The sequence below is a fragment of the Nocardia thraciensis genome, assembly GCF_054782435.1.
Genome location: NZ_BAAGSM010000039.1, coordinates 1 through 115,343, shown reverse-complemented (window position 1 = coordinate 115,343; position 115,343 = coordinate 1). Strand labels below are relative to the sequence as shown.

At 68.7% G+C, this 115,343-nt stretch carries 78 protein-coding genes and 1 pseudogene (1 of these 79 running past the window's edge); 32 read left to right on the top strand and 47 right to left on the bottom strand.

Going from position 1 to position 115,343, the window contains the following annotated elements:
* The 3 genes from ACYVLQ_RS25385 to ACYVLQ_RS25375 all read right to left on the bottom strand — a co-directional run.
* Positions 1-39,026, bottom strand: partial view of a non-ribosomal peptide synthase/polyketide synthase gene (locus tag ACYVLQ_RS25385; protein WP_460700030.1) — the 5' portion only. 13,276 nt of this gene lie to the left of the window's left edge; only the first 39,026 of its 52,302 coding nucleotides appear in the window; its start codon is at positions 39,024-39,026; the stop codon falls past the left edge of the window.
* A gap of 482 nt (positions 39,027-39,508) precedes the next feature.
* Positions 39,509-40,297, bottom strand: coding sequence for a precorrin-4 C(11)-methyltransferase (gene cobM / locus ACYVLQ_RS25380; RefSeq protein ID WP_460700029.1), 789 nt, complete (start codon positions 40,295-40,297; stop codon positions 39,509-39,511).
* Between the two features lie 37 nt (positions 40,298-40,334).
* Positions 40,335-40,793: a hypothetical protein gene (locus tag ACYVLQ_RS25375; RefSeq protein ID WP_460700028.1), complete on the bottom strand. Its 459-nt coding sequence runs from the start codon at positions 40,791-40,793 to the stop codon at positions 40,335-40,337.
* An 89-nt stretch (positions 40,794-40,882) separates the two neighbouring features.
* Between ACYVLQ_RS25375 and ACYVLQ_RS25370 the strand changes: the two genes are divergently transcribed.
* From ACYVLQ_RS25370 to ACYVLQ_RS25360, 3 genes are all read left to right on the top strand, one after another.
* Positions 40,883-41,278, top strand: a complete 396-nt coding sequence (locus tag ACYVLQ_RS25370) for a hypothetical protein (RefSeq protein WP_460700027.1) — start codon at positions 40,883-40,885, stop codon at positions 41,276-41,278.
* Positions 41,241-43,859 carry a TPR repeat region-containing protein gene (locus ACYVLQ_RS25365; protein WP_460700026.1) on the top strand — a complete coding sequence of 873 codons (2,619 nt, stop codon included), beginning with the start codon at positions 41,241-41,243 and terminating at the stop codon, positions 43,857-43,859. The genes ACYVLQ_RS25370 and ACYVLQ_RS25365 overlap by 38 nt, the downstream gene beginning before the upstream one ends.
* A gap of 89 nt (positions 43,860-43,948) precedes the next feature.
* Positions 43,949-44,755, top strand: a complete 807-nt coding sequence (locus tag ACYVLQ_RS25360) for a hypothetical protein (protein WP_460700025.1) — start codon at positions 43,949-43,951, stop codon at positions 44,753-44,755.
* A 459-nt stretch (positions 44,756-45,214) separates the two neighbouring features.
* On the opposite strand, the gene ACYVLQ_RS25355 is transcribed toward ACYVLQ_RS25360, so the two are convergent.
* The 4 genes from ACYVLQ_RS25355 to ACYVLQ_RS25340 all read right to left on the bottom strand — a co-directional run bounded on the left by ACYVLQ_RS25355 (position 45,215) and on the right by ACYVLQ_RS25340 (position 48,557).
* On the bottom strand, positions 45,215-46,000 hold the full coding sequence (locus tag ACYVLQ_RS25355) for an ESX secretion-associated protein EspG (RefSeq protein WP_460700024.1): 786 nt from the start codon (positions 45,998-46,000) through the stop codon (positions 45,215-45,217).
* A complete protein-coding gene (locus ACYVLQ_RS25350; protein ID WP_460700023.1) occupies positions 45,981-47,663 on the bottom strand; it encodes a hypothetical protein in 1,683 nt (560 codons plus the stop codon). Before ACYVLQ_RS25350 ends, ACYVLQ_RS25355 begins: the two co-directional genes overlap by 20 nt.
* A complete protein-coding gene (locus ACYVLQ_RS25345) occupies positions 47,660-48,040 on the bottom strand; it encodes a hypothetical protein (protein ID WP_460700022.1) in 381 nt (126 codons plus the stop codon). Before ACYVLQ_RS25345 ends, ACYVLQ_RS25350 begins: the two co-directional genes overlap by 4 nt.
* A 145-nt stretch (positions 48,041-48,185) precedes the next feature.
* Entirely contained in the window at positions 48,186-48,557 is a 372-nt protein-coding gene (locus ACYVLQ_RS25340; protein ID WP_460700021.1) for a VOC family protein, read from the bottom strand.
* 141 nt (positions 48,558-48,698) lie between these two features.
* On the opposite strand from ACYVLQ_RS25340, the gene ACYVLQ_RS25335 reads away from it, so the two are divergent.
* Positions 48,699-49,154, top strand: coding sequence for a MarR family winged helix-turn-helix transcriptional regulator (locus tag ACYVLQ_RS25335; protein WP_460700020.1), 456 nt, complete (start codon positions 48,699-48,701; stop codon positions 49,152-49,154).
* A 1-nt stretch (position 49,155) separates the two neighbouring features.
* On the opposite strand, the gene ACYVLQ_RS25330 is transcribed toward ACYVLQ_RS25335, so the two are convergent.
* From ACYVLQ_RS25330 to ACYVLQ_RS25290, 9 genes are all read right to left on the bottom strand, one after another.
* Entirely contained in the window at positions 49,156-49,581 is a 426-nt protein-coding gene (locus ACYVLQ_RS25330; protein WP_460700019.1) for a PPOX class F420-dependent oxidoreductase, read from the bottom strand.
* Between the two features lie 178 nt (positions 49,582-49,759).
* Positions 49,760-50,377: a LuxR C-terminal-related transcriptional regulator gene (locus ACYVLQ_RS25325; RefSeq protein ID WP_460700018.1), complete on the bottom strand. Its 618-nt coding sequence runs from the start codon at positions 50,375-50,377 to the stop codon at positions 49,760-49,762.
* A complete protein-coding gene (locus tag ACYVLQ_RS25320) occupies positions 50,374-51,525 on the bottom strand; it encodes a sensor histidine kinase (protein WP_460700017.1) in 1,152 nt (383 codons plus the stop codon). Before ACYVLQ_RS25320 ends, ACYVLQ_RS25325 begins: the two co-directional genes overlap by 4 nt.
* 238 nt (positions 51,526-51,763) lie before the next feature.
* The gene (locus tag ACYVLQ_RS25315) at positions 51,764-53,713 is read right to left on the bottom strand and encodes an acetoacetate--CoA ligase (protein ID WP_460700016.1); all 1,950 of its coding nucleotides are present in this window, start codon (positions 53,711-53,713) and stop codon (positions 51,764-51,766) included.
* A 98-nt stretch (positions 53,714-53,811) separates the two neighbouring features.
* Entirely contained in the window at positions 53,812-54,636 is an 825-nt protein-coding gene (locus tag ACYVLQ_RS25310) for an HpcH/HpaI aldolase/citrate lyase family protein (protein ID WP_460700015.1), read from the bottom strand.
* Entirely contained in the window at positions 54,633-55,103 is a 471-nt protein-coding gene (locus tag ACYVLQ_RS25305; protein WP_460700185.1) for a MaoC family dehydratase, read from the bottom strand. Before ACYVLQ_RS25305 ends, ACYVLQ_RS25310 begins: the two co-directional genes overlap by 4 nt.
* 8 nt (positions 55,104-55,111) lie before the next feature.
* On the bottom strand, positions 55,112-56,272 hold the full coding sequence (locus ACYVLQ_RS25300) for an acyl-CoA dehydrogenase family protein (protein WP_460700014.1): 1,161 nt from the start codon (positions 56,270-56,272) through the stop codon (positions 55,112-55,114).
* Positions 56,269-58,287 (bottom strand): acetyl/propionyl/methylcrotonyl-CoA carboxylase subunit alpha, encoded by a 2,019-nt coding sequence (locus ACYVLQ_RS25295; RefSeq protein ID WP_460700184.1) that lies wholly within the window; start codon positions 58,285-58,287, stop codon positions 56,269-56,271. The genes ACYVLQ_RS25300 and ACYVLQ_RS25295 overlap by 4 nt, the downstream gene beginning before the upstream one ends.
* A 5-nt stretch (positions 58,288-58,292) precedes the next feature.
* Entirely contained in the window at positions 58,293-59,876 is a 1,584-nt protein-coding gene (locus tag ACYVLQ_RS25290) for a carboxyl transferase domain-containing protein (protein WP_460700013.1), read from the bottom strand.
* A gap of 93 nt (positions 59,877-59,969) precedes the next feature.
* Here ACYVLQ_RS25290 and ACYVLQ_RS25285 point away from each other — a divergent pair, with 93 nt between their 5' ends.
* The 6 genes from ACYVLQ_RS25285 (at position 59,970) to ACYVLQ_RS25260 (ending at position 65,287) form a co-directional block, all read left to right on the top strand.
* Positions 59,970-60,563, top strand: a complete 594-nt coding sequence (locus tag ACYVLQ_RS25285; protein WP_460700012.1) for an SACE_7040 family transcriptional regulator — start codon at positions 59,970-59,972, stop codon at positions 60,561-60,563.
* Between the two features lie 173 nt (positions 60,564-60,736).
* Complete coding sequence (locus ACYVLQ_RS25280; RefSeq protein ID WP_460700011.1) at positions 60,737-61,066, top strand: hypothetical protein; 330 nt, start codon at positions 60,737-60,739, stop codon at positions 61,064-61,066.
* A 211-nt stretch (positions 61,067-61,277) separates the two neighbouring features.
* The gene (locus ACYVLQ_RS25275; RefSeq protein WP_460700010.1) at positions 61,278-62,024 is read left to right on the top strand and encodes a hypothetical protein; all 747 of its coding nucleotides are present in this window, start codon (positions 61,278-61,280) and stop codon (positions 62,022-62,024) included.
* Complete coding sequence (locus ACYVLQ_RS25270; RefSeq protein WP_460700009.1) at positions 62,021-62,686, top strand: hypothetical protein; 666 nt, start codon at positions 62,021-62,023, stop codon at positions 62,684-62,686. Before ACYVLQ_RS25275 ends, ACYVLQ_RS25270 begins: the two co-directional genes overlap by 4 nt.
* An 86-nt stretch (positions 62,687-62,772) precedes the next feature.
* On the top strand, positions 62,773-63,087 hold the full coding sequence (locus tag ACYVLQ_RS25265) for a glycine zipper domain-containing protein (protein ID WP_068015131.1): 315 nt from the start codon (positions 62,773-62,775) through the stop codon (positions 63,085-63,087).
* A 91-nt stretch (positions 63,088-63,178) separates the two neighbouring features.
* Positions 63,179-65,287, top strand: a complete 2,109-nt coding sequence (locus ACYVLQ_RS25260; RefSeq protein WP_460700008.1) for a prolyl oligopeptidase family serine peptidase — start codon at positions 63,179-63,181, stop codon at positions 65,285-65,287.
* A gap of 15 nt (positions 65,288-65,302) precedes the next feature.
* Here the strand turns inward: ACYVLQ_RS25260 and ACYVLQ_RS25255 are convergent, their stop codons facing one another.
* A complete protein-coding gene (locus tag ACYVLQ_RS25255) occupies positions 65,303-65,743 on the bottom strand; it encodes an SRPBCC family protein (protein WP_460700007.1) in 441 nt (146 codons plus the stop codon).
* A 434-nt stretch (positions 65,744-66,177) separates the two neighbouring features.
* Between ACYVLQ_RS25255 and ACYVLQ_RS25250 the strand changes: the two genes are divergently transcribed.
* Complete coding sequence (locus ACYVLQ_RS25250) at positions 66,178-67,434, top strand: TetR/AcrR family transcriptional regulator (RefSeq protein ID WP_460700183.1); 1,257 nt, start codon at positions 66,178-66,180, stop codon at positions 67,432-67,434.
* 14 nt (positions 67,435-67,448) lie between these two features.
* Here the strand turns inward: ACYVLQ_RS25250 and ACYVLQ_RS25245 are convergent, their stop codons facing one another.
* On the bottom strand, positions 67,449-68,156 hold the full coding sequence (locus ACYVLQ_RS25245) for an NUDIX hydrolase (protein ID WP_460700006.1): 708 nt from the start codon (positions 68,154-68,156) through the stop codon (positions 67,449-67,451).
* Between the two features lie 161 nt (positions 68,157-68,317).
* Here ACYVLQ_RS25245 and ACYVLQ_RS25240 point away from each other — a divergent pair, with 161 nt between their 5' ends.
* Complete coding sequence (locus ACYVLQ_RS25240; RefSeq protein WP_460700005.1) at positions 68,318-68,731, top strand: WhiB family transcriptional regulator; 414 nt, start codon at positions 68,318-68,320, stop codon at positions 68,729-68,731.
* Between the two features lie 541 nt (positions 68,732-69,272).
* Here the strand turns inward: ACYVLQ_RS25240 and ACYVLQ_RS25235 are convergent.
* A complete protein-coding gene (locus ACYVLQ_RS25235) occupies positions 69,273-70,643 on the bottom strand; it encodes a GAF domain-containing protein (RefSeq protein WP_460700004.1) in 1,371 nt (456 codons plus the stop codon).
* 40 nt (positions 70,644-70,683) lie between these two features.
* A complete protein-coding gene (mftF, locus tag ACYVLQ_RS25230) occupies positions 70,684-72,081 on the bottom strand; it encodes a mycofactocin biosynthesis glycosyltransferase MftF (protein ID WP_460700003.1) in 1,398 nt (465 codons plus the stop codon).
* A 360-nt stretch (positions 72,082-72,441) separates the two neighbouring features.
* Here mftF and mftR2 point away from each other — a divergent pair, with 360 nt between their 5' ends.
* Both mftR2 and ACYVLQ_RS25220 read left to right on the top strand, forming a co-directional pair.
* Complete coding sequence (gene mftR2, locus ACYVLQ_RS25225) at positions 72,442-73,080, top strand: mycofactocin system transcriptional regulator MftR2 (RefSeq protein WP_460700002.1); 639 nt, start codon at positions 72,442-72,444, stop codon at positions 73,078-73,080.
* 55 nt (positions 73,081-73,135) lie between these two features.
* Positions 73,136-74,191 (top strand): 2Fe-2S iron-sulfur cluster-binding protein, encoded by a 1,056-nt coding sequence (locus tag ACYVLQ_RS25220; protein WP_460700001.1) that lies wholly within the window; start codon positions 73,136-73,138, stop codon positions 74,189-74,191.
* A 4-nt stretch (positions 74,192-74,195) separates the two neighbouring features.
* On the opposite strand, the gene ACYVLQ_RS25215 is transcribed toward ACYVLQ_RS25220, so the two are convergent.
* The 3 genes from ACYVLQ_RS25215 to ACYVLQ_RS25205 all read right to left on the bottom strand — a co-directional run bounded on the left by ACYVLQ_RS25215 (position 74,196) and on the right by ACYVLQ_RS25205 (position 77,279).
* Positions 74,196-74,924 carry a DNA alkylation repair protein gene (locus ACYVLQ_RS25215; protein ID WP_460700182.1) on the bottom strand — a complete coding sequence of 243 codons (729 nt, stop codon included), beginning with the start codon at positions 74,922-74,924 and terminating at the stop codon, positions 74,196-74,198.
* Positions 74,925-75,167: 243 nt separating this feature from the next.
* Positions 75,168-75,950: a glutamate racemase gene (locus ACYVLQ_RS25210; RefSeq protein ID WP_460700000.1), complete on the bottom strand. Its 783-nt coding sequence runs from the start codon at positions 75,948-75,950 to the stop codon at positions 75,168-75,170.
* A 153-nt stretch (positions 75,951-76,103) separates the two neighbouring features.
* Entirely contained in the window at positions 76,104-77,279 is a 1,176-nt protein-coding gene (locus ACYVLQ_RS25205) for an NAD(P)/FAD-dependent oxidoreductase (RefSeq protein WP_460699999.1), read from the bottom strand.
* A 220-nt stretch (positions 77,280-77,499) separates the two neighbouring features.
* Here ACYVLQ_RS25205 and ACYVLQ_RS25200 point away from each other — a divergent pair, with 220 nt between their 5' ends.
* The 3 genes from ACYVLQ_RS25200 (at position 77,500) to ACYVLQ_RS25190 (ending at position 79,871) form a co-directional block, all read left to right on the top strand.
* Positions 77,500-77,847 carry an SPW repeat domain-containing protein gene (locus ACYVLQ_RS25200; protein WP_460699998.1) on the top strand — a complete coding sequence of 116 codons (348 nt, stop codon included), beginning with the start codon at positions 77,500-77,502 and terminating at the stop codon, positions 77,845-77,847.
* Complete coding sequence (locus tag ACYVLQ_RS25195; RefSeq protein ID WP_460699997.1) at positions 77,847-78,476, top strand: TetR/AcrR family transcriptional regulator; 630 nt, start codon at positions 77,847-77,849, stop codon at positions 78,474-78,476. Before ACYVLQ_RS25200 ends, ACYVLQ_RS25195 begins: the two co-directional genes overlap by 1 nt.
* Positions 78,477-78,629: 153 nt before the next feature.
* Positions 78,630-79,871, top strand: a complete 1,242-nt coding sequence (locus ACYVLQ_RS25190; protein WP_460699996.1) for a lipase family protein — start codon at positions 78,630-78,632, stop codon at positions 79,869-79,871.
* 217 nt (positions 79,872-80,088) lie between these two features.
* Here ACYVLQ_RS25190 and ACYVLQ_RS25185 read toward each other — a convergent pair whose 3' ends face one another.
* On the bottom strand, positions 80,089-80,661 hold the full coding sequence (locus ACYVLQ_RS25185; RefSeq protein ID WP_460699995.1) for a hypothetical protein: 573 nt from the start codon (positions 80,659-80,661) through the stop codon (positions 80,089-80,091).
* Here ACYVLQ_RS25185 and ACYVLQ_RS25180 point away from each other — a divergent pair.
* Positions 80,639-81,343: a hypothetical protein gene (locus tag ACYVLQ_RS25180; RefSeq protein WP_460699994.1), complete on the top strand. Its 705-nt coding sequence runs from the start codon at positions 80,639-80,641 to the stop codon at positions 81,341-81,343. The two genes, ACYVLQ_RS25185 and ACYVLQ_RS25180, sit on opposite strands and share 23 nt — an antisense overlap.
* A gap of 174 nt (positions 81,344-81,517) precedes the next feature.
* Here the strand turns inward: ACYVLQ_RS25180 and tuf are convergent, their stop codons facing one another.
* The 7 genes from tuf to hppD form a co-directional block, all read right to left on the bottom strand.
* Entirely contained in the window at positions 81,518-82,708 is a 1,191-nt protein-coding gene (gene tuf / locus ACYVLQ_RS25175) for an elongation factor Tu (RefSeq protein ID WP_068015202.1), read from the bottom strand.
* Between the two features lie 94 nt (positions 82,709-82,802).
* Entirely contained in the window at positions 82,803-84,905 is a 2,103-nt protein-coding gene (gene fusA, locus ACYVLQ_RS25170; protein ID WP_460699993.1) for an elongation factor G, read from the bottom strand.
* A gap of 158 nt (positions 84,906-85,063) precedes the next feature.
* Complete coding sequence (gene rpsG, locus ACYVLQ_RS25165; protein ID WP_062978101.1) at positions 85,064-85,534, bottom strand: 30S ribosomal protein S7; 471 nt, start codon at positions 85,532-85,534, stop codon at positions 85,064-85,066.
* A gap of 1 nt (position 85,535) precedes the next feature.
* Positions 85,536-85,910 (bottom strand): 30S ribosomal protein S12, encoded by a 375-nt coding sequence (gene rpsL / locus ACYVLQ_RS25160; protein WP_024802068.1) that lies wholly within the window; start codon positions 85,908-85,910, stop codon positions 85,536-85,538.
* Positions 85,911-86,213: 303 nt separating this feature from the next.
* Positions 86,214-86,771, bottom strand: coding sequence for a DUF3558 domain-containing protein (locus ACYVLQ_RS25155; RefSeq protein WP_460699992.1), 558 nt, complete (start codon positions 86,769-86,771; stop codon positions 86,214-86,216).
* Positions 86,772-86,778: 7 nt separating this feature from the next.
* Entirely contained in the window at positions 86,779-87,309 is a 531-nt protein-coding gene (locus ACYVLQ_RS25150) for a DUF3558 domain-containing protein (protein ID WP_460699991.1), read from the bottom strand.
* Positions 87,310-87,360: 51 nt separating this feature from the next.
* Positions 87,361-88,593, bottom strand: coding sequence for a 4-hydroxyphenylpyruvate dioxygenase (gene hppD / locus ACYVLQ_RS25145; RefSeq protein ID WP_460699990.1), 1,233 nt, complete (start codon positions 88,591-88,593; stop codon positions 87,361-87,363).
* Positions 88,594-88,729: 136 nt separating this feature from the next.
* Here hppD and ACYVLQ_RS25140 point away from each other — a divergent pair, with 136 nt between their 5' ends.
* Positions 88,730-89,248 carry an Lrp/AsnC family transcriptional regulator gene (locus tag ACYVLQ_RS25140; RefSeq protein WP_460700181.1) on the top strand — a complete coding sequence of 173 codons (519 nt, stop codon included), beginning with the start codon at positions 88,730-88,732 and terminating at the stop codon, positions 89,246-89,248.
* Between the two features lie 143 nt (positions 89,249-89,391).
* Here the strand turns inward: ACYVLQ_RS25140 and ACYVLQ_RS25135 are convergent, their stop codons facing one another.
* The 4 genes and pseudogenes from ACYVLQ_RS25135 to ACYVLQ_RS25120 all read right to left on the bottom strand — a co-directional run bounded on the left by ACYVLQ_RS25135 (position 89,392) and on the right by ACYVLQ_RS25120 (position 92,731).
* Entirely contained in the window at positions 89,392-90,261 is an 870-nt protein-coding gene (locus tag ACYVLQ_RS25135) for a winged helix DNA-binding domain-containing protein (RefSeq protein ID WP_460699989.1), read from the bottom strand.
* A 76-nt stretch (positions 90,262-90,337) separates the two neighbouring features.
* Positions 90,338-90,421: pseudogene (locus ACYVLQ_RS25130) on the bottom strand (hypothetical protein); the annotation flags it as partial.
* A gap of 102 nt (positions 90,422-90,523) precedes the next feature.
* Complete coding sequence (locus tag ACYVLQ_RS25125; RefSeq protein ID WP_460699988.1) at positions 90,524-91,516, bottom strand: phosphotransferase; 993 nt, start codon at positions 91,514-91,516, stop codon at positions 90,524-90,526.
* Between the two features lie 240 nt (positions 91,517-91,756).
* Entirely contained in the window at positions 91,757-92,731 is a 975-nt protein-coding gene (locus tag ACYVLQ_RS25120; RefSeq protein ID WP_460699987.1) for an NADPH:quinone oxidoreductase family protein, read from the bottom strand.
* Between the two features lie 120 nt (positions 92,732-92,851).
* On the opposite strand from ACYVLQ_RS25120, the gene ACYVLQ_RS25115 reads away from it, so the two are divergent.
* From ACYVLQ_RS25115 to ACYVLQ_RS25105, 3 genes are all read left to right on the top strand, one after another.
* The gene (locus tag ACYVLQ_RS25115; protein WP_460699986.1) at positions 92,852-93,163 is read left to right on the top strand and encodes a WXG100 family type VII secretion target; all 312 of its coding nucleotides are present in this window, start codon (positions 92,852-92,854) and stop codon (positions 93,161-93,163) included.
* Positions 93,160-94,341, top strand: coding sequence for a transglycosylase SLT domain-containing protein (locus ACYVLQ_RS25110; RefSeq protein ID WP_460699985.1), 1,182 nt, complete (start codon positions 93,160-93,162; stop codon positions 94,339-94,341). Before ACYVLQ_RS25115 ends, ACYVLQ_RS25110 begins: the two co-directional genes overlap by 4 nt.
* Positions 94,342-94,458: 117 nt before the next feature.
* Positions 94,459-95,232: an acyl-[acyl-carrier-protein] thioesterase gene (locus ACYVLQ_RS25105; RefSeq protein ID WP_460699984.1), complete on the top strand. Its 774-nt coding sequence runs from the start codon at positions 94,459-94,461 to the stop codon at positions 95,230-95,232.
* 82 nt (positions 95,233-95,314) lie between these two features.
* Here ACYVLQ_RS25105 and ACYVLQ_RS25100 read toward each other — a convergent pair whose 3' ends face one another.
* Positions 95,315-96,982: an FAD-dependent oxidoreductase gene (locus ACYVLQ_RS25100; protein WP_460699983.1), complete on the bottom strand. Its 1,668-nt coding sequence runs from the start codon at positions 96,980-96,982 to the stop codon at positions 95,315-95,317.
* Positions 96,983-97,156: 174 nt separating this feature from the next.
* On the opposite strand from ACYVLQ_RS25100, the gene ACYVLQ_RS25095 reads away from it, so the two are divergent.
* Positions 97,157-97,648 carry a SixA phosphatase family protein gene (locus tag ACYVLQ_RS25095; RefSeq protein WP_460699982.1) on the top strand — a complete coding sequence of 164 codons (492 nt, stop codon included), beginning with the start codon at positions 97,157-97,159 and terminating at the stop codon, positions 97,646-97,648.
* Between the two features lie 51 nt (positions 97,649-97,699).
* On the opposite strand, the gene ACYVLQ_RS25090 is transcribed toward ACYVLQ_RS25095, so the two are convergent.
* Positions 97,700-97,900, bottom strand: coding sequence for a hypothetical protein (locus tag ACYVLQ_RS25090; protein ID WP_068015244.1), 201 nt, complete (start codon positions 97,898-97,900; stop codon positions 97,700-97,702).
* A 140-nt stretch (positions 97,901-98,040) separates the two neighbouring features.
* On the opposite strand from ACYVLQ_RS25090, the gene ACYVLQ_RS25085 reads away from it, so the two are divergent.
* From ACYVLQ_RS25085 to ACYVLQ_RS25070, 4 genes are all read left to right on the top strand, one after another.
* Entirely contained in the window at positions 98,041-98,409 is a 369-nt protein-coding gene (locus ACYVLQ_RS25085) for a VOC family protein (protein ID WP_460699981.1), read from the top strand.
* 74 nt (positions 98,410-98,483) lie between these two features.
* On the top strand, positions 98,484-98,930 hold the full coding sequence (locus ACYVLQ_RS25080) for a MerR family transcriptional regulator (protein ID WP_460699980.1): 447 nt from the start codon (positions 98,484-98,486) through the stop codon (positions 98,928-98,930).
* Between the two features lie 170 nt (positions 98,931-99,100).
* On the top strand, positions 99,101-99,412 hold the full coding sequence (locus ACYVLQ_RS25075; protein WP_460699979.1) for a GNAT family N-acetyltransferase: 312 nt from the start codon (positions 99,101-99,103) through the stop codon (positions 99,410-99,412).
* Positions 99,413-99,430: 18 nt separating this feature from the next.
* Positions 99,431-100,420, top strand: a complete 990-nt coding sequence (locus ACYVLQ_RS25070) for a pirin family protein (RefSeq protein WP_460699978.1) — start codon at positions 99,431-99,433, stop codon at positions 100,418-100,420.
* A gap of 10 nt (positions 100,421-100,430) precedes the next feature.
* Here ACYVLQ_RS25070 and ACYVLQ_RS25065 read toward each other — a convergent pair whose 3' ends face one another.
* Positions 100,431-101,306, bottom strand: coding sequence for a helix-turn-helix transcriptional regulator (locus ACYVLQ_RS25065; protein ID WP_460699977.1), 876 nt, complete (start codon positions 101,304-101,306; stop codon positions 100,431-100,433).
* 101 nt (positions 101,307-101,407) lie between these two features.
* On the opposite strand from ACYVLQ_RS25065, the gene ACYVLQ_RS25060 reads away from it, so the two are divergent.
* Both ACYVLQ_RS25060 and ACYVLQ_RS25055 read left to right on the top strand, forming a co-directional pair.
* Complete coding sequence (locus ACYVLQ_RS25060; protein ID WP_460699976.1) at positions 101,408-102,412, top strand: aldo/keto reductase; 1,005 nt, start codon at positions 101,408-101,410, stop codon at positions 102,410-102,412.
* A gap of 112 nt (positions 102,413-102,524) precedes the next feature.
* Entirely contained in the window at positions 102,525-103,181 is a 657-nt protein-coding gene (locus ACYVLQ_RS25055) for a hypothetical protein (RefSeq protein WP_460699975.1), read from the top strand.
* On the opposite strand, the gene ACYVLQ_RS25050 is transcribed toward ACYVLQ_RS25055, so the two are convergent.
* A complete protein-coding gene (locus tag ACYVLQ_RS25050; protein ID WP_460699974.1) occupies positions 103,153-103,620 on the bottom strand; it encodes a PaaI family thioesterase in 468 nt (155 codons plus the stop codon). The two genes, ACYVLQ_RS25055 and ACYVLQ_RS25050, sit on opposite strands and share 29 nt — an antisense overlap.
* Positions 103,621-103,692: 72 nt before the next feature.
* Positions 103,693-104,409: a TetR/AcrR family transcriptional regulator gene (locus tag ACYVLQ_RS25045; protein WP_460699973.1), complete on the bottom strand. Its 717-nt coding sequence runs from the start codon at positions 104,407-104,409 to the stop codon at positions 103,693-103,695.
* 66 nt (positions 104,410-104,475) lie between these two features.
* Between ACYVLQ_RS25045 and ACYVLQ_RS25040 the strand changes: the two genes are divergently transcribed.
* Positions 104,476-106,008 carry an FAD-dependent monooxygenase gene (locus ACYVLQ_RS25040; RefSeq protein WP_460699972.1) on the top strand — a complete coding sequence of 511 codons (1,533 nt, stop codon included), beginning with the start codon at positions 104,476-104,478 and terminating at the stop codon, positions 106,006-106,008.
* Between the two features lie 60 nt (positions 106,009-106,068).
* Here the strand turns inward: ACYVLQ_RS25040 and ACYVLQ_RS25035 are convergent, their stop codons facing one another.
* The 4 genes from ACYVLQ_RS25035 to ACYVLQ_RS25020 form a co-directional block, all read right to left on the bottom strand.
* On the bottom strand, positions 106,069-107,130 hold the full coding sequence (locus ACYVLQ_RS25035) for a glycerophosphodiester phosphodiesterase family protein (protein WP_460699971.1): 1,062 nt from the start codon (positions 107,128-107,130) through the stop codon (positions 106,069-106,071).
* Positions 107,131-107,214: 84 nt separating this feature from the next.
* Positions 107,215-107,757 (bottom strand): hypothetical protein, encoded by a 543-nt coding sequence (locus ACYVLQ_RS25030; RefSeq protein WP_460699970.1) that lies wholly within the window; start codon positions 107,755-107,757, stop codon positions 107,215-107,217.
* 58 nt (positions 107,758-107,815) lie between these two features.
* A complete protein-coding gene (locus ACYVLQ_RS25025; RefSeq protein ID WP_460699969.1) occupies positions 107,816-108,244 on the bottom strand; it encodes a hypothetical protein in 429 nt (142 codons plus the stop codon).
* A gap of 384 nt (positions 108,245-108,628) precedes the next feature.
* A complete protein-coding gene (locus tag ACYVLQ_RS25020; RefSeq protein WP_460699968.1) occupies positions 108,629-109,159 on the bottom strand; it encodes a CGNR zinc finger domain-containing protein in 531 nt (176 codons plus the stop codon).
* Between the two features lie 38 nt (positions 109,160-109,197).
* On the opposite strand from ACYVLQ_RS25020, the gene ACYVLQ_RS25015 reads away from it, so the two are divergent.
* The gene (locus ACYVLQ_RS25015) at positions 109,198-110,130 is read left to right on the top strand and encodes an EamA family transporter (protein WP_460699967.1); all 933 of its coding nucleotides are present in this window, start codon (positions 109,198-109,200) and stop codon (positions 110,128-110,130) included.
* Positions 110,131-110,206: 76 nt separating this feature from the next.
* Positions 110,207-110,416, top strand: a complete 210-nt coding sequence (locus ACYVLQ_RS25010; RefSeq protein WP_460699966.1) for a hypothetical protein — start codon at positions 110,207-110,209, stop codon at positions 110,414-110,416.
* 5 nt (positions 110,417-110,421) lie between these two features.
* Here ACYVLQ_RS25010 and ACYVLQ_RS25005 read toward each other — a convergent pair whose 3' ends face one another.
* The 3 genes from ACYVLQ_RS25005 to ACYVLQ_RS24995 form a co-directional block, all read right to left on the bottom strand.
* Complete coding sequence (locus ACYVLQ_RS25005; RefSeq protein ID WP_460699965.1) at positions 110,422-110,877, bottom strand: hypothetical protein; 456 nt, start codon at positions 110,875-110,877, stop codon at positions 110,422-110,424.
* Between the two features lie 197 nt (positions 110,878-111,074).
* Complete coding sequence (locus tag ACYVLQ_RS25000; RefSeq protein ID WP_460699964.1) at positions 111,075-115,028, bottom strand: DNA-directed RNA polymerase subunit beta'; 3,954 nt, start codon at positions 115,026-115,028, stop codon at positions 111,075-111,077.
* A gap of 124 nt (positions 115,029-115,152) precedes the next feature.
* Positions 115,153-115,343: hypothetical protein (locus ACYVLQ_RS24995; protein ID WP_460699963.1), on the bottom strand; the 191-nt coding region annotated here is incomplete at its 5' end.

Sequence of the window (115,343 nt, the reverse complement as noted above, 5' to 3'; positions counted from 1 at the left end):
CGCAGGACGGCCTGTGCCGCCACCCGCAGCCGCGCGGTGTCGAGCGCGCCGCCCAGGTTCACCACCGCCTGGATGGTGTAGACGTCGAAGGTCGACTGGGTCAGCAGGGCGTGGAACAGCAGGCCCGACTGCAGCGTGGACAGCGGCCACACGTCGACCAGGCCGGGGAACTGCCGCTCCCAGCCCTCGACATCGGACTGCGTGGCCCGGACCAGCGCCAGGTCGGACGGGGTGAAGCCGCCGGAACCGGGACGCCGCGCGTGCGCCGCGAGCGCGGTCAGCGCGTCGATCCACAGGTCGGCGAACTCCTGCACCCGGTCGGCGGTCAGCAGTCCGGCTGGGTAGGCGAAGGTGGCGCTCAGCTGCGGGCCCTCGTCGCCGTCGGTGACGATCGCATTGATATCGACGACGCCGTTGGCGGGCATATCGGCATCCTGAAGCCCGGACACCTCGCCCAGGTCGGCGACCGGCATCCAGCCCAGTTCCGCCAATCCCTCCGGCGCGTCCCCGGTGGAGACACGGCCCAGGTAGTTGAAGCTGATCTGACCGGAATTACCCAGTTGCGCGCCGGTCTCCGGGTTCAGGTAGCGCAGCAGGCCGAATCCGAGGCCCTTGTCGGGCACCGCGAGCAGCTGCTCCTTGACCGATTTGACGATGCGCCCCACCGTGTTTCCGCCGTCGAAGGCGTCGTTCAGGTCGGCGCCCGCGAGATCCAACCGGACCGGGTAGACGCTGGTGAACCAGCCCACCGTGCGCGACAGATCCGCACCCGGGACGACCTCCTCCTCGCGGCCGTGGCCCTCCAGCCGGATCAGCGCGGACGAACCCGACTGTTCCCCACGCCATTTCGCGATCGCCATGGCCAGGGCCGACAGCAGGCCGTCGTTCACGCCGCCGTGGTACTGGCCCGGGACGGCCGTGAGCACCGCGTCGGTGACATCGGCCGGGAGCGTGATCTGAATTCGTTCGACGGTCGCGTTGGTGTCGATCGCCGGATCGAATGCCCGCGAGCCCATCAGCGGGTCCGGCGTCGCCGAAATCTCTTGCCAGAACGGCAGTTCCGCGACCCGATCCGCGGCCGAGGCCTCCTCGACCAAGGCGTGCGCCCAGCGCCGCATGGAGGTCCCGTTGGCGGGCAGCGCCACCGGCTGGCCCGCGACCAGCTGCGACCAGGCCATCGCGAAGTCCGGGATCAGGATGCGCCACGACACGCCGTCGACCACGAAGTGGTGCCCGGCGATCATCAGCACGTCCCGGCGCGCGGCACCGTCGAAGGCGAACCACACGAACTGCACCATCGCGGCGTTCGCGGGATCCAGGCGGCCCAGCGCCGCATCGTATTCCGCGCTCGCCAGACGGGTCAGCTCGTCGTCGGCGATGTCCGCGGACACCTCGATCCGGTGCACGAGCGCGTCGACGTCGACGGTGCCCCGCTCCAGAGCCTCGAATTCCCAGCCGTTCTCGATATCGCCGCGCAGCCGCGACCGCAGCACGTCGTGGTGGTCGAAGACCGCGCCGATCGTCGCGACCAGGGTCGCCCGGTCGATGCCGTCCGGCAGGCGCAACGTCATGGACTGCGAGAACCGCTGGTACGACGAGCCGCTCGACAGGAAGTGCGTCATCACCGGCAGCACCGGGATCTCGCCCACGCCGCCGCCCGGCAGCTCGGTCAGCCGCGGCCGCTCCACGCCCGCGCCCAGCGCGGCGACTTCAGCTAGACCGGCCGCGGTGCGCTGCTCGAACACATCGCGCGGGCTGAAGTTCAGCCCGCGTGCCTTGGCACGCGACACCAGCTGAATCGACAGGATGCTGTCGCCGCCGAGTGCGAAGAAGGAGTCGTCCACGCCAACCCGGTCGACGCCGAGCACGTCGGCGAACACCTCGGCGATGAGCGCCTCGGTTTCGCTTGCGGGAGCACGGAATTCGCGTGCCGTGAAGACCGGCTCCGGCAGCGCCCGGCGATCCAGCTTGCCGACCGGGGTCAGCGGGATCTCGTCGAGCACCATGATCGAGGTCGGGACCATGTACTCCGGCAGCGTGACCGAGATGTGCTCGGTCAGCTGCGCCGCGTCGACGGTCTGCCCCGCCGCCGCGTGCACGTAGGAGACCAGGATGGTCGAGCCCACATCGGTCCTGTGACCCACCGTGACCGCGAAGTCGACGGTCTCGTGCGAGGTGAGGGCGGTGTCGATCTCGCCCAGCTCGATACGGAAGCCGCGGACCTTGACCTGGAAGTCGGAGCGGCCCACGTATTCCAGGCGGTGCTCGATCTCGCCATCGCGCAGTTCGCGGGCCTTCCACCGGACCACGTCGCCCGTGCGGTACATCCGCTCGCCCGGGAGGTACGGATTGGCCACGAACTTGTCGGCGGTCAGCCCGGCGCGCGCGTGGTAGCCGCGCGTCACCTGCGGACCCGACATGTACAGCTCGCCCGCGACACCGTCCGGCACCGGCTGCAGCCGGTTGTCCAACACCAGCGACCGGACGCCGCGGTTCGGGCCGCCGATCGTCAGGGCATCGCCCGGCAACAGCGGTGCGCCGATATTGACCACGACCGTGGTTTCGGTCGGGCCGTACACGTTGTGGAACGCGCGGACGGGACCGTTCTCGCCGAGCGGGATGGCCCACTTCGCCAGCAGCTCGGGCGAATACGCCTCACCACCAACTGCCAGCACGCGCAGGCTGTCCAGGCCGGTCGGGTCGAACGTCGCCAGGGCCGCAGGAGTGATGAACAGGTGGGTGACCTGCTCGCGGCGGATCAGCTCATACAGCTCCTCGCCGCCGAACACACCTGTCGGAACGACCACGAGCGCACCGGCGGGGCCGATCGCGAGCAGCAGCTCCATGATCGACGCGTCGAAGCTCGGGGACGAGAAATGCAGTGTGCGCGAACCGGAATCGAGGTTGTACCGCTCGATCTGCTCGGCGCTGAGGTTCGCCAGGCCCGCGTGCGGGACGACCACGCCCTTCGGCACGCCGGTCGATCCCGAGGTGTAGATGACGTACGCCAGGTTCTTCGGGCGCACGGGGCGCAGCCGGTCGTCGTCCGACACTGCCTCGTCGCTGTACTGTTCCAGGTCGAGTTCGTCCAGAACCAGCCATTCCACCGAATCCGGCAGATCGGCTCGGACCGACGACACGGTAAGACCCACGGGCGCACCGGAATCGGTGAGCATGTGCTCGATGCGGTCCGACGGATAGGTCGGGTCGATCGGCACGAATGCCGCACCCGACTTGGTCACGCCCCACTCCGCGAAGTAGGAATCGCTCGACCGCGGAATCGCGATCGCGACGAAATCCTCCGTGCCGAGACCGCGTTCGATCAGCAAGCGCGCCAAGCGATTCGACCGCTGATCCAGCTCACCGTAGGTCAGCCGGACATCGCGGAAGATGACCGCCGGGGCCGACGGATCGCGAGACACGGCCTCCGCCAGCATCTCCGGCAGCGTCCGCGCCGGAACCGCCGGACCGCCGGTGCGGCGCACGACCTCGGCGCGCTCGGCCGCATCCAGAATGTCGATCGCCCCGACCGCGACCTCCGGATCGACCGCGATCACCCGCAGCAAGCGGGTGAAACGCTCGGCGAATCCCTCGACCGTGGCCGCGTCGAAAAGGTCACGGGCGTAGGAGAACTCGGCCAGCATCCGGGAGCCGTCGGCCGCCTCCCGCACCGTCAGCGACAGGTCGAACTTCTCGATACCGGCGTCGAATTCGACCGCGCCGACCCGCAGCCCGGGTAGTTCGAAGGCGGTCTCGGGCAGGTTCTCGAACGACAGCGCCACCTGGAACAGCGGATGCCGCGCGGTGGAACGCTCCGGCTGCAGCAGCTCCACCAGCCGCTCGAACGGAATGTCGGCGTGGGCGAAGGCGTGCAGGTCGGTGTCGCGGGCCCGGGTGAGCAGGTCGCGGAAGCTCCGCTGTCCGCGCACCTCGGTGCGCAGCACCACGGTGTTGACGAACATGCCGATCATCTCGTCGAGTTCGGCCTCGCCGCGGCCCGCGATCGGGCTGCCGACGGCGATGTCCTCGGTGCCCGACAGCCGCGCCAGGAACACCGCGAGAGCGGCGTGCACGACCATGAACAGGGTGGTGTTCTGTTCGGCCGCGATCTGCCGCAGCGCCGCGCGCAACTCGGTGTCGATCGGGAACACCACGCGCCCACCGGCATACGACGGCACGGTCGGCCGTGCCCGGTCGGCGGGCAGGTTCAGCTCGTCGGGCAGGTCGGCCAACGCGGTGCGCCAGTAGTCGGCCTGCGCGGAGATCAGGCTCTCCGGATCGTCCTCCGAGCCCAGCACGGTGCGCTGCCAGACGCTGAAGTCCGCGTACTGCACCGGCAGCGGCGTCCAGGCCGGGGCCTCGCCGGTGGACCGCGCACTGTAGGCCAGCATCACGTCCCGGGTCAGCGGCCCCATCGACCACCCGTCCGCGGCAATGTGATGCGCCACGAACACCAGCACGTATTCGCTTGCGGCCGTGGGCATGACGGGAATGGCTGCGCCGGATTCGGTCGCGTCCGCAACGCGCAGCAGTCGAGCCCGCAGCGGCACCTCGGTCGTCACGTCGAAGCCGGTGGTGATCAGCTCGGCGATGGTGTCCCGCAACGCTTCCGGGGCCACGTCGACCGGAGTGAGGTCCGGCACCGCCCGATCGGCGGGCAGCACGACCTGGTGCGCAATGCCGTCGGCGTCCGGGTAGCTGGTGCGCAGGATCTCGTGGCGCTCCACCAGATCCCGCACCGCGGCCTGCAGCGCGTCCACGTCCAGATCACCGGACAGCCGGACCGCGACCGGCACGTGGTACGCGGCCGACTGCTGGTCGAACCGATTCAGGAACCACATGCGCTGCTGCGCCAGCGACAGCGGCACGCGGTCCGGGCGCTGCCCCGTCACCAGCGCGGGGCGGCCGCCGGAGCCGGCGTGCTGCGCGACCCGGGCCGCCAGCGCGGCCACGGTCGAGTAGTCGAACAGATCCCGCACCGGGACCCGCGCCTCGAGCGCCGCGCTCAACCGCGCGACCACCTGGGTGGCGATCAGCGAGTTGCCGCCGAGGGCGAAGAAGTCGTCGTCGGCGCCGACGCGTTCGACGCCGAGCACCTCGGCGAAGACGCCCGCCACAAGCTCCTCGACCGGGGTCGAGGGCGCCCGGAACTCGCGCTGCGTGAACGTCGGCTCCGGCAGCGCCTTGCGGTCCAGCTTGCCGCTGGTATTGAGCGGGAACGCATCCAGCGCCACGATCGCGCCGGGCAGCATGTAGGCGGGCAGTGTCTGGGCGGCGGACGCCAGCAGCTCGTCCTGATCGATCGTGGCGTCCGGTGCCGGGACGACGTATGCCACCAGTTGGTCGCCCAGTTCGGACGGCAGCACCAGGGCGACGGCCTGGCTCACCGAAGGCTGCGCCAACAGCGCCGATTCGATCTCACCCAGTTCGATGCGCTGCCCGCGGAACTTCACCTGGAAGTCGGTGCGCCCGATGTACTCCAGCACCCCACCCTCGCGCCACACCACGAGATCACCGGTGCGATACATGCGCCCACCCGTGCCAGCAGCCCCGAAGGGGTTGGCCACGAACCGATCCGAGGTCAGATCGGGGCGGGCAACATACCCGCGCGCCAACTGGACACCGGCGAGATACAGCTCACCCGGGACCCCGGCGGGCACCGGCCGCAACCGCGAATCCAGCACGTACACCTGAGAATTCCACTGCGGCCGCCCGATCGGCACGCTCGACCGCTCCTCGCCCGTGGCGGGCCAGTACGTGATCGACACCGCCGCCTCGGTCGGACCGTACAGGTTGTGCACCGCGGCATCCGACACCGACCGCAGCGCGGCAACGGTCTCCGGCGGCAGCGCCTCGCCGACCGCGAAGACGTCGCGCAGCGTCGGCACCGACCCGGCGGCCGTGTGCGCGGCGAACACCGTGAGCATCGAGGGCACGAAGTCGGTGACCGTAACACGCTGTGCGGCAATCGTTTCCGCGATATACCGCGGGTCGCGATGGCCGTCGTGGGTGGCGACCACCAGCTTCGCCCCGGCCCGCAGCGGCATGAAATAGCCCCACAGCGACACGTCGAACGTGGTCGCGGTCTTCTGGAAGTAGACGTCGTCGACACCCATCGGGTACTCGGCCAGCATCCAGGTGATCTGGTTGTGAATTGCCCCGTGCGAGACCGTGACACCCTTCGGGCGACCCGTCGACCCCGACGTGAAGATCACGTAGGCCGGGTTGTCCGGATGCACGGGCTCGAGCAGTTCGTCGGCTTGCACCGGGGTTGCGTCGAAACCGTCGAGATCCACGGTGTCCATGTGCAGCACCGGGACGTCGCCGGGCACGGGCACCGCGTCCGCCGTCGTACTGAGCACACACACCGGCTGCGCGGTCTCCAGCACGTGCGCGATGCGCTCGGCCGGATTATCCGGATCCAGCGGCACGTACGCACCGCCCGCGGTGATGATCGCGTACATGCCGACGACCAGGTCCAGCGACCGCCGCACGGCCAGGCCGACCAGCGACTCCGGTCCTACATCCTGATAGATCAGGCGGCGGGCCAGCACGTTGACCCGCTCGTCGAACTCGCGATAGGTCAGCTCGTGGCCCTCGAAGGCCACTGCGACCCGATCCGGATGCTCGGCCACCGCGCGGCGATAGCCGTCGAGCAGCATTTCGGGAGCGACCTCGTGCCGAGTGTCGTTCCACTCCACCAGGATTCGATCCCGCTCGCCGCTGTCGAGCAGCTCGAGGTCACCGATCGGGGTCCGCGGCGCGGCGATGATCTCGCCGAACAGCCGCACCAGCCGATCCACGAAGCCCCGCACGGTCGACTCGTCGAACAGATCGATCGCGTAGGTGAGGAAGCCGCCGATGCCCGCCGGGGCGCCGGACTCGTCGTACCGGTCGGACACGATCAGATGCAGATCGAACTGCGACTGCTCGGTGTCGATATCCATGCCGCCGACGGTCAGGCCGGGCAGTTCCAGCGTCGGCAGCGCGATGTTCTGGAACGACAGGCCCATCTGGAACAGCGGGTGCCGCGCCGTGGAGCGCACCGGGTTCAGCACCTCCACCAGGCGTTCGAACGGCACGTCGGCGTTCGCGAACGCCTGGATATCGGTCTCGCGCTGACGAGCGAGCAGTTCGGTGAACGCCGCGCCCGCGTCGGCCCGGGTGCGGAACACCAGGGTGTTCACGAACATGCCGATGAGGTCGTCGAGCGCGGCCTCGCCGCGGCCTGCCATCGGCGTGCCGATCGCGATGTCCTCGGTCCCCGACAACCGCGACAGCAATACCGCGAACGCCGTGTGCACGACCATGAACAGCGTCGCACCCTCGGCGCGCGCCAATTCCACCAGCGCCCGGTGCATTTCGGCATCGATGTGGATATCGACCTTGCCGCCCGCGAACGACTGCGTGGCGGGGCGCGGGCGATCCGACGGCAGATCCAGCTGCTCCGGAAGATCAGCCAGCGCGGTCTTCCAGTAGCCGACCTGCTTGGCCGCCAACGATTCCGGGTCGTCCTCGCTGCCCAGCACCGCACGCTGCCAGACGCTGTAGTCCGCGTACTGCACCGACAGCGGGGCCCAGCCCGGCGCCTCACCCGCGGCGCGCGCCGCGTAGGCGGTCACCAGGTCGCGGGTCAGCGGACCCGCGGACGAGCCGTCACCGGCGATGTGATGGATCACCATCGCGAGCACGTATTCCCGGTTACCCACCTCGAACAGCACGACCCGCAGCGGCACCTCGGTGGTGACGTCGAAGCCGTTCGAGAAGAACTCGATCACGGCCGCCTCGATGGCCTCCGGGGCTACGATCCGCACCTCGAGTTCGGGTACCGCCTGTCCCGGCGGCAGGATCACCTGGACGGGCCCCGGGGTTGCGCCCGGGGAATCAGGCAGGGGAACCTCGGGGTACACCGTGCGCAGCACCTCGTGCCGGGCGACCAGGTCACCGATCGCCGCTCGCAGCGCCGCGACGTCGAGATCGCCGGACAGGCGCACCGCGATCGGCACGTTGTAGGCGGCGGACTGCTGATCGAAGCGGTTGAGGAACCACATCCGCTGCTGCGCCAGCGACAGCGGAATCCGCTCGGGCCGTTCGATACTGCCGAGTTCGGCGGCGCGCACGCCGTGGGCCTGCGACTCCACCGCCGCGGCCAGCGCGGCCACGGTAGGCGTCTCGAACAGCGCGCGCATCGGCACCCGGGCGCCGACCGCGGCGCCCAGGCGGGCGATCACCTGGGTGGCGATCAGCGAGTTACCACCGAGGGCGAAGAAGTCGTCGTCGGCGCCGACGCGGGCCACGCCGAGCACATCGGCGAAGACCCCGGCCACGATCTCCTCGATCGGCGTGGACGGGGCGCGGAACTCGCGCCGCTCGAATGTCGGCTGCGGCAGCGCCTTACGATCCAGCTTGCCGCTGGTGTTCAGCGGGAAGGCGTCCAGCGCCACGACCGCGGCCGGAATCATGTAGGCGGGCAACGTCTGTCCCGCCGCCGCCAGCAGGGCGCCCTGGTCGATCGACGCGCCGGGCGCCGGAACCACGTAGGCCACCAGCTGATCGCCCAGATCCGACGGCACCACCAGCGCGACGGCCTGACTCACCGACGGCTGCGCCAGCAGCGCCGATTCGATATCGCCCAGCTCGATGCGCTGACCGCGGAACTTCACCTGGAAGTCGGTGCGGCCGATGTATTCGAGCACGCCGCCCTCGCGCCAGACCACGAGGTCACCGGTGCGGTACATCCGCCCGCCTCCGACTCCGTCGGCGCCCATATCCCCGAAGGGGTTCGCAATGAACCGATCCGACGTCAGGTCGGGACGGGTGACATACCCGCGCGCCAACTGGTCACCGGCCAGGTACAGCTCACCCGCGACACCCGCCGGGACCGGCCGCAGCCGCGAATCCAGCACGTACACCTGGGAATTCCACTGCGGCACACCGATCGGCACGCTGCCGCGCTCGTCCCCGGTCGCCGGGCGGTAGGTAATCGACACCGCCGCCTCGGTCGGCCCGTACAGGTTGTGCACGGTCGCGGAGGTCACGGCGCGCATCGCCGCGACGGTCTCCGGCGGCAGCGCCTCGCCGATCGCGAAGACCTCGCGCAGCGTCGGCACCGAGCCCGCCGGGGTGTGGGCGGCGAACACCGTCAGCATGGACGGCACGAAGTCGGTGACCGTGACCCGCTGCGCCGCAATCGTTTCCGCCAGGTAGGCGGGATCTCGATGGCCGTCGGGGGTGGCTACGACCAGCTTCGCCCCGGCGCGCAGCGGCATGAAGTAGCCCCACAGCGAGACGTCGAACGTGGTCGCGGTCTTCTGCAGGTACACATCCTCGACGCTCATCGGGTATTCCGACAGCATCCAGGTGGTCTGGTTGTGGATCGCCGCGTGCGATACGGCCACACCCTTCGGGCGGCCGGTCGAACCCGACGTGAAGATCACGTAGGCCGGGTTGTCCGGGTGCACCGGGCCGCGGAGTTCCTCGGCCCGCACCGGCTCGCCGCCGAAGCCCGACAGGTCCACGGTGTCGATCTCCACGACCGGCGCCTCGCCCGGAACGGCGAAATCGTCATGCGCGGCGATGAGGACGCACACCGGGGTGGCGGTGTCGAGGACGTACCCGATCCGCTCGGCCGGATGATCCGGGTCCAGCGGCACGTACGCGCCACCGGCGGTGATGATCGCGTACATGCCGACCACCAGGTCCAGCGAGCGCCGGACCGCGAGGCCCACCAGCGACTCCGGACCCACGCCCTGCGAGATCAGGTGCCGCGCAAGGCGGTTCACCCGCTCGTCGAACTCGCGATAGGTCAGCTCCGCGCCCTCGTAGACCACCGCGACCCGATCCGGATGCGCGGCGACCGCGCGGCGGTAGCCGTCGAGCAGCAGTTCGGGAGCGACCTCGCGCCGAGTGTCGTTCCAGTTCAGCAGCATTCGGTCGCGCTCGGCACCGGCGAGCAGCTCCAGGTCGCCGACCGCGGTGCGCGGCGTGGCGACGATCTCGCCCAGCAGCCGCACGAAACGGTCGACGAAGCCCTGCACCGTCTCCCGCTCGAACAGGTCGGTGGCATAGGTCAGGAAGCCGGACAGACCCGCCGGTTCGCCCGCCTCGCCGTAGTTGTCGGCGACGATCAGATGCAGGTCGAACTGCGACAGCCCCGTGTCCAGATCGAGCCCGGAGACGCGCAGCCCGGGCAGTTCCAGGCTGGTCTGTGCCAGGTTCTGGAACGACAGGCCCACCTGGAACAGCGGGTGCCGCGCCGTGGAGCGCACCGGGTTCAGCACCTCGACCAGGCGCTCGAACGGCATGTCGGCGTTCGCGAACGCCTGGATGTCGATCTCGCGCTGGCGCGCCAGCAGATCGGTGAACGAGGCCCCGGAATCGACTCGCGTGCGGAACACCAGGGTGTTGACGAACATGCCGATCAGGTCGTCCAGCACCGCTTCGCCGCGGCCGGACATCGGGGTACCGATCGCGATGTCCTCGGTCCCCGACAACCGCGACAGCAATACCGCGAACGCCGTGTGCACGACCATGAACAGCGTCGCGCCCTCGGCGCGCGCCAATTCGCCCAGTGCCCGGTGGATTTCGGCGTCGATCTCGATCGCGACCTTGCTGCCGGCGAAGGTCTGGGCCGCGGGACGCGGGTAGTCCGCCGGCAGATCCAGCTGCTCGGGGAGGTCCGCCAGCGCGGTCTTCCAGTAGCCGATCTGCTTGGCCGCCAACGACTCCGGGTCGTCCTCGCTGCCCAGCACCTCGCGCTGCCAGATGCTGTAGTCGGCGTAATGCACCGACAGCGGGGCCCAGCCCGGCGCCTCACCGGCGGCGCGCGCCGCGTAGGCGGTCATCAGGTCGCGGGTGAGCGGTCCGGCCGACGAGCCGTCGCCGGAGATGTGGTGGATGACCAGCGCCACGACATAGTCGCCGGTCGCCTCGGCGTCCTCGCGGTCGGTGAGGTCGAACAGCGCGACCCGCAGCGGCACCTCGGTGGTGACATCGAAGATCGTCGAGATCAGCTCCAGGACGGCGGCCTCGATCTCGGACGGTGCGACGGGACGGACCTCGAGCTCCGGAAGCGCCTGCGCCACCGGCAGAATCACCTGCACGGGAACGCCGTCGACCTCCGGGTAGACGGTCCGGAGCACCTCGTGGCGGGCCACCAGGTCCCCGACCGCCGCCCGCAGCGCCTCGATATCCAGCGCGCCGGTCAACCGCACGACCATCGGCACGTTGTACGCCGCGGACTGCTGATCGAACCGGTTCAGGAACCACATGCGCTGCTGCGCCAGCGACAGCGGGATGCGCTCGGGCCGCGGACCGGCCACCAGCTCGCGGCGGCCGGAGCCGACCTGGCCCTCCACTCGCATGGCCAGCGCGCCCACCGTGGACGCCTCGAACAGCAAGCGCACGGGGACACGGGTGTTCAGCGCGGCGCCGAGGCGGGCCACCACCTGCGTGGCGATGAGCGAGTTGCCGCCCAGTTCGAAGAAGTCGTCGTCGACACCCACCGCCCGCGCGCCGGTATCGAGCCCGAGGACATCGGCGAAGGTGTTCGCCACGATCTCCTCGATCGGCGTCGAGGGCGCCCGGAACTCCCGGACCTCGAAGGCCGGTTCCGGCAGGGCGCGGCGGTCGAGCTTGCCGTTCGCGCTCAGCGGCAGGGCGTCGAGCACCACGATCGCCGACGGAATCATGTACGACGGCAGCATGGTCGCCAGGTGCGCACGCAGCGTGGCATCGAAATCGGTTGCCTCGGCGACGGACTCGGCGGGCACCACGTAGGCCACCAGCCGATCGCCGGTCCGGTCGCCGGAGCGCACCAGGGCGACGGCCTGCGCCACCGAATCGTGCTCGCGCAGCGCGTATTCGATCTCGCCCGGTTCGATCCGCAGGCCGCGCAGCTTCACCTGGAAGTCGCTGCGGCCGCGGTAGACCAGCGCCCCGGCGGCGTCGCGCGCCACCAGGTCGCCGGTGCGGTACAGGCGAGACCCGTTGTCTCCGAACGGGTTGGCGACGAACCGCTCCGCAGTCAGGCCCGCGCGATCCACGTAGCCGCGCGCCAGCTGCGCGCCCGCCAGGTACAGCTCGCCCACGACGCCCGGCGGCACCGGGTGCAGTCGGGAGTCCAGCACGTAGGCCTGGGTGTTCCACACCGGCGCACCGATCGGGAGCGCGGGCAGCGCGGGATCGACGCTCTCGGGAGCCACCGAATAGGTGGAGTTCACGGTGAATTCGGTCGGACCGTACAGGTTGACCAGCTCGACGCCGGACAGGCCGAGGCGCCGGAACGCCTTCACCGCCTCGCCGGTGAACGCCTCACCGCCGACCAGCAGCGCCCGCAGCGACCCCAGCGCACCGGGGTCGACGGTTGTCGCGAACACGGTCAGCAGCGAGGGTACGAACGAGGCCAGTGTGATCCGCTCGGCGGCGATGACCTCCGCCAGGTAGCGGGTGTCCCGATGACCGTCCGGCGTCGCGACCACGATCCGTGCGCCGGTCAGCAAGGGGGCCAACGGCTCCCAGACCGAGGCGTCGAACGTCGCCGGGGTCTTGTACAGCACCACGTCCTCGGCGCCGATCCCGAATTCGGTGATGAGCCAGCGCATCTGGTGCTGCAGGGCGGCGTGCGACACTCCGACGCCCTTGGGGCGGCCGGTGGAGCCCGAGGTGAAGATCACATAGGCCAGATGCTGCGGACGCAGCGGCGTCACCCGCTCGGCGTCGGTGACCGGTGCGTCGGAGTAGCCCGACAGCTCCGGGTCGTCGGTGCCGAGCACCGGCAGGCCATCGGGCGCGAACGCGTCGCGCGCCGTGGTCAGCACGCAGGTCGGTGCCGCGGTCTCGAGCACGTAGGCGATGCGGTCGGCGGGCTGGTCCAGATCCAGCGGCACGTACGCGCCCCCGGCCTCCAGGACGGCGTGGATGGCGATCACCAGATCCAGCGAGCGCCGCATGCCGAGCGCGACCCGGACGTCGGGGCCGACGCCCGCATCGATCAGCCTGCGCGCCAGCTTGTGTACGCGCGAGGCGAACTCCGCGTAGGTAAGCGAGGTGGCCGGGCTCTCCTCGGAGGAGCGATCCACGACGGCGACCGCGTCCGGCGTCGCGCGCACCTGCGCGGCGAACAGCTCGACCAGCGGTGTGGGCGAACTGATCTCGACGGCGGTGTCGTTCCACCCGCGTAGCTGCTGTGCCGCCTCCCGGGCGTCCAGCAGCGGGATGTCGCCGACCGGGCGGTCCGGGGTGGCCGCCACGGCCTTCAGGATCCGGACGAAGCGTCGCGCGAATCCGGCCACCGTCTCGTCGTCGAAAAGGTCGGTGGCATAGACGAACTTGGCCGTGATGCCCGCCGGGACCGAGGCGCCGTTGCCGGTCGCCTCCGCGGCGCGCAGTTGCTCGGTGAGTTCCAGAGCCAGGTCGAATTTGGCCGTCTCGGTGGGCAGTTCGACGCCGCTGACCGTCAGCCCCGGCAGTTCCAGGCTGGTCGGGCGATTGTTCTGCAGCGACAGCATCACCTGGAACAGCGGGTTGCGGGCCTGCGAACGACGCGGATTCAGGATCTCGACCAGCCGCTCGAACGGCAGGTCGGCGTGCCCGAAGGCGGCGATATCGCCGGTGCGCACCGACCGCAGCAGCTCACCGAAGGTGGTGCCGCCGTCGATCTCGGTGCGCAGCACCAGGGTGTTGACGAACATGCCGATCATGTCATCGAGCGCCTTGTCGCCGCGACCGGCGACCGGCGTGCCGATCGAGATGTCGGACTCGCTGCTCAGCCGCGACAGCAGCACCGCGAGCGCCGCGTGCACGACCATGAACATCGTCGCGCCGCGGGCGCGCGCCAATTCCGCCAGCTTGGCCTGGGTTTCGGCGCTGATCTCGAAGTTGTGGATGCCGCCCCGGCCCGACGCCACGGCGGGGCGCGGCCGGTCGGACGGCAGATCCAGCTGCTCGGGCGCACCGGCCAGCGTCTCGGTCCAGTACGAGATCTGCTGGGTGATCACCGAATTCGGGTCGTCCTCCGAACCCAGCACCTGGCGCTGCCAGATCGCGAAGTCGGCGTACTGCACGTCCAGCGGGCGCCAGGCGGGCTCGCCGCCGTCGACGCGGGCGCCGTAGGCGGTCATCACGTCGCGCGCGAACGGGCCCATCGAGAAGCCGTCGCCCGAGATGTGGTGCACCACCACGACCAGCACGTGCTCGGTGGGGCTGATCTCGAACAGCCCGGCCCGGAAGGGCGGTTCGGCCGTCACGTCGAACCCGGTCAGGACCAGTTCCGAAAGCCGCAGCGGCAGTTCGGATTCGGTGACCTCGATCGGGGTCAGATCCGGAATCACCCGGCTGGTCGGCACGATCTCCTGGTACGCGGCGCCGTTCACCTCGGGATAGCGGGTGCGCAGCGATTCGTGGCGGGCCAGCACGTCGGCGACCGCGATGTGCAGCGCCTGGCGGTCCAGCAGGCCGGACAGCCGCACGACCACCGGGATGTTGTCGACCGCGGATTCGGGGTCGAAGCGGTTGAGGAACCACATCCGCTGCTGCGCCAGCGACAGCGGGATCCGCTCCGGGCGCTCCTGCGGCACCAGCGGATTCCGCCCGCCCGCACCGGCTCCCGACTCGGCGCGCGCGGCCAGCGCGGCGACCGTCGACACCTCGAAGATCTCGCGCACGCCCAGCTGCGTGTTCAGCGCCGAGGACAGTCGCGCCGCCACCTGGGTGGCGATCAGCGAGTTGCCGCCCAGGGCGAAGAAGTCGTCGTCCAGGCCGACCCGCTCCAGGCCCAGCACCTCCGCGAAGGTGCCCGCCACGATCTCCTCCACCGGCGTGGTGGGGGCGCGGAAGGTCGCGGCCTCGAAGACCGGCGCGGGCAGCGCGCGGCGGTCCAGTTTGCCGGAGGCGTTGAGCGGCAGCGTCTCGAGGTCCATCACCACCGAGGGCACCATGTACGACGGCAGCCGTTGGCCCAGCTCCTCGCGGAGCGTTTCGACATCGATCGAAAGACCCGGCGCGGCAACGACATACGCCACCAGCTGATCACCCGTGTGCAGGTCGCCGCGGACCACGACGACCGCCTGGGCGACCTCGTCCAGCGCGGTCAGCGCGGCCTCGATCTCACCCAGCTCGAGGCGCTGGCCACGCAGCTTCACCTGGAAGTCGGTGCGGCCCAGGTACTGCAATTCCCCGTCGCCGCTCCACATCACGAGGTCGCCGGTGCGGTACATCCGCCCCCCGGCGCCCGATGCACCGGCCCCCTCAACCCCGAAGGGGTTGGCGACGAAGCGGTCCGCGGTCAGGTCGGTCCGGGCGACGTAGCCGCGGGCGAGCTGGTCGCCCGCCAGATACAGCTCTCCCGCAACACCTTCGGGAACCGGCCGCAGCCGCGCGTCGAGGACGTACACGCGGGTGTTGAACACCGGGCGGCCGATCGGCACCGAATCGACGTCCGCGTCGACCACCCGGTGATAGGTAACGTCGACCGCGGCCTCGGTCGGCCCGTACAGGTTGTGCAGCTCGGCGCCGGTCAGCTCGCGCAGACGATGCGCCGCCTTCGACGCCAACGCCTCCCCGGAAGCGAACACCATCCGAAGTCCCGAGAGGCCCTGGCCTTCCCGGCGAACCGAGAAGCCCTCACCTTCCCGACGAACCGAGAGATCCTCACCTTCCAGACGAACCGAGAGATCCTCACCTTCCCGGCGAACCGAGAGGTCCTTGTCTTCCCGGCGTGTATTTGGCCGGGATCCACCCGCAGAATTGGACTCGAGCTCTGTCACGAAGACCGTGAGCATGGACGGCACGAAGTGCGTCACCGTCACGCCCTCGGCGCCGATCAGCTCGGCCAGGTAGGCCGGGTCGCGATGGCCGTCGGGCCGGGCGACCACGAGCCGCGCACCGATCTGCAACGGCCAGAAGAACTCCCACACCGACACGTCGAAGGTCGCCGGGGTCTTCTGCAGCACCACGTCGTCCGCGGTGAGCCCGTACTCCGACTGCATCCACACCAGGCGGTTCGCGATGGCCGCGTGCGAGACGGCGACGCCCTTCGGCCGCCCGGTCGAACCGGACGTGAAGATCACGTAGGCGGTGTTCTCGGGCCGCAGGGGCGCTCGCCGCTCGGCATCGGTCAGCGGCTCGGCCGCATACGCCGACAGCTCCAGCAGATCGATGCGCACCTGCGCGGTGTCGGTGTCCAGATCCGCGCCGGAGGTGAGCACGCAGACCGGGTCCGCGGTCGCGAGGATGTACTGCGTGCGCTCGGCCGGATGCTCGGGATCCAGCGGGACGTAGGCGCCACCGGCGGCCGACACCGCGTACATGCCGACGACGAGGTCGATCGAACGGCGCATGCCCAGCGCCACCAGGGTCTCGGGACCGACGCCGCGCTCGATCAGCCAGCGCGCCAACTTGTGTACGCGCGCGGCGAATTCGGCATAGGACAGACCTGTCCCCTCGAACGTCACCGCGGGCGCGTCGGGCGTGCGCGCGGCCTGCGCCTCGAACATCGCGACCAGGGTCGCGGACGGCACCGCCCGCTCGGTCAGCGCGGCCTCGACATCGAATTCGGTGGCATTCCACCCGGAGACGATCAGTTCGCGCTCGGCGGGCTCCAGCAGCTCGATAACGCCCACGGCCGCATCGGGTTCGACGGTGATCGCGGTCAGCACCCGCACCAGCCGGTCGGCGATGCGGCGCACCGTGTCCTCGTCGAACAGATCGCGCAGGTAGCCCGCGCGAATGCGCAGCCGCGAGTCGAGCTGCACGATCAGGGTCAGCGGGTAGTGGGTCGCGTCGGTGGCGTCCAGACCGGTCACGGCCATGCCGTCGATATCGGCGGCCTGCTTCCGAATGCCCTCGGCGTCGACCGGATACGACTCGAAGACCACCAGCGTGTCGAACAGCCCCCCGACCCCGGCCGCGGCCTGGATCTCGGCGAGGCCCACGTAGTGATGGTCCAGCAGGTCGGCCTGCTCGCCCTGGATGCGCACCAGCAGATCTCGCGCCGATTCCGATTCGGCGAAGCGCACGCGCACCGGCACGGTGTTGATGAACAGGCCCACCATGGATTCGACGCCGGACAGCTGCGGCGGCCGCCCGGACACCGTGGTGCCGAACAGCACATCGTCGCGGCCGGTCCAGCGGCCCAGCAGGATTCCCCAGGCCGCCTGCAGCACGGTGTTCGCGGTGACGCCCAGCTGGCCCGCCAGCTCGGTGAGCCGCGCGGTGGCGGCCTCGTCCAGCTCGAAGACGTATTCGCCGGAGAGCGCGGTGATTTCGCGACCCGCGTCCGGCCGGGTCAGCAGGGTCGGCTCCGAGACGCCCCGCAGTGCGGTGGTCCACGCGTTCACCGAGGCCGAGTGATCCTGCTGCGCAACCCATTCCAGGAAGTGCCGGTAGGACCGCACCGGCGGCAGCGCCGCGGTATCGGAGCGGGTGGCGTACAGCACCAGCAGATCCCGCATCAGCAGCGGCATCGACCAGCCGTCCAACAGGATGTGATGGTTGGACACCGCCAGCCGCCAGCTGTCGGCCGCGACGCGAATCAGGATGAACCGGATCAGCGGCGGCTCGGCGAGATCGAACCGGTGCATCCGGTCGGCCTCGATGAGATCGCTCGCGTCGCCGGTGGCCCGCCGGTCGAATTCGGCCCATGCCACCCGGACGTCGTCGAGCACCAACTGCACGGGGTTGCCCGCGGCGTCGGTGACGAACGCGGTCCGCAGGTTCTCGTAACGATCGACGAGAGCCTGTGCGGCCGAACGCAACCGGGCGGCGTCGAGGCGGCCGGTGAGGGTGAGCACGGCCTGCGCCGTGTACACGTCGACCGACGCCGCGGCCAGCTGCGCGTGGAACTGCAGGCCCGCCTGCAGCGCCGACAGCGGCCACACCTCGCTCAGCGACGGGAAGCGCTGCTCCCAGCCGTCGATATCGTGCTGGGTGACTCGCACCAGCGAGAAGTCCGACGGCGTATGACCACCCGCCGCCGCCGAATCCGCGTGCCGCGCCACGGCTTCCAGCGCCTCGACCCACAGCCGCCCGAACTCGGCGACCGCCTCGGAATCGAGCAGCGTTGTCGGATAACCGATATTGGCGGACAGCTGGTCGCCGACCACGATGGCGTTGATGTCCAGCGGCGCCATGACCGGCATATCGGCGTCGTAGCCGCCGCCGAGCGCGCCGAGTTCCGGCGCCGGGATCCACCCGAAGCCGCGCAGGGCCTCGGGCACCTGACCCTCGGACACCCGGCCCAGGTAGTTGAAGCTCACCTGGCCGGGCAGCTGTTCGGGTAGCCGCGCGGCGGTCTCGGGGTTCAGGTAGCGCAGCAAGCCGTAGCCCAGGCCCTTGTCCGGGACCGCGAGCAGCTGCTCCTTGATCGCCTTGATGGCCGGGCCCAGCGCCGGGCCGCCGGTCAGCGCGGCCTCGATGTCGATGCCGGACAGCTCGAACCGCACCGGGAAGATCGCGGTGAACCAGCCGACGGTGCGCGACAGATCAGCGCCGGGCACCACATCTTCTTCGCGCCCATGGCCTTCCAACCGGACGAGTACCGAATCGTCCGCGGTCGCCTCCGCCGCGCGGTTCGCCCGCCACGTCGCCAGCGCCAGCACCAGTGCGGTCACCAGACCGTCGTTGACGCCGCCGTGGAACAGCTCCGGGACGGTGGTCAGCAGGGCGCGGGTGGCCTCGGCCGACACCTCGACGCGATGCCGCTCGAGCACGCCCGACACGTCGACGGTCGGGTCCAGCGGCCGCTCGGTGAGCAGCGGATCGGGGCCGTCGACCACCGCGCGCCACCGGTCGAGTTCGCCGGCGCGCTCGGTCGCCAGCCGCTCCAGGGCGTGCGCCCAGGTGCGCATGCTGGTCCCCGTCGACGCCAGCTCCGGCGTCTGCCCGCCCGACAGCTGTCCCCAGGCGGCCACGAAATCCGGCACCAGGATGCGCCAGGACACACCGTCGATGACCAGGTGGTGGGCGATGACGATCAGGCGTCCGGCGCGCTCGCTCGCACCCGTGGGCTCGAGCCACACGAACCGGATCACCATGCCCGCTTGGGGGTCCAGCCGGTCCAGCGCGGAATCCAATGCGTCCGAGGCGATCTCGAACAACGCGTCGTCATCGGCGGCCGGGTCGAACTCGACCCGCTCGATCAGCGCGTCGACATCGACCGTGCCCGGGGCGGCGGTCTCCACGATCCACTCCGCGCCGCCGTGCCTGCGCAGCCGTGCCCGCAGCATGTCGTGACGGTCGATGACCGCGGCCGCGGTCGCCGCGATGCCCTCACGGTCGATACCGACCGGAAGTTCCAGCGCCAGTGTCTGGTTGAACCGTCCGAACGAGCCCGGCCGCTCCACCATGAACTTCACCACCGGCGTCAGCGGCATGGCGCCCACGCCCCCGCCGGGCAGCTCGGCCAGCACCGGCTTCGCATCGCCCGGCGCACCACCGGACTCCGCCACGGCGGCCAGACCGGCGACGGTGCGCTGCTCGAAAACGTCACGGGGAGTGAAGATCACGCCCCGGGCCTTGGCCCGCGAGACCAGCTGGATGGAGACGATGGAGTCGCCGCCGAGCGCGAAGAACGAGTCGTCGACGCCGACCCGCCCCACGCCGAGCACCTCGCCGAAGACCTCGGCGATGGTCTGCTCCAGCGGATTGCGCGGGGCCCGGAACTCGCTATCGGTCTCGAAGACCGGCTCCGGCAGCGCGCGCCGGTCCAGCTTGCCGACCGGGGTCAGCGGGATGCGGTCGAGCACCATGATCGACGAGGGCACCATGTAGGTCGGCACCCGCTCTTCGAGGTGTGCCTTCACGATCTGGGTGTCGATCGAATGTCCGGGCGCCGCAACGACATACGACACCAGCACCACCGCGCCCGCGGCATTGGTGTGGCCGATGGTGGCGGCGAAGTCGACGGTCTCGTGCGCGGTCAGCGCGGTGTCGATTTCGCCCAGTTCGATACGGAAGCCGCGGACTTTGACCTGGAAGTCGGAGCGGCCCACGTATTCCAGGCGGTATTCGGTCCGGCCGCCCGGCCGCGGGCGGGACGTCCACCGGACGACGTCGCCCGTGCGGTACATCCGCTCGCCCGCAGCGCCATCGCCGCCGTGGGCCCCGAAGGGGTTGGCTACGAACCGATCCGCCGTCAGCCCGGCGCGCGCGTGGTAGCCGCGCGTCACCTGCAGGCCCGCGATGTACAGCTCACCCGCGACACCGTCGGGCACCGGCTGCAACCGGCTGTCGAGCACCAGCGACCGCATGCCCCGGTTCGGGCCACCCATCGTCAGGGCATCGCCCGGCAGCAGCGGCTCACCGATATTCACCACGATCGTGGTCTCGGTCGGGCCGTAGATGTTGTGGAACCGGCGCACCGGGCGGTCCGGGAGCGACGCGTCGCCGAGCGGGATGGCCCACTTCGCCAGCAGCTCAGGCGAATAGGCCTCACCACCCACGGCCAGCACACGCAGACTGTCCAACCCGGCCGGATCCAGCGTCGCCAGAGCCGCCGGAGTGATGAACAGATGCGTGACCTGCTCACGACGAATCAACTCATACAGCTCCTCACCACCGAACACACCCGTCGGAACAACCACCAGCGCACCAGCCGGACCGACCGCGAGCAACAACTCCATGATCGACGCATCGAAGCTCGGCGACGAGAAATGCAGTGTCCGCGAACCGGAATCGAGGTTGTACCGCTCCACCTGCTCGGCACAGAAGTTCGCCAGACCCGCGTGCGGGACGACGACACCCTTGGGCACACCCGTCGAACCCGACGTGTAGATGACATACGCCAAGTTGTGCGGCCGCAGCGGACGCACCCGGTCGGCATCCGACACGGCCTCGTCGCTGTACTGCTCCAGCTCGAGATCGTCGAGCACGAGCCACTCCACCGAATCCGGCAGATCCGCACGCACCGACGACACGGTAAGACCCACAGGCGCACCCGAATCGGTGAGCATGTGCTCGATACGATCCGACGGATACGTCGGATCGATCGGCACGAACGCCGCACCCGACTTCGTAACACCCCACTCCGCGAAGTACGAATCACTCGACCGCGGAATCGCGATCGCCACGAAATCCTCGGCACCCAAACCACGCTCGATCAACACACGCGCCAAGCGATTCGACCGCTGATCCAGCTCACCGTAGGTCAGCCTGGTGTCCTGGAACACCACAGCCAAAGCCTCGGGATCGCGAGACACCGCCTCCGCCAACAACTCCGGCAAGGTCCCCGCCGGAACCGCCGGGCCACCCGTGCGAGCCACAACCTCGATGCGTTCGGCCGCGTCCAGGATCTCGATCGCGCCGACGGCGATCTCCGGATCGGCCGCGATGGCCTCCAGCACCCGCCGCCAGCGGGTCACGATCGAGGCGGCCGTCGACTCGTCGAACAGCTCCGTCGCGTAGGTCAGCGCCAGCGCCATGCCGCCGCTGGCCTGCGCCGACGCCTGCTCCGACAGCGTGAACTGCAGGTCGAACCTGGCGATGTTCTCCTCGAGGTCCAGCGCGGACACCGTCAGCCCGGGCAGTTCCAGCGTCGCGCGCTCCATGTTCTGGAACGACAGCGCCACCTGGAACAGCGGGTTGCGGGCCTGCGACCGCTCCGGCGACAGCAGCTCCACCAGCCGCTCGAACGGCACGTCGGCATTGCCGAAGGCCTCCAGGTCGGTGTGGCGGACGCGGTCGAGCAGCGCGGTGAACGGCTCGGCCGCCTCGATTCCGGCGCGCAGTACCAGCGTGTTGACGAACATGCCGACCACGTCGTCGAGCGCGGCCTCGCCGCGGCCCGCGATCGGCGTGCCGACGGCGATGTCGTCGCCGCCCGACAGCCGGGCCAGCAGCACCGCGAGCGCACCGTGCATCACCATGAACAGCGACGAACCGCGCTGGCGCGCAACATCTTCCAGTGCCGCGATCAGCTCGGGCGACAGTTCGCCGCGCAGCGTGGCGCCGCGATGCGAGGCGACCGCGGGCCGGGGCCGATCGGTCGGCAGCGTCAGCTCGTCCGGGAGGCCGTCGAGCGCGTTCCGCCAGTAGTCGACCTGCCCGGCGAGCAGCGACTGCGGATCCTCCTCGGAGCCCAACACCTCCCGCTGCCACATAGCGAAGTCGGCGTACTGGACCGGCAGCGGCTCCCAGCCGGGAGCGGCGCCCTGCGTCCGGGCCGTGTAGGCGCTCATCACGTCCCGGGCCAGCGGTCCCATCGAGAAGCCGTCGGCCGCGATGTGATGCACGACGACGACCAGCACGTGCGTGGCCTCCGCGCCGGAGGTCTCGACCTCGAACAGCCGCGCGCGCAGCGGCACCTCCTCGGCCACGTCGAAGCCGTCCGAGGCGAATTCGGCCGCCGCGGTGAGCAACTGGGCCTCCGCGATCGGGTACGCGTGCAGGTCCAGCGCGATCTGCTCGGCCGGAACGGTCACCTGCGTCGCGGCGCCGTCGCGCTCCGGATAGCGAGTGCGCAGCGACTCGTGCCGCCGCACCACGTCGAAGATCGCCAACTTCAGTGCGGCGATATCCAATTCGCCGGTCAGCCGGATGGCCAGCGGCAGGTTGTAGGCCGCCGACGAGGTGTCGTACTGGTTGAGGAACCACATGCGCTGCTGCGCGAACGACAGCGGCACCGGCTCGGTGGCCGAGCGCGCCCGCGCCACCAGGCGCGGCCGCGATTCGCCGCCGGTGTGCGATTCCAGGCGCGCCGCGAGGGCCTCCACCGTCGGCGCCTCGAACAGCGCGCGCACCGGAACGGACGTGCCCAGCGCCGCGCCGAGCCGCGCCACCACGCGCGTGGCGATCAGCGAGTTGCCGCCGAGGTCGAAGAAGTCGTCGTCCAGGCCGACCCGGTACAGGTCCAGCACCTGCGCGAACACGGCGGCCACAGTCTCCTGCACCGGTGTCTCCGGCGCCCGGAAGCTGCGGGTCTGCACGGCCGGGGCGGGCAGGGCCCGGCGGTCGAGCTTCCCGTTGACCGTCAACGGAATTCGGTCGAGCACCACGAACGCCGAGGGGACCATGTACGACGGCAGATCCGCCGCGGCCCCGTCGCGGACCGTATCCAGTGACGGCGCGGCGTCGACCTCGGGCACCAGATACGCGACGATGCGCTGGTCGCCGGGCTGGTCCTCGCGCACGATCACCGCGGCCTGGGCCACACCCGGCTGGGCCAGCACGGCCGCCTCGATCTCACCGAGCTCGATGCGGAAGCCGCGAACCTTCACCTGATCGTCGGCGCGGCCGAGGTATTCCAGTTCCCCGCGGCGGTTCCAGCGCGCGACGTCGCCGGTGCGGTACAGCACCGAGCCGAACTCCCCGGCCTGGTCCCCGAAGGGGTTGGCCACGAACCGGGTCGCGGTCAGATCGCCACGACCGAGATAGCCGCGCGACAGCTGCGCGCCCGCGACGTACATCTCACCCGCGACACCCACCGGGACCGGGCGCAGCCGGTTGTCCAGCACGTAGACGCGCAGCCCGGCGATCGCCCGGCCGACCACGCTGCCGGTGGCGGCCGCGATGGTGGCGGCGTCCAGCGCACGATAGGACACGTGCACCGTGGTCTCGGTGATGCCGTACATGTTGACCAGGCGCGGCACCGAATCACCGTGGCGGGCAACCCAATCGGCGAGGCGGCGCAGTTCCAGCGCCTCGCCGCCGAACACCACGTAGCGCAGTGACAGCGGCCGCGAATCCGAATCCGGGTGGTAGGACTGCTCTTCGGCGAGTTCCGCGGCCGCCAGTTGGTAGAAGGCCGACGGCGTCTGGTTGAGCACCGTGACCCGTTCGCGACGGAGCAGTTCCAGGAACTGTTCCGGGGAGCGGGAGGTGTAGTAGTCGACCACGACGAGGGTGCCGCCGAACAGCAGCGGGCCCCACAGCTCCCACACCGAGAAGTCGAAGGCGTAGGAGTGGAACATCGTCCACACGTCGCCGGGCCCGAACCCGAAGTCGCGATCGGTATTCGCGAACAGCCGCACCACATTCCGGTGCTCGACCGCGACGCCCTTGGGGCGGCCGGTGGAACCGGAGGTGTAGATGACGTAGGCGATGTTCTCCGGGGTCAGCGGTGCGCGGCGGTCGGCGTCGGTGATCGGCCCCTCGCCCGCGTCGACGACGTCCGGCACATCCATGCCGAAGTCGTCCATCAGGATCTTCGGCAGCCCCGCCGGCAGCGCGGCTTCGATGGTGCTGTCGATGATCACGCTCGCGGGCGCGGCATCCGACAGCACGTAGGCGATGCGCTCGGCCGGATTGTTCGGGTCCACCGGCACATAGCCGGCGCCGGATTTGATCACGGCCAGCAGCGCGACCACCAGGTCGGCCGACCGCGGCAGCATGACCGCGACCAGCGTGTCCGGGCCCGCGCCGTCCTCGATCAGCCTGCGCGCCAGCTGATTCGCCCGCTGGTCCAGCGAGGCGTAGGTCACCCGGTCGTGCTCGCCGAAGGTGACCGCGACCCGGTCGCCGTGCGCGGCCACCGCGGCGTCGAACAGGTCCGACAGGGTGGCCGTGCGGTCGGCGAAACGTCCCGTGGCGGCGTCGCTTCCGGAGGATACCCAGCGCTGCGAGACGTCGAGGCGCTCGGCCTCGCCGAGCAGATCGATATCGCCGACGATCGCGGCGGGATCCTCGGCGACGCTGCGCAGGATCCGCAGGAAACGGTCGGTGAAAGCGGTGATCGTCTCCGGGTCGAACAGGTCGGTGGCGTAGTTCCACGACAGCGCCAGGCCGCCGTCGGCGGCATCGCCGACGGTCAGCTGCACGTCGAATTTCGCGACGCCCGGGTCGAATTCGACCACCTCGAGATCCAGGCCGGGCAGCGCCACCGTGGTGGCGTCGCGCTGTCCGGCGGCCTCGAAGGTGAGGGCCACCTGGAACAGCGGGTGGTGCGCCTGCGAACGCACCGGGCTCAGCACGTCCACCAGCTGTTCGAACGGCACATCGGCATGTGCGAACGCCGCCACGTCGGTCCGGCGGACCGCATCGAGCAGGTCGGTGAACGCTGCGTCCGGCCGCACCTCGGTGCGCAACACGAGCGTGTTGACGAACATGCCGATCAGGTCGTCGAGGGCCCGTTCGCCGCGGCCCGCGATCGGGGTGCCGATGGCGATATCGGTGCTGCCCACCTGCCGCGACGCCCAGGTAGCCAGGGCCGCGTGCATCAGCATGAACAACGTGACACCGCGCGAACGCGCCAGTTCGACCAGCGTCGCGTGCAGATCGGCGTCGATCGAGAACTCCTGCGTGGCACCGGCATTGGAGGCGATCTCCGGCCGCGGCCGATCGGCCGGAAGCTCCAGCTGGTCGGGCAGGTCGCGCAGTTGCTCGCTCCAGTAGGCGATCTGGCGCGCCGCCTGCGACTGCGGGTCGTCCTCGGCGCCGAGCACCTCGCGCTGCCACAGCGCGTAATCGGCGTACTGCACCGAAAGCGGCGCCCACTGCGGCGCCTCGCCCTGCGCGCGAGCGGCGTAGGCGGCCACCACATCACGCAGCAGCGGCCGCAGCGAGAAGCCGTCGGCGCTGATGTGGTGGGCGACCAGCACCACGACGTGATCGTTCGGCGCCAGCGTGAGCAACGTGGCGCGGAACGGCAGATCCCGCGTCACATCGAAGAAGACACCCACGAGTTCCGCTACGCGCGAGGGCAGTTCGTCGGCCGTGACGGTCGCGGTGGCCAGCTCGAACGCCGCCTCCCCGACCGGCAGCACCCGCTGGTAACCGATGCCCTCCACCTCGGGGTAGACGGTGCGCAGGGCCTCGTGCCGCGCCAGCACGTCACCGACGGCGGCGGCGAACGCGTCCACGTCGAGCGCACCCGACAGACGCACGGCCACCGGAATATTGTTGACGGCGGTGCGGTTGTCGAACCGGTTCAGGAACCACATCCGCTGCTGCGCGGGCGACAGCGGCACCAGCCGAGCCGTCTCGCCGGTCGGCAGCGTCACCGGTTCGGGTCGCGTCCGCGGGGTGAGCGAAGCCCGACCGCCCTGTCCCGCATGCGATTCCACGCGCGCGGCCAGTCCGGCCACGGTCGAGGCCTCGAACAGCAACCGCACCGGCACCTCGGTGTCGAGGGCCGCGCCGAGGCGGGCGGCGACCTGGGTGGCGATCAGCGAGTTGCCGCCCAACTCGAAGAAGTCGTCGTCCAGGCCCACCCGTTCCAGGCCGAGCAGCTCGCCGATGGTGTCGGCGACGGCCTGCTCCACCGAGGTGGCGGGGGCGCGGAAAACCTTGGCGGCGAACGTCGGCGCGGGAAGCGCCCGCCGGTCCAGCTTGCCGGAGGCATTGAGCGGGAACTCGTCCAGCACCATGAACGCCGTCGGCACCATGTACGCCGGAAGCTGCTGTGCCAGAGCGGATTTCGCCTCGTCCGCCGCGAACTCCACGGTGGGCGCGGGGATCACGTACGCGACCAGCTGATCACCGGTGCGCTCGTCGGCGCGCACCACGACCACGGCCTGTGCGACCGCGTCCAGACCGGTCAGCGCGGCCTCGATCTCGCCCAGTTCGATGCGCTGGCCGCGCAGCTTCACCTGGAAGTCGGTGCGGCCCAAGTATTCCAGCTCACCGGCGGCGGTCCAGGCCACCAGGTCGCCGGTACGGTACAGGCGCTCGCCCTGTGCCTCCTCGCCGTCCGCGGCCCCGAAGGGGCTCGCGACGAATCGGTCCGCGGTCAGGTCCGGCCGCGCGACATATCCGCGCGCCAGCTGCGCACCCGACAGATACAGCTCACCCGCAACACCCACGGGCACCGGCCGCAGCCGGGAGTCCAGCACGTACACCTGGGTGTTGAACACCGGCGCGCCGATCGGCACGGAGCCGGTGTCGGCATCGGTCACCTCATGGTAGGTGACGTCGACCGCGGCCTCCGTCGGGCCGTACAGGTTGTGCAGGCGGGCGCCGGTCAGCTCCCGCAACCGCTGCGCGGTGGCGGCGGGCAGCGCCTCACCGGACGCGAAAACGTTGCGGAGGCCCGTGCATTCGCCGATACGATCGGCCGCCACGAACACCGCCAGCATGGACGGCACGAAGTGCGCCACCGTCACGCCCTCGGCGCCGATCAGCTCGGCCAGGTAGGCCGGATCGCGGTGACCGTCCGGCTTCGCCACCACCAGCCGCGCACCGACCTGCAACGGCCAGAAGAACTCCCACACCGACACGTCGAAGGTCGCCGGGGTCTTCTGCAGCACCACGTCGTCGGCGGCCAGGCCGTACTGCGCGTGCATCCACACCAGGCGGTTGACGATTGCCGCATGGCTCACCGCCACGCCCTTCGGCCGCCCGGTCGAACCGGAGGTGAAGATCACGTACGCGGTGTTCGTCGGGTACAGCGGCGCGACGCGATCCGCGTCGGTGAGCGGGGTGTCGGCGAGGTCGGTCAGGTCCAACTCGTCGATCAGCACGATGCTCTCGGTCGCCGCGGCGAACGAGGCGTCGCGCGAGGTCGTCAGCACGCACACCGGTTGCGCCGTATCGAGGATGTAGCGGGTGCGCTCGGCCGGGTGGTCCGGATCCAGCGGCACGTAAGCACCACCGGCCGCGGTCACCGCGTACATGCCGAGCACGAGGTCGAGCGAGCGCCGCATGCCCAGGGCGACAAGCGATTCCGGCCCCACGCCCTGGCCGATCAGCCAGCGCGCCAGGCGGTGCACCCGGGCGGCGAACTCGGCGTAGGACAGAGTTGTCCCCTCGAAGGTCACCGCGTCCGCGGCGGGACCGCGCGAGACCTGCGCTTCGAACAGCGACACCAGGGTGGCCGCCGCGTCGTCGGACACCCGCGGCAGTGCCGCGTCCAGCGGGAACTCGGTGTCGTTCAGGTACCGCAGCACCAGGGTGTGCTCGGTCGCGTCCAGCAGTTCCAGGTCGCCGACGCGCGTGGTCGGATCGTTCGCGACGCCGCCCAGCAACCGCAGCAGCCGCTGCGTGAAAGTCTCGGCGAACTCCGCATCGAAAAGGTCTGCGGCATAGACGAGTTCGGCCTCCATCGCGCCCTCGTCGTCCGCAGCCTGGTCGGAGAGGGTCAGCTGCAGGTCGAACTTCGCGGTCGGCGGGTCGATGCCGACCTCCGACACGGTCAGGCCCGGCAGTTCCAGCGCGGTGTGACCGAGATTCTGGAACGTCAGCATCACCTGGAACAGCGGATGCCGCCCCGGCGCGCGGGCCGGCTCCAGCACCTCCACGATCCGCTCGAACGGCACCCCCGCGTGCGCGAAGGCGGCCAGATCGCGCTCGCGCACCTGGGCCAGCAGATCGGTGAACGGCATGCCGGGGTCGACCTCGGTGCGCAGCACCAGGGTGTTGACCACCATGCCGACCAGGTCGTCGAGCGCCTGCTCGCCGCGACCGGCGACCGGGGTGCCGATCGCGATGTCGGTGGTGCCGCTCAGCCGCGCCAGCAGCGCCGCGAACGCGCCGTGCACCACCATGAACAGGGTGGTGCCCTGCCGCCGCGCGACGGCTCCGAGCGCCTCCACGACCGCGCCGGGCACCCGGAACCGGTGCGTTCCGGCCGCGTACGCGGCAACGGGTGGGCGCGGGCGGGTGGACAGCCGCAGCTCGTCGGGCAGCCCGGCCAGCGTGCCGCGCCAGTACTCGAGCTGCTCGGACAGCACCGACCGCGGATCGTCCTCGGAGCCGAGCGTATCCCGTTGCCACAGTGCGTAATCCACGTACTGGACGGGCAGCGGCGACCAGTCCGGCACCTGCCCGGCGGCACGCGCCAGGTAGGCGGTCATCAGGTCGCGCACCAGCGGGCGCATCGAGAATCCGTCGGCGGCGATGTGATGCGCCACCACCACGAGCGCGTGGCTGTCCTCGCCGAGTTCGTAGATGCGCAGCCGCACCGGCGGCTCGCTGGTGACATCGAAGCCGCGGCCGATGAATTCGCCTACGACCGACAGCAATTCGTGCGCCGCCGCCGGAACCACGTCGATCTCCGGCACGGCGTGCGCGGAGGGCAGCACCTGCTGGTAGCCGATGCCGTCGGCGGACGGATAGACCGTGCGCAGCGATTCGTGCCGCGCGACCACGTCGGCCACCGCACCGCGCAGCGCGTCGAGATCGAGCTCGCCGGTGAAGCGCACGGCCACGGGGATGTTGTTGGCGGCGGATCCGCTGTCGAAGCGGTTGAGGAACCACATCCGCTGCTGCGCCAGCGACAGCGGCGGGCGTTCGGGGCGGGTCTGGGCCGTCAGCGGGCGCCGCTCTCCTGTCCCAGCGCGCCCGCCCACGCGGGCGGCCAGCCCGGCGACCGTCGGCGCCTCGAACAGCGCGCGCACCCCGATCTCCGCGTCCAGCGCGGCGCCGAGCCGGGCGGTGACCTGGGTGGCGATCAGCGAGTTGCCGCCCAGTACGAAGAAGTCGTCGTCCGCGCCGACATGTTCGACGCCGAGCAGATCGGCGAAGATGCCCGCGACAATCTCCTCCAACGGCGTTGCCGGGGCACGGAATTCACGGGGAGCCAGCTCGGGTTCCGGCAGCGCCTTGCGGTCCAGCTTGCCCACCGGGGTCAGCGGGATCTCGTCGAGCACCATGATGACCGTCGGCACCATGTAGGCCGGTAGCCGGTCGGCGACATGCGCCGACAGCGCCGTCACATCGATGCTCCGATCGGCCACGGCGCGCACGTAGGACACCAGGAACGTCGATCCCGCATCGTTGTTGCGGCCGATGGTCACCGCGAAGTCGACATCCGGATGGCTGGTCAGCGCGGCGTCGATCTCGCCGAGTTCGATGCGGAAGCCGCGGATCTTCACCTGGAAGTCGTTGCGGCCCACGTACTCCACCACGGGCTCGCCCGCGGCGTCGCGCCGCCAGCGCACCACGTCACCGGTGCGGTACAGCCGCGCGCCCGGCTCCCCGTAGGGGTCGGCCACGAAGCGGTCGGCCGTCAGCGCCGCCCGCGCGAGATAGCCGCGGGCCAGCTGGATGCCACCGACATACAGCTCGCCGACGACGCCCTCGGGCACCGGGCGCAGCCGCACGTCCAGCACCAGCGCCCGCATGCCGCGCACCGGGCCGCCGATGGACACCGGATCGCCCTGGAGCAGTCGGCCGCTGATATTGGTGGCGATCGTCGCCTCGGTCGGGCCGTAGGCGTTGTGCAGGCTGCGCGCGTCGCGATCGCCCGAATCCCCGGGCACCACAGACCATTTGGCGACCAGGTCGGCCGTCAGCGCCTCGCCGCCCGCGATGATGGACCGCATCCCGGCAAGCGCCGCCGGGTCCAGGGAAGCCAGCACCGACGGCGTGATAAGGCCGACGGTGACCCGCTCGCGCGAGATCAACTCGCCGAGTTCGTCGCCGCCGTAGGTCCCCGGCGGAACCACCACCAGCGCACCCGCGGCGCCGACGGCCAGCAGCAGTTCCAGCACCGACGCGTCGAACGACGGCGAGGCGAACGCCAGCGCCCGCGAATCCCGGTCCAGGCCATAGCGTTCCACCTGCACCGTGCTGAAGTTCGCCAGGCCCGCGTGGGTGACCACGACGCCCTTGGGCACACCGGTGGAACCGGAGGTGTAGATCACGTACGCGGCGTGTTCGGGCCGCGGCTCGATACCGGTGATCGGCGCATCGGACCGCGCCGCGACCTCGGCAACCACCTCGGAATCGTCGAGCGACAGCCAGTCGCCACCGGCGATCGAGGGCAGTCCGTCCACCTCGGCGGCGAGCGTGATGCCCAGCCGCGCACCGGAATCCGACATCATGTGCGCGATGCGCTCGGCCGGGTAGGCCGGGTCCACCGGCAGGAAGGCGGCGCCCGCGCGGGCCACCGCCCACACCGCCCGCACATAGTCGATCGACCGCGGAATCGCCACGGCCACCAGCACATCCGGACCGGCGCCCCGCTCGATCAGCACCCGCGCCAGCCGCGCGGAAGCGGCATCGAGTTCGGCGTAGGTGAGCGAGCGGCCCTCGAAGACGACGGCCTGCCCCTCCGGATTGTCGGCGGCGGCGGCCGCCATCAGCTCCGGCAGCGAGCGCGGCGGCACGGCCGGTCCGCCGGTGCGAGCGAGCAGTTCCGCGCGTTCGGAGGGCGCCAGCAGCTCCAGCTCACCGACCGGCAGCTCGGGTCGTGCGGTGATCTCCTCGAGCAGCCTGATGAAGCGGCCCGCCAGCTCCTGCACGGTATCGTCGTCGAAAAGGTCTCGGGCGAAAGAGAATTCGCCGAGCATGCCGCCGTCGGAGCCCTGGCCAGCCTCCCGAAGCGTCAGCGAGAGATCGAATTTCGCGGTGTCGACCTCGAAATCGACGGTGGAGACCCGCAATCCGGGCAGCTCGAAGGTGTTCTCGGGCAGGTTCTCGAACGACAGCGCCACTTGGAACAGCGGATGCCTGGCCTGCGAGCGCGCCGGGTTGAGCACCTCCACCAGCCGCTCGAACGGCACGTCGGCATGCGCGAACGCCTGCAGGTCGGTGTTGCGGGCCTGCGCCAGCAGCTGCGCGAAGGTCTCGGCGCCGTCGACGTCCGTGCGCAGCACGAGCGTATTGACGAACATGCCGATCAGATCGTCGAGGGCCGCCTCGCCGCGACCGGCCACCGGCGTGCCGATGGCGATATCCGAGGTGCCCGACAGCCGGGCCAGCAGCACGGCCAGCGCGCTGTGCATCACCATGAACAGCGACGCGTTGTGCCTGCGGCCCAGTTCCACCAGGCGCACCTGGGTATCGGGCGCGATCACGAACGAGTGCACGCCGCCGCGGTAGGTGGCCACGGCCGGGCGCGGGCGGTCCGAGGGCAGCACCAGTTCGTCGGGCAGTTCGGCGAGTTCGCGCTGCCAGTACCGGATCTGGTCGGAGATCAGCGAGTTCGGGTCGTCCTCCGAACCCAGCATCTCGCGCTGCCACAGCGCGTAGTCGGCGTACTGTACCGGGAGCTGCACCCACGCCGGCTGTTCCCACATGGTGCGCGCCGCGTAAGCGATCATGACGTCGCGGGCCAGCGGTCCCATCGACCAGCCGTCGGCGGAGATGTGGTGCACCACCATGCCGAGCACATACTCGGACTCGCTCACCTCGAACAACCGGGCGTGCAGCGGCACCTCGTTGGTGACGTCGAACGCCATCGTGGCCAGCTCGATCAGGTGGGCGATCAGGTTGCCCTCGGTCACCGGGACCGGAGTCAGGTCCGGAACGATCTGTGCCGCATCGAGAACCACCTGGACCGGCGCGCTGCCGGTCTCCGGGAAGACGGTGCGCAGCGACTCGTGCCGGTCGATCACATCGATGACCGCGACCTGCAGCGCCGCCACATCGAGCTCGCCGGACAGCCGGATCGCGACCGGGATGTTGTCGACGGCCGACGCGGTGTCGTACCGGTTGAGGAACCACATGCGCTGCTGCGCCAGCGACAGCGGCACCTGTTCCGGCCGCTCCCGCGCCACCAGCGCTTTGCGCGCGCCGTCCCCCGCGTGCGACTCCACGCGCGCGGCAAGCGCCGCGACGGTGCTGGCCTCGAACAGCATTCGGACGGGCACGCGGGTGTCGAGCGCGATGCCGAGCCGCGACGCCACCTGGGTCGCGATCAGCGAGTTGCCGCCGAGGTCGAAGAAGTCGTCGTCCACGCCGACGCGGGCGATTCCCAGCACCTCGCCGAAGATCTGCGCGACGATCTCCTCGATCGGCGTTGTCGGAGCGCGGAATTCGGAGACCGCGAACTGCGGCGCGGGCAGCGCCCTGCGGTCCAGCTTGCCCGAGGCGTTGAGCGGGAACTCCTCCAGCGCCACCACGGCCGAGGGCACCATGTAGACCGGAAGCCGTTGCACCAGAGCGGCCTTCACGGCATTGGTATCGATGTCGACGCCGGGCGCGGGGACCACGTAGGCCACCAGCTGATCGCCGGTCACCGTATCGATGATCAGCACCACGGCCTGGTTGACGTCCGGGTGGTCCAGCAGCGCGGCCTCGATCTCGCCGAGCTCGATGCGCTGACCCCGGAACTTCACCTGGAAGTCGGTGCGCCCGATGTATTCGAGCACACCGTCCTGCCCGGCACTCCACCGCACCAGATCCCCGGTGCGATACAGGCGGCTGCCCGCGTTGTCCAGGCCACCGCCCCCGTAGGGGTTGGCCACGAACCGTTCCGCGGTCAGGTCCGCACGCCCGTGGTATCCGCGGGCGATCTGCACGCCGCCGAGGTACAGCTCGCCGGGCACCCCGGCGGGCACCGGCCGCAGGCTCTCGTCCAGCACGTAGGCCTGCACGTTCCATACGGGGCGGCCGATCGGCACCGCGGCATGGCCGGTGGCGGGCGGCAGTGTCCACGCGGTGGCGTTGACCGTGAACTCGGTGGGGCCGTACAGGTTGTGCACGGTGGCGGTGCTGAACCGCCGGAAGGCGGTCACGGTGGCCGGCGGCAGCGCCTCACCGCCGACGAAAATCGCACGCAGCGTGAGACATTCGTCCGTCGAGGCGCTGGAGGCGAACACCGGCAGCAGCGACGGCACGAAGGAAGTGTGGGTGACGCGGTGCCGCGCGATGACCTCCGACAGGTACACCGGGTCGCGATGGCCGTCCGGCGCGGCGACGATCACCTTGGCGCCGACGGCCAGGGTGGCGAACAGCTCCCACATCGACGCGTCGAAGGTGAACGGCGTCTTGTGCAGGGCGACGTTGGTCTCGTCCAGGCCGAACTCGGCGATCTTCCACGCGGTCTGGTTCACCATCGCGGCATGGCTCACCGCGACGCCCTTGGGGCGACCGGTGGACCCGGAGGTGTACAGCACGTAGGCGATGTGCTCCGGCCGCACCGGGGCGCGGCGCTGCTCGGAAGTGACCGGCGCCGAGTCGAATTCGCTCAGATCGACGGTGTCGACCTCGATGACCCGGCAGTCGTCGGAAGTGACGCCGTCGCGGGTGGTGGTGAGCAGCACCACCGGCTTCGAGCTGCCGAGCACGTACTCGGTGCGCTCGGCCGGATGATCCGGATCGACCGGTACGTATCCGCCACCGGCGGTGAGGGTCGCGTAGAGGGCGACGAACATGTCGATCGAGCGCCGCATGCCGATCGCGACCAGCGATTCGGGGCCGACGCCCGCATCGATCAGCTTGCGCGCCAGTCGATTCACGCGCTCGGAGAACTCCGCGTAGCTCAGCTCTCCGGCCGGGCCGAACTCGTCCTCGCGATCGCCCGGGTCGAAGATCAGCGCGGTCGCCTGCGGACGCACCCGCACCTGCCCGGCGAACAGGTCCAGCACCGTGCCGGGTGCACTGCCCGCGAGCGCGGGCAGTGCGCGCGCGGTGCGGTTCCAGTCGGCCAGCACCGTCTGCCGCTCGGCGTCGTCGAGGATCTCGATATCGCGCACGCGGGCACCGGGATCCGCGAGGGCGGCGGAGAGCACGCGCAGGTAGCGGCGACCGAATTCGGCGACGGTGGACGCGTCGAACAGGTCGGTGGCATAGGACACCACGGCCGAGACACCGGCGAGTTCGCCTGCGGCGCCGCGCTGTTCGGTCAACGTCCACACGAGGTCGAACTTGGCGATATCGATGTCGAGTTCCTCGGCCGACACTGTCAGGCCGTCCATCTCCATGGTGGCGTGCGACAGCTCCTGGAACGACAGCATCACCTGGAACAGCGGGTGCCGCGCCTGCGAGCGGGTCGGGTTGAGGATCTCGACCAGGCGCTCGAACGGCACGTTCGCATTGGCGAAGGCGGCCAGATCGGCGTCGCGGGTGCGGTCGAGGAACTCGGTGAACCGCTCGGCGCCGTCCACCTGCGTGCGCAGCACGAGGGTGTTGACGAACATGCCGATCAGGTCGTCGAGGGCCTGCTCGCCACGCCCGGCGACGGGGCTGCCGATGGCGATGTCGGTGGTACCCGACAGCCGCGCCAGCAGTACCGCCAGCGCCGAGTGCAACACCATGAACAGCGAAACACCCTGTGCCCGAGCCAGACTCGTCAGCTCCGCGTGTAGTTCCGGATCGATGTCGAAGGTGATCCGGCTGCCGTGGAAGCTCTGCACCGGCGGGCGCGGCCGGTCGGTGGGGAGATTCAGCTGATCCGGCAGGCCCGCCAGGGCGCCGTGCCAATGCGAGATCTCGCGGGAGGCAATGGAATCCGGATCGGTCTCGGCGCCCAGCAGCTCGCGCTGCCACAGGCTGAAGTCCGCGTACTGCACCGGTAGCGGTGCCCAGCCCGGCGCCTGCCCGGTCGCCCGCGCCAGGTAGGCGGCGGTGACGTCGCGGGCCAGCGGACCGAACGAGAAGCCGTCGCCCGCAATGTGATGCACCACGATGGCGACCGCGTAGTCGCCCTCGTGCTCCCCGCCGACCACCCGGTGAACCTGTACCCGGATGGGTAGCTCCTGCGAGACGTCGAAGCCGGTGGACGCGAATTCGGCCAGCACACCGGCCAACTCGTCCTCGGAGGTCGACCGCACCTCGAGGCCGAGATCGACCTCGGCTGTCGGGACCACCCGCTGGTAGCCGCCGTCCTCGGACTCGGGGAAGACCGTGCGCAGCGATTCCTGACGAGCGATCACATCCAGCAGCGCCGCCTGCAGCGCGTCCAGGTCGACCTCGCCGCGCAACCGCACCACGAACGGCAGGTTGTAGGTCGGCACGGTCGGATCGAACTGATTGATGAACCACATCCGCTGCTGCGCCAGCGACAGCGGCACCCGCTCGGGCCGCGGCTTCGCCACCAGTGGTGGCCGCGAAACGCTTGCGGGAGTGGCGGATTCGACGCGCACCGCGAGGGCGGCCACCGTCGGCGTCTCGAACAACGCCCGCACACCCAGCTGAATACCGAACGCCGCGGAGATGCGCGCGACCACCTGCGTGGCGACCAGGGAGTTGCCGCCCAGGTCGAAGAAGTTGTCGTCGATGCCGACGCGCTCATGGCCCAGCACATCGCCGAAGATCCCGGCGACGATCTCCTCGACCTGAGTGCGGGGGGCGCGATATGCGGCCGCATCGGCCGTGAACACCGGCGCGGGCAGCGCCTTGCGGTCCAGCTTGCCGGAGGTGTTGAGCGGCAGCGCGTCCAGCACCATGATCGACGCGGGCACCATGTAGCTGGGCAGCTGTTCGGCCGCGAAGCGGGTCAGCTCGACCGGATCGACCGAAATCCCCGGAACCGCGACAACATACGCGGCCAGTTGCTGCCCGGTGGCGGTATCGGCCACCAGCACGACGGCCTGGCTGACCGCCGGATGAGCAAGCAGATCGGTCTCGATCTCGCCGAGCTCGATCCGCTGACCCCGGAACTTCACCTGAAAGTCGGTGCGCCCGATATATTCGAGCACCCCACGCTCAGCTCCACCGACCTGACCCCCACCGACCTGACTTACCCGCCCCCCACCGAACTGACTTGCCTGACCCCCACCGACCTGACTTGCCTCAGCTGCACCGACCTGACTTACCTGACCCTCACCGAACTGACTTACCTGAGCCCCATCGGCTTCATTTACCTGAGCGGAGCGAAGGTTCCACCGCACCAGGTCGCCGGTCCGATACATGCGCTCGCCGGAGCCGGAGAACGGATTGGGGACGAAACGGTCGGCGGTCAGGTCCGCGCGGCCACGATAGCCGCGGGCCAGCTGCCGGCCCGCGAGGTACAGCTCACCCGGAGCACCGATCGCCACCGGACGCAGCCGCGAATCCAGCACGTAAACTTCGACGTTCCATTCCGGCACACCGATCGGCACGATCGTGGTGTCGGATTCGTTTGCCTCCCAGTAGGTTACGGAGACGGCGGCCTCGGTGGGGCCGTAAAGATTGTGCAGCCCTGCCGCGCTGATCGCACGGAATCCCGCGGCGGTCTCCGGCGGCAGCGCCTCACCGATGACGAAAACGGCACGCAGTGAGTCACATTGGGCTCGGGTGGCGTGCGAGACGAACACCGTCAGCATCGACGGCACGAAGTCGGTCACCGTCACGCCGTGCCGCTCGATCGTCTCCGCGACGTAGGCCGGGTCGCGGTGTCCCTCGGGAGTCGCGATCACCAGTTTCGCGCCGACGAGCAAGGGCAGGAAGTAGCCCCACAGCGACACGTCGAAGGTGGTCGCCGTCTTCTGCAGGTAGACATCGTCGACGGTGAGACGGTACTGGTCCAGCATCCACAGCTGCTGGTTCACGATGGCGCGATGGGTGACCGTCACGCCCTTCGGCCTGCCGGTGGAACCGGAGGTGTAGATGACATACGCGGTGTGATCGGGCCGCAGCGGCGCCGAGCGGTCGGCGTCGGTGATCGACGCGTCGGAGAAATCGGAGGTGTCCAGGGTGTCGATCGCCACCCGCCGCACCGACTCCGGCAGTTCCATCTCGTCGCCGGAAACGGTCAGAACGCAGACGGGAGCGGCGGATTCGAGGATGTAGGCGGTGCGCTCGGCCGGATGGTCGGGGTCGATCGGCACGTACGCACCGCCGGCCCGCAGCACTGCGTGCATGCCGACCACCAGCTCCAGCGAACGCCTCATCCCCAGGGCCACAAGCGATTCCGGGCCCACACCGTCGGCGATCAACGCCCGCGCCAGTCGATTGACCCGCGCGCCGAACTCGGCGTAGGTCAGGGTCTGGCCCTCGTAGTCGAGCGCGATACCGTCCGGACGCAGCGCGATCCCCTCGTCGAGCAGCGCCGACAGGGTCGTCTCGGGTACCTCGTGATCGGAGTCGTTCCACGCCGCCAGGGTGCGGTCGAGTTCGGCCTCGGTGGTGATCGGGAGCTCCCACAGCACCTGGTCCGCGGGGGCCGCCAGAAATCGGTCGAAGAACTCCAGGAAACGCGAATGATGCTGTAGCGCTTCTTCTTCGGTGTAGAGGTTCGGGTTGGTCTCGAAGTCTATGTGCGAACGTGCGCCCCCGGACGACTGGTAGAAATTGACGCCCAGATCCTCGATCGACCCGGTCGACAACACCTGCATCTGCCCAACCATCGATCCCAGCGTGACCTGGTCGTTGAACAGCATGATGTTGACCCACGGACCGAAGAACTCGGTGGTGACCGCCTCGCCGCCCGCACTGTCCCGTCGGATGTCCTCGTGCCGGTAACGCTGATGCCGCAGCGCGCCCGATACCTCGAGCGTCACAGATTTCAGCAGATCGGCCACGGTCGTCCGGTACCCGACCGGAAGCCGGAGCGGCACGATGTTGGAGGTGACGCCGGCCGAGCGCCGCATCGACGCGGTCGTGCGTGCTGTTACCGGCAGGCTCAGAATCACCACTTGCGAGGCTGTCCACTGCGCCAGATAGGCCGCGAACGCCGCGAGCAGCAGCGCCGCGGGAGACGAATCGTGCCGTTCGACGGCCGCGTCCAGCAGCGCGCTCTGCTCCGGAGACAGCGCCGCGCTGGTGACCCCGTTCTCCGGCGCGGGCGGTGCCGAACGCCCGGCCAGACTCGTGACCGTGTCCAGGTCGCTCACTCGCTGGGCCCAGTACTCCCGATCGGTCTGGAAGCGTGTGCTCTCGCGGTACGCGAACTCCGACTCGACCAGCTCACGCAGGCGGGTGGTCGCCTTCAACGGCGGCGCCTGCGCTCCGGTGACCATCGCGGTGTACTGCTGCGCCATACGGGTCAGATAGTTCACCGCACCGAAGCCGTCGAGCACGATGTGGTGGCACCGCAGGTACAGGAAGCAGCGGTCGTCGCTCAGCTGGAGAACCACCAGGCGCAGCAACGCGCTGGTGGACACCACAGGCAGAGGTCGGCTGTATTCGGCGCGCATCCACTCCTGCGCCCGCGCCTCCGGGTCGTCGGCGTCGCGCAGATCGACATAGCCGATTTCGTCGCGCTCGGGAATCGTGGGATCCAAGAACTGCCATGGCGTGCCGTCGCGCTCGACGATGCGGACGAAACCGTCCATCTCGATCGCGGTCTCGATCGTCGCCTGCCTGAGCACCGCACGGTCCACCTCGCCGGGCAGATCGATGTACTGGGCAATGGTGATCGGAACCTGCGGATCCAGATGCTGGGCGTACCAGATCCCGAGTTGCGCCGGTGACAGCGGTACAAGGTTATCCCCCGAACCCGGCGTGGGCGTCACCTCGCTGCCAGCTTCGCCGTTTCCGCCGAAATCCAGCCGGTCCAACCCTAACCTCACTTCCGGAGCGCCGTGCAGCGCTCCCCGATGGCACACCGACGCGGACGCTCACCTGTTTCAGCGTGGCGTCCGGCGCTCGGGGCTCACTTCGAACTCAATCAGACAAAAATGTTCGTAGGATCTATCCGTCGGCCAGGCCGATCTTGTTACATGGAACCGACCACACCCGCCGCGCACGGATAATCCACTCGCTGAACCTCACTGCTGACCACCGGACCAATCTACCGCCCACTCCGGCTACCTGACCAAAAAAGGGTCATAGCCGTTGAGCATCATGGGAGTTCGTTCGTCTCGGACCTTGCGGACCGTTCGCGTCCTGCCTGACAGGGCAGGATGAAAGAACTTACCGTACCGGTTCGCGGTCCGCCTGACGAGGCGTACAGGCCTGCCCGATCGGGGGGATTCGAGGCTTTCGGCCGTAAGCGATGACGGAGATCACCCTCGGCGCCGAGGCGACCGGGAAGCGCGGCACTACCGTGCGCTCACCGCGGCGGGCGGTGGACCGGAGCGGGCTCGGACGCCCGTGGCCTGCGGTCACGCGCGGGGTCGTAGAGGTGTGACTGTGCACAGCCTCCGGCTTGCTCCAGGGCGCGGCCGACCAGGATCACCGCGGCCTGCCGCAGTCCCGCGGCCTCCACCTGATCCGCGATATCGGCGAGCGTGCCGCGCAGGACCAGTTCCTCGGGCTGGCTGGCGCGATAGACGACGGCCGCCGGGCAGTCGGCGCCGTACTCGGCCGACAGCTCGGCGGCGAGCGGGCGGACGCGGGTGATCGCCAGATGCAGCACCAGGGAGGCCCGGGTGCGCGCGAACTCGGCCAGCGCCTCGGTGTCGGGCATGGCGGTCGAGCGAGCCTGGGTGCGGGTCAGCACCACCGACTGCACCAGTTCCGGAACGGTCAGCTCGGTACCCAGCAGCGCGGCCGCGGCGGCATAGGCCGGGACGCCCGGCGTGACATCCCACGGGATGTTCCGCGCATCCAGTCGTCGAGTCTGCTCGGTCAGCGCGGAATATATCGATGGATCACCGGAACACAGGCGCGTCACGTCCTTACCTTCCGCATGCGCCCGCGCACAATGCTCGACGATCTGATCGAGGTCGAGATCCTGCGTATCGACCAACTCGGACCCCGGCGCACAGTGCCCCAGCACCCCCGGATCAAGATAGGTCCCCGCGTACAGGCAAACCGCCGACTCCCGCAACAGGGTCACCGCCCGCACGGTCAACAGATCCGCTGCCCCGGGCCCCGCCCCGACGAAATGCACGGTCATGCGGGGAGTGTATGCGCGCGCCCGTCTCGACCCGCCCTCAGTCCACCAGCCAGGATTTACGCTGGTAGTAAGGGTCGTACTCCTCGTCGTCGTACGGGTCGTAGACCTCCTGCCTCCGCGACGAGGACTGCTGCGGCCAACTCGGCTGTTGCGCGGGCTCGTGATAACCCGTGCTCAGCGGCTGCCCCATCGCGTCCTCGGTCGCCTCGACGGCCGCGGCGATACGCGGGTCGGAACGAAACGCAGCCGTCGCTTCCCGCACCCCGGCACGAGCGTCGGACAGGGCCTGCCCCGCCAATCTGGTGAGTTCGGCGGCGATGGCCGAACCTCCGTACCGCAGCGCCCGATCGTCGATCCGGACGAAAACCTGCCCGTCCGCGCAGGCCTCCACGGCCAGAAAGCCGTCTCCGGACTGGGCCCGCGAGCGAGCGGTGGTCAACGCCTCCACCAGCTTGCGGGTGTTGTCCTGCATCGGATCCAGACCGCCGCCCGTCATGCAGTTCTCCTCGCTCTGACTGTTCGGCCGACCCGCGCCCTTGCCGACGCGTTGAGTCAGCCTCGCTCACCCCCGTAGGATCCCCGGCCATGGCCGACCCACTGAGTGAAACACTGAAGATCGACGGCAGGGATGCGGCCGTGCTGGCACGCAATGTGAAGACATATGCGACGGACATCAAGGCTGTCAAGACAGGCGAAGCGTCGGCGGCGGTCGCGGCGGGGTTCCCGGGATTCCAGATCGGACAGGCGTGCGGCACGGCCAGCACCGCCGCGACCACGGCCGTCCAGGACCTCGGTAAGGTACTGGAAACGATCGGGGACAACACCGTCACGGTGGCGGCGAAATTCCTTCGGATCGATCGAAATTCCTTCGGATCGATGAGGCAAAGGCTCGCGAGTTCGACCGCCTCGGCACCGGGCAGTAGCGGAGAAGGGGGGCGCGGTTATGGCTGCCGCAACGAAATCTCAAGCGGAACAATGTGATCCGAACGCCTTGGACGCTCTCATCAAGGAGTGGCAAACGGCGCACGACACCATCACCACGGGCCTGGACAAGGCGGGCAACGACTACAACCAGTCCCAGTCCTTCTGGACCGGCAAGACGGGCGACCGGGCCCGCGAAACCACCCAGCAGGCCGTCACCGCGGGCAGGACGTTCACCGGCGAGCTCCAGACCGCCATCACCACCGTCTCCGGCGACCGCGACGCCATCTGGCGTGCAAAAACCGCTGCGACACAAGCTATTACGAACGCCGTCAACGCCAAGTACGAGGTCGCCGAGGACGGCGCCGTCGAGCCGAGCGAGGGCGCCAAGATCGCCGCTCAATCCTCCTCCGAGGACAAGAACGACCAGACGGCCGCCCTCGCCGCGCTCCGTAAGTACGGCAAGGACACTCTGGAGCCTCCGATCAAGACGGCGCTCAACGAACTCGGCACCGCGGTCGAGACCGCTGGCACGCACATCCAGAACGCCTTCCAGAACAGCGGCGGCGTCACCACGGTCGCTGTCGAGGCCCCCGGCAAACTGGATCCGACCAAACAGCTGACCGCAGAGCAGGGCAAGGAGGACGGCGAAACCATCGCCGACGGCAAGCTCTCCGACGAGGAGCGGCAGCGGATCCTCGAGCACCTCGAAGCCACCGGGCTGACGGACGAAGAATTGCAGACCCTGCAGAACGGTGGCGACGTCACCATCCCGCAGTCGTCGATGGACTACCTGACGAACCTGTACGACAAGTCGGGACGAGACGGCCTGCTCACGCTGTCGGAGACGTTGAAGGCCGACAATTCCAAGCAGGCAATGGAACTGCGTTCATACCTTGCCAACGGAATGATGACCGTCTCGAACGAGAACCTCGTAACCCGCGACCCGCAGGGCAAGATCCAGGACAAGGGTGGATTCGACAAGTTGAATCCCGAGATCCGCGAGTTCGTCGGGACACGGCCGAACATCGGCGGCGCACCAGACTCCAACACGAGCAATCTCCCCGACGACTACCGCGCAGGCTTCTTCGGACCCAAGATCGACGAACGAAGTGCGATCAAGGACTATACCGCGGACATGGACAAGTTCGCGGACTTCGTCAATGGTGCGGGCGGGCAGTATCAACCGGGCGACAGATTCGGCGTGGAGCTGGGACGCCAAGCGGCGCACCAGGCTTGGATCGTCGACAACGGCGGATACGGTGATTTCGAAGGCACCAAACTTCGTGATACAGAATCCGAGCAGCACACCGAGAACAGCGCGAGTGACCTCCTCGCCGCCGCGTCCCGCAACAAGGACTCCAACTACGCGCTGCTTACCGGCGTCGGCAGCGAGGAACTGTTCGGCAAGGACACGCCAGGGCAGTCTTGGCATCCGTACGACCGCGACACCACCGTCGGTACCCTGCTGACCCACGAGTGGAATGACGACGGCGCAGCACTGGGCTCGGTGGCCAGATGGACCTACGAGGACGCACACAGTTCCGATCCAGCCCGAGCCGAACATGCCGGACAAGCGGCAGGTGCTCTCTCCGAGCTGATGTCGACTACCAAGGCCGGAAACGGGGCCAACGTCTACGAGTCCCTGCTGAACATGCCCGACCAGGACGGCAAGTCGTTTGCCCAGGTCAATCCGCTTGCGGTGCGGGGAATCGCAACAGGTCTGTCGCCTTTCGTCGGCGATATCGTCGGCACGCCTGCCGATGTCACCGGCACCCACGGCTTCCCAGCCGAGAGCCTCGGTCCGGTAGAGGCCACTCGGCTCTTCAGCGTCTTCGACGGAGACAACGAGGCAGGCGCGACGATGAACGGATCGGCGTTGGCAGCCGCCGAGCAGATCGACAGGCGGTTCGCCGAGGGCGCGATCGGTACCGGCCAAGAACAGGTCGACCTCGGGCATTATTCAGGCCGGTTGCGCGGCGTAGTGGATGCCGGGATCAACGCCAGCGTCGCCGATCTGAACCTGAACGAAACCGACAGCGCGAAGGCACAATCCGATCAGCGCGCTGCCGCTTACGGCGTCGGGCAGAACCTGATCGGCATGGCGGGCATGGCCGGACCGGCCGGTGGGCTCGGCGGTCCCGTGGTCCAAGCAGTGTCCGAGTACTACAAGAACGACCTCACCAGCGTTGACCCCGACTACGGCGACAAGACACCAAGCGTCAAGATCGGTGATAACTACAATCTCCAACAGTCCGGAACAATTGGTGCGCAACGCTACAACATGCTTGCTCAGCTCGTGGAATCCGGCCAGATCAATTCGGGCATGCTGCCCGGACCGGTCTACGACAATATGCTGATTACGTCCCCCGATGGCTCGGTATCGGTGAAGCCCTACATATCGGCGGCCGATACTCCCGAGTCGGCGGGCATACTGGATAATTCCATCCCAGGCATCCTTTCCCACTACGGCGTCAGTGCCGAAGGGCAGCAGAATTATGTGAACAACGGAAATCAGGCAGCTCAGATCTATCAGCGCATTATCTCGAACGGAACCATGGATGGCCAGCAGGAGATCAAGAGGCTGACCACCGATGAACTCGAGCGCCAGAAATACAATAAATGGTCCACGACGCGATGAGCCGAAAATCTACCGTGATACGAACCCTGTGGCCCGATACGTCGCGACGCAGCCGTCGAGCACTACTCCTCGGCCTCGTTTCCGTAACCGTGATCACGGCGGGGTCTTGCGCCGACGAACAGTCCGAGTCGAGTTCGGCCCAGAAGCCGTATCCGTATGCGGCGCCCTCCGCACTGGCGGAGGCGACGTCGGTGTGGAGTGCGGAGCCCGGTCTCGACCTGCTCGGCGACCAAGGCTTACTCGCACGTGGAGCAGCCGAATCGGAGTTCATCGCGAACGCCACGAAACCCGATTACGCATATTGGAGACCCCTGCGAGTTCCGGTCGAGGACGATGGGCGCAATGTAGGCAAGGCGCTGAGCACCAACCTCCGGGATGCAGATCTGGTCGGCACATTGCATTGGAGGCTGTTGTCGCTGACTTCCCAACGCGACGGATTCGATGCCGAGGTCTGCCTCCAATTGCGCGGCGCCTCTGCCAGGTTTCCCGTCGTCTACGAGCCCGGGAAGGTCAACTACGTGACATGGACCGTAGGATCAATTCAGAAGACTCGCATCGAGTTCAGGACGAATAAGCGCAGCAAGACGATACCGACGCCGGTGATCCATCAGACTGCGCCGGTGTCATCTGCATCCGAGGACGCGTTGCGCTGGCAGGGGCCATCCGTCGATATCTTCGACGGCTGGCGGATGAAGTTCACGAATGCATTGAATGTTGTGGACTCGGACCCTGCCGAGACGACCCCGTGTCGCACCTGGGGGTACAGCCTGTTTCCCCCGCCCTCGCAGGAGGACGAATCGAAAGCGAGAAGGGGAGCCGCGTTGGGCGGCGGTATGCACTCTGTGCGTATGGAACGCCCGGTCACATTGCCCGCCTACCCGGGCTGGCCCCAGTAGGACTCAACAGCGTCCGTCGGATACGGCCGTAGAGATCGGAAACACTGAAAGGGACGGGGAGCCAATTCTGTGCCGGTGGCGGCGCGGCGATGTCCTGAGTCGGAGGCCCGAGCGTAACGGTTGTACCCGTGGACGCGCCCAGCATCTGGGCCACCCTATCCACCGCGGGACGAGGGTTGACTTCCCCGACACGCCCCCGCTCGTGTTGTAGTTGAACCACAGCCCGACTCCGATCAGCGCGATCCCCGCGATCCCGATCGCCACCCATCGAGCCGCGGACCCCGCCTCGCTCGGCTCATTCGCCTCCGGCTTCTTGTACTGCCAGCCCGCCGTCGTCCGCCACCACTTGCTCGGATTGACGAACAGCGCGAACAGGACCATCAGCGCCCCGACGACAATGAAGAACCACGCCACGCGCGCAGCCTACCGGCCGGGTGGCGGGGTGGAGAGGTGGTCGCGTCAGGGGCAAAAGCCGAGATGGTCGTCGTGGGGATGGTCCTCGCGGTAGTAGCGCTGGGTGAGGGTGGTGCGGTGATGGATCTCGGCTGTGAGGGCGGGTGGCGTTATGGGTCTGGCGATAATCGGGTCGCCGGTTTCGACGTAGTACCGGCCGTCTGGGTAGTCCATCCACCAGAAGCCTCGGCCGAAGGCGGGGCGGGCGTCGAGGGCCGGGCCGGGGTAGACGGTGATTTCGCCGAGTGCGCGGCGCGGGCGTTTGAAGATTCGGTCGAGTTGGTCGGTGAGGCTGAGTTCGTGGGTGCGGCGGAGGCAGCGTTCTCGGTCCGCGGTGATCTCTTCGCGGCGCAGCTCCAGCGGGGATCGCTCACCTGGATCCGTCCGCGGTAGTGCGGCGACGGTCAGCGGGGCGAGTGTGTTTGCGGCGCAACAGGTCACAGTCACGGCACCGCCGGCGTCGGGGGTGGCGCCGGGCTCCTGGACCAAAGTCACCCCGGCTCGGCCTCGAACCGCGCCGTGAAACCGATACACACGGGATAGGCCATGTCCGCCAAAACCTTTCGACTCGATGCGAGCATCGGGCTCGAGCAGCACCGTGAGCGCGTGCTCGATCTCCTCCGCGTACTTGTCCAGCAGGCTCCGCACGGCGCCCTCGCGCTCACGCTTCAATTCGTCGAAATCCCCGATGCCGGTGCGGTGAGACAGCGGATACGGAAGGCGGTCGCGACCGTATGCGGCCCAGAGGATTTCGAACTCGAGTCCGGTGAATCTAATCCCGCTGCTGGCCACAGCCCCCACCTTCCGTCTCGGGAGCCACCTGCTCCACGGAGCGCAAGCCCGTCACCTCGTCGCCGTGCTCCCGGGTAACCAGGTACTCGGGCGCCCCTTTGCGCTCCTTGTCGTCGACAACGGCCTTACTCGCGAGCGCACCCACACCCGGCGCGCCGGCTACGCCTGGTCTAACGGGCCCCACGCAGCCGGAACCGATCTCCGACGGCGGCACGTTCCCAACCGGGGCGCCACCCTGCACACTGCGCCCGGAGCCGCCTGCCCCGGTCGAGCCACCGAATCCACCGACACCACCCCACCCACCTACGCCACCGAACCCACCGGCGCCGCCCTGCCGACCGGCGCCGCTGGCGCCGCCCGCCCGATCGGAACCACCGGCCCCACTCGATTCACCCACCCCACCGAACCAACCCGAACCACTCGAGCCACCAGACCATCGAGACTCAACCGGCACACCGGCACCACCCGACCGACCGAGACCACCCGACGGACCTGAACCGCCCAGCTGACCCCAGCCACCGGGGTGGCTGAAACCACCTGGACGGCCGAAACCACCCGACATACCGGAACCGCTCGACGGACCCGAACCGCCGGGCACACTGGCACCGCCCGATCGACCCGAACCGCCGGGCACACCGGCACCACTCGGCGGACCCGAACCACGGGGCCGAACGGCCCCGGCCGGCGGGCTGGCACCATCCCGCATACCGCTCGGCTCGCTCGAGTCTCGAGAGCGATCCGCAGCGCCGGATCGTCCGAAATCCCCTGCGCCACAATCGACGCCTCGGTCAGCCAGAGCAGTGGGCTCGGACGTCGGACCGAATCCTGCCGGGGTCGTCGGGGTAGGCGACCCGGATACCGCTGCTGGTCCAGCATTTCGGACCGGGCTCGATGTCGGATCCGGCCGGGCGACAATCTGGTCCACAGTGGCCGGGTCGATACCGCAGTTTCGCTGCGACTGCTCCACAACCCCCTCGGACGATCTTCGTCGAACCACCGATCCGCCCGTACCGGCGGCGATCTCGGGCGCGGCGGGCAGGTACGGCATTCCGGCATCGACCTGGCCCGCGACCTGCGCGTACACCGTCCGGAGGATCCGCCGCGCCTCCTCCTCGGCCTCGGTCCGGTCGTGATCGCCCGCCTTCATGACGCCATTCCTCGGCAGCACCCTCCCGGTGACGTCGACCGCCTCGGTGGCGCCCGGCATCAGCAGCCGGGTCTCCTCGAGGCCGGTCCGCAGTTCCCGCAGCTTCAGGCCGATCGCCTGCGCGGCCTCCGCCAGCGGCATCGACTCGTCGCGATAGCGCCCGACCGCGTCCACCGCCGCCGAGGCCGCCGCACCGGCCCAGGCTCCGGAGCCGTTCGGGCCGCCGATCGTGCGCTCGAACTCGGCGGTGAAGTTCGAGAACGCCAGGGCCAGTTTCTGCGAGATACCATCCCAGGTCCGGTACGCATCGTCGACGAGGCCGGGGCGCATGGCCGAGACGGCGCTCGTCATCTGCTCGAGGGTCAGGTGGTCGTAGCCGTCAGGCGAAACAATGTGCGGCGGCTGCAACTGGCCGGCGAAACCAGTCTGGCTCTGGCACTGGTGTATCCGCTCCCGCTCGACACCCCACCGCTCCTGAGCATCGGTCACGCGGGTGCGATATTCCGCATAACTCATCTCGCCCGCTCCGTCGCGGAGATCCGGGCGACGATGGCCTGATCCTGCGCGACGAAGTTCGCAATCGCCTTGGCCACAATCTCTTTCACGGCCCGGACGACGATCAGGTGCTGGCGTACCACGGCATCGAGCGCACGATCGCTCCCCGACGCGGTCAGGGAGAACTTCCGCTCCAGCACCCGACTGGACTCGAAGCTCCCGAACCCCGTGATACGGCTGATACTCGGCACTTCGTCCAGCACCTCGCACAGCTTGTCGATGTGCCGGTCGCAGGCCTTGTCCAGGCCCGCGCCCACCTCCGGGTCCAACAGGAGCCGCCCGGCACTGGCCTGACCGAGCAATCCCCGCCACCCACCGGAATCAACGCCGAACGCCATACTCCCCCTCCTCAGCCGCGCTACCGAAAATCCTCGATGAGCGGTCAGGCAAGCCCCCCGTACCAGCGAGAACACTAGCTCCCGGCCGCACCCACCGGCAAGCAAAACCAGGTTCCCGCACCCCGTCTCGACAAATCCAGCCGATTCACGGGACCGCCGTGAACAGCTCGTAACTGTGACCGTCAGGATCGCGGACGTAAACGCCCCGGCCCCCGCCCAGATGGTTGATCTTGCGGTCCCAGCCGAACTCCGGACTCGATCCGTAGTCCACGGCGGGCCACCGCGCCAGTCGGTCCATGACGGCGTCGAAGGTGGCGTCGTCGACCAGGAAGGCGTAGTGCCCCGGTTCGACCCGGCCGCGCTGGTCGTAGTCGAGAGTCAGGTCGTCGTTGACAGCCACCGGAACGAACGGCCCTACCGGGGAGCCCACCGACAATCCCACCAGCTCCGCGAAAAACGTTGCGGCCGCGTGCTTATCGGTGGACGGGACGATGGTGTGGTTGAGAACAATGGACATGAGACCCTCCTGCTCCGAGCCACCGAGGAGCTGTCACGACATCCCGGCCCGGATCGGTATACATGCAATACGCACGCAAATATACATGCGGAACGCACGCACTTCCAGGTACACCGGAACCCCGCCGGTAAATTGAGCCTCGTGAATCGCCCCTCCGACACCCCCGACGGCGGGCCCGCCCTGTTCCGCCTGGTCCGCTTCTGGTCCCGGCGCTGGGTCAACCGCGCGCTCGACCCGGGCGCACCGGACGGCGATACGCGGCGCGTCCAGTACATCCAGGCCGTCGAGGCGGTGGCCGCGCGGGGCACGGCCGAGGAGGCGACCGTCACGACCGTCGCCACCCAGCTCGGCCTCGACCACTCCGGCGCCAGCCGCATCGTGCGCGAGACGGTCGCGGCCGGATACCTGCGCCGAGCCGATTCGGCACACGATCGCCGCCGCGTGGTCCTCGACCTGACCGACCGCGGCCGTGACCTGCTCGCCGCCTCCCGGGAGTGGCAGCGGCGCCGTTTCGACGAACTCACCGCCGCGTGGGACGCCGACGATCGCCGCCGATTCGCCGCCTACCTGCAGCGGCTGGCCGACGAGACGACCTGAGCTACCCCGTCATATCGAATCCGCCGAGGATCTTGGTGGGCCGGAGGCGGACCACCAGTTCCCCCGGCACCCCGTTGCGCTTGCCGAACTCCTCGGCCCGGTCGGCGCCCATGTACCGGCCCGCGATGGCGGTGGCGGTGCGCACCAGCTCGTCGAGGTCCTCGGAGACGGTGGCGATGCCCTGCACCTGCAGATACGCGAACGGCGGTGCGTCCAGATCGACACACAGCGCCAGGCGCGGATCGCGGGCGATCGCCTTGCCCTTCGCCGTGTTCTTGCCGGTGTTGAAGACCAGCTCGTCACCTTCGAGGACGAACCAGACCGGGTTGATGACCGGCCGCCCGTCGGTGGCCACGAACGCGAGCTTGCCCGTGCGCGTGCCGTAGGACAGGAATTCGCGCACCTGAGGATCGGTGATAGAGGCCATGCCGATCAGCGTACGGCGAGGAGCGTGGATTCCGGCCACAAGCACGCCGGAAACGAGGAAGGCGGCACGCCGGAAACGAGGAGGGCGGCACGCCGGAAACGAGGAGCCGGACCGGAAGGGCGAGGCGGCCACGCCGAGTGAGGGGACGGCCGCGAATTGACGAGACGCCGCGCCGGAATCAGATCGCCCCGTGTTCTCGCGCTCGGGCGACCGCCGACGTTCGCGACTTCACCTCCAGCTTCGAATAGATATGCACCAGATGGGATTTCACGGTCGTCTCGCTGAGGAACAACCGCTTGCCGATCTCGCGGTTGGAGTGCCCGTCGGCGACCAGCCGCAGCACCTCGATCTCCCGCGGGCTCAGGGTGGTGTCGGGCTTGCGGACCCGGGTCATCAGCCGGGACGCGACCGACGGCGAGAGCACGCTCTCCCCCGCCGCCGCGCCGCGCACCGCCGCCAGCAGTTCGGCGGGCGGGGTGTCCTTCAAGATGTAGCCGCAGGACCCGGCCTCGATGGCGCCGAGGATATCGGCATCGGTGTCGTAGTTGGTGACCACCAGCACGTTCGGCGGATTCGGCAAGGCGCGCAACGCAATCGTGGCGTCCACGCCCGATTTGCCCGCGCCGAAGCGCAGATCCATCAGCACCAGGTCGACCTCGGTGGTGGTACAGAAGGCGACGGCCTCCTCCGCGGTCGCGGCCTCGCCGAGCACGTCGATGTCCTCGCCGGAGTCGAGCAGGGCGCGCAACCCGGCGCGGACGATGGCGTGGTCGTCGGCGAGCAGCAGGCCGATCATGGCGAATCCTCCAGCGGGAACGTGACGGTGACGGCGGTGTGACCGGGCTCGGATTCCACGTTCATGCCGCCGCCCCGCTCCTCGACTCGACTGCGCATGGCCGCGAGCCCGAACGTGCCACGCGCGAAAACCGCAGGGTCGATACCGATTCCGTCGTCGACCACATCGAGATGCACCGCATCGTCGGCGTAGGTGAGCGTGATCCGCATCCGATCCGCCCGGGCGTGCCGGACCACATTGGATACCGCGCCCTGGGCCACCCGCACCAGCGCGGCCTCGATCGGCATCGGCAGCCGTTCCGGCGCGCCCTCCACCAGCACCTGGGCGCGCAGTCCGGGAGCGTTGGCGCGCTCGGCAATTCGCTCCAGCGCCCCGGTCAGCGACTGGCCCTCCAGCACCGCCGGGGTGAGTTCGGCGATGAGCTGGCGGGTCTCGGCGAGACTGTCAGCGGCGGTATCGCGGGCAAGTCGAATCTGTTCCAGCGCAGGATGGTCCGGTCCGGAACGCTCCGCGGCGTGCAGCAGCAGCTGGATGCTGGACAGCCCCTGCGCCACGGTGTCGTGGATCTCCTGTGCCAGCCGCTGTCGCTCGGCCAGCTTGCCCGCCGTCCGCTCCTGCTCGGCGAGAGTTGCTCGGGCGGCGAGCAATTCGTCGATCAGCCGCTGCCGGTCGGCGGCCTCCTGGAACAGCGCGCGATACCCCAGACCGATCGCGAGGGCGACCAGCGCGCCCAGCACCGGCCCCACCACGCCGCCGATCGACCACCCCTGGTGCAGCGCGAAACCGACCACGGACACCACGGTGGCCACCGCGACCGCGACCGCGCCCCAGAACCGCGGCAGCAGATGCAGATACAGGAAGAACAGCCCGAAGACGAGGTAGATCGCGTAGGGCTCGACCGCCACCAGCCCCAGCCACAGCACGGTCAGCAGCCCCAGCCACACCCGGGCCGCCACGGGCCGCCCACGCAGTGCGACACCGGCGAAGTAGGTGAGCAGGAACAGCACCGCCAGCGTGATCACGCCCCACCGGTGCTCACCGCCGGGCGCCAGCGCGCGACCCGCGACCACCGCCGTCAGCGCCACCATCAGCGCGTGCAACCCGAGCTGCAGCGCGGCGAAGACAGGGGTCAGCGGCGAGCGGTGCACGCCTGCCAGCTTATGCGCGGTTACCTGCGCGGCATCCATCGAGAGGCGTAATCGCCCGCCCACCGTCGGCAGGGCCGGGTTCGGTCCGCACGCGCGAGGCCCGCGCGGCGCTCCGCGACAGGATGGACCCATGTTCGTCGCGCCGCGAGAGCGGTCTACCGCCTGGTCGACGGCCGCCTCACATCGGGCGAGCCCGCCGAACTCCCGGTGTGGAGCCGCCTCCCACCGCGGTTCCGCGTCAGGGCTGCTCGCGGTCCTGGGCAGGGCGTGCGTCCGCGTACCAGTCCAGGAGGGCCGGGTTGTCCACCGCGGTGCGTTCCACCACGCGGGAGGGGTCGGCGCCCTGGAAGAGGCGCTTGATCGGGACCTCCAGCTTCTTGCCGGTGCGGGTGTGCGGGATGCCCGGGGCGACGATGATCTCGTCGGGGACGTGTCGCGGGGAGACCTCGGTGCGGATCGTGTTCCGGATCCGCTCGGTCAGCTCGGAGGTCAGCTCGACGCCCTCGGTGAGCACCACGAACAGCGGCATCCAATAGCCGCCGTCGGGTTGCTCGGCGCCGATCACCAGCGCCTCGGCGATCTCCGGAAGCCGCTCCACCACCTGGTAGATATCCGCCGAGCCCATCCGGATGCCCTGCCGGTTCAGCGTGGAGTCCGACCGACCGTGCACCACGATGCTGCCGTGATCGGTGATCGTGATCCAGTCGCCGTGCCGCCACACGCCCGGGAACATCTCGAAATAGGCGCCGCGATAACGGCTTCCGTCCGGATCGTTCCAGAACTTCACCGGCATCGACGGCATCGGCTTGGTCAGGACCAGCTCGCCGACCTCCCCGCGCACCGGATTTCCCCGCTCGTCCCAGGAGTCCACCGCCGCACCCAGATACGGCGCCGACAGCTCACCGGGCCACACCGGCACCGTGCGCGCGCCTCCGATGAATGCCGACACCACATCGGTCCCGCCGCTGAGCGAGGACACCTGCACCCGCTCACCGACATTGTCGCGCAACCACAGTGCCGACGACGGCGGCAGCGACGAACCGGTGATGCCGACCGTGCGCAACAGCGACAGATCGTGGTCGCGTCGCGGCGCCACGCCCGCCTTGATGCACGCCAGCACATACCCCGGACTGCTGCCGAGCACGGTGGTCCGCGTCCGACCAGCGATGTCCCACAACGTATCCGGCGCGGGATATCCGGGACTGCCGTCGTAGCAGACGATGGTCGCCCCGACCAGCAGCCCGGCGATCTGGAAATTCCACATCATCCAGCTCGGGCTGGTGTACCAGAAGAATGTGTCGTCGCGACCGATATCCGACTGCAGCGCAACGGCCTTCAGATGCTCGACGACCACGCCGCCGTGACCGTGCACGATACCCTTGGGCAGCCCGGTGGTGCCCGACGAGTACAGCACCCACAGCGGGTGATCGAAATCGACCTTCCCCGTATCGACCTCGACGCCGATCGGTTCGGTGATCTGCGCCCAGTCCAGCGAATTGGGCACCTCGCCGCCGAGTCGCGACACCACCACGGCCGCCCGCACCGTCGGCAATCCGGCACGCAGGGCGGCGATATCCGCGGTCTTGTCGTGCGCCTTGCCGCCGTAGCGGTATCCGTCGGCGGTCACCAGCACGACGGGCTCGAGCTGCCCGAGCCGGTCCAGCGCCGCCTTCGCCGAATAGTCCTGGCCGCAGGCGCTCCAGATCGCTCCGAGGCTCGCCGTCGCCAGAAACGCGATGACGGCCTCCGGGATATTGGGCAGGTAGCCGACGACACGGTCGCCCGGTTCGACCCCCTGGGCACGCAGCGCACCGGCGAATGCCGCCGTCCGGCCGAGCAACTCGGCCCACGAGACCTCGGTCAGCGTGCCGTCCTCACCGGCGTACACGATCGCCGGGCGATCCGATCGCGCGTGCCGGACCACCTGATCGACATAGTTCAGGCGAACCCCCGGAAACCATTGCGCACCAGGCATTTCCGTGCTGTCCAATACGCGCTGTGGCGGCTCGCCCAGCTCGAAGTATTCCCAGAGCGCACCCCAGAATCCGGGCACATCGTCCACGGACCACTGCCACAGGGAGTAATAGTTCGGAAACTCCGCCCCGGTTCGTTCCGCCACGAATCGCGCGAAATCCGTGACGCGCGCACAGGCGATATCCTGCTCACTCGGCACCCATTGCGGCTCCATCACGAACCTCCCTACGCATTCGTCGTACCGGCACCGCGGCGCACGCGATGGCTACCAGGAATTCTCGCCGACCGGCATGCGTCCGCGCGGCCACGATGTCAATTTCCCCGTGCGGGCGGCTCGGCGCGGCGCACGATGCGCTCGGCGTGCCGCACGATCGGACCGTCGACCATGCGTCCCTCGAACGCGAATACCCCGCGGTTGTTCGGCACCTCGGCGAGCAGCCTGCGCGCCCAGTCCACTTCGTCCGGCGACGGCACGTAGGCCGCTCGGATCACGGGCACCTGGCTGGGGTGGATGGCCACCTTGGCATCGAACCCCACCGCCACCGCGTCGTCGGTTTCCGCGCGCAGCCCGTCCAGGTCGCGTATGTCGAGATACACCGAGTCCAGCGCGAACCTGCCGTACGCCTTGGCGGCCAGCAGCACCGACGACCGCACGTGCCGCTCCACATCGCGGTAGCTGCCGTCGGCGTGCCGACTCGAGTTGCCGCCCAGCGCCGCGACCAGATCCTCGGCACCCCACATCGCGCCGACCACATTGGCGACCCGCATCACCTCACCGGCCCGCAGAGCGCCCAGCGGCGATTCGAACAGCGCGATCACCTCGCACTCGGTGAGGCTCGAAACCTGTTCGACCGTCTCGCATTTGGGCAGCATGACGCGCCGGTAGCGAGTACCGACGAGCGCCTTCAGATCCAGAGCGTGATCGTCGGTCCCGGCCGCGTTCACGCGGACCACGGTGCGCTCGGGATCGAGCGGAGTCGCGGTCAGGGCCTGACGTGCGGCGGCCTTGTCCGCCGGCGCCACACCGTCTTCCAGGTCCAGGATCACCACATCTGCCGCGGCCGCGGCCTTCTCGTAGCGCTCCGGCCGGTCGGCCGGGCAGAACAACCACGCGGGGCCGGACATTTCCCAGGTCATGACGCCCACTTCCGCACCAGCGTCCGCCGGATCGCCGTCGCCACCACATCGCCGTGCTGATTGCGGCCGGTGTGCGCGAATGTCACGATCCCCTCCCCGGGGCGGCTCTTGGACTCCCGCTTCTCGGTGACCACGGTCTCGGCGTACAGCGTGTCGCCGTGGAACAGCGGCTTCGGGAAGCCGATATCGGAAAAGCCCAGATTCGCCACGATGGTGCCCTGCGTCAGCTGCGCCACCGACAGTCCCACCAGCGTCGACAGCGTGAACATCGAATTCACGAGGCGCTGGTGGAAAGGCGGCTGCGCATCCGCGAAGGCCGCGTCCAAGTGCAGCGCCTGGGTATTCATGGTCAGCGTAGTGAACAGCACATTGTCGGCCTCGGTAATGGTGCGGCCCGGCCGGTGCTCGTACAGCACATCGGTCTCGAATTCCTCGTACCACAGGCCGCGCTGCACCACCCGGCGCATCGGTTCCGTCACAGGCCCAGCTCCCGTCCGATCAGCATCAACTGCACCTCGGTGGTGCCCTCGCCGATTTCCAGAATCTTGCTGTCGCGGTAATGCCGGGCGACAACATATTCGTTCATGAACCCGTAGCCGCCGAAGATCTGGGTGGCGTCGCGGGAATTGTCCATGGCCGCCTCGCTGGCGACGAGTTTCGCGATCGAGGCCTGCTTCTTGAACGGCTTGCCCGCCAGCATCAGCGCCGCCGCGTCGTAGTAGGCGGTGCGCGCTGCGTGCGCCCGCGCCTCCATGCGCGCGATCTTGAACGCGACCGCCTGATTGCGGCCGATCGCCTGCCCGAACGCCTCGCGCTCCCGCGCGTACCGCACGCTCTCGTCCACGCAGCCCTGCGCGGCCCCCACCGACAGCGCGGCGATCGCGATGCGGCCCTCGTCCAGAATGCGCAGGAAGTTCGCGTATCCGCGCCCCCGCTCGCCGAGCAGATTCTCCTGCGGCACACGGACATCGGTGAGGCTCAGCGGGTGGGTGTCGGAGGCGTTCCACCCGACCTTGTTGTAGGCCGGTTCGGCGACGAAGCCCGGCGTATCGGTCGGCACCAGAATGGTGGAGATCTCCTTCTTGCCGTCCGTCTGCCCGGTCACGGCGGTCACCGTCACCAGCCGGGTGATATCGGTCCCGGAGTTGGTGATGAACTGCTTGCTGCCGTTGATGATCCAGTCGTCACCGTCGAGCACGGCCGTGGTGCGGGTGCCGCCCGCGTCGCTGCCCGCGCCCGGTTCGGTGAGGCCGAAGGCCGCCAACGCCCGACCGGATGTCAACTGCGGCAACCACTCCTGCCGCTGTGTGTCGTTGCCGAAGCGGTAGACCGGCATGGCGCCCAGCGAGACGCCCGCCTCCAGGGTGATCGCTACGCTCTGGTCGACCTTGCCGAGTTCCTCCAGCGCCAGGCAGAGCGCGAAGTAGTCGCCGCCCATGCCGCCGTACTCTTCCGGGAACGGCAGCCCGAACAGCCCCATATCGGCCATCCCGGCGATCACCTCGTATGGGAACGAGTGCTCCGCATCGTGTTTCGCGGCGACCGGCGCCACTACCTGACGGGCGAAATCCCGGACGGTCAGCGCGAGTTCGCGGTATTCGTCGGGAACGGTGCCGGTGGAAAGGAATTCGGTCATGCGTGGGGTTCCTTCGAATCAGGGGTGTCGTCGGGCGTGATGCGCGCGAGTACCTGGTCGACCTGGACCTGCGTTCCCGAGTCGACCAGCAGTTCGACGATTCCCGCGATCGGCGCGGTGAGGGTGTGTTCCATCTTCATCGCCTCGACGACCACGATCGGCGCCCCCGCCGCTACCGCGGCCCCCGGCGCCGCCGCGATCGCGATCACCGAACCGGGCATGGGGCTGCGGATCTCGGCCTCCCCCACCTGTTCCGCGCCCGCGCGCACATTCTCCTCGGCGACCTCCCGGAGGGCCGCGACGCCGGTCGCGCCGGCGACCCACAGCTGACCGTCGTGTTCGGCCACACGGAATCGGGTGCGCACCCCATCGAGAGCCACCGAAACGTCGCTCGCTTCGAATTCGGCTGTCAGAGAGCGCTTTTCGGACTCGTCAAGCCAGACCTCGGCAGCGCGCGGGCTGCCCGTGAGATACACGTGGGTGATCCGGTCGGCTCCCGACAGCCGCAGCACGGTGGGCGCCGGCGCACCCAGCCGCCAGCCGCTCGGCGTCCCCCACACGTCCCGCGTACCCGATCGCCACAGCCGCAGCCACCGGTACACCGCCGCCGCCACGAACTGCTCGTCGGTCACCGGTGCGGCACGGAAGTCCCCTGCCCGCCGATCCAGCAGGCCCGTGTCCAACCGGCCCGCCAGCACGTCGTCGTCGGCCAGCAGGAACCGCAGGAAGTCGATATTCGTCCGCACTCCCAGCACCAGGGTGTCGGCCAGCGCGCGGTCGAGCTTGGCGATGGCGTCGGCACGGGTGGCGGAGTAGGCGATCACCTTCGACAGCATCGGGTCGTAGTCGCTGCCGACCACCGATCCGGCCCGCAGACCCGAATCCACCCGCACCCCAGCACCGTTCGGCTCCGACAGCGCCAGCACGGTGCCGCCGGTCGGCAGGAAGCCGCGCCCCGGATCCTCGGCGTACACGCGGGCCTCGACCGCGTGTCTCGTCATCCGGATGTCCTCCTGTGCGACCGCCAGCTTCTGCCCGGCCGCCACCCGCACCTGGCATTCCACCAGGTCCACGCCGGTGATCAGCTCGGTCACCGGATGCTCGACCTGTAGGCGGGTGTTCATCTCCATGAAGAAGAACTCGTCGGGCCGGTCGGCTGACACGATGAACTCCACCGTTCCGGCGCCCACGTAGTCGACACTGCGCGCGGTACTGCAGGCCGCCGCGCCGATCCGCGCCCGGGTATCGGCATCCAGCAACGGCGAGGGCGCCTCCTCGATCACCTTCTGATGGCGGCGCTGCAGGCTGCACTCGCGCTCGCCCAGATGCAGCACCTGACCGAATTTGTCGGCGAGTATCTGCACCTCGATGTGCCGGGGCCGGGTGACGAACCGCTCCAGGAACAGGGTGTCGTCACCGAAGGCGGCCGCCGCCTCGCGCCGCGCGCTCGCCAGCGCGTCGGGCAGCTGCTCGGGCGCGTGCACCAGCCGCATCCCCTTGCCGCCGCCGCCCGCGGACGGCTTCACCAGCACCGGATATCCGATATCAGCTGCGGCGTCGAGCAATTCGGCATCGGTCAGGCCGGGCCGCGCGATCCCCGGCACGACCGGCACGCCGTAGTCGGCGACCGCGTTCTTCGCGGCGATCTTGTCGCCCATGATCTCGATCGCGCGGGCGGGCGGCCCCAGGAATACGATGCCCGCCGCGGCGAGGGCCGCGGCGAACGCCGGATTCTCCGACAGGAAGCCGTACCCCGGATGCACCGCTTGCGCCCCGGTCCGCACGGCGGCGTCGACGACCTTGCCGATATCGAGATAGCTCTCCCGGGCCGCCGCCGGTCCGAGGCGCACCGCGGTGTCGGCCTCGTGTACGTGCCGGGCGTCGACATCGGCATCGCTGTACACCGCGACCGATCGAATCTCCATGGCGCGCAACGTCCGGATGACCCGCACCGCGATCTCGCCGCGGTTGGCGACCAGCACGGTGTCGAACGGGACGGGCGAATTCTGCAGCATCGTCATCACATCCGGAATACGCCGTAGGACACGGGCTCGAGTGGGGCCTGCGCGCAGGCCGACAGCGCCAGCCCCAGCACGGTTCTGGTGTCGGCGGGGTCGATCACGCCGTCGTCCCACAGCCGCGCTGTCGAATAGTACGGATTGCCTTGGCGCTCATATTGTTCCCGTATCGGAGCCTTGAACTCCTCCTGCTCCTCGGCACTCCAGGCATCGCCGAGCTGATCGCCGCGCACGGTCGCCAGCACCGACGCGGCCTGCTCGCCGCCCATCACCGAGATTCGCGCGTTCGGCCACATCCACAGGAACCGAGGCGAATACGCGCGCCCGCACATCGAGTAGTTGCCCGCGCCGTAGGAGCCGCCGATGATCACGGTGAGCTTGGGCACCCGGGCGCACGCCACCGCCGTCACCATCTTCGCGCCGTTCTTGGCGATGCCGCCCGCCTCGTAGTCGCGGCCGACCATGAACCCGGTGATGTTCTGCAGGAACACCAGCGGGATCGATCGCTTGTCGCACAGCTCGATGAAATGCGCTCCCTTGAGCGCGGATTCGCTGAACAGCACGCCGTTGTTGGCGACGATGCCGACCGGATGGCCGTGAATGCGGGCGAACCCGGTGACCAGCGTGCGACCGTACTCCTGTTTGAACTCGGAGAACTCGCCGCCGTCGACGATCCGGCCGATGACCTCGCGCACGTCGTAGGGCGTGCGCGAATCCACCGGCACCACGTCGTAGAGCTCCGACTGTGGCGCCACGGGGTCCACCGGCGGCGCCACCTCCCACGGGCTCGCAGACCGCGGCCCCAGCGTGCTCACGATGCGGCGCACGATGCGCAGCGCGTCCTGATCGCTGTCGGCGAGATGGTCGGTGACACCGGAAGTGCGCGAATGCAATTCGCCGCCGCCGAGTTCCTCGGCCGTCACCACCTCGCCGGTGGCCGCCTTCACCAGCGGCGGCCCGCCCAGGAAGATGGTGCCCTGATCGCGCACGATGACAGCCTCGTCGCTCATTGCCGGGACGTACGCGCCGCCCGCCGTGCACGACCCCATGACCGCGGCAATCTGCGCGATTCCCTTGGCGCTCATGGTCGCCTGGTTGTAGAAGATGCGGCCGAAATGCTCCCGGTCCGGGAAGACCTCGTCCTGATGCGGCAGGTACGCGCCGCCGGAATCGACGAGATAGAGGCAGGGCAGGTGGTTCTGCAGCGCCACCTCCTGCGCGCGCAGATGCTTCTTGACCGAGACCGGGTAGTAGGTGCCGCCCTTGACGGTGGCGTCGTTGGCGACGATCACGCACTCGCGGCCGGACACCCGGCCGATCCCGCTGATGACGCCCGCGCCCGGGCAGTCGTCGCCGTACATACCGGTCGCCGCCAGCGGTGACAGCTCCAGGAACGGGCTGCCGGTGTCGAGCAGCTGATCGACCCGCTCACGCGGCAGCAACTTCCCGCGGGCCACGTGCCGCTCGCGCGCCTTGGCCGGACCGCCGAGCGCACTCGCCGCCAACCGCGACCGCAGATCCTCCACCAGCGCCAGGTGGGCCGCCCGGTTGGCGCCCTCCACCCGCGTGCCCCGCGCAACCGTCATCACGCCATCCTGCCCGATCGGTTAATCGCCAATAACTGGAATTTAAGATAGTCTCCATTAACCGAGTTGTCCACCCCGGCGAGAGGAGGCGCGTTGACCAGCAGTGATTCGGTCACGCCCACGCGCCGCGAGCAGCTCAAGGCGCAGCGCCGAGAGCAGTTGCTGGAGGCGGGAGCACGGCTGATTGCCGACCGCGGCTTTCCCGGTGTGCGGCTCGACGACCTGGGCGCGGCCGTCGGGATCAGCGGCCCGGCGGTCTATCGGCACTTCCCCAGCAAGGAGGCGCTGCTCGTCGAGCTACTGGCGGGGGTCAGCCAGCGGCTGCTGGAGGGCGGCAGAACCGTTGTCGCGCAATCCGATTCATCGGCCGCGGCGCTGTCCCGGCTGATCGACTTCCACCTCGACTTCGCCCTCGGCGAGCCGGAACTCATCCGCATCCAGGACCGGGACCTGGAGAATCTGCCCGAGGCCGCCAAACGCCAGGTCCGCCGCACGCAGCGGCAGTACGTCGAGGTGTGGGTGTCCGTGCTGTGCCGGTTGCACCCCGACCTCCCCGAGGCCACCGCCCGGGTGCAGGCGCACGCGACGTTCGGCCTGATCAACTCCACTCCGCACAGCGCGTCCGCCGCGCTCGCCAGCCGGGCCCGCCCGATCCTGCGACGGATGGCGCTGGCCGCGCTGGCGTGACCCGCCCCGGCAGGGCTGTTCCCACGAGAGGCGAATTCGGCTGTCGCGCACTACCGTCGGTCAACGGTGCTCGGGGGTGATTGTGGGCCTGCTCGCGCTGCGGGCGGCAGCAGGCCGTCGCAGCACACGTTGGACCCTCGCAAATGGCGAGGGCTGGAAAGGTTGTGGAGAGAATGGTACGGAAAACCCTGGTCAAGGCGCTCGCTGTCACCGCTGCGCCGCTCGCTGCCGCGGTTGTGTTCGCCGGAGGCGCGAGCGCCGACGCCGGACAGGCCGCACCGCAGGCGGCGCCCGTGGCGGGTGTCCCGCTGGAGTCCGAGGGCATCGCCACCAACCCCAATGCCCAGTACCCGGACCCGGTGCTGAACGGCGCCGCCCTCGGCGCCGGAATCGGCTCCGCGGTGGGCTTCTGGACCGGATCCGGCGGCCCGATTCTCGGCGGCCTGATCGGCGCGCTGGTCGGCGCCACCAACCCGGACGTGGTCCCGCAGGTCCTGCCCTGATCCGGCAGTAGATCGCGCACCCGAGGCCGGTGCCGGGCGCCTACGCCCGCCACCGGCCTCGAGCCTTTTCCGCCGAGGTGTCCATTCCGTCCGAATGCGGTAGCATCACGCAACGCATTCGGGGGGAGGATTTCGGCGGCTCGTCCGGGCCATCGAATTCCCGCCGCTCGCAGGCGATCTACGGATAGATGAGGAAGACGGGGGACTTCGCATGGCGAAGCATCGAAGACAGACCAGAACCCAACGCATCGCCCTGCGCGCCGCGGTCAGCGTGGTACCGATGACCGCCATAGCGACCGGCAGCACCATCGCACACGCGGCGCCGGCGCAATTCATCGCACCACAGCCCGGCGTCACCACGCCCAACCAGCCGAGCCCCGCTCCCCCACAGCAGGGTCCGGGCGCCACCCAACCCGGCGTCACCACCCCTGCCCAGCCGAAGACGCCGCCCCCGATGTCCTACGTCGCGCCGCAGGACGACCGCCGCGGTGTAGCGCCGGAAACCGACTTCGCCCAATACCGCTCGGTCCCGCAGCGCGATTATGTCGCTCCGCTCGAGCCCCAGGCGTTACACGCGCCCGAGCCGTCGCCGCCCGTTGCCGCGATCGTTCCGGCTCCGCGGATCCTGCGTGCCGGTGACTTGTCGACTCCGGCGCCGGACTTCCTGGCGCCCGACCAGATCGACCAGATCAACTCGATCCCGGCGGGGCCGGAGGCACAGATCTCCCAGTTCGCGAGATCGGTCGGCGTGGCGCCGAGTCGCGCGGACAGTGTGGCCGCGGGAGCGGTCGCCGGGGCAATCCAAGGTGCGGTCGTCGGCTGCGCGGTTGCGGGCGGGTTCGCTCTCGCCACGGTCATCCTGTCCCCGCTGTCCCCGATCGCCTGCGCTGGTTGGGGGGCGGCAGGATTCGCCGCCGGGGCCATGATCGGCGCGGGTAACGGAGGAATGCGGCCATGAGGCTCGAAAGAATTGTCGTGACCTCGCTGGTGGCGATCGCGGCGACCGGGATCGCCTCGGTGACGGCCAATTCGGAGCCGACACCCACGCCGAGAGACAGTCGGCACAGCGAGACACCACGCTCCATTCACGGCACAGATCACGACATCGGCTTCACAACCGGATTCACCTCCGGGCGCGACGGCGTCGTCACCACCCTGGAAGCCGGTCGGTTCGACCTGGCTGTCTCGAAGGAATCGGTCGACCTCATCGGTCGCGACGGCCTGCCGTTCGCCACGGTGCCTTTGACAGTTCACGCCGCGAACCGGCAGGTAGCCCTGCGACCGACCATCGAGGATCAGGGCAGAAAGCTCACCCTGCACCCGGTCGACCTGTCGCCGGGCGAACTCCGTGCCATCGACGAGCACCAGCCGACCGCGGAAGAACGGTGGAACGCCGAGGTGCAACGCGCGTCCTTCGGCGCGATGGTCGGCGGCGGCATCGGTCTGGTGATCGGGTTGGCGCTCGGAGGGCTCATTCTCTTCCCGATACCTATCGCCACCACGGCGATCGGTGCCGGAATAGGCTTTCTGGCCGTAGGCGGCCAACCGCTGATCGACGCCGGAATCGCCTATTTCAGTGGGCAGCCCGCGCCGCCGCCCGCCGCTCCCCCAGCACCGTGAGCGCCCGCGCCGAGGGCGAAATCACCTGTCCCAGCACATGGGTAGTGCCCTCGAACTCGCCGAGGGCTGGAAGGTAAAGGAAGAGAATGATTCGCAACACCCTGGTCAAGGCGTTCACCGTGACCGCCCTGCCGCTGGCCGCCGTGGCCGTCTTCGCCGGCGGCGCCTCCGCCGAAGCCCCGCAGGCCACGCCCGTCGCGGGCATCCCGCTGACCGAGGACATCACCACCAACCCCAACGCCCAGTACCCGGACCCGGTGCTGAACGGCGCCGCCGCGGGTGCGGCGATCGGTTCGGCGGTGGGCTTCTTCACCGGTTCCGGCGGCCCGATCCTCGGCGGCCTGATCGGCGCGCTGGTCGGCGCCACCAACCCGGACGTGGTCCCGCAGGTTCTCCCCTGACCGACCCGGTCTCGGCCCCGATGCTGTCCTCCCCCGACCTGTCGCCCCACCGTGGTTTACTCGGGAGGTCGGCTGATCTCGGGGAGGGCGCATGGCACGGCAGGGTTCGAGGATCGCACGGTGGGCCGCACCGGCATTGGCCGCGGCGCTGCTGACCGCGTGCGGTGGTTCCGCCACCGCCGAGGACGAGTTCCGGTGGCTGGAGGAGGTCGACAGCCCCCGGGCCGCCGCCTGGGTCGAATCCGAGAACGCCAAGACCCTCGGTGTCCTGCAACAGGATCCGCGATATCCGGCGAATCTGGAGGGCGCCCAGCAGGTGGGCAGGTCCCCGGACCGCCTGCCGGAGCCGACGATCATCGACGGCGAGGTCTACAACTTCTGGCAGGACGGCACGCACGGCCGCGGTATCTGGCGCAAGACGTCGGTGTCCGATTACGAGGCGGCCCAGCCGAATTGGGTGACCGTACTGGACCTCGACGCGCTCGCGAAGTCCGAGGGCAAGGACTGGGTGTGGCAGGGCGTCGGCTGTTCACCGGTCACCGAGTCACACTGCCTGATCTCGCTGTCCGAGGGCGGCGAGGACGCCTCGACCTTCCGCGAATTCGACACGCGCACCGGCCGATTCGTTTCCGACGGGTTCGTGCTGCCGCGCGGCAAGCAGCTGGTGAACTGGGCCGACGACAACACGCTGCTGGTATCGCGGGAGTGGCAGCCGGGCGAGCTGACGACCTCGGGCTATCCCTACATCGTCAAGAGCTGGCATCGCGGCCGTGCCCTCGCGGAGACCACCGAGATCGCCCGCGGCGACCAGGCCGATATGCGGGCGATGCCGATGGTGCTCGCCGACGGCGACGGCCACCGCCTGGCGCTGGTGGCCCGCGCCCGCTCGTTCTTCGACCACCAGTACACCCTCGCCGCCGCGGCGAACCGGCCGCTCGCCCTGCCCGCGAAGTCGGAACCGGTCGGCCTGGTCGGCAATCGCCTGCTGGTCCGACTGGATCAATCGTGGGAGACCGGGGGCGCGAACTTCCCCGCGGGATCGCTGGTCTCGCTGGATGCCGAAGCGCTGGCAAGGGATCCCGAGCGGCTGCGACCCACCGCGGTCTACACCCCGGGCCCACGGGACAGCCTGCAGGAGGCGTCCACCACCAGGACCGGCGTCGTCGTCACCTCGCTGCACGACGTGCGCGCGCAGGTCGCGGTGTACAGCCCGCAACCCGACGGCGGCTGGCGGGCCGCCCCGGTGGCACTGCCGGACAACTCCTCGATCAGCACCGCGGCGACCGATACCCACGGCGCCCTGGCCTACCTGAAGCTCGAGTCCTTCCTGACGCCACCGGCCCTCTGGCGCCTCGACACCACCACCGCCGTGGCCACCGCCTCGAAAAGCTCACCACCGCAATTCGATCCGTCGCCCTATGTGGTCGAACAGCGGCACGCCACCTCCCCCGACGGCACGGTCGTGCCGTACTTCGTCGTCCACCGCGCCGATATGAAACTCGACGGGTCGAACCCCACCGTCCTGACCGCGTACGGCGGCTTCGGCGTGCCCCAGACCCCGCATTACGACGGCACCCTCGGCAAGCTGTGGCTCGATCGTGGCGGCGTGCTCGCCATGGCCAATATCCGCGGCGGCGGCGAGTTCGGCCCCGCCTGGCACGAGGCGGCACTGAAGACCCACCGCCAGCGCGCCTTCGACGACTTCGCCGCCGTGGGAACCGATCTCGTCGACTGCGAGATCACCACGCCACAGCGCCTGGGGATCACCGGCCGCTCGAACGGGGGGCTGCTCATGGGCGTCGAATTCACCCAGCGCCCCGAGCTGTGGAACGCGGTGGACATCGGCGTGCCCCTGCTGGACATGCTGCGGTACGAGCAGATCGCCGCGGGCGCCTCGTGGGTCGGCGAGTACGGCAGCGTCGCCAACCCCGACGAGCGCGCCTTCCTCGAATCCGTCTCGCCCTATCAGCAACTGAAGAAGGGCGTGCGGTATCCGGAACCGTTCGTCTGGACCACCACCAAGGACGACCGGGTCGGCCCGCAGCACGCACGCAAGTTCGCGGCGAAACTGGCCTCGCTCGGCGCCCCGTACCTGTTCTACGAGCCGTCCGTCGGCGGGCACCGCGGCAGCACCACCATCGACGAGCAGGCCACGATCACCGCGCTGCGATATACCTACTTCGCACGAAAACTCATGTAGCCCAGAGGGTTCGGGCTAGCGGCGCAGTTCGCGTTCGGCCGTCGAGAGCACAGAGTGAATCCCGAGTACGACCAACGGAGCGAGCGTGAGGGTGTAGAGATCCGAGAACAGCGGTGCGGCAACCTCGAATTGCGCATGCCACCGCACCCGGGTCCCGCCATCGACCTCCTCGAAGACGATGACGCCGTCCTGCGAACGCATCGGCGGAAAGGTCGTCAGCGCCCGGTAGCGCAGCAGCCGCGGCGGGTCGTATTCGACGATCTCCTCGGTGACCCGCAGCAGCGGCGTGACCAGCAGCCGCACCGCCCCGGTCCCGTGTTCGGAGACATTGCCCGGACGCACCAGAGTGACCCGCCGAACCACGGGCGTCCGCTGGAAGTTGGTGGCATCGGTGAGCCAGTCGAAGACGTCGACGACTGGCGCCTGGATAGTGCGTTCCAGGTCCACCGTGCGCATCGGTACTCCGTTCGGGGGCTGTGTAAGGTTCGCAGCGCAGCCTACGGCGCGAGTCCCGCACCGAACCAGGCAATCGCCACGAACCGATGCGATTTCGATACCGCGAGTCGGTTTCGATCGCGGACAAGTGTTGCACCGCATCATAATTCCGGCCAAACCCGGTTCAGATGAGCGCCTTCCGCCACCTCCGACGCGAAGACCTGGACCGGTACGTCGCGGGCGTGCAGGCGGGCGCCACAGAGTGGCGGAAGCCACGTGTCATCCGAAACCGCCCGTAACACAGACCGGTGGCAAATCGCCTGGTAGCTACCATGGCATCCATGAATGTCGAGGAACGCCGCGGCATGCCGACCGCACGCGACGGCGTCCCGCAGCCCGAGCGTGTCTCCCGGAACCCGGCCCGACGCGCTGCCTCAGAGAGACAGGCCGAAACCTTGAGCCGAGGACAGCGCGGCACCGCGCCCCAGGCAGAACAGCCGACAACAAAATCCGCGGAGCGGGTGATCCGCCGCCGTCCGAAGAACCGGCGGGCACAGATCGCGGCGACCTCGGCCGCGGCGTTCGGATCGCTCGGCTACCACGGCGTCAGCATGGAGGACATCGCCTCCCGCCTCGGCATCTCCTCCGCCGCCCTGTACCGGCACTACCCGAGCAAGTACGCGCTGTTCCGCGAGGAGTTGCTGCGCCTGGGCGCGGCCACCGTCGCCGCCGTCACCCTGCCCGCCGAGGCCGCGGACTGGACTCCCGAGCAGCGCCTCCGTCACGTCTTCGACACGGTGATCGCCGATATCATCGCCAACCGCCAGACGGTCGCGCTGGCCCGCTGGGAGGGCCGCTACCTCGACGAGACCGACCGCGCGACGCTCGACGACCAGTTCGGCGCCGCGATCACCACCCTGCGCGACCAGATCGGCGACCTGCGCCCCGAACTGCCCCGCCGGGACAGGCTCGTCCGCGCGGTGGCGGTGTTCAGCGTGACCAGCAGCATCGGCGACCACCACGCCACCCTGCCCGTGAAATCCATGTCGTCCGTGCTGAATTCGGCGGCATGGTCGGTGGTCCGGGCCGACCTCCCGGCCCCGGAGGCGCCCGCGCCGCCGCCGCGCGCGGTGGAGATCCCGCAGTCGTTCAAGCACGAGGTGCTGCTCGAGAAGGCCATCGAACTTTTCCACGCGCGCGGTTATCCCAACGTCAGCGTGGAGGACATCGCCATGGCCGCGGAGCTGTCGGCGGCCTCGGCGGTGTATCGCTACTACCGCAGCAAGAGCGACCTGCTCGCCGCGGCGTTCCGGCGGGCGGCCGATCGGATGTCCGGTGCGATCGGACCGGCGGTGGCCTCGTCGAAGACGGCCGCCGAGGCGCTGACCAAGCTGATCGACCTCTACGTCGCGGGCTCGTTCGCCGAGCGCGAGCTGACGTTCGTGTACTACGCCGAATTCGGCCATGTGGCGGCCGAGGAGCGCACGATGCTGCGAAATATCCAGCGGCTCATCGTCGCCGAATGGGTGAAGCTGCTGATCGAGGTCAGGCCGGAGCTGTCCGAGGCACAGGCGCGCGTGCTGGTGCAGGCGGCCTTCGGACTGGTCGTAGACCTGGGCCGGGTGTTCGGCAACGACGAGCACATCTGCCCGCAGGACAAGGTCTCCAGCCTGATGGAGACCATCCTGTTCGGACGCCCGCAACCGCGCTGAAAACCGCCGTCGATTCAATTGGGGCGCAACATCGGCGGGTGCAGCACCCGAGCGGGACCGGCCCGGAAGAGCTGGGCCGGGCGGCCGCCACCGACCGTGGTCCGCCCGGTCGGCTCCACGAATCCCGGTGTGCTGGTGACCTTTCTGTGAAAGTTCCGCGGGTCGATGCTGGTCCCCCACACCACCTCGTACACCCGGCGCAGCTCGGCGACGGTGAACTCGGCCGCGCAGAACGCCGTCGCCAACGGCGTGTACTCGACCTTGGCTCGGGCGCGCTCCACGCCGTCGGCGAGAATCCGGCGATGATCGAAGGCCACCCGCCCCCGATCCGCCAACAGTTCCTCCACCGACCAGATCGCGGCCGACGACGCCTCGGGCCCGGCGTGCGGGGCGGGCAGGTTGGGGACCAACGCCAGATAGGCGGTGCTGATCACCCTCCCGCGCGGATCCCGGCCCGGTTCACCGTAGGTGGCCAGCTGTTCGAGGTGCAGCCGGTCGGCGCGAATCCCCGTCTCCTCCCGCAATACCCGCACCGCCGCCGCCGAGAGGCTCTCGTCCTGCTGCACGAATCCCCCGGGCAGGGCCCATCTTCCGCGATAAGGGGCGAACAGCCGCTGCACCAGCAACGCACAGAGCGTGTCGTTGGTCGCCCTGCGCGCGCCGAGGGTCAGCACGACCAACTCCACCGCGACCGCGGCGTTGAGGCGAAAAGCGTTGCCCATGAACGCGATTGTAATCGTCAGTATGACGATAACCAGCCCTCGATTTTACCCGCAGTCTTCGGAATGGCCCTTAACCTGCGGACCCGCCTTGACACCACGAGTACGCATTTGTAAACAAGACACCACATCGGTCACAGCTGTCCCAGCCCGAGGAGAACGCCATGCATTGGCGACGCAACGCCGCTTGCCGAAACGTTCCGCCAGGCTTGTTCTATCCGCCACCGGCGCCGAAAGGCGACCCGGGACCGGCGCTTTCCTATTGCCGGGACTGCCCGGTCATCACCGAATGCGCCCACCACACGGTTCAGATCGGCGAACAGCACGGCATCTTCGCGGGGGTCTGGCTGAGCGGACAGGGAAATGGGGCCGTGACCGCGCTGCGGGCAATTGCGGACGGCGTCATAGATCAACCGCGCTGCCGCGAGTGCTGGCGACTGGTGCGCCCCCGGCACGCACCCGCCACCGAACACCCTGGCACCGACACCGCATCCGAGGGCGATCCACAACTCTGTCGCACATGCGGCACGAACCAATCATCGGAGATACGAGAAAGAGCCGGACAGCACAGGAGTTGACCAGGGCCCGTGACACGCGCCTACCGGTCGGCAGAGCCTCAACTCCCGCACCCCGCACCCGTTCTCGCACCCTCTACAACGCTTGTACGGGGTGCGGGAGCATGCACAGGGTGCGGGAATGTGAACTCTCACCACAGCTCATCCGCCAGCGACACCGGATGTCCGGGTACGAGGGGGCGGGCCGTACCTTCCCAGCTGATTCCCGTTCCTCCTGTCGGCCATACAGGGCCAACCAGTACCCCCGCGAGGAGTGCCGCAGCCGCGGCGAAGCGTCTCCGCGTTGCTGAAGACTCATGCCTGAACCCTCCCCTGGGATTGCCGATCACGATCCACTCCGCCAGATGTTTCGCGATGTCACAGGAGTTGCTGTAATGCGAGCCGTAGCCGCACAATCCGAGAGCTTCGTCGGTGCTGGACCTTCCCCGGGACCAGCACCGACGATGCCTCGGACGGCCGAACTTGAAGGTCGAACTCGGCCACTCCGGTGTTCACCCTACTCGCTCATGCCGACAAACCCGGCAGTTAGCCGGTCGAAAGCTGTCTAGGCGCCGAAGTGCCGCGCCCGGATCGGATCGGCGGCCGCCCGCCGGTCCAGCAGCCGGATCTTGGCCTCGATCTGCGCGTACAGCTCGCAATCCCGTTCCACGACAGCGCGATAGGCCAGCCAGGCCGCGGCATCGTCGCGGCCGTCGGGGCCGCTGGTCCAGCGGGCCAGCACGGCCGGATCGCTGGAGTCCAGCACAGCGGCGCGCAGCCGCACCCGCAACTCCTCGCGAATGTCCATCACTCCCGGCGCACCGGAACGCGGCAGCACCGGCCCGGTGTACGACCGCACCGCGGCCTCCACCTCGCCGGCATCGAGGGCGGCCCGCAGCGCGGCGACATCCGTGCCGACGACCACCCGCAGCCGATACGGGCGCGAACCGAATACCTCGGACCCGACCACCCCGCGCAGCCGCGACATCGCCGCGCGGATGGTGGCGCCGTCGAGATCGGCGTCGTCCAGCAGCAGCGCCAGATGATCGGACGATAGGCCCGCGCGATGTTCGGACAGCAGCAGCAGGATCTCGGCGTGCCGCTGCGACAGCGCGATTCGGCCGCCGGGCGTGTGCAGCCGCGGCTGCCCCAGCCCGAGCAGTTCCAGCAGCAATCGGCCCGGGCGCCGGGCTCCGGACGAATCCGCCACGGGCGCAGCGCGATCCGGCTCTTGCTCGGCGCGCATCGCGGCCAGCAGCAACTCCAGCTCCGCCGCGGTCGCCGTCGCCTTCACCAGCGCGAGAATCTCCGGTTGTGCCACCCGAACTCCGCCCGCGACCATCAGCACGCCGACCAGTCGCCCGTGCGGATCACGCACGGGCGCGGCCGCTCCCGTGATCCTATGCATCCGGCGCAGCACGTGTTCGGGGCCGTGGATCCAGGTCGCCCGGCCGGTGCGGACCACGAGTCCCACCGCGTTGGCGCCGATGCGGCGCTCGCTGAGGTCGTCGCCCTCGCGCAGCCCCGACTCCGCCACCGCCGCAATCCGATTCGGGTTGCCGAGCACCCACAGCGCCCGGCCGTATTGATCGGCGACCACGACGGTCAGACCGGTGCTCGCGGCGTCCTGCAGCAGCAGCTTGCGCACCAGCGGCAGCACCGCCGCCATCGCGTGCCCGTCGCGATAGCGTCGCAGATCGGCGTCGCGCAGGCCGCGGGCATCGAGTGCCGCGGCGGGGTCGACACCGTCGCGCACGCTGCGCAGCCAGGCGTCCAGGATCAGCGGCCGCAGCAGGCCCGGCAGCCGACGCAGCTGCTCACCGCCCTCCTCGAGGTATCGATGCGCCTGGGCAGCATGGGTTTCCAGGGCGCCGAGCCGAGCCTCGGGCCGCGTGTCCTGTTGCGTGGCAGCGCCACCGGCGAGTTTGCTGACCATGCACCTTTCTTTCCGGTACCGGACTGTACCGGGTGCGCGGTCAGTGCGGCGGCACCGCGGGCCGCAGGGCGGCGACATTGCGGGCTCGGGCGGCGCCCCACCACAGGCCGGTGCCGTACGCGAGATCGTCGAGCCGCTTGCAGATCAGATACCGCACCGGATCCAGCCCGCCCGCGTCGCGATGGGTGAACCAATCGGCGAGTCCGTCGGCGACCGCCATGGTGAACGCCAGGCGCCGAATGCGCGGCGACGCCACCATCGCCAGCACGGTGACGGGCCAATAGTGGCGGCACAGCGCCGACACGATCCGCCACACCCCGCCGGAGAAGCCGCGCGCCAACTGGATCGCGGCCACCCGGGTCGGGTTGTCGAGTTCCGCGAAGACCCGGCGCAGCCGCACCAGCGCCGCGGCCAGCGTGGCCACGCCGCCCAGCACGCCCCAGCGGGAGGCGGTCGCCAGCAGCGCCGTGGCCACCACCGTCCAGAACGGCACCGACAGCGGCGCCACCATCCCGACGTGCCGGCGGGCCAGCGGCGCCGCACCGGCACCGTGAGAGACCTTGCCCCCGAACCATTTTCCGAACGACACCGGATGGTCGCAGGCGACGTGCGCGGCCGGTTCGTAGCGCAGCCGCCAGCCCGCCCGCTCCAGCCGCCAGCACAGATCGATATCCGCGGCCGAACGCATCTCCTCGTCGAATCCGCCCTCGGCCAACAGCGCCCGCCGCCGCACCAGCAGCGCCGCGCCCGGCACGTGCGAGACCGCGCCGCGCGAGGTCACCGCTGCCTCGCGACGGCCGTGGTCGAGCGTCGAACGGGTCTGCTCGTACCGGCTCAGCACCGTGGAGTCCGGATCGCGCGTGACGATGCGGGGCGCCACCAGCGCCACCTCGGGATCGCTGAAATGCCCCAGCATCACCTCGAGCCAGCCCGCCTTGGGCACCACGTCGGAGTCCAGGAAGGCCACGAATTCGGTTGTGGCCGCGCGCAGTCCCGCGTTGCGTGCCGCCGCCGGGCCGTGGCGGCGGTCGTGGCGCAGCACCGTCACCCGGCAGCGGCCGCGGGTGCGCGGGATCGGCACCGGGCGGTCCGAGCCGTCGTCGACCACCACCACGCTGTGCCCGCGCAACGTGCCCAGCAGCCGCTCCAGCCCGGCCGCGTCGTTGCAGTGCGGAATCACCACGGTGACATCCTCGGGCGCGGGCAGCAGGCGCGGCCGCGGGTTGGCCACACCGGAATCGAGCAGCCGTCTGGCAACTCCCGCCGAGGTCGGATCCGTCACCTCGAGAAACCCGTCACCGATCAGGGCGGCCGCCTCCGGCGCAAGTCGCAGCAACCTCGTCGGCGAGCCACCGACGAGGAACCGCCCACCGGAGTAGGTGCGCACCCGCGGATCGATACGTACCCCGAACCCATCGGGCAGTCGATCATGGCGCATTCCAGGGATGCTATGCGCTGATCGGCATTCGGTCATCCCGTGTCGAAAAAAACGGAGGGAAATGGATACGAATACCGGGGCCGTCCGCGGATCCACCCGCACACGACCGGGCAGCAATTCTCCGAAGTTGCTGGCAATCAATTGGCAATCGACACTCCGGCGTGACACAGAACACCTTCGGCCCGTGTGCAGTTCACCATTGGCTAATGCAGCATTGCGACCGCAGCGATGCGCCGCGCGGTGCCGTCGCACACACACCGGCCCGCGCTTCCGCATGCGTTCTAGACTGCGGGAGTATCGGCAGGTTGAACGAACAGCAGATGACGGACGGCCGTCGTCATGAAACATCGAGGCGGGAGCTTGCGTAACCACGGAGGACCTGGGAGCGGCCCCAATCAAACACTCTCCGAATCGGAGATCGTCGAGGCCGCGCTGCGGGTGGTGCGCGAGGACGGCGTGGAAAAGCTGTCCATGCGCAGGCTGTCCCGCGAACTCGGCGTCTCGCCGATGGCTCCGTACTACTACGTCGCCGACAAACGCGAACTGCTCGATCTCGTCGCCTCCGCGGCCCTGACCGGAGTCCGCAAACCACCGCCGGAGGCCGGGCCCTGGCAACATCGCCTGCGCGATCTCATCGATCAGATCGACGAAAAACTGCGCAAGCATCCGGGTCTCGGCGACGTGCTCATCGAGCAGATGCTCGGCAAACAGCTCGATCTGATCGCCGCGGTGATGGAGATCCTCTTCGACGCGGGTTTCGACGACCGCAATGTGCTGGCCGCCTACGCCACCATCCACACCTATCTGTTCGGGCGCGCCCGGGTGAATCCGCGCGACCGTTCGGCGCTCACCGACGCGCAGCTGCCGGACGCGGTGGCGCGTGCCGTGCGCCACATCGGCGACCTGCGCGGCAAGTACACCTACGACTTCGGCATGGAGGTGCTGGTGGCGGGGCTGGAGGCCCAGCTTGTCCGGCAGCGGGGCGGCCACGTACTATGAAACTAGAACACGTTCTAGTTTCGGCGGCTCCGACTGCCAGGCGCGAGAGGACACCATGACCACTGTCGAAGTACCGCACAGCTCACGATCGGCCGTGCTGCGGGTCTCCGCGGTCATCGCCGAAACGGGCGATGCCTGCTCGCTGGTCTTCGATGTGCCCGAGGACTTGCGGGAACGGTTCACCTACCAGCCGGGCCAGTTCCTCACCCTGCGCATCCCCAGCGACCGGACCGGATCGGTGGCGCGGTGCTACTCGCTGGCGAGTTCGCCGCATACCGACGACCGGCCGAAGGTGACGGTCAAGCGCACGGTCGACGGGTACGCCTCGAACTGGGTGTGCGACAACGTCAAGGCCGGGGACGAGCTCGAAGTGCTGCCGCCCTCAGGGGTTTTCACGCCCAAGGACCTCGACGAGGACCTGCAACTGTTCGCCGCCGGCAGCGGCATCACGCCGGTGATGTCGATCCTGAAGTCGGCGCTGGCGCGGGGCAGCGGCCGCATCGTGCTCGTCTACGCCAACCGCGACCCCGAATCGGTCATCTTCGCCGGCGAACTGCGAGAGCTGGCCGAGAAGCATCCGCAGCGGCTGGTCGTCGTGCACTGGCTGGAGACGCTGCAGGGCCTCCCGAGCGTCGAGGGGCTGGCCGCCGTCGCCGCGCCCTATACCGAGCGCCGCGCCTTCATGTGCGGCCCGAAGGCCTTCATGGACCGCGTGCACGACGCGCTGGCCCAGCTCGAGGTCCCGCGCAACCGGACGCACGCGGAGATCTTCAACTCCCTCGCCGGGGACCCCTTCGCCGATGCGGCGCCGGTCGAGGTGAGCGAGGAGGAGCAGGCCGACGCCGCCACCGTCGAGGTGGAACTCGACGGCGAGACCCACAACCTCAGCTGGCCCCGCAAGCAGACCCTGGTGGACATCATGCTCTCCAAGGGCCTCGACGTCCCGTACTCCTGCCAGGAGGGCGAGTGCGGATCCTGCGCCTGCACCGTCCTCGAGGGCAAGGTGGAGATGGACAACGCCGAAATCCTAGACCCCGAGGACATCGAGGCGGGCTACATCCTCGGCTGCCAGGCCCACCCGGTCACCGACCACCTCAAGATCCAGTTCTGAGCGGCTATCGCAGCTCTCGATAGTGTTGCCGCGCTTCGGGTTTCAGGTGCTCGGTGGCGTAGCTCAGGGCGGTGCGGCCCATCTCGGGGGCGTGGTGGTCGAGGAAGGTGGTCAGGTGGGCGCGGTCGATGCGCTTGCCTACCTCGCGCAGCATCCAGCCGACGGCCTTCTGGATCAGGTCGCGGCGGTCGGTGAGCAGCCGCTCGCACAGGTCGAGGGTGGTCGAGGCGTCGCCCGCCTTGATGAAGGCGAAGGTGGACAGCAGAGCCACCCGCCTCTCCCACAGCGAATCCTGCTGTGCCAGCTGGAAAAGCAGATCTCGGGGCCGGTCCAGCAGCCAGGGCCCCAGCACGTTCTCCGCCGAGACGTCGACCAGGTCCCAGTTGTTCACCCGCCCTCGACGCACGGCCGCCAGGTACAGGTCGACGATCTTCTCCTGCGCCGCAACGTCATTGGTTCGGGGCTTCATGGCCCGCGCCATGGCGGCGTTCAGCACGACCAGACCCGCCAGCCGATGTTCGTGAACCGCGCTGTCGAGCAGCGCGTCGACTTCCGAAAGCGGCAGCGCCGCAAACCGCTTCACCACTGCCCGGGTCCGCGGCACCCGCACGCCGATGAACACGTCCCCCTCGCCGTACTCCCCGGGCCCGGTCTTGAAGAACCGCTGCAGCTGCACCGCATCATCCGCGTCCGCCACCTCGGCCAGCGCGGCCCGCACCGCCGCCGCGGTCATCGAAGTTCCGACGACCGCACCACCCGCGCCCGCATCCTTACCGCCCACCGCACCTCCCGCTAGGAGTGGAAGACCATCCACCGTCAGTATCGCCGGTGTTCCCGTAAGCCGTCTTCCAGCCACCTCACTCCGGCCCCAGCACGTCGTTCCCGGCTGCCGAACAATGTCGTTCCCGGCGTGCTCTTGGCCGGGATTCCGGCCGCAGCGCGCCGGAAATGACATGGCGATCCGGTTGCCCCGCGATCAGCCCGCGTCGGCAGCCTGGAAGGCCGTGGCGCCCAGGATTCGGCCCGACTCGTAGGCGGCGGCGGCCGACGGCAGCGCACCCGGGCGGCCGCTGTTCAGCACCGTGACAGCGCCCGCACCGCCGCTCGGTCGGCCGAGCGCGTCGATGCGCCGAAGCGTCTGCGCGGCAACGGCTTCCGCACTGTCGAACAGCCGCACCGAGTCGGGGAGCGTGGCGACGATCGCATCCAGCACCAGCGGGTAGTGGGTGCAGCCGAGCACCACGCCCTCGGTGCCCGGCGGGGTGCGCTCGGTGGCCCGCACGATCGCCGCCTCGATCGCGGGCAGGTCGCCGCGGTCGATGGCGTCGGCCAGCCCGTGGCACGCGACCCCGGTCACCTCGGCATCCCCGCCGAACCGCGCGATCAGATCGGCCTGGTATCGGCTGGCGGTGGTCGCCGCCGTCGCCCAGACCGCCACCTTCCGGCAGGCCGCGGCCGCGGGCTTGATGGCCGGGACCGTTCCGATCACCGGAACCTCCGGACCCACCTCGACCCGCACCTGCTCCAGCGCGGTCACGCTGGCGGTATTGCACGGGAGCACGATCACCTCCGCGCCCGACTCCAGCGCGCGCCGCGCGGCCCCCAGCACTCTGTCCACGACCCACTGCTCCGGCTTCGGCCCCCACGGGGCGCCGTCGGGGTCGGTCTGCAGCAGCAGATCCAGATCGGGCCGCAGCTTCCGCAGCCACGCCCCGGTGGGCAGCATCCCCAGTCCGGAATCGATGAGCGCGACGATCACCCCGCCAACTGTATTCGCGCCCCGCACCACCCCACGCCCCACCCACCGACCGTCGACCACATTCGCGCACCCGGCACTTGTTCCCGCACCCTCTACAAAGGCCGCAGCGGGTGCGGGAACGTGCGGAGGGTGCGGGAAGTTGTGTGCCGGGTCTCAGTGCACGGGGGTGGCGCCGGACAGTTGGGCGCGCATTTTCATGACGGCGCCGGTCTTGCCCGCGCCGACGACTGCGGTCAGGACGCCGTCGGAGAAATAGTGGGCGAGGAATTTGCGGCCGTCGTCGTCCAGGACGCGGACCTCGTCGGCGGCGGCGGGAGTGCCGAGCACCTGGATCTTGAGGCTGTACTGATCGCTCCACACGTAGGGGACCCGGGCGGCGGACGGCGGTTCGGCGCCCAGCAGCGCGCACGCCAGCAATTGGGCCTGTTCGCCCGCGTTGGTCCAGTGTTCGACGCGCCGGTGTCCGCCGGTCTCGTGCCGCCAGGCCGCCACATCCCCGACGGCCCAGACGCCCTCGACCGCGGTGCGGCCCACATCGTCGGCGAGCACTCCGCCGCCGACGCCCGGCTCGGCGAGCGGGATGCCGGACTCGGCGAGCCAGTCGGTCACCGGCACCGAGCCGACACCGATAACCACCAACTCGGCCGCCACCTCGCTGCCGTCCGACAGCCGCGCACCACGCACCGAATCATCCTCGACGACAAGCGAATCCAGCCCGACCCCGCACCGCACATCGACACCCTCGGCCCGGTGCAGGCGCGCGACGAGCCCGCCCACCTGCTCGCCGAGCGCGGCGGCCAGCGGCGTCGGCTGCGGCTCCACCAGCGCCACGTCCAGGCCGCAGGCCCGCAGGCTGGCCGCCACCTCGCAGCCGATGAACCCGGCGCCCACCACCAACGCCCGCGCCGCACCGGCCACCGCGCCACGCAGCGCCGCCGCATCCTCGTGCCGCCGCAGCACATGCACGCCGGACGCCTCCGGAAGCCCCGGAATCCGCCTGGGCCGCAATCCGGTCGCGATGATCAGCTGTCCGTAGGAAATCTCCGAGCCGCCGGCGAGCAGCACCCGGCGCGCGGCGGTGTCCACGCCCGCGGCGCCGGTGCCCAGGCGCAGCTCGATGTCCTTGTCGGCGAAGAACTCGGCGGGCCGCAACGTGGTGTCGTCGGTCTCGCCGCGCACGAACTGCTTCGACAGCGGCGGCCGATCGTAGGGCAGCCGCGCCTCGTCGCCGACCAGGGTCAGTTCCCCGGAATATCCGGCGCGGCGCAGTTCCTCCGCGGTGCGCAGCCCGGCCAGGCCCGCACCGACGATCACGATCGGCCCGGTCATCGAGCCCCTCCCGAGCCGGATGCCACGGACGGTTCAACGGTCACTGAAACGCATAGCTGCACGACAACCCACCCTATTCTAGAACTTGTTCTAATTTCTACCCCTCGGCCGACCGGCGCACGGACTTCGGTACGAAATCTTGTTCCGCCAAGTATTGATCGGGCGGTCAATCAGAGTTATACCGAGAGAGAACATATCCCCAGCCCTCGAGGAGGCAATAATGTTCAGCGAGAGTCGCGCGCAAGACTTCGTAGCCGTCGTGCTCGGCGTCTTCACCGCGCTGTCACCCATCTGGGTCGACACCAGCACCCGGGCGATGTGGACGTTGATCGTCCTCGGCGCGCTCATCGCACTCAGCGGTCTGGCGCAGCTGGCGCGGCCCGCGATGTCCAACCTGGACTATGCGATGGGCATCTTCGGCGTGCTGCTGTTCCTCTCCCCCTGGGTGATGAATTTCGACGAACTCAGCGGCGCCTCCTGGACCGCATGGATCGTCGGCGTTCTGACAGTGGTCGTCGCGGTGGCGGCGCTTCCGCAAGTAACGGCACGGCTGCATACTGCTCACTGATGCACATGCCGAAACCCCATCGAGCGGGGCGTCGCCGGAGCAAGAAGGTCGACGGCGACGCCCGTCAGCTCATCCTGGATGCCGCCGAGAATCTCTTCGCGACACATGGATTCGACGCGACCGCGACGGCGTCCATCGCCGCCGCGGCCGGCGTCCCGAAGGGTCTGGTCTTCTACTACTTCCCCACCAAGGATTCGATTCTGTCGGCACTGATGGCCGAGCGGGTGCCCGCCGATCCGCTCGACGACATCAATACCGTTGTGGCGCCCGGCGATCCGGCCACGAGCCTGGTGAACCTGGATGCCGCACTGAACCTGCGCGACCATCATTCGTCGGTGCTGCGCGTGATCATGTGGCGCGAGGCCGACACCCATCCCGATGTCCGCAAACAGCTGCGGCGCATGCGCGATCAACTGCTCGACGTCACCGCCCGGGTACTGCAGGCCAGCGCGTCCGCACCGGTGCGGCCCGGCACGCTGCGCGCCTGCGCGACCGCCTGGGTCTCGGCCGTCCTGGCCATCACCACCACCGACAGGCTGCACACCCTCGACGGACTCACCCTGCCCAGCGCGGACGAGATCCTCAACCTCTCGCAGGTCATCGCGGCGGGTATGACCCAACTCGGCTGACGGGCCGATTCTCGTTCACCTGCTGTTTCCGAGGCGTTCTCCCAGGAAATCCCGCACCCTGCCGTCGGCGTGTCTCACGGACTCCCGGACATTTCGCATTTGAATACAAACTGACCGGTCTTTCCGATTCTGTGAGATATCCGTGGAGGTCGTGTGATTCGTCAGGCCCTAGCCGACATCCCCGCCGATGCCCGCCGTGGATTACGACGACTGCTGGGCACGCTGACCGGCCTGGCCCTCGGGCTGGCACTCGTCGCACCGGCGACCGCGCAGCCAATCTATCCTGATCCGGACCCGGATCCGTTCTTCGCCGCGCCCGCGGATCTCGCCGACCATCCGCCCGGTGCGGTGCTCGCGACCCGACCGATGCCGCCGCTGCCGATCTTCCCGGGCAGCACGGTCACATCGATCAAGTTCCGCTCCAACAACTCTCACGGCGACCCGATCGCCGCGATCACCACCGTGCTGACACCGGCCAACCACGTGCCGGACGGTCCGCTGCTCTCCTACCAGCACATCATCAACGGGCTCGGCGCGAACTGCGCGGTCTCGCACGTGCTGTACACGCCCGACCCGAACCTGCAGGTGCGCGAGGCGCCCGCGTTGAACGCCCTGCTCGCGCGCGGCTGGAGCGTCGCGCTGCCCGACCACCTCGGCCCGCAGTTCGCCTACGGCGCGGCGCGTCTGGGCGGCCAGATCACGCTCGACGGTATTCGCGCGGTGCAGCAGGTGCCCCAACTACAGGTCGGCAAGAGCCGCGTCGCCATGGCCGGGTATTCCGGCGGCGGCATGGCGACGGGCTGGGCCGCCGCCCTGCAGCCGGAATACGCGCCCGAACTGGATATCGCCGGGGCCGCCACCGGCGGTGTGCCGATGAACATGGTGACCATGGTGAAGGCGCTGGGCACCAACTCGCACCCGGCATTCGGGCTGGCGATGGCGGCCGCGATCGGATTGGAGCGCGAATATCCGGACCGGCTGCCGATCAGCGACTATATGAACGCCCGCGGGATCGCCGCGCGCAACGCCATGGCCAACGGATGCACCAATGAAATCCTCGCCGCCGGGGCGGGACGCAATGCGCTGGAATACGCCAAGAACACCGAGCTGATCGACAGCCCGGACGCCTGGGCGGTGGTCGAGGAGAACAGCCTCGAGCTGTTCGATGGAATTCCGAAAACTCCCGTGTTCGAGTGGCATTCGCCGACGGATCCGCTGATCCCGATCGATGCGATCATCAATACCAACCGCCGATATTGCGAGGCGGGCGTGCGGCTGCAGGCCGAATTGACCTCCTCGCCCGAGCACCTGTCGGCCGCCGTCCTGGGTGTCCCGGCCATGGTCGACTGGCTCGACGCCCGATTCCGCGGCGCGGCGCCCCCGTCGAACTGCTGAGGTGAGCGGGGGCACACGGCCTGAAGCCGCCGTGCGGCGGGGATAGCATGGCGGCTATGACGGATGCTTTCGCCAGTTTCGGGGAACCCAATCACACGCGACCGGAGGGCTCTCGGCTCACCCACCCGGTCAACAACTCTGGTCCGTCATCGGCGAATTCCCTGACCGGCATCGACACCTCGGCGAACAGCCCATTCGGTCCCGAGATGCAGTGGAATCAGCTGGATTTCGCCACGCAGTGGGCCAATGCGGCGACACAATCACCCACGCCGTCGCCCGAACCCACGGTCAGCCGTTCCGAATCCCTGATGTCGGCCCCCGATTCGGTGGCGATCAGGCCGGAGTCGACCACGCCGACCGATCCGGGCCTGCGCCGGGGTGAATCGGCACCGAATCCACCCGATTCGATCACCCCGCGCAGGGATTCGATCAACCCGCGCAACGGTTTTCCCACGCCGCCGAACGACTCGGTCACCCCGCACAACGACTTCTCCACCTCGCCGAACGGTTTCGCATCCGCGACGAGCGGAACCATAACTCCGCACAGCGACTTTTCCACCCCGGCAAACGATTCCACCGCCCTACGCAACGACTTCTCCACCCCGGCGAACGACTTCACCACCCCGACGAACCAATCCTCCACGCCACGCAACGACTTCTCCACCTCGGCAAACAACTTCACCGCACCGGCGCGCGAATCCGGGACGCCGAACAACAATTTCACGGCCCCGCTCAACGACTTCGCCGTCCCGGCGAACGACTTCGCCGTGTCGCGCAGCGAGCTCACCACGCCGCAGAGCGAATCGGCCACACACACGAACCCCGTCGCGTCTCGTTCCGAACCGGTCGTCCCGCAGCGGCCCGAGGCGGGCGCCGCGGAACCCGAGCCTCGCACGCGTGCCGAGGTCGGACTGCCTCAGCGCGGCTCCGGCGGCCCCACGGCCGGAACCGGCATTCCTCGACGCGGTTCCGCCGCCGCTGGCTCGGAGTCCGATCCCGCGCGGCCTCCGCTGCGTGCCCGTCAGCACACCGAGCACCCGACGGCTGCGGAGACCACATCGCTCGCCGAGACCTCCCAGCGCGCAGCGACCTCACCGCGGGGCGAGACCACGCGGCATGCCGAGTCCGCGCCGCCCGCCGAGGCCGTGGCGCGCAACGACAGCACCCGCGCCCGCCGCACCCTGGAGCCGACACCGACCCGCCGCGCCGCCAATCACCGCCAGGCCGCGGCGCGCGACGACTCCCCCACCACGGTCGACGTCCAACTGGTGATGCAACTGCTGCTGGCCAGCCACAATCTGGAGAACATCGCCAAAAAGGCCGAGGCGGGCGAAATCTCCCTCGACGATTTCATCCGCGCCGCCCACCGCACCCGCACCGCCGCGGTGGACCTGGTCTCCGCTTGGTTCGGCGGCGCCGCGCAGATGCGCCAGTTCGCCGAGGCCCTATTAGCCGCAACCGAACCAACCTGACGACCGGGCACGGGAATCGCGCGCCCTCGGGGGGACAAACTTGTAGAGAATCGCAGCGCTGTAGATATGTGAAAGGGCCGTTCCCCGAAGGGAACGGCCCTTTGTGGTCACCCCCGCAAGGTGTCTTGCGGGACCCCGGCTAAAAGCGTGCCGGGGTGATCTCGCGGGGCGAGATCACTTGATGATCTTCGTGACGCGACCGGCGCCGACGGTGCGGCCACCCTCGCGGATCGCGAAGCGCAGGCCCTCTTCCATGGCGATCGGCTGGATCAGCTTGACGCTCATCTCGGTGTTGTCGCCCGGCATGACCATCTCGGTGCCCTCGGGGAGGGTCACGACACCGGTCACGTCGGTGGTGCGGAAGTAGAACTGCGGGCGGTAGTTGTTGAAGAACGGCGTGTGCCGACCGCCCTCGTCCTTGGCCAGGATGTAGGCCTGACCCTCGAACTCGGTGTGCGGGGTGGTGGTGCCCGGCTTGATGACGACCTGGCCGCGCTCCACATCCTCGCGCTTGATGCCGCGGATCAGCAGACCGGCGTTGTCGCCCGCCTCGGCCGAGTCCAGCAGCTTCCGGAACATCTCGATGCCGGTGATGGTGGTCTTGGTCTTCTCCGGACGGATGCCGACGATCTCGACTTCCTCGTTCAGCTTGACCTGGCCACGCTCGACACGACCGGTGACGACGGTGCCACGACCGGTGATCGTGAAGACGTCCTCGATCGGCATCAGGAACGGCTTGTCGGTCTCGCGGACCGGGTCCGGGATCGACTCGTCGACGGCGTTCATCAGCTCGACGATGGACTCCGACCACTTCTCGTCGCCCTCGAGCGCCTTCAGGCCCGAGACGCGCACGACCGGCGCGTCCTCGTCGAACTCCTGCGAGGCCAGCAGCTCGCGGACCTCCATCTCGACGAGCTCGAGGATCTCCTCGTCGTCGACCATGTCCGACTTGTTCAGCGCGACCAGGATGTAGGGCACGCCGACCTGACGGGCGAGCAGCACGTGCTCGCGGGTCTGCGGCATCGGGCCGTCGGTGGCGGCGACCACGAGGATGGCGCCGTCCATCTGGGCCGCACCGGTGATCATGTTCTTGATGTAGTCCGCGTGACCCGGAGCGTCGACGTGGGCGTAGTGCCGCTTGTCGGTCTGGTACTCGACGTGGGAGATGTTGATCGTGATACCACGAGCCTTCTCCTCCGGAGCCTTGTCGATCTGGTCGAACGCAAAGCTCTGGTTCAACTCGGGGTACTTGTCGTGCAGAACCTTGGTGATAGCCGCCGTCAGCGTGGTCTTGCCGTGGTCGACGTGACCGATGGTGCCGATGTTGACGTGGGGCTTCGTCCGCTCGAACTTCGCCTTCGCCACTTGATGTCCTCCTGGACTTGTTGGTGCTTGCTATGCAGCAGTGCGGTTTGGGATCATCCCCGCAGGATGCGGGGATCGGGTGGTGCGTGACCGACTATTCGCCGGTCGCCTTGGCGATGATCTCCTTCGACACGTTGGCCGGAACCTCCGCGTACGAATCGAACACCATGGAGAAGTTCGCCCGGCCCTGGGTCTTCGACCGCAGATCACCGATGTATCCGAACATCTCCGAGAGCGGAACCAGCGCCTTGACGACACGGGCACCACTGCGTTCCTCCATGGCCTGGATCTGACCACGGCGGGAATTCAGGTCGCCGATCACGTCGCCCATGTACTCCTCGGGCGTGGTGACCTCGACGGCCATGAGCGGCTCGAGGATCACCGGACCGGCCTTGCGGGCCGCTTCCTTCAGGGCCTGCGCACCCGCGATCTTGAACGCCATTTCCGAGGAGTCGACCTCGTGGTAGGCGCCGTCGAGCAGCTTGGCCTTCAGGTTGACCAGCGGATAACCAGCCAGCACACCGTACTGCATGGCGTCCTGGATGCCCGCGTCCACCGAAGGGATGTACTCGCGCGGCACGCGACCACCGGTGACCTTGTTCTCGAACTCGTAGGTCGCGCCGTCCTCGCCGGTGAACGGCTCGAGGGCGATGATCACGCGCGCGAACTGGCCCGAGCCACCCGTCTGCTTCTTGTGGGTGTACTCGTGCTTCTCGACGACCTTGGTGATGGTCTCGCGGTAGGCCACCTGCGGCTTGCCGATGTTGGCCTCGACCTTGAACTCCCGCTTCATGCGGTCGACGTAGATGTCGAGCTGCAGCTCGCCCATGCCGCCGATGACGGTCTGGCCGGTCTCGGCGTCCAGCTTCACGTTGAAGGTGGGGTCCTCCTCCGCGAACTTCTGGATGGCGGTGCCCAGCTTCTCCTGGTCGGCCTTGGTCTTCGGCTCGATGGCGACCTCGATGACCGGGTCCGGGAAGGACATCGACTCCAGCACGATCTGGTTCTGCGGATCGCACAGGGTGTCACCGGTGGTGGTGTCCTTCAGGCCGATGACCGCGTAGATGTGGCCCGCCTGGGCCTCATCGATCGGCTGCTCCTTGTTGGAGTGCATCTGGAACAGCTTGCCCAGCCGCTCCTTCTTGCCCTTGGTCGAGTTGATGACCTGGGCGCCGGAGGCGACCTTGCCCGAGTACACGCGCACGTAGGTCAGCTTGCCGAAGAACGGGTGCGTCGAAACCTTGAACGCCAGCGCCGCGAACGGCTCCGTGGTGTCGGGGTTCCGGTGGATGATCTCGTCTTCCTTGTTGGGGACGTGACCATCGGTGCCACCGTCGTCCAGCGGTGTCGGCAGGTAGTCGATCACAGCGTCGAGCATGGGCTGCACGCCCTTGTTCTTGAACGCCGAACCGCACAGCACCGGGTAGAGCTCGGAGTTGACTGTCAGCTTGCGGATCGCGCCCTTGATCTCCTCGACCGAGAGTTCCTCGCCGCCGAAGAACTTCTCCAGCAGCGCCTCGTCCGATTCCGCGACCGTCTCCAGCAGCTCCTGGCGGTACTGCTCGGCCCGCTCGGCCAGATCCGCCGGGATCTCCACGGTCTCGTAGGACTCGCCGAGCTTGGTCTCGCCCTTCCAGACCTTGGCGTTCATCTCGACCAGGTCGACGATGCCCTCGAACTCGCTCTCCGCGCCGATCGGCAGCTGGATGACCAGCGGCTTGGCACCGAGGCGGTCCTTGATGGTCTGCACCGTGAAGTAGAAGTCGGCGCCCAGCTTGTCCATCTTGTTGACGAAGCAGATGCGCGGGACGTCGTACTTGTCGGCCTGCCGCCAGACCTGCTCGGACTGCGGCTCAACGCCCTCTTTGCCGTCGAAAACGGCGACCGCACCGTCGAGCACGCGCAGCGATCGCTCCACCTCGACCGTGAAGTCGACGTGGCCCGGCGTGTCGATGATGTTGATCTGGTTGTCTTTCCAGAAGCAGGTCGTCGCGGCCGACGTGATCGTGATGCCGCGCTCCTGCTCCTGGGCCATCCAGTCCATCGTGGCGGCGCCGTCGTGAACCTCACCGATCTTGTAGGTGATACCGGTGTAGAAGAGGATGCGTTCGGTTGTCGTGGTCTTTCCGGCATCGATGTGGGCCATGATGCCGATGTTGCGGACCTTGTTGAGGTCGGTGAGCACGTCCTGTGCCACGGAAATCTTCCCCGCTCGTAGCTAGTTGGGATTTTCGGGAACGACCCTGGCTCCGTGTCGGAGGCCCAGAGGCCATCACTTTTTCAACGTCGGGCGCGGCGTGCGAGTGCCACGCCCGACTGTGACTCGCCTTCCGGGGACGGAGCCCGGGAGTCGAATCACCAGCGGTAGTGCGCGAAGGCCCGGTTGGACTCGGCCATCTTGTGGGTGTCCTCGCGGCGCTTCACCGAGGCGCCCAGACCGTTGCTGGCATCCAGCAGCTCGTTGGCCAGGCGCTCGACCATGGTCTTCTCGCGACGGGCGCGGGAGAAGTTGACCAGCCAGCGCAGCGCCAGGGTGTTGGCGCGGCCCGGACGGACCTCGACCGGAACCTGGTAGGTGGCGCCACCGACGCGGCGGGGCTTCACCTCGAGCGACGGCTTGACGTTGTCGAGCGCGCGCTTGAGGGTGACGACCGGATCGGTGCCGGTCTTCTCGCGCGCCTGCTCCATCGCGCCGTAGACGATGCGCTCGGCGGTGGACTTCTTGCCGTCCAGCAGGATCTTGTTGACCAGCTGAGTAACCAGCGGCGAACCGTAGACCGGGTCGTTGATCAGCGGACGCTTGGGTGCGGGGCCCTTGCGTGGCATATCAGCTCTTCTCCTTCTTGGCGCCGTAACGGCTGCGAGCCTGCTTGCGGTTCTTCACACCCTGGGTGTCGAGCGAGCCGCGGATGATCTTGTAGCGCACACCCGGGAGGTCCTTCACACGACCGCCGCGCACGAGCACCATCGAGTGCTCCTGCAGGTTGTGCCCCTCACCGGGGATGTAGGCCGTGACCTCGACCGCGCTGGTCAGGCGAACACGCGCGACCTTACGCAGCGCGGAGTTCGGCTTCTTCGGGGTCGTGGTGTACACGCGAGTGCACACGCCACGACGCTGCGGGCTCCCCTTCAGGGCCGCGGTCTTCTGCTTCGCGACCTTGTCGCGACGACCCTTGCGGACCAGCTGGTTGATGGTTGGCATATACCGGCTTTCTTTATTCAGTAACCAGGTGTCTGGAGTTCTTCACGTCTGTGTCATCGAGCTTTCACCCGTCCGCCCGGACCGCGTTCCTCGCGTCCCGAGGTCGGGCGTGTCGCGCGCAGTTCATGCCTACTTTTCCGGGCACGCTGAAACGGTCGGCCGCTCTCGCTGGCTTACGTCCTGCACACGAACCTGCCCGCAGCTTCCGGGCACAGCGATCCACGATACCCGTCGGCGCGGCGAGGGGCAAAAGCGGGTACCCCGTGGTAGGCCGGGGTACGACGCCAGCGTGGCGGTATCGGGTTATCTGGCTAGGTTCAACGTCAACTCTGCCAGTTTCTTGGCGGCTTCGCACGGATCCGGATGACCCGATCCGGGGCGGTAGTTCACCCACCAGCCGATGACTCCGGCGTCGGCGGCCGGGGCCATCACGCCGCAGGAGTCCGGATCGTTGGGCCGATGCACCTGCAGCGCCCGCCGCCCCTGAACGTTGATATCGACGGTGGTGTAACCGAGCCTGTCGTTGTTCTGCTTCTCGTTGGGCAGCGAACCCATCTCGTACCAGTTCAGCGTGGTCATGCCGTCCCCACCGGGCGCCCCGATCAGATCCCACATGCACACCGCGCCGTTGAACGAGGACGAAACGTCCTGGGCGCCGGTGGCCTTGGCGATCTCGTCGGCCTGGACCACCTCGCACTCGCGCAGCAACTTGTCGAAGTTCATGTTGACCCCGGTGCCGCCGCCCGCGGGCTCCGCGGAACCGGAGACGGTGCGGCCGCACCCACCGCCGCTCAGCGCGACCGCCAGCGCCGCGACCGAGGCCGCCGCCGCCTTCGTCACTCGCCTGCCCTGGCCGCTCATACCGCCCTCACTTCATTCGCCGCACGGTCAGCTCGGCCATCTTGCGATTCTTCGCGCACGGATCGCCGCCCGGCTGCCCGAAGAATCCCGCGGAGGTCGACCATTCGAAGAAGTCGTCACCCAGCCGCACGGCCAGGTCGCAGATGCTGCCGTCGACGGTGGCGTCCTGGAAGCCGGGATGCCCGGCGACCTCGATGCTTTCCGGGTTGCGGCCCTGCGCGGTCACCCACGCCCGTTCTCGCTCGATCGGGCTGCCCCGGTAGGAGGCGAAGGTGACGCTCGGCGAGCCGACCCCGGCCGTCAGCCAGTTGCAGCCCACGGAATTCTTGAACGACCGCGAGACCTGCCCCAGTTCACCGAGATCGCGCACCTCGTCGTCGGTGAGATTGCCGCACTCCCCCACGAACGGGCCCAGCGATGCGACCTTCATCGGTGGTCGCACCGACGGCGACTCGGTGTCGGAGTTGTCGCCCGACCCGCACGCCGTCAGCAGCGCTGCGATGGCCGTCCCCATGACGATCGCCGACGTGATCCGCATAGGTGCGACTGTACTGGGCCGGGCGGCGGCGCACAGATTCCCGCGCAGCCGCTACAGGTTGCCGCGCGCCTCCTGTTCGCGCTCGATGGCCTGGAACAGGGCCTTGAAATTGCCCTTGCCGAAGCCGAGGGAGCCGTGGCGTTCGATGAGTTCGAAGAAGACCGTGGGGCGGTCGGTGAGCGGGCGGCAGAAGATCTGCAGGAGGTAGCCGTCCTCGTCGCGGTCGACCAGGATGCCGCGGGACTGCAACTGTTCCACCGGGACCCGGACGTGGCCGATGCGGGCGCGGAGTTCGGGATCCTCGTAGTAGGCGTCAGGGGTGTCGAGGAACTCGACGCCCTCGCGGCGCAGCGTGTCCACGGTGGTGAGGATGTCGCCGGTGGCCAGCGCGATGTGCTGCACTCCGGGGCCGCGGTAGAACTCGAGGTACTCATCGATCTGAGACTTCTTGCGGCCCACCGCGGGCTCGTTGAGCGGGAACTTCACCCGGTGATTGCCGTTGGCCACGACCTTGCTCATCAGCGCCGAATAGTCGGTGGCGATGTCGTCGCCGACGAATTCCGCCATGTTCTCGAAACCCATGACGCGGCGGTAGAACTCGACCCACCGGTCCATCTGACCGAGTTCCACGTTGCCGACAACGTGGTCGATCGCCTGGAACAGCCGCCGCGGCGCGTCCGCGCGCGGCACGAAACTCGATCGCCTGGCGACATAGCCGGGCAGATAGGGACCGTCGTAGCGCGAGCGGTCGACCAGAGTGTGCCGGGTCTCGCCGTAGGTGGCCAGTGCCGCGGTGCGGACAGTGCCGAATTCGTCGGTGTCGTAGTGCGGTTCGGCGAGCACGGTCGCCCCGTGCGTGCGCGCCCACTCGACGCACCGGTCGACATCGGGGACCTCGAGCGCGATGTCCACGATCCCGTCGCCGTGTCGATCATGGTGTGCGACAAGCGGACTGGCCGGGTCCACGGCGCCGGTGACCACGAATCGCGCACTGCCGCTGCGCAATACGAAGGCCTTGTGGTCGCGGTTGCCGGTCTCGGGTCCCGAGTAGGCCTCCAGCCGCATCCCGAAGGCCGACTGCATATAGTGCGCGAACTGGGTGGCGTTGCCGACCACCCACACCAGCGCGTCCCAGCCGATCACCGGGAACGGATCGCTGTCGGCGTCGTGGTCGACCAGTCCGATCAGTCGCCGCAGCTCGGCGTCCGACGGCGTGGCGTCGAGCGGCGCGGTGTCCGGCAGCTCCGTGGTCCGGCTGGCCCTGGGCAGATGCTCGGTAGTCATGTACCCAGGTAATCGCCGGAGCGTGTACCTGAGCAATATCGGCAAAATTCGATAGACATCATGGTGAATTGCGCCACCAAGTAGCCGCTCATGCTGGACAATTTGAATAGATCACGAGCACGGAGTGGAGATGACGATGGCACGCACCGCCGCCAGGCTGGACGAGTTGGATCTGGCGATCCTCACCGCGATGCACGAATACCAGAAGGCGGGCATCCTCGAGCTGTCGCGGCGCACCCGCGTCGCCCGCGCGACGGTGCAGTCGCGCATCGCCCGGATGGAGGAGTCCGGGGTGATCTCCTCCTACGACCCGCAGATCGACGTCACCGCAGCCGGTTTCGACGTGCAGGCGTTCGTCACCCTGGAGATCGCCCAGGGCGCGCTCGACGCGGTCGCCGCCGACCTGGAGACCATCCCCGGCGTGCTGGAGGCCTACGCCACCACGGGTTCCGGCGACGTGCTGTGCCGCATCGGCGCCGACTCCCACGCGGGCCTGCAATCGGTGCTGCTGAGCATCGACCGCAGCGCCGCGGTGGTCCGCTCGCACAGCGTCATCGTCCTGTCCACGGTGGTCACCCACCGCACCCTCCCCCTACTCCGCACCCTCACCCCCGCAGGCACAAGCAAGGCCCCCGCCTACCGCAACCACATCTGATCCCGGCCAAAGCATGCCGGGAAATAAGAACGACGCCACCGCCACCGGGAATGAGAACGATGCCACCGCCGCGAATGAGAACGACGCGGGAGCGACGTGCCGCAGCGCCTAACGCGGTCGTATTTCGAGCCGGTTGATCTCTGTCACGGTTTGAGATCCGCACCGGGCGAGAGGATTTCCACGCTCGGATCTCGGTCGGGCTCCAGGAAGTCCAGCAACGCCGCGCCTTCCGATTCCACCGCGGACCGCTCGGCGACCGACCACTTGCCGTTGGGCGCGATGCGCAGCCGCGCCCGCTCGCGGTCGGTGAACACCTTGTAGGTTCCCGCGAGATATCCGTCGACCAGTACCGGCGCGACCTGAAGCGCCATGCGCCGCAACGGCGGTGCGGCACCCTCGGGGACGACGCGGCCGCGATCCTGGTGGGAGAGGTAGAGGTTGTCGTACCAGCCGAGGAAGCGGACCGGCGCCGGAAGGTCAGGGTCGGCGAGGTCGGTATCCGCGGCGTCGTACAGGGTTCGGCCGCGCTCGTCGGTATAGATGCGCACCCGGTCGCCCAACCGGTCGACGGCCTCCTTGATGCCCAGCAGTTTCGACCAGGTCTGCACATCCATCGTCGAGGCCGGGCCGAATGCGCGCAGATAGCGAATGACCAGCTCTTCCAACGGATAATCGGGAACCAGCGCGGCGCCGAGCCAGGGCTCGATCCGTGACCACACCGGGCGGCTGCTGTTCTTCCACAGCCCCCGGGGCGGCGTCTGCAGCACGGGCAGCTGGTACAGCCAGGTCTGCACCACGGCTCCCGGATCCCGGTCGGGAAACTCCTCGGCGGCCCGCAGTCGCAGTTCGGCCGCCGACATGGGTTCCTGCCCGAGCGCCTTCTCTCCGACGGCCCGCACCACGTCCGGATCGAGACCGACCATGGCGCCGTAGTTGAAACCCTTGCGGAAGGGGATCTTTTCGAGTTCGGGCTGGATATGCGGTGCGATGCGCACGGCATCCGCCGCCGTCACCAAGTGAATCGTGCCAACGCATCAAGGTGATTCGCGCCAGCGATCGATCCCGCAGTCCCGACGACACCGCGTCGGGGTCGAAATCGGCGATCCGGCTCCACAATCCGACGAACGGCGGCGGCACGTCCTGCGCCTGCAGACCGACCAGGTACTCGCACATCTGCGGCACCGTCAGGGTCGACCGCTCCAGCAGGTGCTGTCGGGCCAGCAAGGTGCGGTTCAGTGTCCGACTCGAGACGGCGTCTGCTCTCATGGTGACCTCTCAGTGCGGGGCGCCGGGAGCTTCGAGGCGGAAGACGAGCTCCTGCAACCCTTTCCACGACTCGATGTCGTCCTCGGTGCCGGTGTGCGGGCGGCGGAACCGGCGCACGTATTCGGCGGCGTCGGCGAGATCCCAACGCCTGCGGTACAACTCGAGCAGTTCCGGATGCGGGGTGGTCCCGGTGCGCTCGGCATAGGCCGCCAGCAGCGAACCGTCGCCGGGATCGAGATCCCACAGATCGCGTTCGGGCGGTGCGAGCAGCGCTGTGTCCCAATCGATCAGCCGCCAGCCCCGCGCGGTGTGCATCGTATTGGCGGCATGCGGTTCGCCGTGCGTCACCACCGGACGGACGCCCAGCGATCGCGCCGTCGTCACCAGCGCGTCGTAACGCGCCCATTCGTCGCGCAGCGCCGCGGCGTTGTCCCGCAACAGATCCGACATCGACGCCGCATAAGGGCCGAGGTTCGGGATGTCCCCGGCCAGAGCCCGCGCCACCTCGTCGCGGCTCGCTATCGCGAAATCCTCGGTCCGCGCCGGGACGTCCGCGGGTGTCCGGTGCAGACGCGCGATCATGTCGAGAACGGCCTGCCGATGGTCCGCGTCGCGGAATTCGCCCCAGTCGAACCGCCTGCCCTCGAGCAGCGGATAGACGGCCACGGCGAACGCGCCCATCCGAATACAGACCGAGCCGTCGCCACCCGGCACCGGCGCCACGACGAACTCCAGCCCGGCGTCGCGCGCCGCCTGCGCCGTCCCCAGGGCGGCGCGCAGCCGGTCGAAGGCCGCCGCCACCGAATCGTCCGGCGAACGACGCCGAAGCTCGAGTTCGTCCACGGTCACGAACCAGGCGTCATCACCGCCATCGGTGACCCGCCAGTGATGACTTCCGAACCCGACCGCCGCATACTCCACCGCCCCCACGTCGATCGCCCAGCACTCCCCCAGCACGGCAATCAGGGCGTCATCGGTCAGTCCCGGCGGCGGAGTCAACACGAGTCGCAGCATAGGACGGCAGACACGCCCCGCATATCTTGATCCCGGCCAAGAGCGCGCCGGGAACGACGGGGAGTAAGCCGCAAACGCTTCACCGGGAACGACGGAGAGTAAGCCCCATACGCATCGCCGGGAACGACGGAGAGTAAGCCCCATACGCATCGCCGGGAACGACGGAGAGTAAGCCGCATACGCTGCGCCGGGAACGACGGGGAGTGAGCCGCATGCGCTTCGCCGGGATCAGCGCAGACTCACCACGACCTTGCCGGTGGCGGTGCGGTTGTCCAGGGAAGCTACGGCGGCGGCGGCCTGCGCGAGCGGGTACAGGACCGGTTGGGGCGGGGCGATCTTGCCCGCGGCCAGCAGCGGTTCCACCTCCGCCCACTGCTCCTGTAGGTAGCCCGGGTGGGTGAGCACCCATTCGCCCCAGGCCGCGCCGACCACCTCGACGTTCTTGAGCAGCAGGCGGTTCACCTTCACCGTCGGGATCTCGCCCGCGGTGAAGCCGACCACCAGCAACCGGCCCGCGGGTGCCAGCGAGCGAATGCTGTCGGTGAAGCGGTCGCCGCCCACCGGATCGAGCACGATGTCGACCCCGCGCCCACCGGTCAGTTCCTTTACCGCCGCCAGCCAGCCGTCGGTGAGCACCACGTCGGTGGCGCCGTTGGCCCGCGCCACCTGCGCCTTCTCCTCGGTGCTGACCACCGCGACCACCCGACCCGCGCCCAGCGCCGCCGCCATGCGCAGCGTCGAGGTGCCGATGCCGCCCGCCGCGCCGTGCACCAGCACGGTCTCACCCGGCGCCAGCCGGCCCCGGTTGCGCAGGCAGAAGTGCACGGTCAGATCGTTGAAGAGGATGCCCGCCCCCGCCTCCAGCGAGACGTTGTCCGGCAGCCGGAACACCATCTGCGGCGGCGTCACCGCGACCTCGGCTATCGCATTGCCCAGCATCGTCAGCGCGACCACCCGATCGCCCGCGGACACGTGCGCGCCCTCGGGAGCGGACCGCACCACCCCGGCGACCTCCCCGCCGACGACGAACGGGAGTTCGGGCTTCATCTGATACAAACCGCGCGTCATCAGCACGTCCGGGAACGCCACCCCGGCCGCGTGCACATCGATCACGACGCCGTCCGGATAGGACGCCGGTTCCGGGATCTCGACCACCTCGATGGCTTCCGGTCCGTCGAGCTTGCTCACCTGGGCTGCACGCATGTAAGTCGGCCTCTCTGTCGCGATGCTCGTCACAAGTTAACCGGTCTTCGCATGTGGCTGTCCACGGCACCGGCTTTTGCTAAGCTCAGGGCCGCTGAGCCGAGCTGTCGAGGGGGACTCATGGCCGGGCCGAATGATCCACCACTGAGCGTCGATACCGCGGCGCTGAACACCTTCGCGAATACGCTGCGCGGCGAGTCGGCGAACATCGGCAACCTGCAGTCCGGCCTGGCCGACGCGGCCGGTGCGCTCCCGGGCACACTATGGAGCCAATCCTGCACCCAGGCAAAGGATTCCGTCGATCAGGCGCTGCAGCGCATCGGCGCGCGGCTGACCGCGATCGCCGACGGCGTGCAGCAGGCGGGCAAGGCCGTCGAACTCACCGATCAGCAGTTCGGGGACAAGCTCTCCAGCATCGGACTGCGGCCATGACACTCACCATCCCAGATGTCGAGAGCTGGAATCCCGACCAGCTGACCACCGCCTCGGTCTCGGTCGGCAAGCTCAGCACCGACCTCGACCAGGCGGTGCTCGACGGCGTCACCCGCACCCGGCAGCTCGGCGACGAACAGCAATGGAGCGGCGCGGCGGCGCAGGCCGCGAGCGCCCGGATGGATACCGAAAAGCTGCGCGCCTCGGCCGTCAGCCAGGCGGCGCTGCAACTGCAGACGGCGCTGAGCCAGCAGGTGGAGAACCTGAACAACGCCAAGCAGGCCGTCCGCACCGCGCGCGACCGCGCACTGCATCCCGCGGAGAACCCGCCGCCGGATGCCTTCGAGGTCTCCGACACCGGCGTGGTGACCGCGAACGCCCGCAAAACGTACTGGGACAACCAATCCGGCCTGACCCCGACCGAGATCCAGGACCGCAAGGTGGCCGAGGACCATCGGGCGGCCGCCCTGCAGAGCGAGATCACCAACGCGCTGAAGCAGGCCGAGTTGGTCGCCGAGGCCGCGGTCACGGCGGTCAACGCCGCGAAGGCGAAGGTCGACGAGGCGTACGCGGGGCTGGGCGACCCGGCCACCGGCGCGGGCTCCGCGCCACCCGCGGCCACCTCCCCCGCGGCGACCACCGATACCCCCGCCGCCGCGTCTCCGATCTCGAGTGCGGGCAACCCGTCGTCGCACTCGTCCGGTGGAACCTCGCACGGTGGCGGCTCCGGCTCCAGCTACCTCGGCAGCGGGTCGGCCGGTACCGCCTACAGCGGCGGCGCCTCGGGCTCCTCGAGCGGCCCGGTGGGGCCCATGCCGACCGGCACCCAGGCCGAGTGGATCAAGGAGGCCATCCGCGTCCTGCGCGAACAGGGATACGACATCAAGGACTCCGACGCGGCGATCATCGCCGCCATCATCGAGAAGGAATCCGGCGGCAACCCGCACGCGATCAACAACTGGGACAGCAACGCCGCGGCCGGGACTCCGTCCAAGGGCCTCATGCAGACCATCGACAGCACGTTCAACAGCTACGCGCTGCCCGGGCACGGCGATATCTGGAACCCCGTAGACAACATCATCGCCGCCTCCCGATACTCCCTCGACCGGTACGGCTCCCTGGACAACGTGCCCGGCATCGCGGCGATGCGCGGGGGCGGATCGTACGTCGGCTACTGATTTGCTACGAGTGAGTAGAGCCATCTCGACGTAACGGTGTGACACGCGCCCCGTAAAGTCATGTCACAGACAGCACCGCACGAGAACGCGGCACACCGTGCAGCGCGAGGAGCACCAGTGTCACTCGATCAGCCACTCGCCCCGCTTCCCCAGGAGGGCTTAGGCTTCGCCTCGGCGTGGCCCGTGCGGGCTGGTGATGTGGATCCGTACAACCGGTTGCGGTCGGACGCCGTGGCCCGCTACCTGCAGGATATCGCCTGGGAGGACCTGCACGGCAGTTCCCTGCACCGCACCGATCCGAGCTGGATCGTGCGCCGCACGGTGATCGACGTGGTGCGGCCGATCCTGTGGCCGGACCGGGTGCACCTGGTGCGCTGGTGCTCGGCGATGTCGTCGCGCTGGACGAATATGCGGGTGCGGATCACCAGCGACAACGGCGGTCTGATCGAGACCGAAGGCTTCTGGATCAACATCAACGAGTCGACCAACATGCCCACCCGCATCAGCGACGAGGGCATGGCCTACCTGTCCCGCACCACGGCCGAGCACCGCCTGCGCTGGCGGCCGTGGCTGACCGACGCCACCCCGCCGGAGTCGGATACGGATCTGCCGTTTCCGGTGCGCGCCACGGATATCGACCAGTTCAACCACGTCAACAACGCGGTGTACTGGCAGGCGGTGGAGCACTACCTCGTCGACTTCCCGAAACTGGTCGCCGGGCCGCACCGCGCGGTCATCGAATACATCGCGCCCGTGCTGTCGCGTCAGCACATCAGCGTGCGCAGCCGCTACGAGCCGGGCGACCGCACCGGCCATCCGGTGCTGCGCCTGTGGTTCGTGGTCGGCGGCACCACGACGACGGCCGTGCGCATCGGGCCGCTGACGGCCTGAGCGTATTCGCCGGTTGATAGCTGACAGGTCACCGAGCAGACGGCCGCCCGGATCCCGGGCGGCCCGCGGCTCCTCGGGGCGGCTATCCCCGCGCCGCCTTCAACAGGTCGTCGCGGGTCGTGAACTTGACCCGCGGCCGCCCACCGGACTTCCCGGCGCTACGCTCGGCGGTATCGATGGCCTTCCAGCCCTCGCGATCGACCAGGTCCGGCTGGCGCTGCGCGAGCAGGGCCTTCAGCGCGGCCCGATCACCCTGCGGCGCGGCCAGTTTGCCCGCGGTGAAGTCGTCGATCAGCCGTTCGACGGTCTCCTGGGCGTCGACCCGGTTGGAGCCGATGACGCCGCGCGGGCCGCGCTTGATCCAGCCGGAGACGTACACGCCCGGCAGATGGGCGCCCTCGGCCACGACCCGTCCGTGTTCGTTCGGAACGGTGCCCGCGCGATCGTCGAACGGCAGCTCCGCCACCGGTTCACCGCGGTAGCCGATGGACCGCAGCACCAGCGAGGCGGGCAGCGATTCGGTGCGATCGGTGGCGCGGGCAACCAGGCGACTGTTCTCGGGCACCAGTTCGTTGTGCGCGAACTCGACGCCCTCGGCCTTGTCGGTGCCGGTGACCGCGGTCGGCGAGGTCAGGTAGCGGAACACGATGCGCTTGTTCCCCGGCGTCGGCGCCTTGGCCGCATATTCCTGCGCCAGTTGGTATTTCAGCTGCAGCGAGGGCTCTACCTCCGGATCGTCCAACAGCGCCCGGCTTTCCGGATCCAGCTCCAGGTCGGCCGGGTCGACGATCACGTCGACGCCCTTCAGGTACCCCAGCGCGAGGAATTCCGGCGAGGAGTAGGCGGCCTGCAGCGGACCCCGCCGTCCCAGCACCACGACCTCGCGGATTTTGCTGTTGCGCAACGCGTCCAGGGCGTAGTCGGCGATATCGGTCTTGGCCAGCTCGTCCGGATCCAGCGTCAGCACCCGGGCCACGTCCAGTGCCACATTGCCGTTGCCGACGACGACCGCGCGCTCCCCGGACAGGTCGAAGCCGCGGTCCGCGTAGTCGGGGTGCCCGTTGTACCAGGCCACGAACTCGGTGGCGGAGTGGCTACCGGGCAGGTCCTCGCCGGGCACGCCCAGCTGCCGGTCGGTGGACGCGCCGACGGCGTAGATCACCGCGTGATGGTGCGCCAGCAGCTCGTCGTGCGAAATGTGGTTTCCCACCTCGACATTGAGGTGGTACTGCAGGGTTTCGCGGCGGAACGCGCTCTCGAACATGCTCGACACGGTCTTGGTGCCGGGGTGGTCCGGCGCCACCCCCGCGCGCACCAGGCCCCAGGGCGTCGGCAGCCGGTCGAACATCTCCACCTCGACATCGGCGCGCCGCAGCAGCTCGTCGGCCGCGTAGCAGGCCGCGGGCCCGGCGCCGACGATCGCGACGCGCAGCGTGCCCAGTTCCTTCGGCGGGCGCGACGGCGTCACCAGCGGATCGAAATTCGACTCCAGCGGGTGACGCTCGAAATACGTGGCGTTGATATCGCGGAATCGGGCCAGGGAGGCGGTCAGGTCGTCCTCGGAGAAGATGGCCTCCACCGGACAGGCATCCACGCAGGCGCCGCAGTCGATGCAGGTGTCGGGGTCGATGTAGAGCTGCTCGGTCGTCGCGAACTCGGGTTGCTCCGGGGTGGGACGAATGCAATCGACCGGGCACTCGGGTACGCAGCTGGCGTCGTTGCAACAACGCTGCGTGATCACATAGGCCATATCTCGCAGATCCTCGAAACATCATCGGCTGTACTCCGCCCCTGGGTTGAGACGGGCATGCGTCACGGCTGTTGGCGGTCGGCCAAGGCTGTGACGCCACCATCAGTGTGCCTCGAGAGTGAGCTGTCTCTCCGCTCAGGATGGTGTCGTGCGACACACGGCTACGGTGTGCGTATGGTGCGGACCCTGATCCTGATGCGGCACGGCAAGTCCAGCTATCCGCCGGGCGTGGCCGATCACGAGCGGCCGCTCGCGCCGCGGGGGCGTCGCGAGGCGGCTCTCGCGGGCGACTGGCTCCGCGAGACCCAGGCGCCGATCGATGCGGTGCGCTGTTCGGACGCGGTGCGTACGCGCGAGACGCTGGCGGCGACCGGGATCACGGCGCCGGTGCGGTTCGAGTCGTCGATCTACGAGGCATCGCCGCGCACGCTGATCGAACTCGTCCAGCTCGCCGACGACGATCCGCGGACGCTGCTGCTGATCGGGCACGCCCCCGCAATGCCGTGGACGGCCTGGGAACTGGCGGCCAACCGCGACTCCGAACCGGCCGCGGAACTCAGCCGGAAGTTCCCCACGTCGGCACTGGCCGTGCTGGAGTTCGACCGGCCGTGGGCCGACGTGGACCCGGGAACCGGCGACCTGGTGCGCTTCCACATACCCCGCTGACCGTCCTTCCGGTCTGAGCCATCCGTCATTCCGGCATGCTTTTGGCCGGAATCAGCGGACCAGCTTCCCCCGCACCACCACGACGGCGCCGAACAGGACGAGCACCAGCAGTGCGACGAACCAGTTCGTGAGCGCCCAGACGACGCCCAGGACGATGAGCACCGGCACCGCCGCGATCGCGGCGATCACCGGATTTTCCTTGACCGTCTCCAGGGCCGAGCGTGCCCTGAGCCGGTCGATCTCTTTGGCCATGGCTCCCAGGGTAGGCCGATTCGCCCGATTCGGCGGCAGGTACTTCCGACCGGGCCGGTTGCCGCCGTCATCGATCGCGAAAATGCGCTGTAACTCCGCGTTTCGCGGTTTCTGTCGGTGGCCGGTGGGACTCTTCTCGCATGGATTGGAAAATCGAACTCGTCGCACTACCCGTGACCGACGTGGACCGCGCCAAGGACTTCTACATCAAGATCGGTTTCAATGCCGATCACGACGCCAGCCCCTCCGAGGGAATCCGTTTCGTGCAGCTCACGCCGCCCGGGTCCGGCTGTTCGATCTGCATCGGCCGGGGCATCACCGAGGCGGCCCCGGGCAGCGTCGAGGGCATGCAGATGGTGGTGTCCAGCGCCGAGGAGGCGTATCGGCAGCTCGTCGCCGCCGGGGTGGAGGCCACCCCGGTCAAGGACGAAGGCTGGGGCCTGTTCACCTACTTCGCCGACCCGGACGGCAACAAGTGGGCGGTACAGGAGCTGCCGGAGTACTTCTGAGTCGTCACGTTCCGCTTGCTTGGAGTGCACTCCAGGTCGGTACCGTTTCAGTCGGGACGACAGGAGGCGAACCGATGGGTGCTCCCGCGCAACAGGACATCGACGAGGCCGAGTACGGGCGGCCGCGGTATTCGATCGGCGAGGCGGCCGAGCGGTCCGGGCTGAGCCGAGACACGCTGCGCTGGTACGAGCGGATCGGCCTGATGGACTACATCGGCCGCGACTCCGGCGGCAAGCGCCGATTCAGCGACCGCGACTTGGCCTGGCTCCATCTGATCAGCTGTCTGCGGCTGACCGGGATGTCGGTCGCCGACATGCTGCACTACGCCGAACTGGTGCGCGCCGGCGACGCGACCACGCCCCAGCGCCTGCAGATGTTCCGCAAGACCCGGGCGGAGGTCCTGGACCGCATCGACGAACTGCAGCAGACCCTGTCGGTCCTGGACCGCAAGATCACGATGTACGAGGACAAGACCGCCACGCTGCAGAGCATGGGCGAGCCTGCCGCGCAGGGCGTCTGACCCTGCCCGGCAGGGCCCGGCGCACACTGCGCGTGGCGCGGTTACGATGCCTTCGATATGCAATCCCCCGCCACCGATGCCCGGCCCGATGGGCGTGGATATGCTCTTGCGCGGCAACACATGTCGGACGACCAGGCATCCGCTGCGGGCGCGGAAGGAGAACTGAGGCAATGACCGAGCAGGCGCTGACCACCGCGGTCGTCCGCAACGAGGCACAGCACCGCTACGAGGTGTGGTACGGGGACAAGCTGGCGGGGTTCGCCGAGTACCGGGACCAGGGCGGGGACACCGCCTTCATCCACACCGAGGTCGACAGCGAGTTCGGCGGCAAGGGGCTGGGCAGCATCCTCGCTCGCCAGGCGATCACCGATGTCATCGCCCGCGGCCAGGTCATCGTGCCGCGCTGCGCGTTCATCAAGAGCTGGCTGGACAAGCACCCCGAGTACGATTCTCACGTGGTCGGCAAAGGTATCCAGAGGTGAGCGCCCCGAGGCGCGGTCGTGAGTGACCTCGAGGCTCGTCCCGACGAGGCGCTGTGCGAGGCGGCGCCCGCGCCCGGCCCGCGCGCCGATCGCTATCCCGCGCGGGTGGTTCCACTGGGCGGCGTGCGCGGCGTCACCGTGGAGCGCGTGCTGCCGCAGCGCGACCTGCCGACCGTCGGGGCCTGGTGCTTCCTGGACCACTTCGGCTCCCCCGCCGCGACCGCGGAGCTGCCGCCGGATATCGATCCCCATCCACATATCGGCCTGCAGACGGTCACCTGGCCGTTCGAGGGCCGGATCCGCCATCGCGACAGTCTCGGCTCCGACGTGCTGATCGAGCCCGGCCAGCTGAACCTGATGACGTCGGGCCGTGGCATCGCGCACTCGGAGTACACCGTGCCTGGCGCACCCGCCGGGCACGGCCTGCAATTCTGGATCGCCTTGCCCGGCAACAAAACCGGCATCGATCCGCATTTCGAACAGCATCGCGATCTGCCCGTGCTCACGGTGCCGGGCCTGCGCGCCACCGTGCTGATCGGGTCGCTGGCGGCCGCCGACCGCGTCGCGACGTCACCGGCCGCCGCCTACACCCCGATCGTCGGCGCCGATCTGCGCATCGACCCCGGTGCCGACGTCCGTGTGGCCCTGCGTCCCGACTTCGAGTACGCCCTGCTGGTGCTCGAGGGACTGCTGACCGCCTCGGATAACGCCGCCGCACCGGGCCCGCTGCTGTACCTGGGCAGCGATCGCCGCGAGCTGCGCCTCACCAGCACGACCGGTGCGCACGCGGTCCTGATCGGCGGCACGCCCTTCGGCGAAGACCTCGTGATGTGGTGGAACTTCGTGGCGCGCAGCCATGACGAGATCCTCGCCGCCCGAAACGGCTGGGAGAACCGCGATCTCGAGCGCTTCCCCGATATCGCGGGCCATCCGCCGCAGCAGCGGATCCCCGCCCCGCCGCTGCCGAATCTGCGCCTGAAGCCACGCAGGCGACGCGGCACCGGCTGACCCGACCGGATCAGGGCCGGTCGAAAGCCGCACTGCCCGAATTCGTTTCGCGCTCCAGCTCCTGAGTCCCGATGACCCGCAACAGATCCAGCTTCTCCTGGGCATCGGTCCCCGGACGCGGGTAGAAGACCAGCAGGTACTGCGACGCGTTCGTGGTGACCAGGGTTTCGCACACCAGATCCAGCAGTCCGACCCGGGAGTGGTCGACCCGCTTGGCATCGCTGACCCGCACGGCCACCGCGTGTTCGGTCCACAGCCGCTCGAAATCGCTGCTGGCGGCCCGCAATCGCGAGACCACCTCGGCGACATCGGCGTCGCCGGAACGCCGGGCGGCGGTGGCCCGCAGGTCCGCGACATGCCTGCGGAGCAGTCGATCCCAGTCCTCCTCGGGAAATTTCGTGCGTTCCGCCGGATCCGCGAACCACCGCCACAGCAGGTATCGGTCCATGCCGGTATACCCCGAGCAGTCGCCCGACAGGAGAATGTGCATCCGGTTCTGCGCCAGCACCTCGCCGAGATCGGACACCACGCAGGCCGGGGTGTCGTCCAGCTTGTTCAGCAGGTACAGTAGGCCCGGACCGATATGCCCGTCGCCGCCGCCGCGATCCGGCGCCGGATGACCGCACAGATGGAACAGATGATCACGTTCGTCGTCGGTGCACCGCAGGGCGCGCGCGAGCGCGCCGAGCACCTGCACCGACGGACGCGGGCCGCGAGACTGCTCGAGCCGCGTGTAATAGTCGGTGGATATGCCCGCGAGCAGCGCCACCTCGTCGCGGCGCAGTCCGGGCGTGCGACGGCGCAGCCCGGGCAGCAGCCCCACATCCGCCGGTTGCAGTTGCTCCCGGCGACGCCGCAGGAAGTCGGCAAGATCGTGGCGGTCCATGTCTCCACTGTCCTCCCCGGCCGGGGCGGAAACCAGGGATCGCCGATCCCCCGATATCCGGTCTCTGCCGGACCACCGGATCGCGGCGCAGGATTTCCGGCATGACCAACATCGAAACCGTCCAGCTCGGCAAGACCGGACCCGCCGTCGGCCGCATCGGCCTCGGCGCCATGGGCATGTCCGGCGCGTACGGCGCCTCCGACGAGTCGCAGTCTCTCGCTACCATCCATGCCGCCCTGGACTCGGGCGCCAATCTGATCGATACCGGAGACTTCTACGGTTTCGGCCACAACGAGGCGCTCATCGGCCGCGCGCTCGCCGATCGGCCGCGCGAGGACTACGTGCTCAGCGTCAAGTTCGGCGCCCTGCGCGGCCCGGACAACAGCTGGGGCGGAATGGACACCCGACCCGAGGCGATACGCAACTTCCTCGGGTACTCGCTGCAGCGGCTCGGCGTCGACCACATCGACATCTACCGCCCGGCCCGGCTGGATCCGAATGTCCCGATCGAGGACACCGTCGGCGCGATCGCGGAGCTGGTCGACGCCGGGTACGTGCGCCACATCGGGCTGTCCGAGGTCGGCGCCGAGACGCTGCGCCGGGCCGCGGCCGTGCACCCCATCGTGGATCTGCAGATCGAGTACTCGCTGATCTCACGCGGTATCGAGGCGCAAATCCTGCCCGCCGCCCGGGAACTCGGCACGGCCGTCACCGCGTACAGCGTGCTGTCGCGCGGGCTGCTCAGTGACTCGCTGCGCGGCGGAAAGACCTTCGACGCCACCGATTTCCGGGCACACAGCCCGCGTTTCCAGGGTGCGAACCTCACCGCGAACCTGCACCTGGTGGAGGCGCTGGCGGAGATCGCCGACCGGCGCGGGGTCAGTGTGGCACAGCTGGCCATCGCCTGGGTGCTGGCGCGGGGTTCGGACATCGTCCCGGTCATCGGCGCGCGCGGCCCGGAGCGCTGGGCCGAAACGGTTGCGGCCCTGGATATTCGACTGTCCGAGGCCGAGTTCTCGGAGATCGAGGCCGCGGCCCCGGCCGACCGGGTGGCGGGCGATCGCTACGCCGCCCCGCAGATGGCACTGCTCGACAGCGAGCGCTGATCACGCGTCGCCCATTTGCGCCTGGCGGTAGCCCTTCAGATCACGGTCCCATGACGGTAATTTCTTCCTCGAGGTTCGGGGTGCAGAACCCGCCCGATCGAAGAGGGTATCGATGACGCTCACGAAAACCATTGCGACAGCCTTGATCTGTCTCACGGCCACCACGGTGGCCGCGGGGGCGGCCGGTGCCGAACCACCGGCCGCCGCGGATCGGCCGGAGCTCGAGGTGCGCGGAACCGACCACGGCGTCGGCTACGACACGCGGCTGAGCACCGATCGGCGGGCCGCGGTGACCACCGTACGGACGGGCCGGTTCCTGGCGACCTGGGATGCGCAAACCATTGCCGTGACCGACGATTCGGGCATGATCGTGGCCAGCGTGCCGCTGCGCCACGACATCGCCGGGCACCGCCTCGATCTCACCCCGGTGATCGACGAGGGTGGCCGCCGACTCACCCTGACGCCGACCGGCCAGGCGCCGGTCCCGTTGCGCGACATCAGCGCTCAGCAGCGGTTCCTCGATGTGATGCAGGCCCACCAGCCCGCCGTCTCCCAGGGCGCCGCGATGGGGGCGGCGATCGGGTTCGTGCTCGGCTTTCCCGCCGGGCTGTTCATGTTCGACATCTTCTCCGTGCCCATCGCCACGGTCGTGGGCGCACTGGTCGGCGCCGGGGTCGGACTGCACAACAGCGGCGGTCAGGCCGCGGTCGACGAGGCGCGCGACGCGCTCGAGGACATGGTCACCGGCGGGGGCGAATCACCGCGGTGAACGACGCCGCCGCAACGGATTTACCGGTCCCGTCGGTGATGTCCACGGGTACGGCCAATTCGATCGGGGTGCGCGCCGCGATATCGGCGCGCGTCCGCTCGATGGTTTCGGCGGACAGTTCCGCGGTGGCCCGGATCGGTCCGGCCTCCCCCTTGGCCCGGGCCAGGTATTCGATCCTGCCGTCCCGAGCGACGATGAACGTCTCGCCCATCAGGTCCACGATCCCGGAGATCGAGGCGCCCATCGCCGCGGTCTCCGCCAGGCCGAACAGGATGGCGGCGTGCAGATCGCCGTTGTGATTGAGATGCTCGGGCTTCGGGTCCATCGCCACGACATTGCGCCCGGCCCGGTACTCCACCCCGTCGATCCCGGCGTACTGCAGAAATCCGAGCTTCTTGAACCCGGCCATCACCAGTTCGCCCATCGCAGCGTCGTCCATCACCACTCCATCCCATTTGAAACACGTTCTAGTTTCATACCCGGACGGAGGGGCTGTTGTCCATGGGACCGACTACGCGGCATCTCCCAGGGTCGCGGCGATACCCGCCAGCAGGTTGGTGAGGCCGAATTCGAAACTCGCCCCGGCCTCGGGATCCTCGGCGTCGAGAACGCGGCGATTGAAATGCGGGTAGCGGCCGGAATCGACGACCTGCCGGACGTACTCCCCGACGGACTCGCGCCATTCGTCCTCGGTCATGCCGGTGCTGCGCCGCGCCTCCAACTCGGCCAGTTCCCTGGCGACGGAGCCGATCACATAGGTATGGACGGCCTCGACCACCAGCACCGTCCGGGTGGCGTCACCCGTCGCCGCGTCGACCAGCCCGAGCGCATGATCCGAGTACCGAATGACGTTGGGCCCCAACGCCGGACGCCGGGAGGCCTGCTGCCCCAGCCAGGGATGCCGCAGCAGCAGGGCGCGGAAGTGGCGGGCGTGGTCGGCCATGCCCGCGCGCCAGCCGTCCCCGGGATCGGACAGCGGTAGCTCCGCGTACACCGCGTCGACCATCAACTCGATCAGCTCGTCCTTGTTGGCGACGTGGCGGTAGAGCGACGTGGTGCCCGAGCCCATCTCCGCGGCGATGCGCCGCATGGACAGCGCGTCGAGGCCCTCCGCATCGGCGAGCGCTATCGCCGCGCTCACGATCTTCTCCTCGGTGATGACCGGGCGGCCGCCCCGCGAGCGGTCGCGCATCCACACGAGCGTCGCGGGCTGTGACGAGGATGGCATGGGCACAGTGTACTCATTGGGTACAGTGTTCCCATATCGGGTACAGCGTTCCCAGGAGGAGTTCTCATGTCTCGGATTCCGGTTGTCATTGCCGGTGGCAGCAGCGTAGGGCTGGCCGCCGCCGTCTTCCTCGGCCACCACGGGGTGCCGTCGCTGGTGCTCGAGCGGCGGGAGGCGCCGTCGGATCATCCACGCGCGCTGGGGATCAGCCCGCGCACGCTGGAGTTCTTCCGCGAGGCGGGGTTGCGCGATGCGGTGGACCGGGTGGCGGTGCGATCCGCACAGCCGTGGCGCGCGGAGGCCCGCACGGTCGCCGAGATCGATCGCGGTCGGGCGGTCCGGCCGCAGCTGCCGCCGGGGATCGCGCTGTCGCCGGAGTCGCCGCGCGGGCACTATCCCCAGAATCGGCTCGACTCGGCGCTGCTCCCGGCCGCACGAGAGCGGGGCGCGACCGTCGAATTCGGCGTCGGTGTCACCGGAGTCGAGCAGAGCGCGGACGAGGTCGCGGTGACGCTGTCCGACGGGCGGGTGGTCCACGCCGACTACCTGATCGGCGCGGACGGCGTGAACAGCACGGTGCGGCGGGAGCTGGGGATCGGCACGACCGGACCGGGCGAGATCGGGGACACCAATATGAACATCCTGTTCGATGCCGACCTGGTCGGGCACTTCGGTTCGATGCCGGTCATGACGCAGATCGACCATCCGGACGCGACGGGGATTCTGCTGGCAGTCGGAGACCGGCGATGGGTGCTGCACGTAACGCTGCCCGCCGGGGAGACAATGTCCGAGCGGCAGTGCGCCGCTGTCGCTCGCACCGCGATCGGGGCCGAGGTGCCGTTGCGGGTGGTCGGCGCCATCCCGTGGCGGGCGACCGTGCGGATGGCGGACGAATTCCGTTGCGGGCATACTTTTCTGGCCGGGGACGCGGCTCGGGCAATTTCGCCGCTCGGCGCGTTCGGGCTGAATACCGGCATGGCGGACGCGCACAATCTGGCCTGGAAACTTGCGCTCGTTCTCGACGGAAAGGCCGGTGACGGCCTGCTGGACACATATCACACCGAGCGTCGTGCCATTGCCGAACTGGTCACTCGGCAGGCCCTGCTGCGCTGGGAAAACCCACGCCTGCACTGGGATCCGACGGCGGTGACCGAGCGCGCGGCGGCGGGGGCGTGGAATGCGGTCATGGTGACCATGGGCTACCGGTACGACTCCGCCGCAGTGATCGATCCGGTAGTGGAGGTTCCGTCCACGGAGGATCTAGCCGCGAGTCTCGACGGCGCGCCGGGTTCGCGGGTACCGCATCGGTGGGTTGCTCCCGGTCTTTCGACGCTGGATCTCCATGAATCGCACTTCGCGCTGTTGGCCGGGCCGCGCGGGGGCGAGTGGCATGGGGCAGTCGAAAAGGCTTCGGCCGCTGCGGGACTCGACCTCCGTGTCGCACTCCTGGACGAAGACTCCGCCGCTGCGGTGCAGATCGGTGATCGCGGTGCGATTCTCGTCCGTCCGGACGGCTTCATCGCCTGGCGCACAGACGATGTGGCCTCTCCCGAGGAACTACGCCAGGTTGTCGAGACGGTGACGGCTCGACAACGATGAGAACCGTCGCCCGGGAACCGGCCGAACCACCCACTCCGAACAGTGTTGCCGACCAGCCGGTCACGGCTTCGGATACACAGGCGGAAGTTTGTCTCCGTTTTCGGCCAACACATTTCGCAGTAGATCCGGGCGGTTGGTGATGATCCCGTCGACACCGAGACCGAGCAGCGCGGTCATGGTCAGCGGATCGTCGACAGTCCACGGAATCACTCGCATTCCGTGCCGATGCGCCGATCGCACTAGCGCGGCGGTGGTGAACGGCTCGTAGCCCGGGTCGTTCACGGTGCCGTCCTGCGGGTCGCCGTGCACGGGTGACACCGCGTCCGCGCCGAAAGAGGCTGCCGCGGCGACGAATTTGTCCCGCAGGTCGCCCTGGTAGTCGTCGATATCGATGCCGCCCAGCCACGGCGAGGCCCCGGGCTCCCCGGCCTGCAGGAACGGCTGCCCGCTGGTGAGCGCCACGATAGGCAGCTCGGGCGCCACCTCGCGCATCCGCATCAGCGCTCCCCAGTCGAAACTCTGAATGGTGACCTGCGGACCGATTCCCGCGCGGCGGATCTCGTCGGCGACCACCTGCACGAACTGCTCCCTCGGCGCGGTCTGTTCCGGTGCGGCGGCCTCGACCTTGGTTTCGATGTTCAGCATGACCCCGTCGGCCCGATACTTGCGGACCAGGTCGAAAACCTCTGAAAGCAAAGGAATTCGGGTACCGGGGGCCGTCCGCTGCGCGGGGTGGTCCGGCAGTTGTTTCGAACCGCAGTCGATCGTGCGGACCTGCGCCAGAGTCAGGTCACGGAGGAATGCGTTCCCGGGGACATACGGAAATTTCGGGTCACCCGGGAACGCCGGTGCTGTGTCCGCACACTTCGCCGGGTTCGGATCGCGATCGTGGGTGACCACAGCCTGGCCGTCCGCGGTGACCTGCACATCCAGCTCCAGCGTGCTCACCCCGAGCTCCAGCGCATTCGCGAACGCGGGCAACGTGTTCTCCACGACCAGCCCCAGCCCGCCCCGATGCGCCTGCAGGTCGAAGGGTTGCGGAGGGTCTGCCGCAGCGAGCCCGGCGGCCACGGTTCCCGTCGACAACACCGCAGCGGCGTACAGACCACAGATTCGTCGCATACCTTCATCGTGCTGGGCGGCGTTCAACGCCCCGGTGAAACGCACCTGAATACCCCGCGAACTCCGGTGCGAAGCGGTTCGCGATCAGTGGAACCAGGCCGAGGCGGCAGGGGTGAGCAGCAGGACGATGGTCGCGAGCGATCCGGCCGTGGCGAGCGCGAAGCGAGTCAGGACCAGTGGGCGCAGCCAGGACGGGAACTCGGAGCCCGCCGCCTCGATGACCGCACGAGCATCGATCGCCCGGACCGCCGGATCGCCGGACTTGCGGAACGCCGCTTGCGTGTACCGGGCGGCGAAGACCTGCGAGGTGGTGACGGAGCCGACAGCCAGCAGCAGAACCGGTTCCGCGACCAACGACACCACCCGCGCGGTGCCGGTGATGTTCAGGATCGCCAGGGTGATCAGAACGGCGGCGATACCGAGTGCGAGGGCGAACTCCCAGACCTTCTCCTCCAGCCGAATACCGTGCTCCGCCAGCATTTCCGGCGCACAGCCCTGTCTCACGACTGCCTGTTCCGCGGCGAGCTGGGCCCGTCCGCCGCGGATCCAGGCGACGACCGGCATGACGATCATGGTCGCCGCCAGCAGTAGCTGCAGGACGACGGCGAGGGCAATGGACACGGGCATGGCATACCTCCGGGTCATCTTGGTTATCGGGTTCGAAAGCAGTTGCGGCACAGCGGGTTCAGGCGAAGGCCAGCACAACCAGCCCGAGAATCGCCCCGCCGAAGACAACCGCGTTCCGGACGTTCTGCAGCGTCCAGGTCCAGGCCGGGAAGCCGGATTCCGCGGCCTCGATGAGCGCGGGAACGTCGATGCGCGCCAGCTCGGGATCATTCTTCCGCCGGAACGCCGCCCGCACCGATTTCACCGCGGTCAGATTGCTGTAGACGATGACGCAGTTGGCCAGGAACAGCACCGACAGCACCACCCAGTTCACCGGCCGCATCCACTCGAACCCACCCAGATTCAGCCCCGCCACGACCACGAGCAGCGCGGCGATCCCACCCGGCGCCCACCACTCGTGCCCACTGGCATCGAACCGCATCCCGTTCTCCCGCAACGCCATAGTCCGCACCCCCTGCCGCGCCAACTCTCCCTCCGCAACCGCCATCGCCCCCGCCCCATACCGATTCCGCACCACCGGCATGCTCACAAAAGCAGCAGCGGCAACAAGCTCAACAGCGGCAACAACGGCGTCCATGTCGTTCTCCTCAACCGAGGCCACCCCGCCGGCAACCTCTTGAACTAAGTACAAGTGCAACGTTACGCGCCACTTGAACTAAGTGCAAGAGCTTCTGTGTCCAACCGAGACTCCATACACGCCAGGGAGCAACAAGTGAGTCACCGTCGTGACTATTACCGAGATCCGAAGGCGCCCAAGGCGAACGCAGGCCTGCCGATACACACCCCACCGTGCGGCAACTATGAAGCGCCCCGCTCGTGTACTCGATGTTGATCTGGCCGCGAACTCCCCTCCGCGGCCGACGCACTCACATCACCTCTTCCGGGCTCGGTAGGCGGCGACGGCGTTGCGGTTGCCGCAGGTGGTGCTGCAGTAGCGGCGGGAGCGGTTGCGGGAGGTGTCGAAAACTATTCCCGCGCAGGAGGAGTCGGCGCAAGTGGAGAAGCGGCTCAGCTCGTCGGTGCGGATGAAATCGATCATGGCCATGGCGGTCTCCACGGCGATTCGGACGTCCAGCGGGGCGTCGGGCCGCACGGCGTGGATGTGGTAGTCGATGTCGCCGTGGCGGACCAGCTGCGGGACCGCCCGTTGCTCGGCGAGGATCTCGTTCACCAGGCGAGCCGCCTCGTCGCGATCGCTGGTGAGCAACCGTCGCAGCCGCGGGCGCAGTGCGCGGACGGCCCGCAGTTCACCGGCGTCGCGGGCGTGCGCACCGGTGTAGGCGTGCTTGACGAAAAACTCGTCCAGCTGGGCGATTTCGGTCATCGTGTCCGGCTCCTCCGCGGAGTTCACCAGTTCCACCGCCGCCACCATCGACGCCACGGTGTCATGAGCAAAATCCATGTTGACATATTACCAACCCCTCCCTAGTGTCATTAGTCATGGCGACATTGACTCATGACAGGCCCCTCCGGACCCGGGCTGGACTCGGCTTGCTCATCGCCGGGGCGTCGGCAATGTCGTTCGGGTTGTCCGGTCCGTTGGCACGCGGGCTGATGGATGCGGGCTGGAGCGCGGCGACGGTGGTCGCGGTGCGCGTCCTACTGGGCGCCCTGGCGCTGACCCCGATCGCCGCGTACCAGTTGCGTGGCAAGTGGAATATGCTGCGGCACAACGTTTCACTGATCGTCGGATATGGTCTGCTGGCGGTCGCGGGAACCCAGCTCGGCTACTTCAACGCCGTCGCTCACATGCAGGTCGGGGTGGCCCTGCTGATCGAATACACCGCGCCGATCGCCGTCGTGGGCTGGCTGTGGCTGCGGCACCGCCAGCGCCCCGGGATGCTGACTATCTGCGGTGCTGCCCTCGGGATTCTGGGTTTGATGCTCGTCCTCGACCTGCGGTCGGGCCTGTCGGCCAGTTGGATCGGCATCGCCTGGGCGCTGGGCGCCATGGTGGGCGCGGCGGGCTACTTCATCCTGTCGGCACACGGCGACGGTTCGATCCCGGGCACCGTCCTCGCCACCGGCGGTCTGCTCATCGGCGGCGTCGGCCTGCTCGCGGCGGGCGCCGTGGGTGTCCTGCCAATGTCCGCGACCACGAACCAGGTTGCGTTCCAAGGCTTCACAACACCGTGGTGGATCCCGATCCTGACCCTCGGCGTGGTGACCGCCGCCATCGCCTATGTCACCGGCATCGTCGCCACCCGCCTGCTCGGCTCGCGCCTGGCCTCCTTCGTCGCCCTCGCCGAGGTCTTGGCCGCCCTGGTCTTCGCCTGGCTCCTCCTCGGCGAGGCCCCCCGTCCTATCCAGTTCGTCGGCGGAGTTCTGATTCTCACGGGCGTCATCACCGTGCGGCGCGGGGAACGCGTGTGACACCTGCTAGCGTCGATCCGCATCGTCCCGGTCAGGCCGACCGAGACTCCGAGTCGGGACAACGACAGGAGATCGCATGGCGAGGATCGTGAGAACCGTTGTGGTATCGGCAGTGGTGGGCGTGGCGGTCGTCGGCGTAGGCAGTGGGCTCGGCGCCGCTCAGACCGGTCATGTCACCGCGGAGCAGTGCGTGAAGGACGGCGGCAGGGTATCGATCGAATCGGGGAGATACGGCAGTTTCAAGGTATGCCGAGACGGTACGCACGACACCAAGCGGATCGAGTAGCGGGCTCAGGGCAGGAGTTTCGCCGAGGTGACGGTGACATCGGTCCAGCCTTGATACCAGCCATTCCAGGTGTTGGCGACCTGGATCTGAATCCCGTGCCCACTGGCCGGACCGCCGGTGATCAGCCACAGGCCGTTCCCGTACCCGGTCGCCGTGCTGACGCTGCCGTCGGACCACGCGACCCTGGCCGTACTCGGCCCACCCGTATTGAACGGAATATCCGCGGTGAACTGCCCCGCGACAATGCCCGGAAGCAAAGGACTGTCGCATCCCCGCAACGTGACCTCCCGTCGAATATTCTGCCCCACGCTCCCCGAGCTCGGAATGAACCGCCCGGTCATCACCCCGCCCTCCCGACAGCCGCCCAAGTCCGCGCCGGGCGACTCCGCATGCCCGAGCGGGGCGCCCAGCACCGGCAGCGCACTCAACATCGCCGCCAGCACCCATCGACGAACTGCCACGACATCACCTCTCTGCGACCGAACCCGACCGACCCCACCGGTTGGCTGCCGAGGTTACCCCAGCACACCACCCTTCCAGCCGTAGTTGATCGAACTCGTCCTGGAAAGCACACGCCCACATCTCGCCGAGTCCCGGAAAGCACTTCGGCCCCCGCTCCGGAAGGAGCGGGGGCCGAATGCTGGTGGCGCTTACCGGGTTACCGGTAGTCGCTGAAACCGTAGTCGTCCAGCGGGACCGCCGCACCCGTGGTCTGGCCGAAGCCGTCCGGGGTGTAGTAGGTGTCGTCGTAGGACGGCACCGCGTAGGCGGCCGCGCGGGCCTCCTCGGTCGGCTGCACCTGGATGTTGCGGTAGCGGTTGATACCGGTACCGGCCGGGATCAGCTTGCCGATGATCACGTTCTCCTTCAGGCCGATCAGCTTGTCGGAGCGGCAGTTGATCGCCGCGTCCGTCAAGACACGAGTCGTCTCCTGGAAGGAGGCCGCCGACAGCCACGAATCGGTGGCCAGCGACGCCTTGGTGATACCCATCAGCACCGGGCGACCCGAGGCGGGCTCGCCGCCCTCGGCCACCACGCGGCGGTTCGACGCCTCGAAGTCGGCCCGCTCGACCAGCGAACCGGGCAGGAACTCCGTCGCGCCCGAGTCGATGATCGTGACGCGCCGCAGCATCTGCCGCACGATGACCTCGATGTGCTTGTCGTGGATGGACACACCCTGCGACCGGTACACCTCCTGGACCTCCTGGACCAGGTGGATCTGCACCTGACGGGGACCCATCACGCGCAGCACCTCGTGCGGATCCGCCGAACCCTCGAGCAGCTGCTGGCCGACCTCGACGTGGTCGTTGTCGGTGAGCAGGCGCTCGGAGCCGTCGTCGTGCTTGAACACCCGCAGCCGCTGACGCTTCGACAGCTTGTCGTAGAGCACCTCGTCCGAACCGTCGTCCGGAATGATGGTGATCTTGTAGAAGCGGTCGTCGTCCTCGAGCCGCACGCGACCCGACACCTCGGCGATGGGCGCCTTGCCCTTCGGCACGCGAGCCTCGAACAGCTCCTGCACGCGGGGCAGACCACCCGTGATGTCGTCACCGGCGACACCACCCTGGTGGAAGGTACGCATGGTCAGCTGGGTACCGGGCTCACCGATGGACTGGGCGGCCACGATACCCACCGCTTCACCGACGTCCACGAGCTTGCCGGTCGCCATCGAGCGACCGTAGCACATCGCGCACACACCGGTGCCGGAGGTGCAGGTCAGCACGGACCGCACCTTGACCTCGGTGACACCGGCCTCGAGCAGCGCGTCGATCGCCGGATCGCCGATGTCGTGGCCCTTCTCGACCACCACATTGCCCTGCGCGTCGACGATGTCGATGGCCGCGGTCCGGGCGTAGGTGCTGGTCTCCACGTGCGGGTCGCGGATCAGCGAGCCGTCGGGGCCCTTCTCCGCGATCTTCACGTTGATGCCGCGCTCGGTGCCGCAGTCCTCCTCGCGGACGATGACGTCCTGCGACACGTCCACCAGACGCCGGGTCAGATAACCCGAGTCGGCGGTGCGAAGCGCGGTGTCGGCCAGACCCTTTCGCGCACCGTGGGTGTTGATGAAGTACTCCAGCACCGTCAGGCCCTCACGGAACGAGGACTTGATCGGCCGCGGGATGAACTCACCCTTCGGGTTGGTCACCAGACCCTTCATGCCCGCGAGGGTACGAGTCTGGGTGAAGTTACCCGTGGCGCCCGAATCGACGATCGTGATGATCGGGTTGTCGGCCGGGTAGTGCGCACGCAGCGCCTTACCGACCTCTTCGGTGGCCTCCTGCCAGATCTTGACCAGGGCATTGTTGCGCTCCTGGTGGTCGAGAGCACCGCGCTGGTACTTCTTCTCGATCTGATCGGACTGCTGCTCGTAGCGCTCCATGATGTCGGCCTTCTCCGGCGGAACGAGCACGTCCGACATGGAGACGGTGACACCCGAACGCGTGGCCCAGTAGAATCCGGCGTCCTTGAGCTTGTCGACGGTCTGCGCGACCACGATCATCGGGTAGCGCTCGGCGAGATCGTTGATGATCGCCGCCTGCCGCTTCTTCGGCATGATCTCGTCGATGAACGCGTAGTCCGCCGGGAGCAGGTCGTTGAAGATCACCCGGCCCAGTGTGGTCTTGGTGGTCCACGCGTCGCCGGGCTGCCAGCCCTCGGGGAACAGTTCGGCCTCGACGTCCTTCGGCGGGCGCTGGTCGGTCAGCCGGAGCTTGATCAGCGACCGCACGGTCAGCTCGCCGCGATCCACCGCCATCTGTGCCTCGGCCGGCGAGGAGTACACGCCGAACTCCGGCTCGTTCTTGGTGGCCGCCCGGTACTCACCGATCGCACCCTCCTCGTGGAAGGTCAGGTAGTACAGACCGGTCACCATGTCCAGACGCGGCATGGCCAGCGGGCGGCCGGACGCCGGGGACAGGATGTTGTTCGACGACAGCATCAGGATGCGGGCCTCGGCCTGCGCCTCCGCCGACAGCGGCAGGTGCACGGCCATCTGGTCACCGTCGAAGTCGGCGTTGAAGGCCTCACAGACCAGCGGGTGCAGCTGGATGGCCTTACCCTCCACCAGCAGCGGCTCGAAGGCCTGAATACCCAGGCGGTGCAGGGTGGGCGCGCGGTTCAGCAGCACCGGGTGCTCGGCGATGACCTCTTCGAGGACGTCCCACACCTGGGCCCGCTGCCGCTCGACCATCCGCTTGGCGGACTTGATGTTCTGCGCGTGGTTGAGATCCACCAGGCGCTTCATCACGAACGGCTTGAACAGCTCGAGCGCCATCAGCTTCGGCAGACCGCACTGGTGCAGCTTCAGCTGCGGGCCGACCACAATAACGGAGCGACCGGAATAATCCACGCGCTTACCGAGCAGGTTCTGACGGAAACGACCCTGCTTACCCTTGAGCAGATCCGACAGCGATTTCAGCGGGCGGTTGCCCGGCCCGGTGACCGGACGGCCGCGGCGGCCGTTGTCGAACAGGGCGTCCACCGACTCCTGCAGCATCCGCTTCTCGTTGTTCACGATGATCTCGGGCGCACCCAGATCGATCAGTCGCTTGAGGCGGTTGTTGCGGTTGATGACGCGGCGGTACAGGTCGTTCAGGTCGGAGGTCGCGAAGCGGCCACCGTCCAGCTGCACCATCGGGCGCAGCTCCGGCGGGATCACCGGCACGGCGTCGAGGACCATGCCCATCGGCGAGTTGCCGTTGGTCTGGAACGCGGCGACGACCTTCAGACGCTTGAGGGCGCGCAGCTTCTTCTGACCCTTGCCCGTGCGAATGGTCTCGCGCAGGTTCTCGGCCTCGGCCTCGATGTCGAAGTTCTCCATCAGTTTCTGGATGGCTTCGGCACCCATGGCGCCGGTGAAGTACTCGCCGTAGCGGTCCTGCAGCTCGCGGTAGAGCACCTCGTCCACGATCAGCTGCTTGGGAGCCAGCTTGGTGAAGGTGGTCCAGATCTCGTCGAGCCGGTCCAGCTCACGCTGGGCACGGTCGCGCAGCTGACGCATCTCGCGCTCGCCGCCGTCCTTCACCTTGCGGCGGACGTCGGACTTGGCGCCCTCGGCCTCCAGCTCGGCGATATCGGCCTCGAGCTTCTGCGCGCGGGCCTCGAGATCGGCGTCGCGCTGATCGGCGACGGCCTTCTTCTCGACCTCCATCTCCGCCTCGAGCGTGGAGAGCTCGTTGTGCCGCAGCTCCTCGTCGACGGTGGTGATGACGTAGGCGGCGAAGTAGATGATCTTCTCGAGATCCTTCGGCGCCAGGTCCAGCAGGTAGCCCAAGCGCGAGGGCACACCCTTGAAGTACCAGATGTGAGTGACCGGCGCGGCCAGCTCGATATGGCCCATCCGCTCACGGCGCACTTTGGCGCGCGTCACCTCGACACCACAGCGCTCGCAGATGATGCCCTTGAAGCGCACGCGCTTGTACTTGCCGCAGTAGCACTCCCAGTCCCGGGTGGGACCGAAGATCTTCTCGCAGAACAAGCCGTCCTTCTCCGGCTTGAGCGTGCGGTAGTTGATGGTCTCCGGCTTCTTCACCTCGCCATAGGACCACTGGCGGATGTCCTCGGCGGTGGCCAAGCCGATCCGGAGTTCATCGAAGAAGTTGACGTCTAGCACGTAACTTCCTTTCCCCTGGTGGGATTGATTTCGAGCAAGTTCTCAATCGTCGTAATCAAGTGCCCTTCCCCAACTCCGTCATTCCGGCATGCTTTTGGCCGGAATGACGGAGTTGGGTGGACCGTCATTGCGCTAGGTCGTCAACCGTTGCGGCTTCGTTCCGGGACAAGTTGATGCCCAGGTTCGCCGCGGCGCGCTCCAGATCCTCGTCCTCGCCTTCGCGCAGTTCGATCGCGGCGCCGTCGGACGACAGCACCTCGACGTTGAGGCACAGCGACTGGAGTTCCTTGAGCAATACCTTGAACGATTCCGGGA

Bases quoted from the DNA above. Each gene is read 5' to 3' on its own strand.
- ACYVLQ_RS25020 (WP_460699968.1), bottom strand. From the start codon at position 109,159: ATGGATTTTGCTCATGACACCGTGGCGTCGATGGTGGCGGCGGTGGAA.
- ACYVLQ_RS25025 (WP_460699969.1), bottom strand. From the start codon at position 108,244: ATGGCGGTTGCGGAGGGAGAGTTGGCGCGGCAGGGGGTGCGGACTATG.
- ACYVLQ_RS25275 (WP_460700010.1), top strand. From the start codon at position 61,278: ATGGCGAAGCATCGAAGACAGACCAGAACCCAACGCATCGCCCTGCGC.
- ACYVLQ_RS25215 (WP_460700182.1), bottom strand. From the start codon at position 74,924: ATGACCGCGGCGGCGGTGCGGGCCGCGCTGGCCGAGGTGGCGGACGCG.
- ACYVLQ_RS25080 (WP_460699980.1), top strand. From the start codon at position 98,484: ATGGGTGCTCCCGCGCAACAGGACATCGACGAGGCCGAGTACGGGCGG.
- ACYVLQ_RS25290 (WP_460700013.1), bottom strand. From the start codon at position 59,876: ATGACGGTTGCGCGGGGCACGCGGGTGGAGGGCGCCAACCGGGCGGCC.
- ACYVLQ_RS25110 (WP_460699985.1), top strand. From the start codon at position 93,160: ATGACACTCACCATCCCAGATGTCGAGAGCTGGAATCCCGACCAGCTG.
- ACYVLQ_RS25075 (WP_460699979.1), top strand. From the start codon at position 99,101: ATGACCGAGCAGGCGCTGACCACCGCGGTCGTCCGCAACGAGGCACAG.
- ACYVLQ_RS25220 (WP_460700001.1), top strand. From the start codon at position 73,136: ATGACCACTGTCGAAGTACCGCACAGCTCACGATCGGCCGTGCTGCGG.
- ACYVLQ_RS25115 (WP_460699986.1), top strand. From the start codon at position 92,852: ATGGCCGGGCCGAATGATCCACCACTGAGCGTCGATACCGCGGCGCTG.
- ACYVLQ_RS25030 (WP_460699970.1), bottom strand. From the start codon at position 107,757: ATGCCCGTGTCCATTGCCCTCGCCGTCGTCCTGCAGCTACTGCTGGCG.
- ACYVLQ_RS25235 (WP_460700004.1), bottom strand. From the start codon at position 70,643: ATGGTCAGCAAACTCGCCGGTGGCGCTGCCACGCAACAGGACACGCGG.
- mftF (WP_460700003.1), bottom strand. From the start codon at position 72,081: ATGCGCCATGATCGACTGCCCGATGGGTTCGGGGTACGTATCGATCCG.
- ACYVLQ_RS25060 (WP_460699976.1), top strand. From the start codon at position 101,408: ATGACCAACATCGAAACCGTCCAGCTCGGCAAGACCGGACCCGCCGTC.
- ACYVLQ_RS25140 (WP_460700181.1), top strand. From the start codon at position 88,730: ATGGCACGCACCGCCGCCAGGCTGGACGAGTTGGATCTGGCGATCCTC.
- ACYVLQ_RS25300 (WP_460700014.1), bottom strand. From the start codon at position 56,272: ATGACCGAATTCCTTTCCACCGGCACCGTTCCCGACGAATACCGCGAA.
- ACYVLQ_RS25090 (WP_068015244.1), bottom strand. From the start codon at position 97,900: ATGGCCAAAGAGATCGACCGGCTCAGGGCACGCTCGGCCCTGGAGACG.
- ACYVLQ_RS25340 (WP_460700021.1), bottom strand. From the start codon at position 48,557: ATGTCCATTGTTCTCAACCACACCATCGTCCCGTCCACCGATAAGCAC.
- ACYVLQ_RS25120 (WP_460699987.1), bottom strand. From the start codon at position 92,731: ATGCGTGCAGCCCAGGTGAGCAAGCTCGACGGACCGGAAGCCATCGAG.
- ACYVLQ_RS25195 (WP_460699997.1), top strand. From the start codon at position 77,847: ATGCACATGCCGAAACCCCATCGAGCGGGGCGTCGCCGGAGCAAGAAG.
- ACYVLQ_RS25035 (WP_460699971.1), bottom strand. From the start codon at position 107,130: ATGCGACGAATCTGTGGTCTGTACGCCGCTGCGGTGTTGTCGACGGGA.
- ACYVLQ_RS25330 (WP_460700019.1), bottom strand. From the start codon at position 49,581: ATGGCCTCTATCACCGATCCTCAGGTGCGCGAATTCCTGTCCTACGGC.
- ACYVLQ_RS25085 (WP_460699981.1), top strand. From the start codon at position 98,041: ATGGATTGGAAAATCGAACTCGTCGCACTACCCGTGACCGACGTGGAC.
- ACYVLQ_RS25345 (WP_460700022.1), bottom strand. From the start codon at position 48,040: ATGGCGTTCGGCGTTGATTCCGGTGGGTGGCGGGGATTGCTCGGTCAG.
- rpsG (WP_062978101.1), bottom strand. From the start codon at position 85,534: ATGCCACGCAAGGGCCCCGCACCCAAGCGTCCGCTGATCAACGACCCG.
- ACYVLQ_RS25095 (WP_460699982.1), top strand. From the start codon at position 97,157: ATGGTGCGGACCCTGATCCTGATGCGGCACGGCAAGTCCAGCTATCCG.
- ACYVLQ_RS25270 (WP_460700009.1), top strand. From the start codon at position 62,021: ATGAGGCTCGAAAGAATTGTCGTGACCTCGCTGGTGGCGATCGCGGCG.
- ACYVLQ_RS25245 (WP_460700006.1), bottom strand. From the start codon at position 68,156: ATGGGCAACGCTTTTCGCCTCAACGCCGCGGTCGCGGTGGAGTTGGTC.
- ACYVLQ_RS25350 (WP_460700023.1), bottom strand. From the start codon at position 47,663: ATGAGTTATGCGGAATATCGCACCCGCGTGACCGATGCTCAGGAGCGG.
- ACYVLQ_RS25305 (WP_460700185.1), bottom strand. From the start codon at position 55,103: ATGCGCCGGGTGGTGCAGCGCGGCCTGTGGTACGAGGAATTCGAGACC.
- ACYVLQ_RS25200 (WP_460699998.1), top strand. From the start codon at position 77,500: ATGTTCAGCGAGAGTCGCGCGCAAGACTTCGTAGCCGTCGTGCTCGGC.
- ACYVLQ_RS25375 (WP_460700028.1), bottom strand. From the start codon at position 40,793: ATGACGGGCGGCGGTCTGGATCCGATGCAGGACAACACCCGCAAGCTG.
- ACYVLQ_RS25040 (WP_460699972.1), top strand. From the start codon at position 104,476: ATGTCTCGGATTCCGGTTGTCATTGCCGGTGGCAGCAGCGTAGGGCTG.
- ACYVLQ_RS25065 (WP_460699977.1), bottom strand. From the start codon at position 101,306: ATGGACCGCCACGATCTTGCCGACTTCCTGCGGCGTCGCCGGGAGCAA.
- ACYVLQ_RS25010 (WP_460699966.1), top strand. From the start codon at position 110,207: ATGGCGAGGATCGTGAGAACCGTTGTGGTATCGGCAGTGGTGGGCGTG.
- ACYVLQ_RS25205 (WP_460699999.1), bottom strand. From the start codon at position 77,279: ATGACCGGGCCGATCGTGATCGTCGGTGCGGGCCTGGCCGGGCTGCGC.
- ACYVLQ_RS25100 (WP_460699983.1), bottom strand. From the start codon at position 96,982: ATGGCCTATGTGATCACGCAGCGTTGTTGCAACGACGCCAGCTGCGTA.
- ACYVLQ_RS25155 (WP_460699992.1), bottom strand. From the start codon at position 86,771: ATGAGCGGCCAGGGCAGGCGAGTGACGAAGGCGGCGGCGGCCTCGGTC.
- ACYVLQ_RS25265 (WP_068015131.1), top strand. From the start codon at position 62,773: ATGATTCGCAACACCCTGGTCAAGGCGTTCACCGTGACCGCCCTGCCG.
- ACYVLQ_RS25240 (WP_460700005.1), top strand. From the start codon at position 68,318: ATGCATTGGCGACGCAACGCCGCTTGCCGAAACGTTCCGCCAGGCTTG.
- hppD (WP_460699990.1), bottom strand. From the start codon at position 88,593: ATGACTACCGAGCATCTGCCCAGGGCCAGCCGGACCACGGAGCTGCCG.
- ACYVLQ_RS25255 (WP_460700007.1), bottom strand. From the start codon at position 65,743: ATGCGCACGGTGGACCTGGAACGCACTATCCAGGCGCCAGTCGTCGAC.
- ACYVLQ_RS25315 (WP_460700016.1), bottom strand. From the start codon at position 53,713: ATGGAGCCGCAATGGGTGCCGAGTGAGCAGGATATCGCCTGTGCGCGC.
- rpsL (WP_024802068.1), bottom strand. From the start codon at position 85,910: ATGCCAACCATCAACCAGCTGGTCCGCAAGGGTCGTCGCGACAAGGTC.
- ACYVLQ_RS25325 (WP_460700018.1), bottom strand. From the start codon at position 50,377: ATGATCGGCCTGCTGCTCGCCGACGACCACGCCATCGTCCGCGCCGGG.
- ACYVLQ_RS25055 (WP_460699975.1), top strand. From the start codon at position 102,525: ATGACGCTCACGAAAACCATTGCGACAGCCTTGATCTGTCTCACGGCC.
- ACYVLQ_RS25370 (WP_460700027.1), top strand. From the start codon at position 40,883: ATGGCCGACCCACTGAGTGAAACACTGAAGATCGACGGCAGGGATGCG.
- ACYVLQ_RS25015 (WP_460699967.1), top strand. From the start codon at position 109,198: ATGGCGACATTGACTCATGACAGGCCCCTCCGGACCCGGGCTGGACTC.
- ACYVLQ_RS25310 (WP_460700015.1), bottom strand. From the start codon at position 54,636: ATGACCTGGGAAATGTCCGGCCCCGCGTGGTTGTTCTGCCCGGCCGAC.
- ACYVLQ_RS25150 (WP_460699991.1), bottom strand. From the start codon at position 87,309: ATGCGGATCACGTCGGCGATCGTCATGGGGACGGCCATCGCAGCGCTG.
- ACYVLQ_RS25295 (WP_460700184.1), bottom strand. From the start codon at position 58,287: ATGCTGCAGAATTCGCCCGTCCCGTTCGACACCGTGCTGGTCGCCAAC.
- ACYVLQ_RS25045 (WP_460699973.1), bottom strand. From the start codon at position 104,409: ATGCCATCCTCGTCACAGCCCGCGACGCTCGTGTGGATGCGCGACCGC.
- ACYVLQ_RS25260 (WP_460700008.1), top strand. From the start codon at position 63,179: ATGGCACGGCAGGGTTCGAGGATCGCACGGTGGGCCGCACCGGCATTG.
- ACYVLQ_RS25365 (WP_460700026.1), top strand. From the start codon at position 41,241: ATGGCTGCCGCAACGAAATCTCAAGCGGAACAATGTGATCCGAACGCC.
- cobM (WP_460700029.1), bottom strand. From the start codon at position 40,297: ATGACCGTGCATTTCGTCGGGGCGGGGCCCGGGGCAGCGGATCTGTTG.
- ACYVLQ_RS25050 (WP_460699974.1), bottom strand. From the start codon at position 103,620: ATGGACGACGCTGCGATGGGCGAACTGGTGATGGCCGGGTTCAAGAAG.
- ACYVLQ_RS25280 (WP_460700011.1), top strand. From the start codon at position 60,737: ATGGTACGGAAAACCCTGGTCAAGGCGCTCGCTGTCACCGCTGCGCCG.